This window comes from Bradyrhizobium sp. Kon37, assembly GCF_055807535.1.
Window position 1 is genome coordinate 168,541 of sequence record NZ_JBVVOY010000005.1, and the last position, 115,343, is coordinate 283,883.

At 61.3% G+C, this 115,343-nt stretch carries 90 protein-coding genes, 1 other RNA gene, 7 pseudogenes and 1 riboswitch (2 of these 99 only partly in view); of the genes and pseudogenes, 57 read left to right on the forward strand and 41 right to left on the reverse strand.

The genetic code is table 11. The features are described from left to right. Positions 1-325: the start of a sensor domain-containing diguanylate cyclase gene (locus AC0L3J_RS14330; protein WP_473347414.1), read on the reverse strand. Its footprint begins 1,172 nt before the window's first position; only the first 325 of its 1,497 coding nucleotides appear in the window; its start codon is at positions 323-325; the stop codon falls past the left edge of the window. Positions 326-469: 144 nt separating this feature from the next. On the opposite strand from AC0L3J_RS14330, the gene AC0L3J_RS14335 reads away from it, so the two are divergent. Then, the gene (locus AC0L3J_RS14335) at positions 470-733 is read left to right on the forward strand and encodes a DUF7662 domain-containing protein (protein WP_456766290.1); all 264 of its coding nucleotides are present in this window, start codon (positions 470-472) and stop codon (positions 731-733) included. A gap of 174 nt (positions 734-907) precedes the next feature. Here AC0L3J_RS14335 and AC0L3J_RS14340 read toward each other — a convergent pair whose 3' ends face one another. Together AC0L3J_RS14340 and AC0L3J_RS14345 are read right to left on the reverse strand one after the other, a co-directional pair. Beyond that, positions 908-3,784 carry an EAL domain-containing protein gene (locus tag AC0L3J_RS14340; RefSeq protein ID WP_473347415.1) on the reverse strand — a complete coding sequence of 959 codons (2,877 nt, stop codon included), beginning with the start codon at positions 3,782-3,784 and terminating at the stop codon, positions 908-910. A gap of 154 nt (positions 3,785-3,938) precedes the next feature. Further along, positions 3,939-4,937, reverse strand: a complete 999-nt coding sequence (locus AC0L3J_RS14345) for an NAD(P)H-quinone oxidoreductase (RefSeq protein WP_354159385.1) — start codon at positions 4,935-4,937, stop codon at positions 3,939-3,941. Between the two features lie 111 nt (positions 4,938-5,048). Between AC0L3J_RS14345 and AC0L3J_RS14350 the strand changes: the two genes are divergently transcribed. Next, positions 5,049-5,240: a DUF1192 domain-containing protein gene (locus AC0L3J_RS14350; protein ID WP_473347416.1), complete on the forward strand. Its 192-nt coding sequence runs from the start codon at positions 5,049-5,051 to the stop codon at positions 5,238-5,240. A 558-nt stretch (positions 5,241-5,798) separates the two neighbouring features. Next, positions 5,799-6,308, forward strand: a complete 510-nt coding sequence (gene rcdA / locus AC0L3J_RS14355; protein WP_007599893.1) for a protease adaptor protein RcdA — start codon at positions 5,799-5,801, stop codon at positions 6,306-6,308. A gap of 195 nt (positions 6,309-6,503) precedes the next feature. Here rcdA and rpmE read toward each other — a convergent pair whose 3' ends face one another. After that, the gene (rpmE, locus tag AC0L3J_RS14360) at positions 6,504-6,731 is read right to left on the reverse strand and encodes a 50S ribosomal protein L31 (protein WP_007599895.1); all 228 of its coding nucleotides are present in this window, start codon (positions 6,729-6,731) and stop codon (positions 6,504-6,506) included. Between the two features lie 244 nt (positions 6,732-6,975). Between rpmE and AC0L3J_RS14365 the strand changes: the two genes are divergently transcribed. Together AC0L3J_RS14365 and AC0L3J_RS14370 are read left to right on the forward strand one after the other, a co-directional pair. Beyond that, positions 6,976-8,802, forward strand: coding sequence for an ABC transporter ATP-binding protein/permease (locus AC0L3J_RS14365; RefSeq protein ID WP_473347417.1), 1,827 nt, complete (start codon positions 6,976-6,978; stop codon positions 8,800-8,802). A 527-nt stretch (positions 8,803-9,329) separates the two neighbouring features. Continuing rightward, positions 9,330-9,701: a nuclear transport factor 2 family protein gene (locus AC0L3J_RS14370; protein WP_473347418.1), complete on the forward strand. Its 372-nt coding sequence runs from the start codon at positions 9,330-9,332 to the stop codon at positions 9,699-9,701. 117 nt (positions 9,702-9,818) lie between these two features. Here AC0L3J_RS14370 and AC0L3J_RS14375 read toward each other — a convergent pair whose 3' ends face one another. Continuing rightward, positions 9,819-10,238 (reverse strand): nuclear transport factor 2 family protein, encoded by a 420-nt coding sequence (locus AC0L3J_RS14375; RefSeq protein WP_473347419.1) that lies wholly within the window; start codon positions 10,236-10,238, stop codon positions 9,819-9,821. Positions 10,239-10,364: 126 nt separating this feature from the next. Between AC0L3J_RS14375 and AC0L3J_RS14380 the strand changes: the two genes are divergently transcribed. Continuing rightward, positions 10,365-10,934: a bifunctional transcriptional activator/DNA repair enzyme AdaA gene (locus tag AC0L3J_RS14380; protein ID WP_473347476.1), complete on the forward strand. Its 570-nt coding sequence runs from the start codon at positions 10,365-10,367 to the stop codon at positions 10,932-10,934. A 165-nt stretch (positions 10,935-11,099) separates the two neighbouring features. Continuing rightward, positions 11,100-13,091: a hybrid sensor histidine kinase/response regulator gene (locus AC0L3J_RS14385; protein WP_473347420.1), complete on the forward strand. Its 1,992-nt coding sequence runs from the start codon at positions 11,100-11,102 to the stop codon at positions 13,089-13,091. A gap of 423 nt (positions 13,092-13,514) precedes the next feature. On the opposite strand, the gene AC0L3J_RS14390 is transcribed toward AC0L3J_RS14385, so the two are convergent. The 4 genes from AC0L3J_RS14390 to AC0L3J_RS14405 all read right to left on the reverse strand — a co-directional run bounded on the left by AC0L3J_RS14390 (position 13,515) and on the right by AC0L3J_RS14405 (position 16,478). Beyond that, positions 13,515-13,736 carry a hypothetical protein gene (locus tag AC0L3J_RS14390; RefSeq protein ID WP_027570257.1) on the reverse strand — a complete coding sequence of 74 codons (222 nt, stop codon included), beginning with the start codon at positions 13,734-13,736 and terminating at the stop codon, positions 13,515-13,517. A gap of 110 nt (positions 13,737-13,846) precedes the next feature. Then, positions 13,847-14,293, reverse strand: coding sequence for a GNAT family N-acetyltransferase (locus AC0L3J_RS14395; protein WP_473347421.1), 447 nt, complete (start codon positions 14,291-14,293; stop codon positions 13,847-13,849). A gap of 126 nt (positions 14,294-14,419) precedes the next feature. Further along, entirely contained in the window at positions 14,420-15,448 is a 1,029-nt protein-coding gene (locus AC0L3J_RS14400; protein WP_007599914.1) for a peptidoglycan -binding protein, read from the reverse strand. A 4-nt stretch (positions 15,449-15,452) separates the two neighbouring features. Beyond that, positions 15,453-16,478, reverse strand: a complete 1,026-nt coding sequence (locus AC0L3J_RS14405; protein WP_473265369.1) for a flagellar motor protein MotA — start codon at positions 16,476-16,478, stop codon at positions 15,453-15,455. Positions 16,479-16,726: 248 nt separating this feature from the next. Here AC0L3J_RS14405 and AC0L3J_RS14410 point away from each other — a divergent pair, with 248 nt between their 5' ends. From AC0L3J_RS14410 to AC0L3J_RS14425, 4 genes are all read left to right on the forward strand, one after another. Beyond that, positions 16,727-17,746 carry an SAM-dependent methyltransferase gene (locus AC0L3J_RS14410; protein ID WP_473347422.1) on the forward strand — a complete coding sequence of 340 codons (1,020 nt, stop codon included), beginning with the start codon at positions 16,727-16,729 and terminating at the stop codon, positions 17,744-17,746. Positions 17,747-17,977: 231 nt separating this feature from the next. After that, entirely contained in the window at positions 17,978-19,171 is a 1,194-nt protein-coding gene (locus tag AC0L3J_RS14415; protein WP_473347423.1) for an efflux RND transporter periplasmic adaptor subunit, read from the forward strand. Positions 19,172-19,177: 6 nt separating this feature from the next. Beyond that, positions 19,178-22,330, forward strand: coding sequence for a multidrug efflux RND transporter permease subunit (locus tag AC0L3J_RS14420; RefSeq protein WP_473347424.1), 3,153 nt, complete (start codon positions 19,178-19,180; stop codon positions 22,328-22,330). Between the two features lie 247 nt (positions 22,331-22,577). Further along, positions 22,578-23,714 carry an AAA family ATPase gene (locus AC0L3J_RS14425; protein WP_473347477.1) on the forward strand — a complete coding sequence of 379 codons (1,137 nt, stop codon included), beginning with the start codon at positions 22,578-22,580 and terminating at the stop codon, positions 23,712-23,714. A 26-nt stretch (positions 23,715-23,740) separates the two neighbouring features. Here AC0L3J_RS14425 and AC0L3J_RS14430 read toward each other — a convergent pair whose 3' ends face one another. From AC0L3J_RS14430 to tkt, 9 genes are all read right to left on the reverse strand, one after another. Then, the gene (locus AC0L3J_RS14430; protein ID WP_473347425.1) at positions 23,741-24,532 is read right to left on the reverse strand and encodes an inositol monophosphatase family protein; all 792 of its coding nucleotides are present in this window, start codon (positions 24,530-24,532) and stop codon (positions 23,741-23,743) included. A gap of 85 nt (positions 24,533-24,617) precedes the next feature. Next, on the reverse strand, positions 24,618-25,712 hold the full coding sequence (locus AC0L3J_RS14435; protein WP_473291839.1) for a tetratricopeptide repeat protein: 1,095 nt from the start codon (positions 25,710-25,712) through the stop codon (positions 24,618-24,620). An 8-nt stretch (positions 25,713-25,720) separates the two neighbouring features. Then, a complete protein-coding gene (locus tag AC0L3J_RS14440) occupies positions 25,721-26,395 on the reverse strand; it encodes a thiamine phosphate synthase (protein WP_473347426.1) in 675 nt (224 codons plus the stop codon). A 3-nt stretch (positions 26,396-26,398) separates the two neighbouring features. Then, complete coding sequence (locus AC0L3J_RS14445; protein WP_473347427.1) at positions 26,399-27,424, reverse strand: class I fructose-bisphosphate aldolase; 1,026 nt, start codon at positions 27,422-27,424, stop codon at positions 26,399-26,401. A gap of 261 nt (positions 27,425-27,685) precedes the next feature. After that, positions 27,686-28,753 carry a class II fructose-bisphosphate aldolase gene (gene fba, locus AC0L3J_RS14450; RefSeq protein WP_473347428.1) on the reverse strand — a complete coding sequence of 356 codons (1,068 nt, stop codon included), beginning with the start codon at positions 28,751-28,753 and terminating at the stop codon, positions 27,686-27,688. Between the two features lie 67 nt (positions 28,754-28,820). After that, the gene (locus AC0L3J_RS14455) at positions 28,821-30,017 is read right to left on the reverse strand and encodes a phosphoglycerate kinase (RefSeq protein ID WP_473347429.1); all 1,197 of its coding nucleotides are present in this window, start codon (positions 30,015-30,017) and stop codon (positions 28,821-28,823) included. Then, complete coding sequence (locus AC0L3J_RS14460; protein WP_247406375.1) at positions 30,014-30,172, reverse strand: hypothetical protein; 159 nt, start codon at positions 30,170-30,172, stop codon at positions 30,014-30,016. The genes AC0L3J_RS14455 and AC0L3J_RS14460 overlap by 4 nt, the downstream gene beginning before the upstream one ends. 33 nt (positions 30,173-30,205) lie before the next feature. Beyond that, positions 30,206-31,213: a type I glyceraldehyde-3-phosphate dehydrogenase gene (gene gap, locus AC0L3J_RS14465; RefSeq protein ID WP_106941903.1), complete on the reverse strand. Its 1,008-nt coding sequence runs from the start codon at positions 31,211-31,213 to the stop codon at positions 30,206-30,208. Positions 31,214-31,359: 146 nt separating this feature from the next. Further along, positions 31,360-33,345, reverse strand: coding sequence for a transketolase (gene tkt, locus AC0L3J_RS14470; RefSeq protein WP_473347430.1), 1,986 nt, complete (start codon positions 33,343-33,345; stop codon positions 31,360-31,362). Positions 33,346-33,658: 313 nt separating this feature from the next. On the opposite strand from tkt, the gene AC0L3J_RS14475 reads away from it, so the two are divergent. The 5 genes from AC0L3J_RS14475 to AC0L3J_RS14495 all read left to right on the forward strand — a co-directional run bounded on the left by AC0L3J_RS14475 (position 33,659) and on the right by AC0L3J_RS14495 (position 36,067). Further along, positions 33,659-33,979: a DUF4164 domain-containing protein gene (locus tag AC0L3J_RS14475; RefSeq protein ID WP_026232773.1), complete on the forward strand. Its 321-nt coding sequence runs from the start codon at positions 33,659-33,661 to the stop codon at positions 33,977-33,979. Further along, positions 33,976-34,359 carry a cell division protein ZapA gene (locus AC0L3J_RS14480; protein ID WP_007599950.1) on the forward strand — a complete coding sequence of 128 codons (384 nt, stop codon included), beginning with the start codon at positions 33,976-33,978 and terminating at the stop codon, positions 34,357-34,359. Before AC0L3J_RS14475 ends, AC0L3J_RS14480 begins: the two co-directional genes overlap by 4 nt. A gap of 48 nt (positions 34,360-34,407) precedes the next feature. Continuing rightward, positions 34,408-34,567: non-coding RNA, 6S RNA (gene ssrS, locus AC0L3J_RS14485), on the forward strand. A 101-nt stretch (positions 34,568-34,668) separates the two neighbouring features. Continuing rightward, on the forward strand, positions 34,669-35,265 hold the full coding sequence (locus tag AC0L3J_RS14490; RefSeq protein WP_473347431.1) for a 5-formyltetrahydrofolate cyclo-ligase: 597 nt from the start codon (positions 34,669-34,671) through the stop codon (positions 35,263-35,265). Next, on the forward strand, positions 35,243-36,067 hold the full coding sequence (locus AC0L3J_RS14495) for a TIGR00282 family metallophosphoesterase (RefSeq protein WP_166517682.1): 825 nt from the start codon (positions 35,243-35,245) through the stop codon (positions 36,065-36,067). The genes AC0L3J_RS14490 and AC0L3J_RS14495 overlap by 23 nt, the downstream gene beginning before the upstream one ends. A 158-nt stretch (positions 36,068-36,225) precedes the next feature. On the opposite strand, the gene AC0L3J_RS14500 is transcribed toward AC0L3J_RS14495, so the two are convergent. The 5 genes from AC0L3J_RS14500 to AC0L3J_RS14520 all read right to left on the reverse strand — a co-directional run bounded on the left by AC0L3J_RS14500 (position 36,226) and on the right by AC0L3J_RS14520 (position 43,130). Then, positions 36,226-37,569: a c-type cytochrome gene (locus AC0L3J_RS14500; RefSeq protein ID WP_473347432.1), complete on the reverse strand. Its 1,344-nt coding sequence runs from the start codon at positions 37,567-37,569 to the stop codon at positions 36,226-36,228. Continuing rightward, entirely contained in the window at positions 37,566-39,743 is a 2,178-nt protein-coding gene (locus AC0L3J_RS14505; protein ID WP_473347433.1) for a xanthine dehydrogenase family protein molybdopterin-binding subunit, read from the reverse strand. Before AC0L3J_RS14505 ends, AC0L3J_RS14500 begins: the two co-directional genes overlap by 4 nt. An 8-nt stretch (positions 39,744-39,751) precedes the next feature. Next, a complete protein-coding gene (locus tag AC0L3J_RS14510) occupies positions 39,752-40,216 on the reverse strand; it encodes a (2Fe-2S)-binding protein (protein WP_473347434.1) in 465 nt (154 codons plus the stop codon). A 435-nt stretch (positions 40,217-40,651) separates the two neighbouring features. Beyond that, on the reverse strand, positions 40,652-42,541 hold the full coding sequence (locus AC0L3J_RS14515; protein ID WP_473347435.1) for a sensor histidine kinase: 1,890 nt from the start codon (positions 42,539-42,541) through the stop codon (positions 40,652-40,654). Positions 42,542-42,809: 268 nt separating this feature from the next. Next, on the reverse strand, positions 42,810-43,130 hold the full coding sequence (locus AC0L3J_RS14520; RefSeq protein WP_473347478.1) for a hypothetical protein: 321 nt from the start codon (positions 43,128-43,130) through the stop codon (positions 42,810-42,812). A gap of 179 nt (positions 43,131-43,309) precedes the next feature. Here AC0L3J_RS14520 and AC0L3J_RS14525 point away from each other — a divergent pair, with 179 nt between their 5' ends. After that, positions 43,310-43,573: a hypothetical protein gene (locus AC0L3J_RS14525; RefSeq protein ID WP_007599963.1), complete on the forward strand. Its 264-nt coding sequence runs from the start codon at positions 43,310-43,312 to the stop codon at positions 43,571-43,573. 1,053 nt (positions 43,574-44,626) lie between these two features. Here AC0L3J_RS14525 and AC0L3J_RS14530 read toward each other — a convergent pair. Together AC0L3J_RS14530 and AC0L3J_RS14535 are read right to left on the reverse strand one after the other, a co-directional pair. Next, on the reverse strand, positions 44,627-46,051 hold the full coding sequence (locus tag AC0L3J_RS14530) for a methyl-accepting chemotaxis protein (protein ID WP_473347436.1): 1,425 nt from the start codon (positions 46,049-46,051) through the stop codon (positions 44,627-44,629). Positions 46,052-46,160: 109 nt separating this feature from the next. Then, positions 46,161-47,909, reverse strand: coding sequence for a methyl-accepting chemotaxis protein (locus AC0L3J_RS14535; RefSeq protein ID WP_473347437.1), 1,749 nt, complete (start codon positions 47,907-47,909; stop codon positions 46,161-46,163). 206 nt (positions 47,910-48,115) lie between these two features. On the opposite strand from AC0L3J_RS14535, the gene AC0L3J_RS14540 reads away from it, so the two are divergent. The 7 genes and pseudogenes from AC0L3J_RS14540 to AC0L3J_RS14570 form a co-directional block, all read left to right on the forward strand. Next, entirely contained in the window at positions 48,116-48,862 is a 747-nt protein-coding gene (locus tag AC0L3J_RS14540; RefSeq protein WP_473291877.1) for a YebC/PmpR family DNA-binding transcriptional regulator, read from the forward strand. Positions 48,863-48,932: 70 nt separating this feature from the next. Beyond that, positions 48,933-49,460, forward strand: coding sequence for a crossover junction endodeoxyribonuclease RuvC (ruvC, locus tag AC0L3J_RS14545; protein ID WP_473291880.1), 528 nt, complete (start codon positions 48,933-48,935; stop codon positions 49,458-49,460). Continuing rightward, entirely contained in the window at positions 49,457-50,074 is a 618-nt protein-coding gene (ruvA, locus tag AC0L3J_RS14550) for a Holliday junction branch migration protein RuvA (RefSeq protein WP_027515524.1), read from the forward strand. Before ruvC ends, ruvA begins: the two co-directional genes overlap by 4 nt. Beyond that, the gene (locus AC0L3J_RS14555) at positions 50,071-50,601 is read left to right on the forward strand and encodes a hypothetical protein (RefSeq protein ID WP_473347438.1); all 531 of its coding nucleotides are present in this window, start codon (positions 50,071-50,073) and stop codon (positions 50,599-50,601) included. The genes ruvA and AC0L3J_RS14555 overlap by 4 nt, the downstream gene beginning before the upstream one ends. After that, on the forward strand, positions 50,598-51,650 hold the full coding sequence (gene ruvB, locus AC0L3J_RS14560; protein ID WP_473347439.1) for a Holliday junction branch migration DNA helicase RuvB: 1,053 nt from the start codon (positions 50,598-50,600) through the stop codon (positions 51,648-51,650). The genes AC0L3J_RS14555 and ruvB overlap by 4 nt, the downstream gene beginning before the upstream one ends. Positions 51,651-51,779: 129 nt before the next feature. After that, the gene (locus AC0L3J_RS14565; RefSeq protein ID WP_473347440.1) at positions 51,780-52,697 is read left to right on the forward strand and encodes a metallophosphoesterase; all 918 of its coding nucleotides are present in this window, start codon (positions 51,780-51,782) and stop codon (positions 52,695-52,697) included. Between the two features lie 202 nt (positions 52,698-52,899). After that, positions 52,900-52,980, forward strand: a pseudogene (locus AC0L3J_RS14570) (acyl-CoA thioester hydrolase); the annotation flags it as partial. On the opposite strand, the gene AC0L3J_RS14575 reads toward AC0L3J_RS14570, so the two are convergent. Further along, positions 52,962-54,665: a recombinase family protein gene (locus AC0L3J_RS14575; RefSeq protein ID WP_259217620.1), complete on the reverse strand. Its 1,704-nt coding sequence runs from the start codon at positions 54,663-54,665 to the stop codon at positions 52,962-52,964. The pseudogene AC0L3J_RS14570 and the gene AC0L3J_RS14575 overlap by 19 nt on opposite strands. Positions 54,666-56,787: 2,122 nt before the next feature. Here AC0L3J_RS14575 and AC0L3J_RS14580 point away from each other — a divergent pair. Then, positions 56,788-59,892 (forward strand): efflux RND transporter permease subunit, encoded by a 3,105-nt coding sequence (locus AC0L3J_RS14580; RefSeq protein ID WP_473347441.1) that lies wholly within the window; start codon positions 56,788-56,790, stop codon positions 59,890-59,892. Positions 59,893-61,257: 1,365 nt separating this feature from the next. On the opposite strand, the gene queD is transcribed toward AC0L3J_RS14580, so the two are convergent. Further along, positions 61,258-61,620: a 6-carboxytetrahydropterin synthase QueD gene (gene queD / locus AC0L3J_RS14585; RefSeq protein WP_473347479.1), complete on the reverse strand. Its 363-nt coding sequence runs from the start codon at positions 61,618-61,620 to the stop codon at positions 61,258-61,260. Positions 61,621-62,327: 707 nt separating this feature from the next. On the opposite strand from queD, the gene AC0L3J_RS14590 reads away from it, so the two are divergent. Continuing rightward, positions 62,328-63,746 carry an MATE family efflux transporter gene (locus AC0L3J_RS14590; RefSeq protein WP_473347442.1) on the forward strand — a complete coding sequence of 473 codons (1,419 nt, stop codon included), beginning with the start codon at positions 62,328-62,330 and terminating at the stop codon, positions 63,744-63,746. An 86-nt stretch (positions 63,747-63,832) separates the two neighbouring features. Here the strand turns inward: AC0L3J_RS14590 and AC0L3J_RS14595 are convergent. Continuing rightward, positions 63,833-64,236 (reverse strand): annotated as a pseudogene (locus AC0L3J_RS14595) (IS630 family transposase); the annotation flags it as partial. Between AC0L3J_RS14595 and AC0L3J_RS14600 the strand changes: the two are divergent. Beyond that, positions 64,201-64,470, forward strand: coding sequence for a hypothetical protein (locus tag AC0L3J_RS14600; protein ID WP_157233980.1), 270 nt, complete (start codon positions 64,201-64,203; stop codon positions 64,468-64,470). The pseudogene AC0L3J_RS14595 and the gene AC0L3J_RS14600 overlap by 36 nt on opposite strands. An 840-nt stretch (positions 64,471-65,310) precedes the next feature. Here the strand turns inward: AC0L3J_RS14600 and AC0L3J_RS14605 are convergent. The 5 genes and pseudogenes from AC0L3J_RS14605 to AC0L3J_RS14625 all read right to left on the reverse strand — a co-directional run bounded on the left by AC0L3J_RS14605 (position 65,311) and on the right by AC0L3J_RS14625 (position 72,665). Then, entirely contained in the window at positions 65,311-66,711 is a 1,401-nt protein-coding gene (locus tag AC0L3J_RS14605; RefSeq protein ID WP_473347443.1) for an aspartate ammonia-lyase, read from the reverse strand. Positions 66,712-66,797: 86 nt separating this feature from the next. Further along, positions 66,798-67,751 (reverse strand): LysR family transcriptional regulator, encoded by a 954-nt coding sequence (locus AC0L3J_RS14610; protein WP_473347444.1) that lies wholly within the window; start codon positions 67,749-67,751, stop codon positions 66,798-66,800. Between the two features lie 1,121 nt (positions 67,752-68,872). Beyond that, the gene (locus tag AC0L3J_RS14615; protein ID WP_259217615.1) at positions 68,873-70,078 is read right to left on the reverse strand and encodes an MFS transporter; all 1,206 of its coding nucleotides are present in this window, start codon (positions 70,076-70,078) and stop codon (positions 68,873-68,875) included. 879 nt (positions 70,079-70,957) lie between these two features. Beyond that, positions 70,958-71,267: pseudogene (locus AC0L3J_RS14620) on the reverse strand (transposase); the annotation flags it as partial. Between the two features lie 1,191 nt (positions 71,268-72,458). Then, positions 72,459-72,665, reverse strand: a complete 207-nt coding sequence (locus AC0L3J_RS14625) for a cold-shock protein (protein WP_007605570.1) — start codon at positions 72,663-72,665, stop codon at positions 72,459-72,461. A gap of 409 nt (positions 72,666-73,074) precedes the next feature. Here AC0L3J_RS14625 and AC0L3J_RS14630 point away from each other — a divergent pair, with 409 nt between their 5' ends. Continuing rightward, on the forward strand, positions 73,075-73,380 hold the full coding sequence (locus AC0L3J_RS14630; protein ID WP_473347445.1) for a hypothetical protein: 306 nt from the start codon (positions 73,075-73,077) through the stop codon (positions 73,378-73,380). Between the two features lie 679 nt (positions 73,381-74,059). Here the strand turns inward: AC0L3J_RS14630 and AC0L3J_RS14635 are convergent. From AC0L3J_RS14635 to AC0L3J_RS14650, 4 genes and pseudogenes are all read right to left on the reverse strand, one after another. Further along, positions 74,060-74,695 (reverse strand): annotated as a pseudogene (locus AC0L3J_RS14635) (transposase). Positions 74,696-74,801: 106 nt separating this feature from the next. After that, positions 74,802-75,017 (reverse strand): transposase zinc-binding domain-containing protein, encoded by a 216-nt coding sequence (locus tag AC0L3J_RS14640; protein ID WP_473347446.1) that lies wholly within the window; start codon positions 75,015-75,017, stop codon positions 74,802-74,804. 194 nt (positions 75,018-75,211) lie between these two features. Continuing rightward, a pseudogene (locus AC0L3J_RS14645) lies at positions 75,212-75,755 on the reverse strand (tyrosine-type recombinase/integrase); the annotation flags it as partial. Positions 75,756-76,006: 251 nt separating this feature from the next. Further along, positions 76,007-76,696: an IclR family transcriptional regulator gene (locus tag AC0L3J_RS14650; RefSeq protein ID WP_085394625.1), complete on the reverse strand. Its 690-nt coding sequence runs from the start codon at positions 76,694-76,696 to the stop codon at positions 76,007-76,009. A gap of 162 nt (positions 76,697-76,858) precedes the next feature. On the opposite strand from AC0L3J_RS14650, the gene AC0L3J_RS14655 reads away from it, so the two are divergent. The 6 genes from AC0L3J_RS14655 (at position 76,859) to AC0L3J_RS14680 (ending at position 82,762) form a co-directional block, all read left to right on the forward strand. After that, positions 76,859-77,650 (forward strand): ABC transporter ATP-binding protein, encoded by a 792-nt coding sequence (locus AC0L3J_RS14655; protein WP_473347447.1) that lies wholly within the window; start codon positions 76,859-76,861, stop codon positions 77,648-77,650. Beyond that, positions 77,634-78,407, forward strand: coding sequence for an ABC transporter permease (locus tag AC0L3J_RS14660; protein WP_473347448.1), 774 nt, complete (start codon positions 77,634-77,636; stop codon positions 78,405-78,407). The genes AC0L3J_RS14655 and AC0L3J_RS14660 overlap by 17 nt, the downstream gene beginning before the upstream one ends. Positions 78,408-78,440: 33 nt before the next feature. Beyond that, on the forward strand, positions 78,441-79,463 hold the full coding sequence (locus tag AC0L3J_RS14665) for an ABC transporter substrate-binding protein (RefSeq protein ID WP_473347449.1): 1,023 nt from the start codon (positions 78,441-78,443) through the stop codon (positions 79,461-79,463). A 50-nt stretch (positions 79,464-79,513) separates the two neighbouring features. Continuing rightward, positions 79,514-80,779 carry a CaiB/BaiF CoA transferase family protein gene (locus tag AC0L3J_RS14670; protein ID WP_473347450.1) on the forward strand — a complete coding sequence of 422 codons (1,266 nt, stop codon included), beginning with the start codon at positions 79,514-79,516 and terminating at the stop codon, positions 80,777-80,779. A gap of 55 nt (positions 80,780-80,834) precedes the next feature. Beyond that, positions 80,835-81,662, forward strand: a complete 828-nt coding sequence (locus AC0L3J_RS14675) for a citryl-CoA lyase (RefSeq protein ID WP_007599998.1) — start codon at positions 80,835-80,837, stop codon at positions 81,660-81,662. A 167-nt stretch (positions 81,663-81,829) separates the two neighbouring features. After that, positions 81,830-82,762: an SMP-30/gluconolactonase/LRE family protein gene (locus tag AC0L3J_RS14680; RefSeq protein ID WP_473347451.1), complete on the forward strand. Its 933-nt coding sequence runs from the start codon at positions 81,830-81,832 to the stop codon at positions 82,760-82,762. Positions 82,763-83,088: 326 nt separating this feature from the next. On the opposite strand, the gene AC0L3J_RS14685 is transcribed toward AC0L3J_RS14680, so the two are convergent. Then, positions 83,089-83,547 (reverse strand): GNAT family N-acetyltransferase, encoded by a 459-nt coding sequence (locus tag AC0L3J_RS14685; protein WP_473347452.1) that lies wholly within the window; start codon positions 83,545-83,547, stop codon positions 83,089-83,091. A gap of 616 nt (positions 83,548-84,163) precedes the next feature. Here AC0L3J_RS14685 and AC0L3J_RS14690 point away from each other — a divergent pair. The 3 genes from AC0L3J_RS14690 (at position 84,164) to metE (ending at position 89,565) form a co-directional block, all read left to right on the forward strand. Next, on the forward strand, positions 84,164-85,378 hold the full coding sequence (locus AC0L3J_RS14690; protein ID WP_473347453.1) for an EAL domain-containing response regulator: 1,215 nt from the start codon (positions 84,164-84,166) through the stop codon (positions 85,376-85,378). Between the two features lie 581 nt (positions 85,379-85,959). Beyond that, a complete protein-coding gene (locus tag AC0L3J_RS14695; protein WP_007600001.1) occupies positions 85,960-86,163 on the forward strand; it encodes a 4Fe-4S binding protein in 204 nt (67 codons plus the stop codon). A gap of 787 nt (positions 86,164-86,950) precedes the next feature. Next, positions 86,951-87,150, forward strand: a riboswitch (cobalamin riboswitch). A gap of 99 nt (positions 87,151-87,249) precedes the next feature. Continuing rightward, complete coding sequence (gene metE, locus AC0L3J_RS14700; protein WP_473347454.1) at positions 87,250-89,565, forward strand: 5-methyltetrahydropteroyltriglutamate--homocysteine S-methyltransferase; 2,316 nt, start codon at positions 87,250-87,252, stop codon at positions 89,563-89,565. A gap of 813 nt (positions 89,566-90,378) precedes the next feature. Here the strand turns inward: metE and AC0L3J_RS14705 are convergent. Both AC0L3J_RS14705 and AC0L3J_RS14710 read right to left on the reverse strand, forming a co-directional pair. Continuing rightward, entirely contained in the window at positions 90,379-91,446 is a 1,068-nt protein-coding gene (locus AC0L3J_RS14705; RefSeq protein WP_473347455.1) for a cytochrome-c peroxidase, read from the reverse strand. A 400-nt stretch (positions 91,447-91,846) separates the two neighbouring features. Further along, positions 91,847-91,984, reverse strand: a pseudogene (locus AC0L3J_RS14710) (hypothetical protein); the annotation flags it as partial. Positions 91,985-94,015: 2,031 nt separating this feature from the next. On the opposite strand from AC0L3J_RS14710, the gene AC0L3J_RS14715 reads away from it, so the two are divergent. The 12 genes and pseudogenes from AC0L3J_RS14715 to AC0L3J_RS14770 all read left to right on the forward strand — a co-directional run. Then, positions 94,016-94,321, forward strand: coding sequence for an XRE family transcriptional regulator (locus AC0L3J_RS14715; RefSeq protein ID WP_341850297.1), 306 nt, complete (start codon positions 94,016-94,018; stop codon positions 94,319-94,321). Between the two features lie 578 nt (positions 94,322-94,899). After that, on the forward strand, positions 94,900-95,253 hold the full coding sequence (locus AC0L3J_RS14720; RefSeq protein WP_473347456.1) for a hypothetical protein: 354 nt from the start codon (positions 94,900-94,902) through the stop codon (positions 95,251-95,253). A gap of 1,620 nt (positions 95,254-96,873) precedes the next feature. Beyond that, positions 96,874-98,376, forward strand: a complete 1,503-nt coding sequence (gene nifD, locus AC0L3J_RS14725; RefSeq protein WP_473347457.1) for a nitrogenase molybdenum-iron protein alpha chain — start codon at positions 96,874-96,876, stop codon at positions 98,374-98,376. Positions 98,377-98,456: 80 nt separating this feature from the next. After that, on the forward strand, positions 98,457-100,016 hold the full coding sequence (gene nifK / locus AC0L3J_RS14730) for a nitrogenase molybdenum-iron protein subunit beta (protein WP_473347480.1): 1,560 nt from the start codon (positions 98,457-98,459) through the stop codon (positions 100,014-100,016). A gap of 115 nt (positions 100,017-100,131) precedes the next feature. Further along, positions 100,132-101,775, forward strand: coding sequence for a nitrogenase iron-molybdenum cofactor biosynthesis protein NifE (gene nifE, locus AC0L3J_RS14735; RefSeq protein WP_473347481.1), 1,644 nt, complete (start codon positions 100,132-100,134; stop codon positions 101,773-101,775). A 4-nt stretch (positions 101,776-101,779) separates the two neighbouring features. Next, the gene (gene nifN / locus AC0L3J_RS14740) at positions 101,780-103,162 is read left to right on the forward strand and encodes a nitrogenase iron-molybdenum cofactor biosynthesis protein NifN (protein ID WP_473347458.1); all 1,383 of its coding nucleotides are present in this window, start codon (positions 101,780-101,782) and stop codon (positions 103,160-103,162) included. Between the two features lie 22 nt (positions 103,163-103,184). Beyond that, positions 103,185-103,580 (forward strand): nitrogen fixation protein NifX, encoded by a 396-nt coding sequence (gene nifX / locus AC0L3J_RS14745; RefSeq protein ID WP_085394603.1) that lies wholly within the window; start codon positions 103,185-103,187, stop codon positions 103,578-103,580. A 10-nt stretch (positions 103,581-103,590) separates the two neighbouring features. Then, positions 103,591-104,061, forward strand: coding sequence for a NifX-associated nitrogen fixation protein (locus tag AC0L3J_RS14750; protein ID WP_473347459.1), 471 nt, complete (start codon positions 103,591-103,593; stop codon positions 104,059-104,061). Positions 104,062-104,068: 7 nt separating this feature from the next. Then, a complete protein-coding gene (locus AC0L3J_RS14755) occupies positions 104,069-104,269 on the forward strand; it encodes a CCE_0567 family metalloprotein (RefSeq protein WP_473347460.1) in 201 nt (66 codons plus the stop codon). A 13-nt stretch (positions 104,270-104,282) separates the two neighbouring features. Beyond that, on the forward strand, positions 104,283-104,567 hold the full coding sequence (fdxB, locus tag AC0L3J_RS14760; protein ID WP_473347461.1) for a ferredoxin III, nif-specific: 285 nt from the start codon (positions 104,283-104,285) through the stop codon (positions 104,565-104,567). A gap of 986 nt (positions 104,568-105,553) precedes the next feature. Beyond that, positions 105,554-106,714, forward strand: coding sequence for a TlpA disulfide reductase family protein (locus AC0L3J_RS14765; RefSeq protein ID WP_083843299.1), 1,161 nt, complete (start codon positions 105,554-105,556; stop codon positions 106,712-106,714). A 744-nt stretch (positions 106,715-107,458) separates the two neighbouring features. Next, positions 107,459-108,321: pseudogene (locus AC0L3J_RS14770) on the forward strand (aspartate-semialdehyde dehydrogenase); the annotation flags it as partial. Positions 108,322-109,063: 742 nt separating this feature from the next. Here AC0L3J_RS14770 and AC0L3J_RS14775 read toward each other — a convergent pair. Continuing rightward, positions 109,064-109,654: a hypothetical protein gene (locus AC0L3J_RS14775; protein ID WP_007605617.1), complete on the reverse strand. Its 591-nt coding sequence runs from the start codon at positions 109,652-109,654 to the stop codon at positions 109,064-109,066. Between the two features lie 324 nt (positions 109,655-109,978). Between AC0L3J_RS14775 and AC0L3J_RS14780 the strand changes: the two genes are divergently transcribed. The 8 genes from AC0L3J_RS14780 to AC0L3J_RS14815 all read left to right on the forward strand — a co-directional run. Next, entirely contained in the window at positions 109,979-110,299 is a 321-nt protein-coding gene (locus tag AC0L3J_RS14780; RefSeq protein WP_473265628.1) for an iron-sulfur cluster assembly accessory protein, read from the forward strand. Between the two features lie 39 nt (positions 110,300-110,338). Continuing rightward, entirely contained in the window at positions 110,339-110,626 is a 288-nt protein-coding gene (locus AC0L3J_RS14785; RefSeq protein WP_473347462.1) for a NifU family protein, read from the forward strand. Continuing rightward, positions 110,627-111,838 (forward strand): cysteine desulfurase NifS, encoded by a 1,212-nt coding sequence (nifS, locus tag AC0L3J_RS14790; protein ID WP_473347463.1) that lies wholly within the window; start codon positions 110,627-110,629, stop codon positions 111,836-111,838. It begins immediately after the preceding gene. Further along, the gene (nifT, locus tag AC0L3J_RS14795) at positions 111,835-112,059 is read left to right on the forward strand and encodes a putative nitrogen fixation protein NifT (RefSeq protein WP_473347464.1); all 225 of its coding nucleotides are present in this window, start codon (positions 111,835-111,837) and stop codon (positions 112,057-112,059) included. The genes nifS and nifT overlap by 4 nt, the downstream gene beginning before the upstream one ends. 856 nt (positions 112,060-112,915) lie before the next feature. Beyond that, a complete protein-coding gene (gene nifB, locus AC0L3J_RS14800; RefSeq protein WP_473347465.1) occupies positions 112,916-114,469 on the forward strand; it encodes a nitrogenase cofactor biosynthesis protein NifB in 1,554 nt (517 codons plus the stop codon). A gap of 15 nt (positions 114,470-114,484) precedes the next feature. After that, positions 114,485-114,709, forward strand: a complete 225-nt coding sequence (locus tag AC0L3J_RS14805) for a 4Fe-4S binding protein (protein WP_007600032.1) — start codon at positions 114,485-114,487, stop codon at positions 114,707-114,709. Positions 114,710-114,834: 125 nt separating this feature from the next. Beyond that, entirely contained in the window at positions 114,835-115,155 is a 321-nt protein-coding gene (locus tag AC0L3J_RS14810) for a nitrogen fixation protein NifZ (protein ID WP_007600033.1), read from the forward strand. Next, positions 115,152-115,343 carry the 5' portion of a nitrogen fixation protein NifZ gene (locus AC0L3J_RS14815; RefSeq protein WP_007600034.1) on the forward strand. Its footprint extends 48 nt past the window's final position, so 192 of the gene's 240 nt are visible here — the first part of the coding sequence; it begins with the start codon at positions 115,152-115,154; its stop codon lies off the right edge, out of view. The genes AC0L3J_RS14810 and AC0L3J_RS14815 overlap by 4 nt, the downstream gene beginning before the upstream one ends.

Genomic DNA, 115,343 nt, shown 5'->3' on the forward strand with positions numbered 1-115,343 from the left:
TTGCCGTGGTCGAATGGTCGAACAGGATGAGGTGACGGATCGGCTTCGAGACCGTGGCGATTTCCGGCAGCAGCATGTTGCTGGCGACCGCCTTGAGGGCCAGGTCGTAGATCTCGATGTTGCGGCTGACGTCGGACTCGATGGTCGTCGCCAGGTTTTCCAGCGTCTGGCGGGCGAGCGCCTCCTCGCCGCGGCGCATGTCCAGCATGACGTTGACGCAAATGGCGGAAAAGCCGATCACCGTCACCACGGACGAGATGATCAGCAGCTTCGCCGAAAGCCGCCATGGCCGCCGGGCCGTGACGTCGCGCCATCGAGATAACATCGTTTGCTCCCGGCACCAGTGAATGCGCCTGAAAGCTTGAGTAGTGTTTAAGCCGGGACGGCGCTGCCGGAATGAGTTAAAAATTGGTTTCCGCGGCTCACGTTTTTGGGCAAAGCGGGGCTTCGACCAGCGAAGAGGACAGCGGTGAACGACTACGACGCGTTGCGCGATTATCTGATGCGGCAGAAGCAGGCGGAATTCGTGCTGACCTATGAACAGATCGAAGAGATCATCGGCGCGGCCCTGCCGCGCGCGGCCAATCGCGCCTCATGGTGGGACAGCCTGCGCAGCCCGGACATCCAGATGCCGCAACGCGAAGCCTGCCTCGCCGCGGGTTTCAAGGCGATGCGGATGCCGGACGGCGAGAGCGTGCGGTTCACCAAGCTGAAGAGTGACCGGCGGCGTTGATATCGAGGAGAGGTCCGCTCTTCCCCTCTCCCCTTGTGGGAGAGGGTGGCTCGCCGCGTAGCGGCGAGTCGGGTGAGGGTCTCTATCCTCACGTCAGCGTTTCGATTCGTAGAGACAACCCCTCATCCGGCGCTTCGCGCCACCTTCTCCCACAAGGGGAGAAGGGGAGAAGGATCAGCTCGCCGCTTCCAGGCGCACTTCCGTGAGCAGGCGCATCGCGGCGTCGGCGTCCATGGGTTCGCCGAAGGCAAACCCTTGCGCGTATTCGCAGCCCATCTGGTAGAGCTCGACCGCGTCGGAATCGGTCTCGGCCCCTTCGGCGACCACGTCCATGCCGAGGTCGTGCGCGAGCGCGATGATGGACTTCAGGATCACCGGGCGGGTGCCGCGGTTGGTGGTGCGCACGAAGGACTGGTCGATCTTGATGGTGTCGAACGGGAAGCGCTGCAGATAGGCCAGCGACGAATGGCCGGTGCCGAAATCGTCGAGCGACAGCCCGGTGCCGAGCTCGCGGATCCGCGTCAGCATCTGCGCCGCGTGCTCCGGATTCTCCATCACCAGCGATTCCGTCAGTTCCAGCTTCAGCGTGCCGCGCGCGACCGAGGAGCGCGACAACACGGTGCGGATGTCGTGGATCAGATCGTGCCGCAGCAATTGTCGCGAGGAGACGTTGACGGATGCGAAGATCGGCTCGCGCGAGCGCATCGCGCGCTGCCAGATCGAGAGCTGCTTGGCGGTCTGGTCGAGTACGAACATGCCGAGATCGATGATCAGGCCGGTCTCTTCGGCGATGGTGATGAATTCCGACGGCGCCATGCGTCCGAGCTTGGGATGATCCCAGCGCACCAGCGCCTCGAAGCCGGCGACGGAGCGGTCTTCAAGCCGCACGATCGGCTGGTACAGAATCGTGAGCTCCTGCCGCTCGATGGCGCGGCGCAGTTCGCTCTCCAGCGTCAGCCGGTCGGTTTTTCGCGCGCGCATCGCGGACTTGTAGACGTCGATGCGGTCGCCGCCGATGCGCTTGGAGTGATACATCGCAAGCTCGGCGTCCTTGATGATCTCGTCCGTGAGCTGAACTTGCGGATCGGACAAGGCAAGGCCGATCGAGGCCGTGAGAAAGATCTCGCGTTCGTTGAAGGCGATCGGCGCGCGGATGGTCTTGCGGATGGTCTCGGCAAAGGCGGTGATGCGGGCGGGGTCCTGCTCCGAGAGCAGGATCAGGCCGAACTGGTCGCCGGCGAGCCGCGCCAGCGTATCCTGCGGCTTCAGGATGCGGGTGAGGCGGCGGGCCAGCGTCAGCAGGATGGAATCGCCGACCGCGATGCCGACGGAATCGTTGACCTGCTTGAAGCGGTCGAGGTCGATCACCATCAGCGTCGGCCGCAGAGTCGGCATGGTTTTGGCGAAATGCGCGACGGCGCCGAGCCGGTCCATGAACAGCTTGCGGTTGGGCAGGCCGGTCAGATTGTCATGCACGGAATCGTGCAGCAGGCGCTCCTCGGCATTGCGCAGCTCGGTGACGTCGGTGAGGGTGCCGACCACGCGCGAGACCTCGCCGTCGGAGCCGACCACCGGGCGCGCCTTCAGCGCGAACCACATGAAGTGACCGTCCGGCGTGCGCAGGCGGAAATCCTGCACCAGGCGGCCGCGGCGCTGGTCGAGTACGCTGTCGAGCGCGGCGCGGAAACGGTCCTGGTCGAGCGGGTGCAGCACTTCCAGCCAGGAGGCGGCCGGGCCTTCCAGCGTGCCGCGCTTGAGGCCGAGCAGGGCTTCGGTCTCGGGGCTGGTGAAGACCTTGTCGGCGGACACGTCCCAGTCCCAGATCAGATCGCCGGAACCGGCCAGCGCCAGCGCGCGGCGCTCGATGTCGGAGACGACGCCGGTGCTGGCGCCGCCGCCGGCGAACGCATGCTGCATCACCGTGAAGCCGATCAGCATCACGATCAGCACGAGGCCGCCGAGTAGCGCCGGGCCGACGATGTCGTTGGTGACGGAGCCTGCGACCGTCATGCCGGCCGCGACCACCCAGACCACCAGCAGGAACCAGGTCGGGATCAGCAGCACCGCGCGATCGAAGCCGTGGGTGGAGAGATAGACGATCAGCGCGAAGCCGGCGAAGGCAATCAACACCAGCGATATGCGCGCGATGCCGGAGGCCACCGCGGGATCGAACAGGGCCAGCGCCACCAGAGAGCCCAGGAACGCGAGCCAGCCCACCGTGATGTGGGAATAGCGCACGTGCCATCGACTGAGATTGAGATAGGCGAACAGGAACACCAGCAGCGTCGCCGCCAGGATCGCCTCACCCGCCGCGCGCCAGATGCGCTCGGCGTTGTTCGACATGTCGAGCACCTTGCCCCAGAAGCCGAAATCGACGCCGATATAGACCAGCACCGCCCAGGCCAGCGCCGCGGCGGCCGGGAACATGATGCTGCCCTTGACGACGAACAGGATGGTCAGCACCAGCGCCAGCAAGCCGGAGATGCCGATCACGATGCCCTGGTACAGCGTGAACGAGTTGACCTTGTCCTTGTAGGATTCCGGCTCCCACAGATAGAGCTGCGGCAGCTTGTCGGTGCGCAGCTCCGCGACGAAGGTGACGACGGCGCCGGGATCGAGGGTGACGCGGAAGACGTCGGCGGTCGGGCTCTCCTGCCGCTCCGGCCGGTCGCCGGTCGAGGGCGTGATGGTCGCGATGCGCGACAGCCCGAGGTCGGGCCAGAGCAGCCCCGAGGAGACGATGCGGTAATGCGGGGCGACGATCAGGCGGTCGAGCTGGTCGTCGGTGTTGTTGGCGAGCGCGAACACCACCCAGTTCTGGCCACCCTCGCGGGCACGCACCTCGATGCGGCGGACGATGCCGTCGGTGCCGGGCGCGGTGGAGACCTGGATGCGGTCGGCGTCGCTGCGCTGATGCTCGAGCACGCCGGTGAGATCGATCGCGGGCGCGTCACCGCGGACGCTGACAGCGTCGAGCGCGCGCGCCGGGAACGCGCAGACGAGAATCATGAGGCCCAGCGCTATGGGCGCGAGGCACCTGATCAGACGCAAGGTCAGTTCTCCGCGTTCGACGCAAACTGTTCGGTGCAGGCTCTTCGGTGCACGGCGTTTTCCGAACGGAACAAGGTGGTTCGGTGCGTCGCGATAGATGCCACGAAAGCAAGGAAAATCAAAGGGTTTCCGGCTTGGCCTGTGGGCCGCTGGCCTAGACCTCCAACACAATTTTGCCAATATGTGCCGAGGTTTCCATCCGCCGGTGCGCGTCGGATGCCTTTTCCAGCGGGAAAGTGCTGTCCATCAGCGGCTTGACCCGGCCTTCGCGCAAAAGCGGCATCACTTTCGCCTCGATTGCGGCCACCATCGCCGCCTTGTCCGCATTACTACGGGGGCGCAGCGTCGAGCCGGTATGGGTCAGGCGCTTCACCATCACCTTGGCGATGTTGACGGTGACCTTGGGCCCGTTGAGGGTTGCGATCTGCACGATGCGGCCGTCGAGCGCGGCGGCGTCATAGTTGCGGTCGACATAGTCGCCGGCGACCATGTCGAGGATCAGATTGGCGCCGGCGTTGTTCGTCTCCGCCTTGACCACGGCGACGAAGTCTTCGTCCTTGTAGTTGATGGCCCGATCCGCGCCGAGCTTGAGGCAGGCATCGATCTTGTCCTGCGATCCCACGGTGACGATCACCTTGGCGCCGAACGCTTTGGCGAGCTGGATTGCCATGGTGCCGATGCCGGAAGAGCCGCCATGGATCAGCAGCGTCTCGCCGGCCTTCAGGCCGCCGCGCTCGAACACATTGTGCCAGACCGTCATCAGCGTTTCCGGCAGTGCGCCGGCTTCCTTGATCGACAGCGACGGCGGCACGCTCATCGCCTGGCCGTCCTGGGCGATGCAGTACTGCGCATAGCCGCCACCGGCGACCAGCGACATCACCTTGTCGCCGATCTTGTGCCGCTTGGCGTTGCTGCCGACGGCCACCACTTCGCCGGCGATCTCGAGGCCGGGCAGGTCGCTGGCGCCGGGCGGCGGCGGATAGGCGCCGGAGCGCTGCGCGACGTCGGGCCGGTTGACGCCGGCGGCCTGCACCTTGACCAGGATCTCGTCGGGACCGGGCTGCGGCAGCGCCCGCTGTTCCGGCACCAGCACCTCCGGTCCGCCGGGTTTGGAGATGGCGACCACGGTCATTTGCGCGGGCAGCTTGTCCATGATGTGTCCTTGAGCAAAGGTGCGGGATGCAACGAGGCCATTGCTTAGCCAGCGCAATGCAGGCTGGCAACCGCCTCAGCCGCTTGTGATGCGAACGCAGGAGGAACAAGGATGGCGATGGAAGACGACGACCGTCCGCGCAAGAAGATCAGCCATGACATCGGACAGGATCTCTCACTCTTGTCAGTGGAGGAACTGACCGAGCGCATCGCGCTGCTCAAGGGCGAGATCGCAAGATTGGAAGAAGCCACAACAAAGAAGCGCGCCTCGCGCGATGCGGCCAACAGCGTTTTCAAGAAGTAGGCGTCGCACCACCGCCGTCGTCCCGGCCTAGTGCGCAATTGCGCACGGGGGCCGGGACCCATAACCACAGGGCGTGGTTTGGCGACGACTCGGAGTTACGCCTTCGCGCGACGACCTTTCCCTGTGGCTATGGGCCCCGGCCCCCGCGCGCAATTGCGCACTAGGCCGGGGCGACGGAGAGAATTTGTTCCGCGGGCGCACTCGGCCACTGACCGACATGGCTAACGAACCCTCAAAATAATCGCTCGTTTACTCGACATTAAGCTTTCGAGTTTATGACTAGGAACTGTCCTTGTTTGGACACCGAGTGGCTCCTGTCCACTCTGTTTGACGCCTCCCTGTTATCAACTTTCAAAGCCGCCGGTTTTCCGGCGGCTCTTTTTTTGCGCCGACGCCCCGCTTTTTTGCGTCTCGCCGCGGTTGAATTCCGGGCAAAGACCCGTGGAAACCATATCCGCGCTTGTCACTGGACTCGGCGTCTCGCCCGCGCAATGATTTGTTCATCATAAGCCGGCGCCAAAGCCGGGCAGTCAGACAGTTGCGTAAGGGGCGTTAACCATGGAACGTTTGCAAGCCGAAGGCGCTCTCGTTCAACTCAGCGAGCGGTTCACCAATTCTGCGGCGTTCGGCGTCCTGTTCCGTGAGGGCATGGACCTGGTCGAGGAGACCGCCGCCTATCTCGATGGCGCCGGCCGCACCGAGGCCAAGGCGCTCGACCGCGCCGTCAGCCTCACCTATGCGACCGAGAGCATGCGTCTGACCACTCGCCTGATGCAGCTGGCCTCGTGGCTGCTGCTGCACCGCGCGGTGAAGGAAGGCGAGATGACGCTCGGCCAGGCCAACCGCGAAAAGACCAAGGTCAAGCTCTCCGCCGCCGATCCCGGCTCCACCGACAGCATCGAGAAGCTGCCGTCGCAGCTCCAGGATCTGATCCATCGCTCGATGAGCCTCCAGACCCGCGTGCGCCGCCTGGACACCACCATCCACACCCCGCCGGTCGATCATTCCTCGATCGGCAACCCGCTGGTGCCGCACCTCAACGCGCTGAAGGCCGCGTTCGAGCGGTAAACGCAGGTGCCGTAGGGTGGGCAAAGGCGCGCAGCGCCATGCCCACCACTTCTCTCAGAATCGCAATCAAGGTTGGTGGGCACGCTACGCTTTGCCCACCCTACGAGTTCTCGGCCTGGTCGAGAGCACATCCCCCAAAACAAAAAACGCCCCCGGCTCTCCGGGGGCGTTTTCGTCTCCAGCCTTGCGGCCGGATCAATCCTTTTTGAGAAAGCCCGAAAACTTCTTCTGGAAGCGCGAGACGCGGCCGCCGCGATCCATCAGCTGGGCGTTGCCGCCGGTCCAGGCCGGGTGCGACTTGGGGTCGATGTCGAGGTTCAGCGTGTCGCCTTCCTTGCCCCAGGTGGAGCGGGTCAGGTACTCGGTTCCGTCGGTCATCACGACCTTAATCGTATGATAGTTCGGGTGAATTTCGGCTTTCATGGCAATTCCTCGGCGCCCCGGCGCCTCACTTGAGTGGCTATCGAATGACGGATTTGGCGCGGTCTATACCCCACGAGGCCCTGTAAAACAAGCCATTGCAGGGTCTTGGCGACGTCTTGGCAAGCCCTTTAGGGCCTTAGGCAGCGGACCGGGCGGCCCCCTAAGGGACATCCCGGATTTGCCACTCCCGCTCGCCCGGCCTATCTGGAGCGGAGCACCTCTCTTTGTCTTTTGGTCGGATCTCATGAGCGCAGTTGAACGGCTTGAAACCGGGCCCGCGGAAGCCCCGTCGATCGAGGCCGACCTGATCGAGGCGCCGGCGAAGAGCCGCGCGAAGCTGCGGCCGCTGCTGGCGCTCGCGCCCTATGTCGCCCGCTATCGCGGCCGGGCGGCGCTGGCCTTCGTCGCGCTGACGATCGCGGCGTTGACCACCCTGCTGGTGCCGGTCGCGGTGCGCAGGATGATCGATTTCGGCCTGACGCCCGAGGGCATCGAGCTGATCAACAGCTACTTCTCGGTGATGATTGCAGTCGTCGCCGTGCTCGCTCTCGCAAGCGCCGCGCGCTACTACCTCGTGATGACGATCGGCGAGCGCATCGTCGCCGATCTCAGGCGCGACGTCTTCGCCCATCTGCTGTCGCTGTCGCCGGCCTTCTTCGATTCCGCGCGCAGCGGCGAGCTGGTGTCGCGCCTGACCGCCGACACCACCCAGATCAAATCCTCCGTCGGCGCCTCGGTCTCGATCGCGCTGCGCAATCTCATGATGTTCTTCGGCGCTGCCGCGATGATGGTGATCACCAGCCCGCGTCTGTCGGGATTCGTGCTGCTCGCCATTCCCCTGATCGTGCTGCCGCTGGTCGCCTTCGGGCGCTGGGTGCGCCGGCTGTCGCGCAATGCGCAGGACACGCTGGCCGAGGCCTCCGCCTATGCGAGCGAGCTGGTGGGCGCGATCCGCACCGTGCAGGCCTATACCAGCGAGAGCCTCGCCGAGAAGCGTTTCGGCGGCGAGGTCGAGCAGGCCTATGAAGCCGCGCGCACCTCCACGCAGGCGCGTGCCGTGCTCACCGCCATCATCATCTTCATCGTGTTCGCAAGCGTGGTCGCGATCCTCTGGATCGGCTCGCACGACGTGCTCACAGGCACCATCACGCCGGGCCGGCTCGGCCAGTTCGTACTCTATGCGGCTTTCGCCGCGGCCGGCCTCGGCCAGCTCAGCGAGGTCTGGGGCGAAATCTCGGCGGCGTCGGGCGCTGCCGAGCGCCTGTTCGAGATCCTGCATGTGCAGCCCGACATCACCGCGCCCGCCTCGCCACGCGCGCTGCCGGTGCCGGCGCGCGGCGAAGTCGGCTTCGATCGTGTCAGCTTCGCCTATCCGGCGCGGCGCGACGTCAATGTGCTGGATGCCGTCTCGTTCACCGTGCGCCCCGGCGAGAAGGTTGCCATCGTCGGTCCCTCCGGCGCCGGCAAGAGCACGATCTTTCATCTGCTGTTGCGCTTCTACGATCCGCGCAGCGGCGCGATCTCGCTCGACGGCGTGCCGGTCAAATCCGCCGATCCCCGCGATTTCCGCTCCCGCATCGCGCTCGTGCCGCAGGAATCGAATGTGTTCGCGGCGAGCGCCCGCGACAACATCCGCTTCGGCCGGCCCGACGCCACCGATGCCGAGGTCGAGCGCGCGGCCGAGCTCGCGCACGCCGCCGAGTTCATCCGCCGCCTGCCCGAAGGTTTCGACACCCCGCTCGGCGAGCGCGGCGTGACGCTGTCAGGCGGCCAGCGCCAGCGCATCGCGATCGCCCGCGCCATCCTGCGCGATGCGCCGCTGCTGCTGCTCGATGAAGCCACCTCCGCGCTCGATGCCGAAAGCGAGACGCTGGTGCAGACCGCGCTGGAAGAACTGATGCGCCACCGCACCACGCTCGTCATCGCGCACCGCCTCGCAACCGTCCTGTCCTGCGACCGCATCCTGGTGATGGACCAGGGCAAAATCGTCGAGCAGGGCACGCATGCGGAGCTTGTGGCTGCGAACGGGCTCTATGCCAGGCTGGCGAGGTTGCAGTTCGAGGGGGCGTGAGGCGGAGTACTCCGGACTGCCGCCCCGCTCACAGTGTCATCGCCCGCGAAGGCGGGCGATCCAGTACTCCGAGACGGTCGTGATCAATCGAGAAGCTGCGGCGTACTGGATTCCCCGCCTTCGCGGGGAATGACAGCGGAGATTTGGCGAGAGCGTCGCACCACATGGTCTCCGTTCGTAGCCGGTCGATAGCGGATATTCGTCCATCTGATCGAGCGCCACGATCCGAATGGGCGCATCGCAAGGTTGGTCGGGCTGTTTCCTTCCCGGCTTTCGGTTCGGCCGGCCGGCGCCGCGACTCGCAGAAGCCTCGAAATTTCGTCACGGAATTCTGGCCAAGCGCGCACAGCGTGAGCCCGGAACGATTTTTACCGAAGGTTGTTAGAGGCTCAAGTTATCTGATGTCGCTTCTATCCTGGCATGAGGCCCGACAGGAAGGGCACTTCGTCCAGCTTTAGCCCCCGAGCTCTTTGTCGATGAGATGGCGGTCGGCTTTCGTTCGGTCGAACTTCAAAAGGAAAAATGGGATGACGAAAAGCACCCTCGATCTGGCACGTGCCAGGCTAAAGGCATACGTCCAGAAGGATCGGACAGCGATCGAAACGCTTCTTGCGGACGACTATCACTTCTCAAGTCCGATCGACAATGAGTTGGATCGTGCGACTTATCTGCGCCGCTGCTGGCCCAACAGCGAAAAGACCAGTTCGTTCGATGAAGTCATCGCGACCGAGGATGGAAACCGAGCAGTCATTGTCTATGAGGCAGCTGCTGCTGGAGGTCACAGGTTTCGTAATTGTGAGGTAACCACCGCGCGCGGAGACAAGATCGTTCGGGTGGAAGTCTACTTTGGATGGGACATACCTCACAAAGCTCCGAAGGGCGGCTTCATCGAAAAATGATGCGAGGGTCACGCCTAGCAGGATTGGGGGGCGAGGACGCGCTTTTTGCAAGGTCCGACTGCGATGATTGCCATTGGCTTCCGCCGATAGACATCGGCTTGTGACCCAAAGCAGTTTTCAAAGCGGCTCGAAGATCATCTGCCAGCCCTTTCGGGTGTCCATATATTCGCGAACCAGCTTGATGCGGCCGCCCGAAAGGACAAAGACGAAGCAATAATCATTCTCGTAGGGCTTGCCTCCAGGAAGAGTGGCTCGCATCCGCTCCTCGACCACCACAGTGTCACCATCGGCATGAAGGCCCAGAAACGAGATCTCGACGCTCGAGAACAGATGATGCATTTCCGTGGCAATGAAGCGGGCGATTTGGTCCGGTCCAATCATGTGGTCGGTGTGCTTGAGAGCGACTGCGGTGGCGTTTCCGGCCGGCGCAATCCATTCGGCATCGGGAGTAAACAGCTCCGCGATCAAGCTGGCATCACGGGTTTTGAAAGTCTTCCAGGCATTGATGACGATGTCTTTAGGATTCGTGCTGTTCATTTCTTCTCCAAGTGCTCAGCGGATCTGGCCTCTCTCTATACGGAGGGCGCGCCGACATCGCTGGCCGGAATCGGACCTGATCATCCCAGGACTGTTCTTCTGGCGCAGCCTACGATAAAATGAGTGATGCTCAGTTTTGAGGTGTGCAACTCCGCGCGCTTGCAGCGCGATCCGCGCTATGACGGCCGTTTCTACACGGCCGTGAGGACCACGCGAATCTACTGCCGTCCCGTTTGCCCGGTGAAGCAGCCGTTGACCCGCAACGTGGCCTACTATCAAACTGCGGCCGCTGCCGAAGCTGCGGGATACCGGCCTTGCTTGCGTTGCCGTCCGGAGACCGCGCCCTTCTGTGCTGCCTGGAATGGCACGCGCTCGACAGTCGCGCGCGCCTTGAAATTGATCGATGGTGGCGCGTTGGACGACGGTTCGGTTGCTGCACTCGCCGATCGGCTCGGGGTAAGCTCGCGCCATCTTGCGCGTCTGTTCGATCGGCATGTCGGGGCCAGCCCCCAGCAGGTAGCAAAGACCATGCGTGTACAGCGGGCGAAGCGCCTAATGGACGAGACTAATGATCAATTCGCCCAGATCGCCTACCGGGCCGGCTTTGGCAGCGTGCGCCGGTTCAACGCCGCCTTTCGCGAGCTCTATGGACGCTCTCCGTCCAGCATTCGCCAGCACCGTAAGGTATCCGCGTGATATAGGCATCGCTAACATTGGTCAGCTTGTGGCCTTGGCCGACGTGCTCATCAGCTTTTTCTGAGGTCTGACACCGCCTTAGCGGACTCCAGTCCCACAAAGCGAAAGTCGTATTGCGAAGGGCGGCAGCCAGAGCGCGGAACGATGTAGTGACTTTGCAGTTGTATGTTGTCCCCCCTCATCGGAGCCGGCCATTTGCAGACCCCTCAGTCAAAACTTGACGGGATCGACGATACCGCGCGACTTCAACTGCTCATCGATGCGATCGTTGATTACGCCATTTACATGATCGACATAGACGGCACCGTCCGCAGCTGGAACTCCGGCGCGCAGCGGCTGAAGGGCTACACGCCGGACGAAATCATCGGCAAGTCGTTCGCATCCTTCTATACGCCCGACGATCGTACCAAAGGGCTCCCGGAGCGCGCCTTGAGCGTCGCAGCGCAAGCAGGCCGCTTCAGCGCCGAGGGATGGAGAGTCCGCAAGGACGGAAGCCGTTTCTGGGCATCGGTGATCATCGATGCCGTCCGCAACGAGGCTGGTGAGCTGATCGGCTTCGCCAAGGTCACGCGAGACGTAACCGAGCGTCAGCAAGCCCATGAAGAGCTTCTCCACAGCGAGCGGCGCTACCGTCAGCTGATCGAGGCGGTGGTCGATTACGCGATCTTTCAGCTCGATCCGCTCGGCAACGTGACAACCTGGAATCCCGGTGCGGAGCGAATCAAGGGTTACGCGCCGCCGGAGATCATTGGCCGGCACTTCAGCGCTTTTTACACGCCCGAGGACATTGAACTCGGTGTGCCCAAGCGTGCGCTTTTAGAGGCGGCGGAGCATGGGCGGTTTGAAGCGGAAGGGTGGCGCCTGCGAAAAGATGGCTCCCGCTTTTGGGCGTCGGTCATCATCGATCGCATTACGGACGAGGCTGGCAACATCGTCGGGTTTGCCAAGGTCACGCGCGACGTTACGGACCGGAAGCGCGCCGAGGACGAACTCAAACACGTTCAGGAGCAACTCGCCGCATCCCAAAAGCTGGAAGCGGTGGGGCAACTCAGCGGCGGAATCGCGCACGACTTCAACAATCTGCTGATGATCGTCCTTGGCAATCTCGAAACAGCTGAGCGGCACGCCAAGGCGCCCGGAGCCAATCTGAACCGGGCGCTCGCAAACGCGAAACGAGGCGCGCAGAGAGCCGCGGCGTTGACCAGTCGCTTGTTGGCATTTTCGCGACGACAGGCGCTCGATCCCAAGCCGATCAACGTGAACAACTACGTCAATGGTCTGCAGGAATTCCTCCAGCGTACGCTGGGGGAGAGCATCGAAGTCCAAACGGTCGGAAGTGCGGGTCTGTGGCAAATTGAAGCCGATGCCAATCATCTGGAGTCGGCCATCGTCAACCTGGCAATCAACGCTCGCGACGCCATGCCTGACGGTGGAAAGCTGACTCTGGAAGCTGCCAACATCGCCGCCGACGAGGATTACTGCCGTCTCAATCCGGAATTGGCGCCCGGTCAGTACGTCGCTATCTGCGTGACTGACACAGGCGTCGGAATGTCGCGGGACGTTCTCAATCACGCGTTTGAGCCCTTCTTCACCACGAAGGAGCCGGGCCACGGCACCGGGCTTGGGCTAAGTCAGGTCTATGGCTTCGTCAAACAATCCGGAGGCCACGCAAAAATCTATACCGAGGTGGGGCAAGGCACGACGATCAAGATGTATTTCCCACGCTTCTCTGGGAGTGCACGACCCGAGGAAATCGCGCCAGAAGAAATCGCGGAGGGTGAGATATTCGAGACCATTCTCGTGGTCGAGGATGATGAAGATCTGCGCGTCTATATTTCTGACGTCCTTCGCGATCTCAACTACCGTGTCCTCTCGGCCCGCAGCGCCCAAGCGGCCCTGACCATTCTCCTGCAGGACGAGTCGAAGGTGGATCTTCTTCTCACCGACGTGGTCATGCCGGGGATCAATGGTCGCGAACTTGGCAGGCGCGCGCACCAAATTCGACCGGAGCTGAAAATCCTGTACATGACCGGGTATTCGCGTAATGCCGTCGTGCACCAGGGAAGGCTTGATGAAGGCGTCAATCTGTTGGAGAAGCCGATTTCCCAAGCGAAGCTTGCACTGAGGGTGCGAGAGATTCTCGACCAGAACGAATGAACTAGGCCTCAGATCGAGCGTCTTGACGATTTGAAGAGGTTAGTTCCGCCACAGATGCGCGCGCAATCGCTGGCTTCCGGAATTTCGGATAGGGCAGCCCACGCCCCTGAGCCGAGTGGATGGACCTTGCAGTTCCCCCGGATGTGGCGCCTAATCAGGTATCGCCGGCCAAAGGCTCGTCCGTAGGCGTCGGTGCCTGAGAGATGATTTGTGCTCCCGCCTCAACGGGAGTGCGCCTCATGGCCCAGCCATTCAGCAAGGAAACCCGCGAACTCCTGGAGCGGGCGCAGCGCGCGATCGATGCGTCGATCCAGCTTCGCGAAGACAGCCACCGCGCGATCCGCCAAGCCGAATTCTGGCAGTTCGATCTTGAACTCCGCTTGAGCCGAGAGCGCCTCGCGGCGAGTTGCGCGACAGCGCCGCTCATCGACACTTCGGCGACAGCGCCGGCACGTTCGGCCACGGCCAGTTCTTCCAGCTCCCGTCCTCATCAACGCAGGCCGATGGCCCAAGGCCGTTCGTCGGAGCACTCGTCGTCTTGACCGGCGTGGCGAGGCGCTGGTCGACATAGCTGGTCGAGACATAGCCGGCGACGATGACGCCGAGCAGGACCGAAGATCCCTTGGCCAGATCGCTCAGTTTCATCGGTCATCTCCATCCGCTTGCCGGCGCAACGTCCGGGCACAACGACTAGCCGACGTCCCGGGATCCCGACGTGACGGGCGTCACGCCCGCCAGAACAAGATCGCCAGAATCTAAGGTTGCCACATCATCTTCAGCACCGGCCGTCCCGAGGTCGGGTTCACCTCGTCGCCGGCATGGGCAAAGCCGTTGCGCTCGTAGAAGCGGATGGCGCGGCTGTTGTCCTTGTTGACGAGCAGCGTCACGCCCGCAGGCGACAGGCGCTTGGCCTCGTCCACCAGCAACCGCGCCGCGTCCGAGCCCCAATGCGCGGGATCGACCACGAGCTGGTCGAGATAGCCGTCGCCGTCGATGGTGACAAAGCCCGTGAGTGCGCCGTCCTGCTCCGCCACCACGATCGAAGCCTTCGGCACCAGCTCCTTGCGCCAGCGTTCGCGCCACCAGTCCAGGCGGGCCGCGAAGTCGATCTGCGGATAGGCCTGCTGCCAGGTGCGATGCCACAGGTCGATCGAGGCGGCCTCGTCCTCGGCGCGGTAAGGGCGGAGGTGGAGGGCGCTCAATTTACGAAGACCGTCATGCCCGGGCTTGTCCCGGGCATCCACGCCTTTCTGCCGTAGACCGAAGAACGTGGATGGCCGGGACGAGCCCGGCCATGACGCTGGGATGAGCGTTGAGCCATTTCCTCACTACCGCTCCGTCAACTTCAGCTCGATGCGGCGGTTGCGCTTGTAGGCTTCCTCGGTGTTGGCGGTGTCGAGCGGCTGGAATTCGCCGAAGCCGGCAGCGACGAGGCGCTGGGCCGGCACGCCGAGCGAGATCAGGTACTGCACCACCGAGATCGAACGGGCGGCCGAGAGGTCCCAGTTCGACTTGAAGTTCGGACCGTTGACCGGGCGCACATCGGTATGGCCGTCGACGCGCAGCACCCAGGGGATCTCGTTCGGGATCTTCTTGTCGAGATCGATCAGCGCGGTCGCCAGCGTGTCGAGCTCGGCGCGGCCTTCGGGCAAAAGCACCGCCTGTCCGGTATCGAAGAACACTTCGGACTGGAATACGAAGCGGTCGCCGACGATGCGGATGTCCGGGCGGTTGCCGAGGATGGCGCGCAGGCGGCCGAAGAATTCCGAGCGGTAGCGCGACAATTCCTGCACGCGCTGCGCCAGGGCGACATTCAGGCGAGAGCCCAGATCGGCGATTCGATTTTGCGATTCCTTGTCGCGCTTCTCGGAGACGTCGAGCGCTTCTTCCAGTGCCGCCAATTGTCGCCGCAGCGCGCTGATCTGCTGGTTCAGCACCTCGATCTGCGCCAGCGCGCGCGCCGAAACCGCTTTCTCGGAGTCCAGCGCCTTGCCGAGCTCGGAGGATTTGCCTTGCGCGTCGTTGCCGGCGGCGGCCAGCCCCTCATAGAGACCCTTGATGCGGTCGCGCTCGCTCTCGGCCGAGGCGAGGCCGGCTTTCAGCGACGAGACCTGGTCGTCGAGCGTGAGCTTGCCGAGCTTCTCCAGCGACAGCAATTCGTTGAGCTGCGCGATCTTGGCGTTGAGCAGCTCCAGCGCCTTGTCCTTGCCGGTGACCTCCTGCGACAGGAAGAACTGCACGACCAGGAACACCGACAGCAGGAACACGATCGACAGCACCAGCGTCGACAGCGCGTCGACGAAGCCGGGCCAGTAGTTGAAGGAGGTATCGCCGCGGCGGCCGCGCGCCAGTGCCATGTCGCTAACCCTTCTCGGGCTGACGCGCGATGCGCTCCAGCAGGCGCCGGATCTCGCGGTTCTGCTCGCCCTGGCCGTCGGCCCATTCACGGATCATCTGCTGCTCGGTGCGCATATGCGAGACCAGCGCCTGGATGGCTTCGGCAAGGCTCGCCATCGCCGCAGTGGTGCCGCGGCTGCCGCTGCCTTCCTCGAGCACCGTGCGCAAGCGCTCGACGACAGCCTGAAGCTCGCCGCTGGCAATGCCGCCGCCACTGCCGCTGGCGGCGACAGCTACTTCGCCACTGCCATATTCGCGCACGGTGGTGGCAAGCCAGTCTTCGAGATCGGTGTAGAAACGGTTCTGCGCCTGGCTCGATTGCAGGTCGAGAAAGCCCAGGATCAGCGAGCCGGCGAGGCCGAACAGCGAACTCGAGAACGAGATGCCCATGCCGCCGAGCGGGGCGGCCAGCCCCTCCTTCAGCGTGTCGAACAGGGCGCCGGAATCGCCCCCGACCTTGAGCCCGTCGATCACCTTGCCGACCGAGCCGACCGTCTCGATCAGGCCCCAGAAGGTGCCGAGCAGGCCGAGGAAGACCAGAAGCCCGGTCATGTAGCGGGAGATGTCGCGGGCCTCGTCGAGGCGGGTCGCGATCGAATCGAGCAGGTGCCGCATGGTGGTCTGGGTGATCGACATCCGCCCGGTGCGCTCGCCGCCGAGGATCATCGCCATCGGCGCCAGCAGCTTGGGGTGACGGGCGGGCGCAAGGCCAGGATCGGCGATGCGGAAATTGTTGACCCAGGAGACTTCGGGATACAGCCGGATCACCTGGCGGATGGCCAGGATAATGCCGATGAACAGTACGCCGCCGATCAGGGCATTAAGCCCGGGATTGGCGAAGAAGGCCTGGATGATCTGCTTGTAGAGCACCACTCCCACCAGGGCGCAGAGCACCAGGAAGACCAGCATCCGCACCAGAAAGACGCTGGGCGAGGAAAGCTTGGTGTATTCGATGTCGAGGGAAGAGCGGGGCGAGGCGCCTGGCGGCATGGCCGGTATCATCCGTTAACTTGCTTGCGGGGCGCACTATGGCACAGCGCCAGCCCAAAAAAAGCGCCGGATGCGCCGATTTCGGGGAGAGCTGGGGAACCCAGAGCTGAAACGGGGCTTTGGTACGGACGTACTTTCCTAATCCTCGGCATTCCACAGGTTCAAGTCGTACTTTTTCCCCTGCCGCCCAAGATCTGGCGCCCAAGATCTTCCGCCCAAGATCTGCCGCCCAAAGACGGAGTCGTCGCATGAGCGTCGTGTCCGCAATCATCGGGACTGTCGAACGGGTGCCTTTGCCTGATGTCGTGATCCGCGCGGCGATCCAGCGCCTGTGCTCGCGCACGGTGACCCGGCTGTCCGCGCTGGGCGGGGCCGACGATGCCGCCTTCGCCGGGCGGATGATGCTGCGGCCGATCGCCGAGGACCCGGATGCCGGGCATGACGAGGTGCCGGCTTCGTTCTTTGCGAAGGTGCTCGGCCCCAACCGCAAATACTCGTCCTGCTTCTACAAGACCGACGCGACCACCTTGCGAGAGGCCGAGGAGGAGGCGCTGCGCCAGAGCGCCGAGCATGCCGCTCTTGCCGACGGCCAGACCATCCTCGAGCTCGGTTGCGGCTGGGGCTCGCTGTCGCTGTGGATGGCGCGGCAGTTTCCGCACGCCAAGGTGACGGCGGTGTCGAGTTCGCAGGCGCAGCGCACTTATATCGAAGAAGAGGCGCGGCTGCGCGGTCTCCTCAACCTGCGCGTGGTCACGGCGGACATCAACGTGTTCGCGCCCGACGGGCAATTCGACCGCATCGTTTCGGTCGAGATGTTCGAGCATGTGATGAACTGGCGCAAGCTGATGACGCGCCTGCGCGCGTGGCTCGCGCCGGAGGGGCGGTTCTTCATGCACATCGTCGCCCATCGCTCTGGCTCCCACCTGTTCGACCGGGCCGATCGCGACGACTGGATCGCGCAGCGCGTCTCCACGGGCGGGCTGATGCCGAGCCATCACCTCGTCAGGCAATTCGACGATATCTTCACGGTCGAGAAGGAGTGGTGCTGGAGCGGCACGCATTATCAGCGCACCGCCAACGACTGGCTCGCGAATTTCGACACGCATCGCTGTTCCATCGAGGCGGCCTTGCGCAACATTCATGGCGAGGAGACCGCCCTGCAGATGCGACGCTGGCGCTGGTTCTTTCTCGCGACCTCGGGCCTGTTCGGCTACGCGGACGGAACCGAGTGGGGCGTCAGCCACTATCGGATGAAGACGGCGGGGTAATTGCGCTGTTCCGTCGCAGCACGCGGTGATGGAACCGGACTCACAATCGGGTGAGGCGCAAAAAATGTCGTGAACCCAGCAGCTTAAGCCGTGTGACATTGAGCCGCCCGCAACGTGCGTTGCGTCGCAGCAAGTCCCCTCTATTTTGGCGGCATCGGCCGCGCGGAATCACCCAGAACGGGGTCCCGCGGCGCGTGATCAGTTTTCAACAATATCGGGGCACTTAACTTCATGTCAGGACTTCGCGCGCGATCGGCATGCGTTGCAATGATGCTCGCGGCCTTTACGCCGCTGTTGGCAGGCTGCGACGAATCCAGCTCCGCCATTTCAGCCGCCCAGCCCAACGACCCCGACGTCAGCATCGTCATCGTCAAGCCGCAGCCGCGCGCCGTGGTGCGCGAGCTGCCGGGCCGCATTGCGCCGACGCGGGTCTCCGACGTGCGGCCGCGCGTCTCCGGCATCGTGGTCGAGCGCCTGTTCCGACAGGGCAGCGAGGTGAAGGCCGGCGATCCACTGTATCGGATCGATCCGCGTCCGTTCGAGGTCGAGGTGATGGCCAACGACGCCGCGGTCGCCAAGGCCGAGGCCGCGCTGATGCAATCCCAGCAGCAGGCGCGCCGCATCGCCACGCTCACAGCCCAGCGCGCCGCGCCCGAAGCCGAGAACGAGAAGGCGATCGCGGCCGAGCGCCAGGCCCATGCCGAGGTCGAGGGCCGCAAGGCCGATCTCGCGCGCGCCAAGCTCAATCTCGATTACGCCACCGTACGCGCGCCGATCGACGGCGTCGTCGGTGCCGCCCTGGTCAGCGAGGGCGCGCTCGCGGTCCAGAACGAGACCAATCTGGCCACCATTCAGCAGCTCGATCCGATCTATGCGGACTTCACCCAGTCGGTGAACGAGCTCAACCAGCTCCGCCGCGCCTTCGAGAGCGGCGACCTCGAGCGCATCGCGCCCGACGCCGCCAAGGTGCATCTCGTGCTCGACGACAACACCCTCTACTCGCTCGACGGCAAGTTGCTGTTTTCGGATGCCAAGGTCGACGCCAACACCGGTCAGGTGACGTTGCGCGGTGAGTTCCGCAATCCCAAGCGCGAGCTGCTGCCGGGCATGTATGTCCGCGTCCGCATCGACCAGGGCCTCGATAGCGACGCGATCGCGGTGCCGCAGCAGGCGATCCAGCGCAATGGCGGCGGCGGCAGCGAGGTGTTCGTCGTCAAGGACGACAACCACATCGCGGTGCAGCCGGTGCGCACCGGTTCGGTGCAGGACGGAATCTGGTTCGTCACCGAGGGCCTGAAGGCCGGCGACAAGGTCGTGGTCGAAGGCTTCCAGAAGTTCGCCGCCGGCGACAGGGTCAAGCCGCAATCCTGGTCGGAAGCGGATGCGACCGCCGACAACCGGCATGCCCAGAAGCTGATGCGGTAACGCGCCATGGCGAGCTTCTTCATCGACAGGCCGATCTTCGCCTGGGTTGTCGCGCTGTTCATCTGTCTGGTCGGCGCAATTTCGATTCCGCTGTTGCCGATCGCGCAATATCCGATCATCGCGCCGCCCTCGATCTCGATCTCGACCAGCTATCCCGGCGCCTCGCCCGAGAACCTCTACAACAGCGTCACGCGGCTGATCGAGGAGGAGCTCAACGGCGCCTCCGGCATCCTCAATTTCGAATCGACCAGCGACTCGCTCGGCCAGGTCGAGATCATCGCCAATTTCGTGCCGGGCACCGATACCAGCGCCGCCTCGGTCGAGGTGCAGAACCGCATCAAGCGCGTCGAGGCGCGGCTGCCGCGCGCGGTGATCCAGCAAGGCATCCTGATCGAGGAAGCCTCCAGCGCGGTGCTCCAGATCATCACGCTGAACTCGACCGACGGCAGCCTCGACGAGGTCGGGCTCGGCGACTTCATGATCCGCAACGTGCTCGGCGAGATCCGCCGCATCCCCGGCGTCGGCCGCGCCACGCTGTATTCGACCGAACGCAGCCTGCGTGTCTGGGTCGATCCCGCAAAGCTGGTCGGCTATGGCCTGACCGCCGACGACGTCAACAAGGCCATTGCCGCGCAGAACGCGCAGGTCCCTTCCGGCAGCATCGGCGCCGAGCCGTCGACCGCGACCCAGCGCACCTCCGCGCTGGTGCTGGTCAAGGGCCAGCTCTCGTCCCCGGACGAATTCGGCACCATCATCCTGCGCGCCAATGCCGACGGCTCGACCGTGCGGCTGCGCGATGTCGCGCGCATCGAGGTCGGCGGCCTCAGCTACCAGTTCAACACCCGTCTCGACGGCAAGCCGACCGCCGGTCTGTCCGTGCTGATGTCGCCGACCGGCAACGCGCTGGCGACCGCGAGCGCCGTCGAAGAGAAGATGAAGGAGCTGTCGCGCTTCTTCCCGGCCAATATCGGCTACGAGATCCCCTACAACATCACGCCCGTGGTCGAGGCCTCGATCAAGAAGGTGCTGTCGACGCTGGTCGAAGCCATCGTGCTGGTGTTCGTGGTGATGTTCCTGTTTCTGCAGAACATCCGCTACACCATCATCCCGACCATCGTGGTGCCGGTGGCGCTCTTGGGCGCCTGTACCACGCTGCTGCTCGCCGGCTATTCCATCAACATGCTCTCGATGTTCGGCATGGTGCTCGCGGTCGGCATCCTCGTCGACGATGCCATCGTCGTGGTCGAGAACGTCGAGCGCATCATGGCGGAGGAGGGGCTGCCGCCGAAGGAAGCGACGCGGAAAGCGATGTCGCAGATCACCGGCGCCATCATCGGTATCACGCTGGTCTTGATGGCCGTGTTCGTGCCGATGGCGTTCTTCCCGGGTTCGGTCGGCATCATCTACCGCCAGTTCTCCGTGACCATGGTCGCCGCGATCGGCTTCTCCGCCTTCCTCGCGCTGTCGCTGACGCCGGCGCTGTGTGCGACCTTGCTCAAGCCCGTCGCTGCCGGCCACGGTCACGCCAAGAAGGGCGTGTTCGGCTGGTTCAACCGCATGCTCGACGGCAGCAAGGAGGGTTATTCCCGCACCGTCGGCTTCTCGCTGAAGCGCACCGGCCGTTTGATGCTGGTCTATGTCGCCCTGCTCGCCGGCCTGTCCTGGGCCTTCGTCAATCTGCCCGGCGGCTTCCTGCCCGTCGACGACCAGGGCTTCGTCACCACCGACGTGCAGACGCCGTCGGATTCGTCCTATGGCCGGACCGAGGCGGTGATCGAGAAAGTGGAAAAATACCTGGCGCAGCGCCCGGGCGTCGACAACGTCACCTTCCTCACCGGCTTCAGCTTCTCCGGCCAGGGTATGAACACCGCGCAGGCCTTCATCACCCTGAAGGACTGGTCGGAGCGCGGGCCGAAGGATTCGGCAGCGGCGATCGTTACCGACATCAACCGCGATTTGTCGTCGACAATCCGCGACGCCAAGATCTCCGCGCTGCAGCCGCCGCCGATCGACAATCTCGGCAACTCCTCGGGCTTCTCGTTCCGCCTCCAGGACCGCGGCCAGAAGGGCTATCCTGCCTTGATGCGCGCCGCCGATCAGTTGATCGCGGAGGCCAATGCAAGCGCTGTGCTGCAGAAGGTCTATGTCGAAGGCCTGCCCGAGGCCGGCGTGGTCAATCTCGTGATCGACCGCGAAAAGGCCGGCGCCTTCGGCGTCACCTTCGAGGACATCAACAACACGATCTCGACCAATCTCGGCTCGAACTACATCAACGACTTCCCGAACCGCGGCCGCATGCAGCGCGTCGTGGTGCAGGCCGACGCCCGCGACCGCATGCGGACCGAGGACATCCTCAACTACAACGTCAAGAACAGCCGCGGCCAGCTCGTGCCGTTCTCGTCCTTTGCCACCGTGGAATGGGCGCGCGGACCGACGCAGATCGCCGGCTTCAATTATTATCCGGCGGTGCGCATCTCCGGCGAGGCGAAACCCGGCTTCACCTCGGGTGATGCCATCGCCGAGATGGAACGGCTCGCAGGCAAGCTGCCGCGCGGCTTCGGCTATGAATGGACCGGGCAGTCGCTGCAGGAGAAGCTGTCGGGCTCGCAGGCGCCGTTCCTGCTCGGGCTTTCTGTGTTCGTGGTGTTCCTGTGTCTCGCCGCGCTTTACGAGAGCTGGACCATTCCGCTCGCGGTGCTGCTCACCGTGCCGCTCGGCATCGTCGGCGCCGTGGTCGCCGCAATGCTGCGCGGCCTGCCCAACGACGTCTATTTCACCGTCGGCCTGATCACCATCATTGGCCTTGCGGCCAAGGACGCGATCCTCATCATCGAGTTCGCCAAGGATCTGCGGAAAGAAGGCAAGCCGCTGGTGGACGCCACCATCGAGGCCTGCCGCCTGCGCTTCCGCCCGATCCTGATGACCGGCCTCGCCTTCATCTGCGGCGTGCTGCCGATGGCCATTGCACACGGCGCCGGCGGCGCCAGCCAGCAGGCACTCGGCAGCATCGTGATGGGCGGCATGATCGCGGTGGTGATCCTGGCGCTGCTGATGGTCCCGGTGTTCTTCGTCTCGGTGCAACGCGTGCTGGGCGGGGATCGGGAGAAGGCGGCGAAGGGGCCCGAGATGTACGGGCCGCCGGCACCGGCCAAGCTGTAAGGTGAGGTGTCATGCTCCGCGAAGGCGGGGCATCCAGTACGCCGCGGCCTTTGTGTGAATCACCACCGCCTCTGGAATACTGGATCATCCGCCTTCGCGGATGATGACGGTCGGGTTTGCGCTGGTGAACGCCCGATCGGTCGGCTTGATTTCTCGGAGGCCTCAATCCAGACTGCATCCCTGGATTGAAACAACGTGTTCGCGCCGCCCCGCGAATGCACCGGCGCCCGCCGATCGAGAGCATGTGATGCGTCCGACTGACATTGCGATCTCGAACTATCGCTCCATTCGGCGGCTCTCCATACCCATCCATCCCTTGTCGGTGTTTGTCGGCGAAAATGGCGTCGGCAAATCCAATCTCTACAAGTCCTTGTCGCTGTTGCGCGACGCAGCGACCGGTCAGATCACCCGCACGATCGCCGATGAAGGCGGGTTGAATTCGGTCTGCTGGTCCGGCATACGCAAACGAGGCGAAGATGGGCGGCTGCGACTGTCGGCCACATTCGACAGCATGAGCTATTCCATCGAGCTCGGGTTTCCCAGCCCGCTTCAGGCCGCGTTTTCCGGCGAGCCGATGATCAAGACCGAAATTATCGAGGCGACGCACGGCAAACGAACGGTCAAGCTGATGGAGCGGATCAATTCGCTCATCAGCGTCCGTGGCGAGAGCGGCGCCTGGATCGCTCACAAGGATGCGGTGCTGCCGTCGGAGACCGCGCTTGCGGCTTTTTCCGACGGCAAGCAATGCCCGGAAATCGACCTGATCAGAAATGCCATGCTGGGCTGGCGATTCTATCATGACTTCCGCACTGATCCGGCGTCACCGATACGAAAGCCTTGTCTCGCGATCGCAACGCCCTCGCTCAGCGCCGATGGCATCGATCTGGCTGCCACCCTGGCGACCCTCTATGTCATTCGGGAAGACGCCAACGACCTGCAGGACGCGATCCAGGATGCCTTCCCGGGCGCCGAACTCCGCGCATGGGAAGAAAATGGCAGGTGTGAATTCGATCTGCAATTGCCGGATATGCCGCGGCCGTTCAGGGCTCATGAACTATCCGACGGGACGCTGAAATACATCTGCCTGCTCGCGGTGTTCATGGGCTACCGGCTGCCGCCGTTCATCGCGCTGAACGAACCCGAGACCAGCCTGCATCCGTCGTTGCTGGCGCCGCTGGCCCGGCTCATCGCCAAGGCATCGCGCCGCGCCGACATCTGGATCGTCACCCATTCAGAACAGTTGATGGACGCACTGCGAAGCGAGAGTTCGGTCCCGCTTCGCCGGGTGATCAAATCGAAAGGCGCCACGGCCATCGAGGGCCTGACCATCGGCGGTGAATATCGCGACGAGGAAGAGGATGAGGACGAGGACGACGATTCGTGAACGTCGTAAATCGAGCCGTCGTGCTGTTACGCCGGCTTCCGCAAAATCTTCACCAGCTCCCCGTGCACGAACTCATTCCCGCACACGACATGCCCGGTCGCCAGCGCATCGCCCGGCGTGTCGATGTCGGTGATCGTTCCGCCCGCCTCGCGCAGCATGATTATGCCGGCGGCGACGTCCCAGGATTGCAAATTGCGTTCCCAGTAGCCGTCGAGGCGGCCTGCGGCAACGAAGGCCAGATCGAGCGAGGCGGCGCCGAAGCGGCGCAGGCCGGCGACGCGCTCCTGCATCGCGGTCATCTCGCGGCGGAATTCCTCATGGTCGCCGCGGCCGATATGGGGCAGACCGCAGGCCACCACGCATTCGTTGAGCTGGCGGCGGCCGGCCACGCGCAGGCGCTGGTCGTTGAGGAATGCGCCCTTGCCGCGCTCGGCAATGTAGAGCTCGTCATTGGCGGGGTTGTAGATCACGCCGGCGATGATCGTGCCCTCGCGCGACAGCCCGATCGAGATCGCGAATTGCGGGATGCCGTGCAGGAAGTTGGTGGTGCCGTCGAGCGGATCGACGATCCAGGTGTGGCTCTTGTCGGAGCCCTCGCGCGTGCCGCCTTCCTCGCCGATGAAGCCGTAGCCGGGCCGCGCCTTGGCGAGGTCCTGGTAGAGGATCTCCTCGGCGCGCTTGTCGGCCAGCGAGACGAAATTCGCCGGTCCCTTCAGCGAGACCTGGAGATGCTCGATCTCGCCGAGATCGCGCTTGAGGCTGCGGCCGGCGCGGCGCGCGGCCTTGACCATGACGTTGATAGTTGCGGAATACAGCATGAGCTTCCGGTCTTGATCGGGGGAAATGGCGCGAAATCGCGCCTGTTTGAGGGATGGGGTGCCCTGCGGGGGCCTCAACGTCAAGTCATTTGGCCCCGAGCCATTTCCTGGCGGCGGCCTCGGCCTTGGCCCGGTCCTCGGCCGGCAAATCGGACAATTGCTTGTCCAGCTCCGGATCGCCCTTGCCGGCGGTCTTGGCCACCAGATGCCATTTGAAGCCCTCGACCTTGTCCACGGCCGTGCCCATGCCGTTGATCAGCACCCAGGCCAGCCGGTTCTGCGCGATCGCGCTGCCCTGGCGGGACGCCTTGCGGAGCAGGGCGACGGCCGCAGGCTGGTTCTTCGGCGTGCCGGTGCCGTTGAACAGCGCAATGGCGTATTCGACCTCGGCATCGACATTGTCGGTCAGCGTGGCGACCTGGAGCAGACGCACCGCCCGTTCCAGGTCCTTCGGCACGCCAGTGCCTTCCTTGTAGAAGGTCGCGAGCGCGTATTGCGCCTCGGGCAGGCCGGCATCAGCCGCCTGGCGCAGCAGCTCGGCGGAGCGCTTGACGTCCTGCGGCAGGGTCTGTCCGTCGAGATAGAGCAGCGCGAGGTTATAGGCCGCCTTGGGCTCGCCGAGCTTGGCGGCGGACGCCATCAGCTTGACCGCCTCGTTCTTGTCGACCGGGCCGCCGCGGCCGGACATCCTGAGCATGGCGAGCGCGAACATCGCCTCGCGGTCGCCGGCATCAGACGCGCGCTTGTACCATTGCAGCGCCTTGGCGTAGTCGCGCCGGATGCCCATGGCGTTGGAATAGAGCTCACCCAGCATGGTCATCGCCTTGGCATCGCCGGTCTCGGCACGAGCGGTGGCGAGTTCGAAGGCGGTCTTGTATTGACCGCGCTGATAGGCGCCGAACACCAGATCGACGTTGGGATTGTCGGTCGGAGGCGCCGGGATCACGGTCGCAGCCGGAGCAGGCTTTGAGGACGCTGAAGGTTTGGGGGAGGCTGACGGTTTTGGTGCCGGCGCCGCTTCCTTCTTCTTGGTGATGGTGTGCGGCGTGGCCTTCGGCTTGTCCTTGCTTTTCTCGGCCGAAGGGTTCGGCGTTGCCACGGGCGGCGTGATCTGGAGCTGCGCGGCCGCGGGCACTGTGAGCAGCAGCGTGGCCAGGATGGTGATGCGCGGGAGCTTCATGACGGGCGCTAGCCGTGCTCCTGTTCTGCAAGCGCAGTCGCATGAGCCTTCTTGATCGCAGCGTCGGCCTCAATCAGCGCCGCCTTGGGTCCGCGCGGATCGGTCCAGATGAAGTCGCCCACCAGCACGAAATCGGCCCCGCTGGCGGCGAATTCGTGGGCCTCTTCCAGCGACATGGCAAAGCCGACGCAAGGCGGCTCGAACAGCTCGGCCCACCAGTCCAGCCGCTCGGCGATCGCTTGCGACGACGGCCGCTGGCCCTTTGCGTCGGGCTCGCCGAACAGAACGTAATCCGCTCCGATCTCGCCCGCATCCATGGAATGGTGCCGCGTCGTCAGCCCGCCGACCCCGGCGATGCGATCGGGCTTCAGCGATGGCAGCGCCTCTTTCAGCGCGGCGATGCCGGGCAGGTGCGCGCCGTCGGCGCCGCCGCGTGCGACGAGCTCAGGATGGCCGTCGACGAGCAGGGCTGCGCCCGCTTTCTGAACCGGCGGCGCGAAGGCCTTGATCCGGGAGATCATGGTGCGCTGATCGGTCACCTTCAGCCGCAACAGCACGGCCGCGACGTCGGCGGCGGCGAGCAGGCCGGGCAGATCGACCAGAAGCGAAGCGGGATCATCGACGACGGGCGTCGCGAGATAAAGGCGCGGCGCCGGGCGCGGCGGAGGAGATTTGTTCGACAAGATCTAGGCTGCTTTCTGTTCCAGGCCGCTTTGCCATTCGCCTTTGGAGGCGAGGCCGTTCATGCGCGCGCGATGACTGAATGCGTTTTGTCCGGCTGCGACGTTCTCGGCCTTGCCCGACCAGGCCTTCTGCGGCGCGGCCTGCAGTGCGCGACCGTAGGAGAAAGTCAGGCCCCAGGGCAGCGGGCCGAGCTTGTGCATGGCGTTGAGATGCGCCGTTGCCTCTTCATCCGACTGGCCGCCGGAGAGGAACGCGATGCCGGGCACCGCCGCGGGCACGCAAGCTTTGAGCAGCCGTATCGTCTTCTCCGCGACCTCCTCGACGGAAGCCTGCTTGGCGGATTTCTTGCCGGAGATGGCCATGTTCGGCTTCAGCACCATGCCCTCGAGCGCGACGCGCTGCACGCGCAATTCCTGAAAGGTCTTGTTGAGCACACGGCTCGTCACCTCATAGCAGCGATCGATGTCGTGATCGCCGTCCATCAGCACTTCGGGCTCGACGATCGGCACGATCTGCGCGGCATGGCACAGCGCTGCATAACGCGCCAGTGCGTGGGCGTTGACGCTGATCGCGGTCATCGAGGGAATACCGCTGCCGATGTCGATCACCGCGCGCCATTTGGCGAAGCGGGCGCCGCGCTCGTAGTATTTCTTCAAGCGCTCGGCAAGCTTGTCGAGCCCGACGGTGACGAGCTCTCCCGGGCACATCGGCAGGGGTTGCGTGCCCTCGTCGACCTTGATGCCGGGAATGGCGCCGCTACTCTCGATCAGCTTGACCAGGGGCGTGCCGTCCTTTGCGTTCTGCCAGATCGTCTCGTCGTAGAGGATGACGCCGGAGATGTGCTGGTTCATCGCGTCCTTCGAGCGGAACAGCATCTCGCGATAGTCGCGGCGGTTCTCTTCGGTCGATTCCACGCCGATCGCGTCGAAGCGCTTCTTGATGGTTCCGGAGGATTCGTCGGCGGCAAGGATGCCCTTGCCGGGCGCGACCAGAGCGGTCGCGATCCTGTTCAGCTCAGTCAGATTCATCGAGATGTCCTCCCAAAACGATTCTGCCCTTGCCGGTGAAAATAGACCGTTCTCGGGCAAATGCCGAGTTAACGTTCGTCGCAGGGTAAGGGGGGAGGGCTTGTTCACCTCTCCCCGCCTGCGGGGAGAGGTCGGATCGCCCTTGCGATCCGGGTGAGGGGGTACAGGTCCCGCAGTCATCTCATCTGCGGAGAGAGCCCCTCACCCCAACCCTCTCCCCGCGAAGGGCGGGGCGAGGGAGACGACAGGGCGTGCCGGACTTCACGCTACCTTCGGGGCGAGCTCGCCCTTGGCGTAGCGCTTGGCCATCTCGGCCGTCGTCAGCACCTTCTTGATCTTGGAGGCTTGGCCTGCGGTATTGAATTCCTGGAGCCGCTGCTTGCACAGCTTGGTCATCGCTTCCATCGCGGGCTTCAGGTATTTGCGCGGGTCGAACTCTTCCGGATTGTCCTTGAGCACCTTCCGGATCTGGCCGGTCATCGCCATGCGGTTGTCGGTGTCGATGTTGATCTTGCGCACGCCGTTCTTGATGCCGCGCTGGATCTCGGCCACCGGCACGCCCCAGGTCGCCTTCATCTTGCCGCCATAGGCGTTGATGATGTCCTGGAGGTCCTGCGGCACCGACGAGGAGCCGTGCATGACGAGATGCATGTTCGGCAGCTTGCGGTGGATCTCCTCGATCACGTTCATGGCGAGGATGTCGCCGTCGGGCTTGCGGGTGAATTTGTAGGCGCCGTGGGACGTCCCCATCGCGATCGCGAGCGCGTCGACCTGGGTCTCCTGGACGAACTTCACGGCTTCATCCGGATTGGTCAGGAGCTGGTCGTGGCTGAGCTTGCCCTCGGCGCCGTGGCCGTCTTCCTTGTCGCCCATGCCGGTCTCGAGCGAGCCGAGCACGCCGAGCTCGCCTTCGACCGAGATGCCGCCGAGATGGGCCATGTCGGTCACGGTCTTGGTCACGCCGACATTGTAGCCCCAGTCGCCGGGGGTCTTGCCGTCGGCCTTGAGCGAGCCGTCCATCATGACGGAGGTGAAGCCGGCCTGGATCGCGGTCATGCAGGTTGCCGGCTCGTTGCCGTGGTCGAGATGCACGCAGACCGGAATGTGCGGGTAGATCTCGGTCACCGCGTCCATCATGTGCTTGAGCATGACGTCGTTGGCGTAGGAGCGCGCACCGCGGGAGGCCTGGATGATGACGGGCGCGTCGACCTGGTTGGCCGCGTCCATGATCGCCAGCGCCTGCTCCATGTTGTTGATGTTGAAGGCCGGGACGCCGTAATCGTTCTCCGCCGCATGGTCGAGCAATTGACGCAACGTGATCCGAGCCATCTGTGTATTTCTCCCGTTTGGGCCTGCAAGGCCACTGCTTGAAGGCGGCTGACGACTTGCCGACCGATTACTTGGTGCGCAGAACTTCGACGCCGGGCAGGGGCTTGCCTTCCATCCATTCAAGAAATGCGCCACCGGCGGTCGAGACATAGGTGAACTGACCGGCCACATGGGCCTGGTTGAGGGCCGCCACGGTGTCGCCGCCGCCCGCGATCGAGACCAGCTTCTTGGCCTTGGTGCGCTCGGCGGCATGCTTGGCGGCGGACATCGTGCCGCGGTCGAACGGCTGCATCTCGAAGGCACCGAGCGGTCCGTTCCAGACCAGCGTCGCCGCATCGTCGATCGCAGCATGAACACGCGCGATCGACTGCGGACCGACGTCGAGGATCATGCCGTCGGTCGGGATCGCGTCGAGGCCATAGGCGTGCGACGGCGCGTTGGCCGCGAAATGATAGGCGACGGTAGCGTCGACCGGCAGGATGATGGCGCAGTTGGCGGCTTCCGCCTTTTCCATGATGCGCAGCGCGGTCGCGGCGAGATCCTTCTCGGCCAGCGACTTGCCGATGCCGACGCCCTGGGCGTGCAGGAAGGTGTTGGCCATGCCGCCGCCGATCACGAGCGCGTCGACCTTGGTCACGAGGTTTTCGAGCAGGTCAATCTTGGTCGAGACCTTGGCGCCGCCGATGATCGCGATGACGGGCTTGGTCGGCGAGCCCAGCGCCTTCTCCAGCGCGACCAGTTCGGCCTGCATGGTGCGGCCGGCATAGGCGGGCAGCTTGTGGCCGAGGCCTTCGGTCGAGGCGTGGGCGCGGTGCGCGGCCGAGAACGCGTCATTGACCCAGATGTCGCCGAGTTTTGCGAGCTCCGCGACAAAGGCCGGATCGTTCTTCTCTTCCTCTTTGTGGAAGCGGGTATTTTCCAGACAGAGGATGTCGCCGTCGTTCAGCGCCGCCACGGCCTTGGCCGCGGGCTCGCCGATGCAGTCGTCGGCAAACGCAACGGGCTTCTTCACGACCTTCGACAGCGCCTCGGCAACGGGCTTGAGCGAGTCCTTGCCATCGCGCCCTTTCGGCCGGCCGAAATGCGCGAGCAGGATGACCCTGCCGCCCTTGTCGGAGATTTCGGTGATGGTCGGCGCGACGCGCTCGAGCCGGGTCGCGTCGCTGACGCGCCCGTTCTCCATGGGCACGTTGAGATCGACGCGCAGCAGCACGCGCTTGCCCTTCACGTCGACGTCGTCGAGGGTGCGGAATTTGTTGGTCACGAGGGATCCCCTGAACCGCCTTGGGTAATGTTGGGCCAGTCCTCGATCTTCCGATCCGGATCGGGCTTGATCTTCGAGCCCGATCGCAAGAACAGGAACAACAGGCCGCCCATCAACGCCAAGAGGAGCGCGAGGGCGACGAGTTGCGAGGTCATGGCGTTCTCCGGCTGTGCCGTGACGCGTCTTGGTTAGATCACCTTCGACATCGCAACGGCGGTGTCCGCCATGCGATTCGAGAAGCCCCACTCGTTGTCGTACCAGGACATCACGCGCACCAGCGTGCCGTTCTGCACCTTGGTCTGGTCCTCGTGGAACGTCGAGGAGTGCGGGTCGTGGTTGAAGTCGATCGAAACGTTCGGCGCGCTGGTGTAGCCGAGGATGCCCTTGAGCTGCTGCTCGGAGGCGCGCTTCATCGCCGCGTTGATTTCCTTGACGTCGGTGGCGCGCTTGGCGACGATCTTGAGGTCGACGACCGAGACGTTCGGGGTCGGCACGCGGATCGCGACGCCGTCGAGCTTGCCCTTCAGTTCCGGCAGCACGAGGCCGATCGCCTTGGCGGCGCCGGTCGAGGTCGGGATCATCGACATCGCAGCCGCGCGGCCGCGATAGAGATCCTTGTGCATGGTGTCGAGCGTCGGCTGGTCGCCGGTATAGGCGTGGATCGTGGTCATGAAGCCGGTCTCGATGCCGACGAGGTCGTTCAGCACCTTGGCGATCGGCGCGAGACAGTTGGTGGTGCAGGAGCCGTTGGAGACGACCAGATGTTCCCGGGTCAGCGTGTCGTGGTTGACGCCGTAGACGATGGTGGCGTCGGCGCCGTCGGCGGGCGCCGAAACGAGAACGCGCTTGGCGCCGGCGGTCAGATGCGCGGAGGCCTTGTCCTTCGAGGTGAAAATGCCGGTGCATTCCATCGCGATGTCGATGCCGAGATCCTTCCAGGGCAGCTTCGAGGGATCGCGCTCGGCGGTCACCTTGATCTTGTTGCCGCCGAGGCTGATCGTGTCGCCATCGACGGTCACGGTGCCGGGGAAGCGGCCATGGACGCTGTCGAAGCGAAGCAGATGCGCGTTGGTCTCGACCGGGCCGAGGTCGTTGATGCCGACGACCTCGATGTCCTTGCGGCCGGACTCGGCGATGGCCCGCAGGATGTTGCGGCCGATGCGGCCAAAACCGTTGATTCCGACGCGGACTGCCATGTTTCGTCTCCTTCAATGACCGTTGTCATCCCGCACAACGCGCTAGCGCGCCTGCGAGGGTTTTTTTAGGGCGGACGCCCGGTTCGGCCGGGCGGGGCTTGATCATATGAGAGTTAGGTAGTCCTTTTTTTTGGCAATCTCAACTCTCAGGAAACGCGTTTCAGAACGGCGTTAACCGCGGCCTCGGCGGTAATGCCAAAGTGCTGGAATACCTTGTTGAGAGGGGCGCTGGCGCCGAAGGAGTGCATGCCGATAAATTCGCCATCCTGGCCGATCACGGCGTCCCAGCCCCAGCGCACGGCGGCCTCGATCGCGACCTTGACCGGGGCGTTGCCGATGATCTCGTCGCGGCGTTCCTTTGGTTGCGCTAACAGGAGCTCGAGCGAGGGAACCGAAACCACCCGGGTCGGAATGCCGCGCTCGGCGAGCTGCTTCTGGGCGGCCACGGCCATCTCGACTTCGGAGCCGGAAGCAAACAGCGTCGCCTTGGCTTCGCCCTGGGCGGCCACCAGCTCGTAGGCACCGAACCGGCACGGGCTCTCGTTCGGTGCGGCGGTGCGCAGCTGCGGCAGGTTCTGCCGGGTCAGCGCCAGCACCGTCGGACCGTCGATGCGGTTGAGCGCGAGCTCCCAGCACTCGGCGACCTCGATGGAATCGCACGGGCGGAACACGCGCATGTTGGGAATGGCGCGAAGTGCCGAGAGATGCTCGACCGGTTGGTGGGTCGGGCCGTCTTCGCCGAGGCCGATGGAATCGTGGGTCATCACATAGACGACCCCGGTCCCCATCAACGCGGCGAGCCGCATCGCGGGCCGCGCATAATCCGTGAACACCAGGAATGTCGCGCCGTTCGGCGCAAAGCCGCCGTGCAGGAAGATGCCGTTCATCGCCGCGCACATGCCGTGCTCGCGGATGCCGTAATGGATGAAGCGGCCCTTCGGCGTCTTGGCCGAGAACGCGGTTGCCGACTTCGCCTTGTTGTTGTTGGAGCCGGTGAGGTCGGCCGAGCCCGCCAAAAATTCCATCGGCATCGCGCCGGCAATCACTTCGATCACGGCTTCCGAGGATTTGCGGGTCGCCGCTTTCATCGGCTTTTCCAACAGCTCCTTCTTGTAACCCTTGAACGCCTTTGCCAGCGCGGCCGGGCGCTCGTGGCGCAGGCGACGCTCGAATTCGGCGCGCTTGCGGCTGCCGAGTTCACCGAGCCTTGCTTCCCATTCCTGTCGTGCTGCCGCGCCACGGCTGCCGGCCGCGCGCCAGGCCTTCAGCACGTCGTCGGGCACCGAGAACGGCTCCAGCGAAATGCCGAGATTTTCCTTGGCGGCCTTGAGTTCGTCGGCGCCGAGCGCTTCGCCGTGGACCTTGTTGGTGCCGGCCTTGTGCGGCGCGCCGAAGCCGATGGTGGTGCGGCACGCGATCAGCGTGGGTTTGTTTGATTTCTGCGCGCGCGTGATCGCGGCTGATATCGCGGCCTGGTCGTGGCCGTCGATCTTTTCGGCGGCCCAGCCGCACGCCTTGAACCGCTTCACCTGGTCGACGGAGTCGGAGATCGAGGTCGGGCCGTCGATCGAGATGCCGTTGTCGTCGTAGAGCACGATCAGCTTGTTGAGCTTCCAGTGCCCGGCCATCGCGATCGCTTCCTGCGACACGCCTTCCATCAAATCGCCGTCGGAAGCGATCACATAGGTGTGGTGATCGACGATCTTCCTGCCGAACTCGGCCGCGAGCATCTTCTCGGCGAGCGCCATGCCGACGGCGGTGGAAATGCCCTGGCCGAGCGGACCGGTGGTGGTCTCGATGCCCTTGGTGTGGCCATGCTCGGGATGTCCCGGTGTCAGCGATCCCAACTGACGAAAGTCCTTGAGCTGGTCGATCGTCATCTCGGGGCTGCCGATCAGATACAGCAGCGAATAGATCAGCATCGAGCCGTGCCCGGCCGAGAGCACGAAGCGGTCCCGGTCCGGCCAGTCCAGCGCGGCGACGTCGAATTTCAGGAATTGCGTGAACAGCACGGTCGCCATGTCGGCGGCGCCCATCGGCAGGCCCGGATGACCCGATTTCGCCTTCTCGACGCCGTCCATGGCAAGGCCGCGGATCGCATTGGCCATACGGTTGTGATCGACCTGCGTCATGTCTGAAAATCCGTCTGAAATGAGGCGCTTGTGGCTGGATTTGGCCGCGCCGGAAGGAGCCTTTCGGCCGCTGGGGTCGCGGCTGGGATAGCATCTCGGTTCCGGCAGGCCAAGGCAATCAAACGCCGGTTTGGCCGCAAAAGTTGCTTAGCAGTGCATAGTTTCGTGGCGGCGTTGCGCTCCGCTAGCTTGCCACGTAAATTTCTGCTTCTAACCGCTTGCCGAACCGAGTCTTTTGCCGGACGGCAAGCTCCAAGGTAAATGCCCAAAGGAAAAGCCCAAGGGCAAGGCCACAGGTTCCGCCGCTGACTGCATGAACGATCGCGTATCCAACAGCTCTGCCATGACCGAGTCCTCGGCCGTCGAGATCGAGATCGCGACCCGCAGGCTCATGGCGGCGCTCGACTCGCTCGAAAGCGCGGTGGAGCGGCGGCGCGACGCCGACCGCGACGAGAACGAGCTCGCGGCGCGGATTCAGGCGCTGGGCGCGGACCGCTCGCGCCTTGCCGACGAACTCGACGGCGCGCTGGTGAAGGCGCGCAAGCTCGAGCGCTCCAGCCGCGAGATCTCCGATCGGCTGGATTCCGCGATCGTCACGATTCGCTCGGTGCTCGATACCGGAGAGGACGGATGAGCCATATCAACGTCACCATCAACGGCCGGCAATACCGCATGGCCTGCGAGGAAGGCCAGGAGGTGCGGCTGCTCAAGCTCGCCGAAAGCCTGGAGACGCGGATCCAGTCGCTGCGCGGAAAGTTCGGCGAGATCGGTGATGCCAGGCTCACCGTGATGGCGGCGCTGACCGTCTGCGACGAATTGGTCGATGCCGGCAACCGCATCCGCACCATGGAGCAGGAGCTGACCGAGCTGCGGGATTTCCGCAACGCCGCCGTGGAGCGCGCCCGGCTGACCCAGACCGCGGTTGTGAACGCACTGAACTCTGCGGCCGAGCGCATCGAGAAGTCGACCCAGGTCCTGAACCGCACCGTCGGCAACGGGATCGCCATCGGCTGACCCTTCACCGGGCTGGCGATTCGTCAGCATCGTTGTTACATTGCCCGGGCGGGGCTGCGACGCGCGTCAGGAGCCATTATCCCCGGGGCCTTATCGATCCTTTAGGGAACTGTCCCTGGCCGGGCCCGTGGGCTCGGACATATGGTGCCCACCTACTTTCGTAGGGAACTCCGGGATCGAGTGCTTCAACGGCGTTCGCGGCTTCGCACTTTTGTTTTTCTTCCTTCTGGTTCGTGCCTGTCGAAATTGCGTCCCCGACACGCTGCGGGTGATGACAGCGGGGGGTAGCTCTGCCTCGGGGGCAAGCGCATGACCAACACCAAAGCCGAACTCCGCGCCAAAGCCCTCGCGGCGCGCGATGCGCTGAGCGACAAGAAACGCACCGCCGCTGCCGCGAAGCTCGCCAAGCGCGGGCTGCCGTTCCAGCTCCTGCCTGGCAGCATCGTATCGGGATATTCGCCGATCCGCAGCGAGATCGATCCGATGCCGCTGCTGAAGACGCTCGCCGAGCAGGGCGCCAGGCTGGCGCTGCCTTGCGTCACCGCGCGCGGCCAGTCGCTGATCTTCCGCATCTTCCATCCCAATGATCGCCTGATGCTCGGCCCGCTCGGCATTCCCGAGCCGTCGCCTGGGGCCGCTGAAGTCATTCCCGACATCATGCTGACGCCGCTCGCGGCCTTCGATCGTCTCGGCCATCGCATCGGCTACGGCGCGGGGCACTACGACCACACCTTCGCGCATCTGCGAAAAGCCAAGAATATCGTCGGCATCGGGCTCGCTTTTGCAGCGCAGGAGATCAAGGCGGTTCCGGCACTAGCCCACGACGTGGCGCTGGATTATGTGCTAACGGAATCCGACGTATTCGATTTCCGGAGTTCTGAAGTTGCGCATTCTGTTCGTGGGTGATGTCGTCGGCCGTGCCGGGCGCAATGCCATCGCCGAATATCTGCCCGGCATGGTCAAGGACTGGTCGCTCGATTTCGTCGTCGTCAACGGCGAGAATTCCGCCGGTGGCTTCGGCATCACGGAAGCGATCTATCAGGAGTTTCTCGACGCCGGCGCCGACGCGGTGACGCTCGGCAATCACTCCTGGGACCAGCGCGAAGCCCTGGTATTCATCGAGCGCGCCGAGCGTTTGGTGCGGCCGGCGAACTATCCGCGCGGCACGCCCGGCCGCGGCGCCGCGTTGGTCGAGACCAAGAACGGCAAGCATGCGCTCGTCGTCAACGCGCTCGGCCGCGTCTTCATGACCCCGTTCGACGATCCCTTCGCAGCGCTGGAGCGCGAGCTCGGCGCCTGCCCGCTCGGCATTGCCGCGGACGCCATCGTCGTCGACTTCCATTGCGAGGCGACCAGCGAGAAGCAGGGCATCGGCTTCTTCTGCGACGGCCGCGCCAGCCTCGTCGTCGGCACCCACACCCACGTGCCGACCGCCGACCACCAGATCCTGTCAGGCGGCACCGCCTACATGACCGATGCCGGCATGACCGGCGACTACGATTCCATCATCGGCATGCAGAAGGAAGAGCCGCTGCGGAGGTTCACCTCCGGCATCCCCTCAGGCCGCTTCGAGCCGGCGGCGGGCGCAGCTACGCTCAGCGGCGTGGCCGTGGAGACGGATGACGCGACCGGACTTGCACTGCGCATCGCACCGGTGCGCGCCGGCGGCCGGCTGGAGCCGACGACGCCGAAATTCTGGTTGAGCTGAGTTTTCATGTAGCTCGCCACATACTCAGTGTCGTCCTGGCGAAAGCCAGGACCCATTACCACCGGCCGTAGTAATGGGCAGGCTCGTGGTCGAGGACGTCGCGCCAAACAGGCAGTTGGGGTAATGGGTGCTGGCTTTCGCCAGGACGACATTGGGGCCTACTCCGCCGTCTGCTCCCTCAACTCCGCCACATCCTTCGCGGTCAGCTTCGATCCCTTCGCACCGAACCGCGCCGTCACGTAATTCGCGACCGCCGCGATCTCGTCGTCGCTATACGCGTTGCCGAACGCCGGCATCGACAGCGCCCCGTCGGGCGTATGCCGCTTGGTGCCTGACAGCACGATCTGCGCGACGTTGGTGGCCGCGGGGTCGTTGACGGCCCAGGTGCCGGTCAGCGTCGCCATCGGCGAGACCGGGCTCTCGCCGCTCCAGCCATGGCAGCTGGCGCAGGCGCTGGCGAACATTTTCTTGCCGCGCGCGTCCGCCGTAACACCGTCCTTGTGCGAGGCGGGCGCAACGGGTGCGGTGGTTGCGGGCAGGTCGGGCGAGGGCTGCGGCGGCACGCTGCGCAGATACGCGACGATGCTGCTTATGTCCTCAGGCGCGAACTGGCTGAAACTGTGGTCGACCGCTTCACCCATCGGACCCGACGCTGAGCCGTGGCCCGGCGCATGGCCGAGCGACAGATAGGAGATCAGGTCCTCATCGCTCCAATTGCCGAGGCCGGTGGCCTTGTCCGAGGAGATGTTGAAGGCGCGCCAGCCGGCCGTGATCGCGCCTGCGAATTTCTTGCGGTTGTCCAGCGCAAAACCGAGATTGCGCGGCGTATGGCATTCGCCGCAATGTGCGAGCGCCTCCACGAGATAGGCGCCGCGATTCCACTCCGGGCTCTTCGACGTATCCGGCGCAAAGCGCGTGTCGGGATTGAACACGGCCGACCAGACAATCATGGCCCAGCGCTGGTTGAACGGGAACGACAGCGTGTTCTCCGGCGGCTTCGCGCGCACCGCAGGCAGGCTGAACAGATAGGCCTTCACCGCCAGCACGTCCTCGTCGGTCATGTAGGTGTAGGACGTGTAGGGCATGGCGGGATAGAGCCGGGCACCGTCATGGCGCTTGCCGCGCTGGACCGCGTCGAGGAAATCCTGGTCGCTATAATTGCCGATGCCGGTGTCCTTGTCCGGCGTGATGTTGGTGGAATAGAGCGTGCCGAACGGCAGCTTGAAGCCGAGCCCGCCGGAATAGTCCTTCTCGCCCGGCTTGGTGTGGCACACCATGCAGTCGGCCGCCTTCGCGAGGTATTCGCCGCGCTCGACCAGGCCAGCCTTCTCGAGCTTCGCCGGCACGCCGGCCGGCTTGCCGGCGCGGTAATCCGCCAGCGCCACCTTGGGGCCGCCGGCAAAGTCGAGCGGGCCGGGCCCGCGGATGATCCAGACGCCTGATACCACAGCGACGATGGCGATCACGACGATGCCGGTGAGAATACGCATTTTGCCGCTCATGCCTTTTTCCCCGCAGCCAGCAGTTTCCGATCGATCGGCAGGCGCCGCAGCGCCACGCCGGTCGCCGCGTAAATGGCGTTGCGCAGCGCCGGCGGTCCGGCATTGACGCCGGCCTCACCGATGCCGCCGGGCGCCTCGCCGCTCTTGACCACGATCACCTCGATCTTCGGCATCTCGTTGATGCGCATCATGCGGTAGTCGTGGAAATTCGATTGCTGCACGCGGCCCTTCTCGATGGTGATCTCGCCATAGAGCGCGGCGGTGAGGCCGAACACCAGGCCACCCTCGATCTGCGCCTTCACCGTATCGGGGTTGACCGCGATGCCGGTGTCCACCACCGAAGTGATGCGGCGGAGCACGATCTCGCCGATATCGTCGATCTCCGCTTCCACCACGGTGGCGAGGAAGCTTGCGAATGACGGCTGCACGCAGACGCCGCGAGCGACGCGCGGTGGCAGTGGTTGGCCCCAGCCGGATTTCTCGGCCGCGAGATTGAGCACCGCGAGCATGCGCGGATTCTTCGTCAGCATCGAGCGGCGGAATTCGACCGGATCCTTGCCGGCCTTGCGCGCGAGTTCGTCCATCCCGCATTCGACCGCGAACACGTTGTTGTTCGGACCGACGCCGCGCCAGAAGCCGGTCGGCACCGCCGGCGGTTCGGCGCGGACATATTCGACATGGAAATTGGCGAAGTCGTAGGGCGCATCCACCGCGGCATCGACCGCATCGATGTCGATACCCTTCTGGAACGCCGGCGGTAGCCAGCGCGCCAGCACGGCGGAGCCGGCGACCTTGTACTTCCAGGCCGCGACCTTGCCATCGACCAGCGATGCCGTGACCTGGTCGCGATAGACCGGACGATAGACGTCGTGCTGGATGTCCTCCTCACGGGTCCATATCACCTTGACGGGATAGTCGACCTGTTTTGCGATCTTCACGGCGGCCACCACCATGTCCGGCTCGAGCTTGCGGCCGAAGCCGCCGCCGAGCAGATGCTGGTTGACGATCACCTTGTCGACCGGGAGGCCCGCGGCCTTCGCCGCCTCCGACTGCACGCGCGTCATGATCTGCGTGCCGGTCCAGATCTCGCAGGCATCAGGCCTGACGTGGACGGTGGCGTTGATCGGCTCCATCGAGGCATGCGCAAGGAACGGCAGTTCGAAGCTCGCCTCGAACCTGTCGCCGCTGGCGAGCCCCTGGGCGATGTCGCCGACCGATTTCGCGACCACGCCGTCCTTCGCGCTGGCGGCGCGCAGATGCTGCCAGATGTCGTTCGTGCTGAGCTTCGCGTTCGGTCCCTCGTTCCACTCGATCTTGAGCGCATCGAGGCCTTTCTTGGCGGCCCACATGTGGTCGCCGATCACGGCGACCGTGTCCTCGAGCACCACGATTTTGCGCACGCCCGGGATTTTTGTCGCCGCGCTGTCGTCGACCTTGCCGACCTTGCCGCCAAAGACCGGGCAATTGGCGATCGCTGCGATCTTCATGCCGGGCAGGATCGCGTCGATGCCGTAGACGGCCTTGCCATTGACCTTGTCCGGCGTGTCGAGCCGCTTCAGCGGCTGGCCGATGATGACGAAGTCCTTGGGGTCCTTGACCGAAACGTCCTTCGGCGGCGTCTGGCCCTGTGCGGCCAGTGCCAGTTCGCCATAGCCGAGCTTGCGGCCGCTTGCGGCGTGCACGACCTCGCCTTTCGACGCGGTGCAGCTTGCAGGCTCGACCTGCCATTGCGCCGCTGCGGCCTGCACCAGCATCGCGCGCGCACTGGCGCCCGCTGCGCGCAATGGTTTCCACCAGGCGCGGATCGAGGTCGAACCACCCGTGGCCTGCAAGCCGAACGCGGGATTGGCGTAGAGCTTGTCGTTGGGCGGCGCATGCAGCACGGCGACCTTTGCCCAATCGGCGTCCAGCTCTTCGGCCAGGATCATCGCAATCGACGTATAGACCCCCTGGCCCATCTCGACCTGCGGCATCAGGAGCACGGTGCGGCCGGTCTCGTCGATGCGGATGAAGGCGTTCGGCGCGAACTTGCCGTCGGTGGTGTCGCGCGGTTGCTCCGGCTCGTTGACGGCGGCGCGCAGCGGCAGGTGGAAGGCGAGCAGGAAGCCGGTGGCGAGACCGCCGGTCAGCAGCGCACGGCGGGAGACGTCAGGAAGAGTCTTGTCGGGGATCATGGCGGACCTCATGACTGACGGCCGGAGGCGGCCAGCTTGATGGCCTCGCGGATGCGCACATAGGCGCCGCAGCGGCAGATATTGCCGGCCATCGCGGCGTCGATGTCGGAATCGTCGGGGCTGGACGTTGCCGCCAGCAGCGCCGCGGCCGCCATGATCTGGCCGGACTGGCAATAGCCGCACTGGATCACTTCGGCATCGAGCCAGGCCTTTTGCACCTTTGCGCCCGTCGGCGTGCTGCCGACATGCTCGATCGTCGTGATGGCGCGGTTCGCAACCGCGCTGACCGGCAAGACGCAGGAGCGCACCGCCTTGCCGTCGACGTGGACGGTGCAGGCGCCGCACTGCGCGATGCCGCAGCCGAACTTGGTGCCGGTCATCCCGAGGACGTCGCGCAGCACCCACAGCAGCGGCATGTCAGGGGGCGCGTCGAACGATTTCGTTTCGCCGTTGATGGTGAGAACAGTTGCCATATGCATCCCCTTGCTCGCGCGATCGCTTACGGCGATCTAGTCAGCGAATTTGCGCGCACAATAATCATATCGATGCGAAACGATGAAGCGTCGACATGTCCGGCAATGCATTTTTGCGTAGCGAGCGCGTCTGGCCATGACGATCACGAATTTGTGCGGCGATCACTGCGGCGATTTTGGGCTAATTGATATGATAAGCGTCATTTTCTGACGCTTTTTGCTTACAAGCGCCGTTGATCGCCACGGATGATCGTGCGAATGCGCAAAATCATGCGATGACGAAACTCGTGCGATTATGCAAGTCGATCGACGGCGCGATCAATCGCAGCGCCTCATTGTTGTGCCCTCTCCCCTTGTGGGAGAGGGCAGCGACGCCGATAGACGCAGCCTCACTCGGGTGAGGGGTCTGTCTCCGCGTATGGGCGCCGCTTTGGATCAACCGGCAAAGGGAAGCCTGATCGTGAACGAGGCGCCGCCGTGCTCCCGATTACTCGCTGATATGAACCCGTTGTGCGCTTCGATAATGGTGCGCGCAATGGACAGGCCCATGCCCATGCCTTCCGCTTTGCTGGTGTAAAACGGCTCGAAAACCTGTTTCAATTTGTCTTCTGGAATGCCGGGGCCGCGATCTGACACGGATAGCTCGGCAAATTGATCCACGCGCGCAGTCCGGATGCTGATAGAGCGGCTTTCGTCAGACGTGTCCTTCATAGCCTCGACCCCGTTCAGCACAAGATTCAAAATGACTTGTTGAAGCTGAATGCGATCGCCGAGGATCGGTAGCGCGTCGGACGTGATCACGTTGGCCATTTCGAATTTTCGGCTGACGGTTAGCGCGGAAAGAAATCTGACCGTCTCTTGCACAACCTCATTCAGGTCCAATTGCTTCAATTCGAACGGCGCCTTTTTTAGCAAGCTGCGCATCCTGCGAATGACCTCGGTGGCACGGCGGTCATCCTGTAAAATATCGTTCACGATTTCCCTGAGTTCAACAACATCGGAAAGTGCGGCGATATCGGGACGCTGCGATTGCAGGATCGCGGCTGCGGTTTCGGCGTTCGTCAGAATAGACCCAAGCGGCTGGTTGATCTCGTGAGCAATCGAGGCGGTCAGTTCGCCAGCGGTCGCGAAGCGATTGACGTGGGCCAGTTCAGTCATGCGCTGCCGCGACTGCACTTCGGCGAATTGACGTCGACGATGCTCAAATAACAAAAGCGCGATCAGTCCCGCTTGCGCGAGGACAAGCGCGATAGTGAACGTGATTTGCCACCAATATCGCTCCCACAAATTGGGCTCCCGGAAGTAAACCGTGCTGTCAGGCGGCAGTCTGCTTTGGGGAATTCCCCAGCGCTGCATTTGTCGCCAGTCAAACATAGGCGCGGCCAGCGGGACAAAGGTCGGCTTGATGTCGGCGACATTTTCGCCGTTGAGGATGCGAAGCGCGACTTCCGCCGCCTGCTTGCTTTGTCTGGCGACGACCTGCATTGGTCCACCGACGATGCCCTCTCCAAAAAAACTTTCATCGTGAAAAAAGATGGGCGCATTGGCTACGCTGTAAAATCGGTTAAACGCAGTGTTGCCCTCATGTGCCACTCCCGCCGCATCGACATTCAATCCAATCCAGAAAATAGCACTGTGCGACGGTAGGTTGGCCGCATCCTTGAGCATGTCTTCGAACGAGAGCTCGTTGTACCATCGAAAATGGACACGATCCGCGAACCGCGCGGTGGACTTGGCGACCTCGTTACGCCACCAGGTTTCGCTCGGCGAAGCACCGACTACGATGGCAATCGTAGTTGTTTGAGGTAGGACCTGCAGGATATTTTCAAAGAAAACACGATCGTCGTTCGTGATTGCCACGACGGCGTCGTACTTGGTCAATTTATCGAAGTCGACGCGGCGTCGCTCTACCAGGGTGTACAGCATCGGCGTAGTTGGAAAGAGGTCTTTGCGATGAGCCTGCACGAAATTGGCAGCAGGCGCACCGATCGCGACGATCAGGTCGGGCGGCTGGTCCAGATTGAGGGAACGGAGATACTCGACAAAGGGGGCGTCTGACTTGTCGCTGCTTCGCCGGGCATTCAGCAGCGATTGGTCTTGAAATTCAATGGATGCCCGTCGGCTCAGCTCGGCGCGAAGGGCTTCCGAATAATCAGTCCAAGGTCTGAACCTGAGACCGAATGAATGCAGCATCAGTACTCGTTTTGCCTCTGGATCAGCTGCCGGACTTTGGCCTGTCGTCGCGATCAACAATGCGATTGTCAACGCAGCGGTGAGGCTCCGCACGCGAAAGGTTCGCCATGAGCGAGGCAGCCAGAAAAGCATCGCACCCCGAGCCCCGATCCAAGTGGAGTACCGTATCTGCTCGATCAGATTATCAACAAGTGGAGACAAGGGGAAACTACGGGGCGATTCTGACACAAACAGGTCCGCAAGAGTTCATAGCGGGGCGTCGCGCGGTCCCCCGCGATAGGCCACGTCGCCCAGAGTACCTGCAGATCGATCACGCAGGATCGCCATCGTCGGACGGTCACCGCCAGCGCTTGCTTGCGTGCACAGAGGGCCAAGCCGGCCTATCGCGCGTCGCCACGGATTAATAGGCGCAAATATAGTTTCCGTAAGCATCGTAGCAACTGCGGCGGTACGCAGCAGTGCCAAGGGCAGCCGCGCCGACCGCTGCCGCTCCTACACCGTAGCCCCGATAGCCATAGCCGCGATAGCCGCCCCGATAGCCTGCGCCGCGCACCGCAACAGCGCCGCCGCCCCGCGGTCCTCGAACTGCGACCGCACCGCCGCGATAACCGCCGCCGCCCCGATAGGCACCTCCGCCGCGCCGAGCCTCGGCATCATCGGGGATCAAGCAGGCGGTGAGCAAAACGAAAGCGGCAAGAGAAGCGAGAATATAGCGGAGCATGACGGAACCCTTCCATGAATTCACTAGGCCCCGCTCGCGAGATTGCGGCTTCACTCCGCGCGTGAGCTTGATGTAGATCAATCGAACCCGCGCACTGCGACGCCTACGCTATGTTCAGCCGCACCTGAGGCGGTTTCCGTCACCTTTCGGTGACGCAAGTGCGAAGAGGGAGGTCCGCCATGCATCCGAGGAAGCTTCTTTCGATCAAGTCAGCGACGGTCGCGGGCATCGCCGCCAGCGGCCTGCTTGGGCTTGCAACCCTGTCGCTCAGTCCAACCCCAGCCAAGGCAGTGATTTACTGCCAGTACGTAGAATATCCGGCGGGTTGCGTTGCTCGGGCAGGCGTCGTGCTCAGGCCGCGCCCGGTGGCGCGCGCCGCAGTCCGCCACAACGCCGGTGGCAATGCGAATGGTGGCGTCAATCGCGTTGGAGCCGGGCGGTAAAAGCCGGTTTCGCAAGCCAGCAAGAAGCCGTCATCGTTTCGTCCCGGTGGCGGCTTTTCTTGGTCTGGCAGGGATAGGCACTAGTACCGCCGGGGCGGCATTAGGGCATGAAACACACTTGGTACGTCACTTTTGAAGTGCCGCCGGACGGCACACTGTCAAGACGGCGACATCCGCGTCTAACGAACACGTTTGAAAGCGAAGCGGCAGCTAAGGATTTTGCGCGAACCAAATTTAACGACGGACTGATCGTCACTGCAGGGACTATCATCCCTCACTTTCCGAGAGTGTCGATCCCATCGACCGAAATCCCAACGTGGCTTGAAGCGCCCGGCGAAGTTGATCCAGATCAATAAGTCGGCGACCGGCGCTGGTGACATGCTCTGACGGGGCAGCAACCGGGAGCCTCAACATGAATGAACGTTCGGAGCCGAAACAGGTCTGTCGTCGCAACGCACTCACCTTCCTTGGATACGCAGGGGTGTTTGGGCTTGTGGCTTCGTCCTCAATTTTTGCGACCTCAGAGGCTGTTGCTCAAACCACTGCGCCAGCCGCCGCGCCTACCACGCCGCCAGCAGACGCGCCTAAGTCGGGTACGGAACGCCGCCAGGAGCGGCGCAGCGGGCGAACAGAGCGGCGGCAGGAGCGCCGCGCCGGCCGCACGGAGCGGCGGCAAGCACGGCGTACAGGACGCGACGAGCGACGGGACGCTCGCGACGGCACCCCGGCCACTGCGACGACCACCGAGCAAAAGAAGTAGTCCGTTGATTTGGCACGCACAGCTACCGGGCCACCTCAGCGTAGGCCCGGAAGGCCGTGCAGCGCGCGGCCTATCGAAATCGGCTTCTCTCGGAAGGGGAGAAGGGAAGAGGAGGGGCTGAAGATTTCGGAATAATAGCAGGATGCACCTGTTTTGCCCGACGGCGCAACCGCTTTACGAGCCGCCTAGGCCACGGATTCGTCGGGCACTTAAGCCATTGATTCTGCTCGCCCTGGCTACTGTGCATGGGGTTGTTTTCAGGTTTTTGACTCCAAGGGCCGCTGGAGCGGTCCTCAGCTCTGCCGAAAGCCCATCCGGAAGGCGCCCCAGTGCTTGCCGCGGATCATGATCGGTGAGGACAGGTCCTTCATCAGCACGAACTGCCCGCCGCCCATGTCGCGGCGATAGGTCTGGAGCAGGAACGGCTTGGTGTTGGCCGCGACCTTCTGCACCGCGCGATCGGTGAACAGGCGGCGGTTGCGGCAATTGGCGTTATTCCAGACCGGGTCCTTGCCCTGCGGCAGGCGGTAGTTCGGGTTGTGCGTCGGCAGATAGCCGCCCTTGGCCCAGGCGACGCAGAACACGATGCGGGGATCGGACTTCTGAATCGGATCCTGGATCGCGGGCAGCACGCTGTCGGTGAATTCGACGTAGTCAGTGTTGTACTGCTTGGGATCGGTGCCGGGGATTTCCCGATAGTTCTGGTCCATGAACTGGTCGAGCGTGATCTCGCCGCGGCCGATGGCCGCTTCGAACTCATCCGAGATCCGCTTGGCGGTATCGACGACGATTCGGATCAGCGGTGCATCGGATGTCTCCACGCCGCTGTGGGCGATCAGTGCGATCAGGCCTTCTGACGTGTCGAGCAGTTTGGTCACGCGCTGATCGGCGTTCTTGAGATCGCGCGAGGAGAGGTCGACGCCCTTGGCGAGCTCGTTGAGCTCGCTGATGACGGTGTCGCAATGCCCGAGGTTGGAGGTCGCCGCGCGCGTAACGCTGCCGATCTCCGCCTCCACGGAGGCGAAGCCTTGCTGGACCCGCGAGATGATGCCGGAGATCCGCTGGGCGCCTTCGCCGGCCGTCTTCGCACGCTGCGAGGCATCGCTGCTCTCCCCGATCAGGCCTTCAATCTGGCCGTCGAGATCGCGCACGGTGTCGGAGATCTGGTGCGTGGCCTGGCGGGTGGCTTCCGCGAGGTTCTTGACCTCGCTTGCGACCACCGCGAAGCCGCGGCCGGCATTGCCGGCACGTGCCGCCTCGATGGTGGCGTTGAGCGCGAGCAGGTTGGTCTGCTTCGCGATCGCCTCGATCGAGCCGGACACTTTTGCCACTTGTGCCAGCGCGGAGCCGACGGCGCTGAGCCGCGCCTCGATCCGTTCCACCGCTGCAACGAGCTCGGAGATGTGGCTGACCGCGGCATCGACTGCGCCGCGCGACTGCGCGATCTCGCCGACCGCCGCCGACGTGGTCGTTTGAACCGCCTGCGACGCATTGGCGATGTCGTGGTTGGCCGACACCATCGTCTCGGCGGTTTCCTGGAGGTGATGAAACCGTTCCGATTGGTTCGCGACCCGGCTTGCGACTTCCTGGACGTTGCCGGCGATGTCAGCGAGTTCCACGCCGAGGCCGCCGATGCGGTCGGCGAGCTGATCGATCAGCCGTTCGGCAAGTGTTCGGTTGGAGCCGGTGTCCAGTACTGCAAGTTGTACGACGGACATGTCTTGAGAGTCCTCCAGTCAGAGCCGTTCGCCGGCTCTCCGCGGCATTCCCATTCCAATTCCGGTCTTAAGAGGTGATTCGCGCGTTGGCGTCTTGCCTGAGCGCGCACTAGAGCTTGTAGGCCGTCCTGAATCCGCCCCAGTGCCGGCCTTGCACGCGGATCGGGACGTCGATCTCGCGCATCATCACCGTATTGCCGTTGCCCATGTCGCGCGCATAGCTCTGGACCAGATACGAGCGCAGGTTGCGAGCGGCGGCCAACCCCGCCGGATCGTTGAACATCCGCCGGTTGCGGCTGTTGGCCGTGTTCCACGTGGCATCGCCCGGCCGCTGCGGATGCGAGTAGATCCGGTTGTGCACCGGCAGGAAGCCGTTGCGATCGACCATGGCGCAGAACGCCATGCGCGGGTCCTTTGCCAGAAAGGCTTCCTGGAACGCCGGCAGCGCGCGGTCGGCCCAGTCCAGATATTTGGTGCGGTACTGCTGCGGATTGGTTCCGGCGATTTCGGCGTAGTCAGTGTCGAAGAGGTCGTCGATCTTCACCTCGCCGCGGGCAACCGCCTGCTCGAAGATCGCGGTCAGCGCGTTACCCGCTTCCATGGCGCGGGTGACGAACTCCGTGTTCTCTTCGTGGATCGACCAGAGCCGGTCTTCGATCTTCTCGCGCAGCTCGGCATGGGGACTAACGAATTGCGCGCGGGCACCGGCCTTGGATTGCTCCACCACGCGCAGGCGGCAGGCGCCGACGCCTTCGAGGGTGCCTTCGACCATGGCTTGCGATGCAAGGCGGCCCGCCTCCACGCCGCCGATCAGCACGCCGTCCATCGCTATCTCGTAGACCGGCAGCACGCCGCGGGCGGTTTCGAGCTTGAGATGGCAGGGCAGCCGCTCGGTCTTGCGGCGGTCGTCGTGCTCGCTCTGCTTGAGCAGCACCGCGCAGCGCGATTTCAGCTTCTGCGCGAAGGTGGTGACCGCCCTGCCGGCGCTGGCGACGTTCTCGCCGTGGCTCTCGGCCGCCTTGGTCGCAGCATCGATCTCCGCTGCGCTTTCGCCGACCGAGATGATGAACTGCGACGCGCTTGTCGCGTTGCCGGAGACTTCGCTGGTGGTGGCGTTCTGTTCGGCGACCGCGCCGTTGACGGTCTCGAAGACCGGGCGGATCGCCTCGATCGCCTGCGAGATGCGGTGCACCGCATCCGCGGAGCCGGCGGCGTCGCGCTGCAGCGCGTCGATCTTTTTGGTGATCTCCTCCGTCGCGCCCTGGGTCTGCACCGCGAGTGCCTTGACCTCGGTGGCGACGACCGCAAAGCCTCTTCCCGCAGCGCCCGCGCGCGCGGCCTCGATGGTCGAGTTGAGCGCGAGCAGCGTCGTCTGCCGCGCGATCTGTGCGATCAGATTGACCACGTTGCCGATGGCGGCCGAGGATTCGCGCAAGCGATCGACGTTGGCGCGGGCTTCCTGCGCCGCGGCGCTGGCCTCGTCGGCGAGCTTGCCGGCCTCGCGAACCTGCGCCCCGATGCCCAGCGCCGACTGGGTGAACTTGTCGGCGGCATGGGCGAAGGTGGAGGCGTTCGATTGCGCGGCGTTGGTCCGGCCGGTGAGGGCGTCGGTGCGGTCGCGAATGGCGGCAAGCGTCGTGGCGGTTGCCTCAGCGCCGCCGGCCACCGAATTGGCGGCGCGCTCGAGCTGGCGAATCATGGCGCCCAGCTCGAGTTCCAGCAGTTCCAGGATTTCCTTGGCCGAATCGCTTTCGACGGCCGGGTCAGGCTCGGAATGGGCCGCCGGCTGCGCAGCCTGCGGGGCAGCCGCAGTTGCAGCCATGTCCGGCAGACGCTTCCGAAATAGTCCGAACGCCATCAGGTCTCTCTTGTCGGGGGACGGTCAGACGCTATTTTCGCAGCCTGGAATGAAATCAGGGTTAACGATGCCTGACATCTAGGCACGGGCCCATACGGTGTTACCTTAAAGTCGTAGAGCCTCTTTCTTTCCAGGGGAGTGGCGGCCTATAAGGCCGCGCTTCCCACGCTCACCTTGGCGCACGATTCCCCTAGAGAAGATCACGCATGGCCGGACATTCCCAATTCAAGAATATCATGCACCGCAAGGGGCGGCAGGATGCCCAGAAGTCGAAACTGTTCGGCAAGCTGGCGCGGGAAATCACCGTCGCGGCCAAGCTGGGGACGCCCGACCCCAACATGAACCCGCGCCTGCGTGCGGCCATCACCGCGGCGCGCCAGGAGAACATGCCGAAGGACAATATCGAGCGCGCGGTCAAGAAGGCGCTCGGCAGCGACGGCGAGAATTATGACGAGATCCGCTACGAGGGTTACGGCCCCGGCGGCGTTGCCGTCATCGTCGAGGCGCTGACCGACAACCGCAACCGCGCGGCTTCCGACATCCGCTCCTTCTTCACCAAGTCCGGCGGCAATCTCGGCGAAACCGGCTCGGTGTCCTTCATGTTCGACCGCACCGGCATCGTCGAATACGACCGCAGCGTCGCCTCCGACGATGCGGTGCTGGATGCCGCGATCGAGGCCGGCGCCGACGACGTGATCTCGAGCGAAGGCGGCCACGAGATCTACGCATCGACCGAAGGCTATCGCGACGTCGCCAAGGCGCTGGAAGCCAAGTTCGGCGAGCCGCGCAAGGCCGCGCTGATCTGGAAGCCGCAGAACACGGTCGCGGTGGACGACGAGACCGGCGAGAAGTTGTTGAAGCTGATGGACCTGCTCAACGAGCACGACGACGTCCAGCACGTCTACGCCAATTTCGAGGTCTCGGACGCGCTGCTGGCGAAGATGGGCGGGTAGGGGCCACTTCCCCTGTTACTTCCGTTCTGTTTCTGTTTCCCCCGCGGCGGCCAGCCGCTATCACTGGCCCATGACGACGCTCCCGATTCGTGGCCCCGTTCGCATCATCGGCATCGACCCTGGCCTGCGCCGCACCGGCTGGGGCGTGATCGAGGCCGAGGGCAACCGCCTGATCTACATCGCCTGTGGCTCGGTGGAGCCGCCTGACGATTTGCCGCTGGCGAGCCGGCTGCTCGCGATCCATGAGGGGCTGGCCGCTGTCCTGTCCGGTCACAAGCCGATGGAAGCCGCGGTCGAACAGACTTTCGTCAACAAGGACGGCGTCGCGACGCTGAAGCTCGGCCAGGCCCGCGGCGTCGCCATGCTCGCGCCCGCGATGTTCGGGATCAGTGTTGCCGAATACGCGCCGAACCAGGTGAAAAAGACGGTGGTCGGCGCCGGCCACGCCGACAAGCAGCAGATCGCGATGATGCTCAAGATCTTGCTGCCCAAGGCCGATCCGCCGTCCGCGGACGCCGCCGACGCGCTCGCCATCGCCATCACCCATGCCCATCATCGCCAGAGCACCGCGCTCCGGCTGAAGGTGGCCGGCTTATGATCGGCAAGCTCAAGGGCCTGATCGATTCCTACGGCGAGGATTTCGTCATCCTCGACGTCGGCGGTGTCGGTTATCAGGTGCATTGCTCGACGCGCACGCTGCAGCATCTGCCCTCGCCGGGCGAGGCAGCCGTGCTGTCGATCGAGACCTATGTTCGCGAGGATCAGATCAAGCTGTTCGGCTTCCGCAGCGACCAGGAGCGCGAATGGTTTCGCCTGCTCCAGACCGTGCAGGGCGTCGGCGCCAAGGTCGCGCTCGCCGTGCTCGGCACGCTGCAGCCGTCCGACCTCGCCAACGCGATCGCATTGCGCGACAAGGCCGCGGTCGCGCGCACGCCCGGTGTCGGCCCCAAGGTCGCCGAGCGCATCGTCACCGAACTGAAGGACAAGGCGCCGGCCTTCGCCAATGTCGATCCGGCGGTCGTGCACCTCGCCGGCGCTGTCGATGACCAGCGCGCGCCGCGGCCGGTCGCGGACGCGATCTCAGCGCTGGTCAATCTCGGCTACGGCCAGCCCCAGGCTGCGGCCGCGATCGCATCGGCCTCGCGCAGCGCGGGCGAGAGCGCGGAGACCGCGCAGCTCATCCGGCTGGGCCTGAAGGAGCTGTCGAAGTGAGTGCGGCCCGCGCCAATCCCGTCGCCGATGTTTTTCGTCGCCTTTCGCGCGTGGCCGGTATCGTCGTGATCTTCTCCATTGTGGGGCCGCTGACGGTCGCCGCGCTGGTTTCAGTGGTGGTGACGATGCTCGGTGCCGCGGTGCTGCAGATGTTTCTTGCGCTCCTCGAGCTGGAGGCGCTGCGCGCCCTGATTTCGATCGCGATCGTGCTGCTGGCCATTGCCACCATTCTCGCCTCGTTCCTTCCTGCAGTCGCCGCCGGCTTGCTATTCGCGCTGGCCGCGGTCTACGCCGACCTCAACATGATCTGGATGGCGTGGCTCGCCGCAGCCGTGGCCGCCGCCGGCTTCGTCGGGTTTGGCATGTTCGTTGTGCCCGCCGAAACCTCGGCGGTGATCTTGCCGAGCGTCCGTTCCGCGCCTGAGGCGCTGAAGCTTTCCGCCATGCTCGCCATCGTTGCTGTCATCCCGGCCAGCCTGTGCTGGTGGCTCGCGAAACCGCTGCACCGTGTTATCCTGCCCGCATGAGCACTCCCCCCCGCATGGTCACGCCCGAGCGCCGCAGCGATGATGTCGGCGACACCGCGCTGCGCCCGCAATCGCTGTCGGACTTCGTCGGCCAGCAGCAGGCGCGCAAGAATCTGTCCATCTTCATCGAGGCGGCGCGCAAGCGCGGCGAGGCGCTGGATCACGTGCTGTTCGTCGGTCCCCCCGGCCTCGGCAAGACCACGCTGGCGCAGATCGTGGCCAAGGAGCTCGGCGTCGGCTTTCGCGCCACATCAGGCCCGGTAATCGCCAAGGCCGGCGATCTTGCGGCGTTGCTCACCAATCTCGAAGAGCGCGACGTGCTGTTCATCGACGAGATCCATCGCCTCAGCCCTGCGGTGGAAGAGGTGCTCTATCCCGCGATGGAGGATTTCCAGCTCGACCTCATCATCGGCGAGGGCCCGGCGGCGCGCTCGGTCAAGATCGAGTTGTCGAAATTCACTCTCGTCGGCGCCACCACGCGCGCCGGCCTGCTCACCAATCCCTTGCGTGACCGCTTCGGCATTCCGATCCGGTTGAATTTCTACACGATCGAAGAGCTTGAGAGCATCGTCACCCGTGGCGCCCGCGTGCTCAACGTCGGCATGAGCGCGGATGGAGCCAACGAGATCGCGCGACGCGCGCGCGGCACGCCACGTATCGCCGGCCGGCTGTTGCGCCGCGTGCGCGATTTTGCCTCGGCGGCCGATGCCGACCGGATCGATCGCAAGATTGCCGACCACGCGCTGAGCGCGCTCGAGGTCGACGCCGCCGGCCTCGATGCGATGGACCGCCGCTACCTCACCACCATCGCGCAGAACTATGGCGGCGGCCCGGTCGGCGTCGAGACGATGGCCGCCGCACTGTCCGAGCCGCGCGACGCGATCGAGGACATCATCGAGCCCTATCTGATCCAGTGTGGCTATCTGCAGCGCACCCCGCGCGGCCGCCTGCTCACCTCGCACGCCTTCCGCCATCTCGGCATCAACGAGCCCTCGCGCGATGCGGCGGCACAGTTCGGCCTGTTCGGCACCGACGAGAGCGACGACTGATCCGCGCAAGTGCAGCCTGGTCGGGCCGTCATGAATTTCCGGTCATCTCGTGCAGAGGGTCTGCACAAACGCACCCCATTTCCGCTCCAATAGGGTCGCATCAGCAAACTGCATCACGATCGGGCTGCCATGATCACGCGTCGTCATTTCTTCCGTTCCATCGGCGGCCTATCCGCCCTCGGCGTCTCGACCGCGGCCTATGGCGTCGGCGTCGAGCCGATGCTGCGGCTTCGGGTCACCCGCTATCATCCAACCCCGCGGCAATGGCCGGCGGATTTCCCGCTGAAGATCGCCGTGATCGCCGACATCCATGCCTGCGATCCCTGGATGTCGCTGGAGCGGATCGAAGCCATCGTCGATCGCACCAATGCGCTGAACGCGGATATCATCGTGCTGCTCGGCGATTATGTCGCGGGCCTGCACCAGGTCACGCGCATCATTCCGGCGAACGAATGGGCCAAGGTGCTGGCCGGCCTGAAAGCGCCACTCGGCGTCCATGCCGTCATGGGCAACCACGACTATTGGGCGGACAGGACCGTGCAGCAGGTGGGGCACGGGCCGACGGTCGCGCATCGCGCGCTGGAGGCGGTCGGCATTCCCGTCTACGAGAACGACGTCGTGCGGCTCACCAAGGATGGCCGCGCGTTCTGGCTCGCCGGCCTCGGCGATCAGCTCGCCTTTCTGCCGGCGCGACGCTTCCGGAGCACGGGGCGCTTCGGCGCCGACGATCTCAACGCGACACTCGCCAAGGTCACCGACGACGCGCCGATCATCCTGCTCGCGCATGAGCCCAATATCGCGCCGCGCGTGCCCGCCCGCGTCGCGCTGCAACTGTCCGGCCACACCCATGGCGGCCAGGTCCGCCTGCTCGGCTGGTCGCCAGCGGTTCCGCCGCAGCACGGCATCCGGCTCGCCTATGGCCATGTCCGGCTGAAATGCGACGTCATCATCTCCGGCGGCCTCGGTTGCAGCATCATGCCGCTCCGCGTCGGTGTGCCCCCGGAGATCGTCGAGGTGACGCTGGGTCGGGGGCCGGTGGTGGCGTAGTATCGCCGTACCTGATTGTGCGGCGGCGAATGAAGCGTTAGCATCGCATAATGCAGGAAGCTGGCGATAACATTGAGAAGTTGTGCACGCTTAGATCTGCCATTGACGAAGGGATGGCCGATGTAACGCTAGCTCGTGTTGTGCCTTGGAATTTGGAAGAGTTTCTCGAGGAAACTCGCAGACAGAGAAGCTCTAAGGCGAAATGACAGCTCATCTCGACGGCGAGATCCGCGACGGCCGCCACCATATGCAGGTCCGCGTCTACTACGAGGACACGGATTTCCCTGACTTGCCATTGTCGTAGTATGCAAACGTGCTGATCTCTCGCTCCTTGCTGCGGTTTTCGGGAAAAAGGTTCTTTCCGCAAAGCGCGGAGCTGTTCAGGTAGGGCGTATATTCGTAGGGCATCCGCTTGCGAACCGGATGCACTACTATGCATTCAATCAAGTTGCGGAAGGCAATGCGAGTTTCGATCGCCTTCGGATTGGTTTTGAGCGCGGTGATAAGCCTTCTAACCTCCGAGGAGTATCGGTCACTGAATTTCGGGCGATCGAAGCCAACTATATTTTCGCCGCCACCGCCCAGCAGCCGCAAGCGCTCTTCAACGCTTTCCCGCTCCAGGTCGCACTCATCGATCCGCTTGAGCAATTCGTCCGGCTTGCGGCGGCTATTTGCGATGGCATAAGAGAGGCGTTCGATCTCGGTAGTCAATACGCGGCGTCGACGCTCTAGCTTATTGTGTTCGCTACCATTGTTCCGATCGTTTTTGCGCTCCTCCTTCCAAGTACGCATCGCCTCTTCAATGGCTTTCGGCGAAAGCAATTTCACCTGGATTTTTTCGGAGGCATCCTCGAGCAGAACGTCCATATCAAAGCTACGGGTGTGCTCGCAGGTGCCCCGCTGATGCGCACTCGCGCATGCCGCGCGCGGCGCACCGTTACGCGAGGATTGAGCGATTCGCATATGGCCGTTGCAGACGCCACACCGGAGCACACCGGCAAGCGGGTGCTCATTGTTGCGCGGACTCACGGCGCGACGCCGCGGCTGGCCAGTCGGTCCGAACATAGACACCGCGCGCACCCTACGAACCTTCTGCGCTAGATCCCAGAGCCCTTGCGGAACGATCCGCAGCTCTGGCTTTTTGACGATAATGTGGCGTTCTGCCGGATTGCGGCGCTTCTGTTTCTTCTGCGTCTCTGGGTTAAGAATTGTCGAGCGAACGTTCCAATGTATCTCGCCGATGTATAGTTCGTTGCCGATAATGCCGCGACCATGCCGACCGCCTGTGATGCACTGATGGTTCCAGGTGGTGCGACCCGCCTTGTTCTTGTGACGAGTTGCCCCTGGTGAGGGCACGCCTTCGCGGGTGAGGTCAGCGGCGATAGTTCGGGTCGAGCGGCCCGCTGCATATTCTTTGAAGATGCGGAGCACAATCTTTGCTTCGTTCTCATCGATTACGCGCTCGCCGGGCGCGCCCGGCCTTGGCCGATAACCATAGGCGTATGAGCCCGGAATTCTTCCGTTCGCAACAGCGTTGTCATGGCCGCGCCGAACCTTTTCGGCGAGCTGCGGCTTGTAAATCGTGTTGTACAGACTTGCGATGCTAATGTCAGTGGCGGTCGCGTAGACTCCTTTCTGATCCATCAGCTCAACGCCGTTGAACTCGAAAACCTGCTTGAGACGCTGGATGGTTGCGGGATCGCGCGACAAGCGGTCGAAATGCTCAACGACGACTACGTCAAACTGCCGGCTTCGCACACCGTTGAGCAAGCGCTGATAGCCGTCCCGCGCACCTTCGGTAAGACCAGATTTTGCGGCATCCACAAACTCGCCGACGACATCGAGGTTGTTGCGCAATGCGACCTTGCGGCAGAGTAACAGCTGACCGTCAATCGAGCTCGCCTTTTGCATGTCGCTCGAATAGCGCGCGTATATTACGGCCGTTTTCTTCGATGACGGTGTCGTCATGCCGGTCCTCTATCGGCTGCCCCGAGCCATGATTTTCATCCCGTGCGATCTGACGTCCGATGGCGCGCGCCAACTCAAACCAGATTTCCTCATTGTCCGGATTATCCCAGCTCTGAGGATGGGAGGGGGCAAGCGGTCGAATGGTCGCTCGTTGTCTTCGGAAAGATCGAATGCGGGTAGGCATTTGCAAACTCGCGAGCGGAAGCTAGCGTAAATTTCCGCGCTGCGCTACGGCCAAGCCGCAGCGATTACTCGCAACGCGTCCCTCATGCTGGCTTCGGCAGCGTCGAATGAAAATGAAATTCGTCAAGTGCCGCAGCGTGCGTGAGGGCATTCCTGGCGATGAGGCGCGTAGTCCAGAGCAGAAATGCTAAGCAAAGCGGAGTAAAAATACTGTCGGCGGCGTAAGTTTGTTATCGGGTGCGGGTGCGGGTGCCCGGTGCGTAGGAGCCGTCCTCGGTTCCCCACAGATTGTAGTGGCTGCCGCAGAGCCCCGGCGAACTGTAACGTTCAGCCCAGACGCGGTGGTCCGACCCCAAGGACCCTTCGATGATTGGGTCTTTTCTTATTCCGCTTGTTCGATCGCTCTTGCGTCGAGGCTCCAAGAGCCAGCAATCGCGTCTTCGTGAGCTCCGCAGTAGGGCGCGAAAAGCACTGTCAGAAATACTCGTGTTCCTCAGCATGTTGTAACTGGCGCTCGGGCAACCGGTTCGCCGGCAAGAGGGCCGGGCCGGTCAGCTGGCGGCCGGAAGGCTGAGGGAGGCAAAGTACGAAGAGGGGCTCACGGACCAATCCGCGATCTCTGCGCACGGGTCCACACTGTCCCTACCGGCTACAGCCGCTGCGGCGCGTCTACATCCCCAAGCCGACGGGGGTAGGCGGCCTCTCGGTGTGCCGGCCGCTAGAGGACAAGATCGTCCAAAGCGCGGTGGCCGAGGTGTTGAGCGCCGCCTATGAGCTCGAATTCCTCGGGTTCTCCTACGGCCTCCGGCCGGGGCGGGATCCTCAGATGGAGCTTGATGCCCTGGATCCGGCTATCATGACATATCCAGTGTCTTCGATTCGGTCGACCACGAGTGGCTGCTGCGGATGGTGGCGCACAGGATTGGCGATCCTCGTATCCTGCAGCTCATCGAGATGCGGCTGCGAGCTGGCGTTCGTGAGAGCGGCGAGAAGCAGGACACACGCCGCAAAGGGCAGGATCAGTCCGCTCCTTTCCAACATCTTCCTGCATTACCTCCTCGATCGCTGGGTCGACCACTGGAGCGGTCGCCATGCACGCCGTCGCGTTGTGACCGTGCGCTTTGCGCACGACTTCGTCATCGGCTTCGAGAGCAAGGCAGATGCCCAGGAAATGCTCTTGGCCCTCAAGGCGCGACTGGCCGGCGCTCCATGCGGACAAAACCCGGTTGATCGAGTTGGGCGCGGTTCGCGGCCCTCCCGCGTCAGCCGCGCAGCGAGCGGTGGCCGAGACCTTCGCCTTCCTGGGGTTCACTTACTTTGCGGGCGGACCCAAGATGGCCGGTTCATCGTGAAGCACAAGACCGAAGGGAAACGCCTGTGCTCTCGAGCAACATCACAAGTCTCGCGCGGCTCATGCGGGCGTCGCTCGTCGACAAACGTTGGTATAGGTTATGCAACCCGTTCTATATCCCCGGCTTACCTCTGTAGAGTTGAGCTGCCCGTCGGCTTGTCTGTAGTTTCAGCGTCGAAGCTGGATCGTCCGAAGGGTGGGGCGGCGCGAAATCCTAAGCTGAGTTGATAAGTGTGCTGCAAGGCATTGCTGCCATTGAGGCGTGGGACGAGGTTAAATGGAAATACGTCAGCCCACTTCCGCGTTGGAGGTCCATCAGCACATTGTGTGCTCCCTCCAGAAGCAAGACCCAGTGATCTTGGACATCGGCTGCTACGACGGAGCTGACTCTTTACATTGTCTGCGGCTTTGCCCAGAGGCTCAGCTCTACTGGTTCGAGCCGGACCCCCCGGGGCGGTTGCTAGCTTAAGAGAAACATGGGGCTCTACCCTGAGAAGGTCCCCTAGCTACAGTCGCCGCGTTGATGACTGTTGCTGTAGCCTGGCTTACTGGCGAATTTCCGTCAGTCTCTTGAATGCGAGCATCGCGATGGCATTTACCGAGCTCTTCATCAAACGTCCGATATTGTCTATCGTCGTCAGTCTCCTGATCCTGCTGACCGGCATTGGTGCGGCCACCGTTTTGCCAATCCGGCAATATCCTAAGCTGACCAACACGGTCGTCAATATCACAACCTCTTATCCTGGCGCCTCCGCCGACATGATCCAGGGGTTCATCACCACGCCCCTTGAGCAAGCGCTCGCTTCGGCCGAAGGCGTTGATTACATTACGTCCTCCTCGGTGCTCGGTGCCTCGACGATCCAGGTCTATATCAAGCTCAATTTCGGGCCCAACGAGGCGCTCACTGAAGTGCTCTCCAAGGTCAACTCGGTCAAATATTTAATCCCTAAGGAATCGAACGATCCGGTCGTCACCAAATCTGCCGGTCAGACCACAGCTGTCATGTATATCGCCTTCTCCAGCGAAGAACTGACGGCCAGCGCGATCTCCGACTATCTCTCGCGCGTGGTGCAACCGATTATGTCAACTGTAGACGGCGTCGCAGCGGCAGACATCCTCGGCGGCCAGAGTTTTGCGATGCGGTTATGGCTCGATCCCGCGAGAATGGCGGGCCACGGCGTGTCGCCAGCTGATGTTTCGGCTGCAATCGCGGCCAACAACTTCCAGGCTGCGGCCGGCCAGACTAAGGGCTATTTCACTCTCTCCGACGTCACGGTCAACACTGATCTGCGGAGTGTTGATGACTTCAAGCGCATGATCGTCAAAGCCAACGACGGCGGCTTTGTGCGCATGGAGGACATCGCGACAGTCGAGCTTGCGGCGCAGAGCACAAACGCCAGCGTCGCGATGAACGGCGAACACGCGATCTTCGTCGCCGTGCAGGCGAGCCCAGAAGGTAATCCACTGAACATAGCGCGAGGCGTTCGGGCACTGCTTCCAGAAATGAAGCGCAGCCTGCCGCCATCGCTGAAGATGGAAGTGGCCTACGACTCCACCAAGTTCATCCAATCATCGATAGACGAGGTGGAGAAGACGCTCCTTGAGGCGGTCGCGATCGTGGTGTTGGTGATCTTCCTGTTCCTGGCCTCCCTGCGGTCTGTCATCATTCCGGTCGTCACCATTCCGCTGTCCATTATTGGCGTCTGCAGTATGATGCTGGCGCTGGGGTTCTCATTCAATCTGCTGACCCTCCTTGCGATGGTGCTTGCGATCGGTCTTGTGGTTGATGACGCAATTATCGTGGTGGAGAACGTTCATCGCCATATGGAAGAAGGTGCGTCGCCCGCGCAGGCCGCTACGAATGGCGCGGGCGAGATCGTCGGCCCCGTGCTCTCCATGACGATTACGTTGGCCGCCGTGTACGCGCCCATCGGCTTTCTCGGCGGCCTCACCGGCGCGCTGTTCCGCGAGTTCGCGTTTACACTGGCGGGTTCGGTGATCGTGTCGGGCGTGATCGCGTTGACGCTGTCGCCCATGATGTGCGCGGTCTTCCTGAAGAGCGCTGAAGAGGGGCGGTTTGCAAAGTTTGTGAATCGTGTGTTCAGCGCCATGACGCGCTGGTACGGCCGCAAGCTCGACCGCTCGCTCGACTATCGCCCGATTACCGGGCTGTTTGCGCTGACCATGCTGGGCCTCGTCGCCTTTCTGTATATGCACACTTCCAAGGAACTCGCACCCGAGGAGGATCAGGGCATCGTATTCGCACTGACAAAAGCGCCGAAATACGCCAATATTGATTACCTGGATTATTACGGCGCCAAGCTCGACAAGGCACTCCAGAAGTTTCCCGAGACGGATTTTCGCTTCGTGCTCAACGGCATCAGCGGTCCGCAGGGCGGCATGGCCGGGATGTTGCTTAAGCCCTGGGCCGAGCGCAACCGCTCATCGATCGCGCTGAAATCGCTGGTCCAGGCCGAGCTGTCCAAACTGGAAGGCATCAACGCATTTGCCTTTAGCTTGCCGCCGCTTCCGGGCGGTTCGGGCGGCTTACCAGTGCAGATGGTGATCAAGTCGACGCTCGGTTTCCAGTACATCTACGAGCAGATGTCGGAGCTGAAGGATGCCGCGCGCAAGAGCGGTCTGTTCATGGTCAGCGACTCTGACCTTGAGTTCAACCAGCCGGGGGTGCGAATCAAGGTCGATCGATCCAAGGCGAGCGACCTTGGCATCACCATGCAGAACGTCGGTAGCGCGCTCGCGACCCTCCTTGGCGGAAACTACGTCAATCGCTTCAACCTGCAGGGCCGCTCCTACGAAGTGATCCCGCAGGTGCCGCGCGAGAAACGCCTGACGCCGGAATCACTTGGGAGCTATTATGTCAAGACAGCGGCGGGCTCGATGCTGCCGCTATCGACCGTGGTCTCCATCGAGACTGCGACCAATCCGAACGCACTCACCCACTACAACCAGCTCAACTCCGCGACCTTCCAAGCCGTACCGATGCCCGGCGTCACGATCGGTCAGGCTGTGGACTTCCTCGACGTCGAGGCAATGAAACTGCCGGCAGAGTTCAGCCACGACTTCCTCGGGGACGCCCGTCAATATGTGCAGGAGGGTAACAAACTAGTCATCACCTTTGCGTTTGCACTCATCGTCATTTTCTTGGTGCTCGCGGCGCAGTTCGAAAGTCTGCGCGATCCCCTCATCATCATGTTCAGCGTTCCCATGGCAATCGCCGGCGCCTTAATCCCGCTATTCTTTGGCTTGGCGACGATGAACATCTACACCCAAATCGGACTGTTGACATTGGCTGGGCTGATATCCAAGCACGGTATTCTGATGGTCCAGTTCGCCAATCAGCTGCAGCTCAAGGAGAGACTCGATTCCCGCTCGGCCATCGAGATGGCGGCGCGCGTCCGCCTCCGCCCAATCTTGATGACCACCGCGGCGATGGTCACCGGCCTCTTACCTTTGTTGACCGCAACGGGTGCTGGCGCCGCGAGCCGCTTCTCGATCGGGCTCGTGGTCGTCGCGGGCATGTCCATCGGCACGCTGTTCACGCTTTTCGTGCTGCCGGCGCTCTATGTCGCGATCGCGTCGGATCACCGCGCCGACGCGAGTTCCGATCACGTCCAGAACGCCGCCGAGCTCGCCTTCATCGGAGCATCCGATGCCCACCTGGCCAAGCGATGATCCTAACGATCAACTCGGATTGCTCGATCGCGCCGCTAGCGTAGCGGCGCTGCTCGCCGACCGCGGTAACTTGATCGCACTGGGTGCCTGCAGTTCATGGCGGCGGACAGGAAGGATGATCCGCGGCTGCTGCGCTTCGTCTCGATCTACTGCTTGCCCGAGGTGAAGGACTACATCGCGACCAAATACGGCCGCTTCATTGTGCAGATGTGGTGAGCGACGGATGCCTGGGAGGGTTTCACGGTCCCTTGCGCGTCCGGAGCTTCAAGCCGGTGGTGCGAAGCTTGGGGGGAATCATGTGTTCGGCGAAGAGCGCGTCGCGGATCCGTTTCTGCTCCGACAGGCGGATGCTGTTGTTACCTGACCGAGCAGGCCACCGCCACGTGATTTGCCGGACATCACGGCAGCATAACTCGCAAGATTGACGTCGCCCGGGACAGGGACAGAATCCATGTTCCCCGAATGGGTGGCGTACCCATTTTTCAATTGGTTCTTGGTGGAGAATTATTCACTTCCTGACCGCGCTGCAATTGCTGTCTGAAAAGAGACCGCTGATTTGCTGCAGGCTTAGATAGTTGCCAAGAAATTCAATCCCCGCCAATTTTGGGCGCGAAACGAGCCGGCCAAGACGCGATAGTCCGGCGATTACTCGAGCGCGGCCGCCATTTCGGCTAAGGTTTGGGGATCGGAGGTTCCCGGGATGAACCCGTGGTCGGTGCGGGCCTGACTGCACTCTATCGGATGCGGCGGGGCGAGGCATCGGTTCCTGTGGACAGCTGTTCGCCCGGTTGGCAGCTATTGGTTGGGTGGAAATAACCAGTCGGCCAAGGGATGCATCCGTGACCAGTCAGCGCGGACGCTCGAGTCCGGCACCTCGCCAGCTTCAATTGAGGCTTCGCCCGTCGAAGTTCGAACGGGGGGTATTGACGGCGATGTCTATGGCACGCTTGCGCACATGCGGGCTTGCGCGATCTTGCATCCACCCGTGCTCCTCGATTGGCGGCTAGCGCCGACCTGCTGCAGCACCAAGTCGCCCAGCCGCAGCGTCCGGGATGGCGGGTCGTCTCGCCGGTACAATCAGCATCGAATTCGCTCCTGAGGACGAATCCCTCAGATCGTTCCGCGGTTAGTACAACGCGGAATTCCGAATCGTTTGGCCGGAAGCTTTTCGAATGCGGTCACGTGATGGGTGTCCTCATAGCCAAACCGGGCGCTCCGGTCGGATGCAAGGGCTCTTCTGTGAGCGCGGAAATCTGGCCGCGGGCGTGGCGGATGAATAGCCGAATCGCAGATCGAGCAAGTCCGCTTCTGAGCCGAAGAACGACAGGCGCGCCGCATCGACACAGTCCCAAATGAGCGCTGAATTCAGCGATCGGGCCCGTCATATTCCGCCCAACTATCCGTCGTCTCGTACACCCTCACGCTCGAGAGTTGCCCGAGGCGCGGTTTCGCGTGCTCCCAGATCCAGATGGCGATATTTTCCGCCGTCGGATTTTCCAGTCCCGGGACGTCGTTCAGGCAATGGTGATCGAGCTTCTTTATAAGAAGGCCAAACGCTTCCTCCATGTTGAAGAAATCCATTACGAATCCGGTGTGCGGATCGACTGCCCCGTTCAGCACGACCTCGACGCGATAGGAATGACCATGCACCCGATGACAGCGATGTGTCTGCGGGACGTTTGGAAGTCGGTGCGCTGCCTCGAACTTAAATGCTTGGGATATCTTCATGTGATGCCGAGTGTTTGTGGGAGGGCACGCTGAGCCGCCATTTCGGCTGAGCCAGGCAGTACGAGATAGCCCGCCGCTCGACGGCGTCAGGGCGGTCTTTCGATCGAAGCAGAAATTGTCCAAGCCACGCTCATCGAACCGGTCTGGCAGGCTGCCGGTTGCGGCCACACGAATTTTCAGTTCGTGTCCGCGAGTGACGGCCAGCGCGGCGCGATTTACTGACGCAAATCCAGTCACCACGCTGGCCGGGGCCGGCAGCCTGCCGTTCGTCTCGATCGCGCTGAGGAACCCGATATCGTGTACAGATTGCAGGACATCATCGAACCACCACAGTGGTTCTGAGCACGTTCATTGCTTGTGCCATGCCGATGATGGAGCGTCTACTACAAGATCCGGTAGATGCCAAAACCAACTTGAGGCTCTAGGGTCTGGCCGCGTTTCGCCGCCGATCATCATCCCGAGAAGTGAACGCAACGAGGCAGGATGCTCAACCAAAGGGCGGAACGGCACAATATGACTAGCAGAACCTGGGGGCTACCCTCGAACACCTCAGTCAGTATTCGCTACAACTGACGGGAGGCGTATGCCCAGGCAAAAATCAGCTTTGAAAACGTCAACCTATCCAGGCGATCACGGCCTGCCAGAGCAGATCCGGAGAGGATTGCGCTGAGTACGCCATCGTCGAATTTGGAAAAGTTCACTCGTCCGTGAATGGACCGAATACAGAATTCGCCTTCGACAGCAAGCGCAATTTGATGCCAAAGAAAAAACAGCACGTCGATCTATCGGACCAGAATCTCTTGAGTCTTATCCTGCGGCTCGCCATTCCGTCTGTTGTTGGATTATCGATCCATGCGCTGCAGCAGGTCGTCAATGCGATCTTTGTTGGCGCCCTAGGCGCGCAGGCGATCGCAGCTGTTAGCATGACCTTGCCGATCGTGGTCCTGCTCGCCGCAGCCGGACAGGGGATCGGTGTTGGAGCAGCGTCGTTCATATCTCGTCATCTGGGCGCTCGTGAGTACCTAGAAGCGAGTCGAGGCGCAAGCACGGCACTCGCGCTCGCCGCTCCGATCGGTATCATAGTCACCCTCACTCTGCTTCCAAATCTGCCAGGGATATTTGCAACGCTCGGAGCAACCCCAACCATCATGCCCGTGGCGCTCGACTACGCGGGAACGGTTTTGTTGGGGTACACCCCGATGCTACTAAATACCGTCAGCGGGTTCATTGTAAGAGCCGAAGGCTATACACGATTTAGCATGTGGGTGATGATGACCGCGTTTATCCTGAACGCTGTGCTTGATCCCGTCTTCATATTTTCACTTGACCTTGGCGTGCGAGGCGCAGCCCTCGCAACGCTGGTGTCTCAGATCTCTGCTGTCGGACTGTATATCGTGTATTTTACGAAGCTTGGCGGGACGGTTCTCGTCAGGATATCTCACATATCATTGCGAGCAGATCGCATCAGACAGCTCGCGTTGGTAGGCGCGCCGGCGACAATGACGAGTATCTTATCTGCTCTTGCCGTTATGCTCTTGTACGGAGCTGCTGCGCCGTTCGGCGACGATTCCATCGCCGCGGTTGGAATAGCTGTGCGTATCTTGATGGTCGGCGCACTGCCGATCACCGGGTTCTGTATTGGCGCTCAAGCTATCCTGGGTTTCGGTTGGGGCGCACGCGACTATGCTCATATATTGAGAGCTGCGAAGTTCATGCTCTTCGTGACGATCGCATTCTCGGTGCTGTATTCTGCGGCCGTTGTGATTTTTGCGAGGCCTTTGGTGAGCCTATTTAGCGATAACGAGTACGTCACCGAAATTGCCGTCTCGACCTGCATCGTGTTCCATCTCTTCTTTGGACTGTTTGGGGTGCAGAGTTTCGTGACGGCAATGCTTCAGTCATTTGGGAGAGCGCGCCTCAGTGCAATTGTGTCCTTGGCCAGGCAGGGGTATCTCTTCATACCGGCCGTACTGTTATTCCCGCTGGTAGCGGGTTTTAACGGACTGTTAGCCAGTCAAGCTCTCGCAGAGCTTGGCGCCGGAATAATCGCTCTCATCGTCATGTTCAACCAGTTCGGCGAGCTCAGACGAGCGCTCCGGCACGGTCCTCAAGAGCGATCGGGATAGCGGGTTGAGCTGAGAACGGATATGATCGAGGCACAGAGCATTGGGCGCTAGCCTCCTGGGAGGCTCGCCCTTAAAGCGTGATGGGACTAGCTTCGATAGCCTGAGTTTTTGAGGTAGTTGGCGCATTCTTCGGATGTAAATGCATAAAGGAGTTCGCCGATGGCGGCGCAGACCGCATCGACGGTTCGTGCGGCTGCCTTGCGGAGCAGATGCTTGAGTTTGGCAAAGACTTGTTCGATGGGGTTCAGGTCGGGTGAGTATTTTGGCAGGAAGAAGAGCTTTGCTCCGGCGAAGCGGATGAGCTGGCGCACGGCTTTGCTTTTGTGGCTGCCGAGATTGTCCGGGACGACGATGTCGCCGGGCCGAAGGGTCGGTAGGAGAACCTTCTCCACATAGATCCGGAAGCTCACGCCATGATTGGTCCCTCGATGAACCATGGCGCATCGATCCGGTCATGGCGCAGGGCCGCCAGAAAGGTAATGGTTTTCCAACCCATCTGGCCCCGAGCAACGCTGCCGGTCTCATCGACCCGCTTCATCCAGCCGATCGCCGTGCTGATCGCCACTCCAAACTGCTTGGCGGCCCGATTGCGCGCCCTACCGGCCAAATTAAGGGCGTCAGCTCTTACGGCATTGATATCGGCCAAAGGCTGGAAGTCGAAACGGCCCAAGGCAGCGGCAATGTGGTCGGCCGTGAAGCGGGGGTGATCTCAATCGAGAACTGACTGTCACACCAGTAACATGCGGCGTTTCCGAATTGGTGAATGGAAATGCGAACCCCTTTGCGCGTTGCCACTCTATGGCAAGCAGCTAAATGCAATGACGCCAATACAAAAGGTGATGCTAACTTTTGCTACAAACCAGGTAAACACTGGCACGGTCATCGACAAGGCCTATAGCCAGAGCATCTTGATTGACCTTACCTTATACTCAAACCGAATGTCGCATACGACATAAACAACGGCTGGGAGTGGGGAAACTTCAGCTGGGCCCCAGTCGAGACGACGGATGAGATTCTGACGCGCGCAGCTGCCTCTCGGCATCGGATGGATTTCGCGTGCCTCAGTGCCGTCTTGAATACGGCAGCGAACGAACGAAAAAATGTTGGGCCCGTGTTCGAACCTGCGGGACTCGATCACGCCTCGTGAATGTATCATCAGGTGAATCAGGCCGTAACCAGCTATCGGAGAACTTGCACATCTTGATCGGGCTACCGGCCGAACAGGATGTGAAGATTGGCGGAGGCCAGGACGGCCCCACGCGAATGGTTAGAATACGTTATCGACAATTTCTTACGTGTTTGCTGATTTTGCCGATCACTGCCCTTGGCACTTCGGCCAGGCGCGTCCGTATAAGCACGACTTGAAGAGAGGCCGGAGCACTGACCCATGAACAAGCGGCCTCTCGATCGCGGCGCATCGTCTCATCCGCCGCATCGGGTTGAGACAGGGCGATGGCGAGTTGGCTGTGGTATGACCTTCGTAGGTTGATCCTCCGGTGTTGTGCATCGACTCGCGGCATGCTCGTGAGCCCTTCCCGTACAAGGGCAGGTGCAGAATCGCGGCTCATGCGCCATTCTCGCGATAACGGGTGCTCTCGTGCAGCATCTGCAAAACCGCGCTACGGTTCAGAAGTCCGCGGTCGATCGCGATTTCGACGAAGGGCCGCATTTGCTCAGCGGCTGCAAGGACAAGTGTCGATACCTGTTCATAACCCAGGCGCGGTACGAACACGGTCGCAAGAGCCGAAGATTGCATCAAGTTGCTGAGCGACCGTTCCCGATTTGCCCGGATCCCCGAGATGCAGTGGTCGGCAAATATTCTGGCCGATCGCGTCAAAAGCTCGATCGAATCGAACAGGCGCGAGGCGATGACTGGCTCGAAGTGATTGATTTCGAGTTGGCCGCTCAACGCAGAGAGGGATACTGCGGCGTCGTTGCCGACGATAGCGAACGCAACTTGCTGGATCATCATCGGCAGAACTGGATTGAGTTTACCTGGCATGATCGAAGAACCGGGCTGGAGAGCGGGCAACCGCAACTCGCCAAGCCCCGTATTTGGCCCAGAGGAAAGGATGATCAGGTCAGAGGCAATTTTCGCCAATACCTCTGCTGCGATGCGGATTTCCGACGACACGCGTGCGAAGGCGTCGGCGTTCTGCATGGCATCGAACATGTCGTCGCCTGGGCGTACCGCGGCGCCCAAGATCGCCGCAAGATGTCCATAGACGGCACGGCGATAGCCCGGCACTGCTCCGAGCCCGGTGCCAATCGCAGTGCCTCCGAGGGGAAGCACCATCAATTCCTGGCGCGCCACGGACAGCTTCAAGGAGAGCCGCTTGATCGCTGATGCGTAACCGCCGAACGCCTGACCGAGCGTCATCGGCTGGGCGGCCTGCATGCATGTGCGGCCGACGCGCAATACGTCAGCGAATACAATGGCCCGCTCCGAAAGAGCGGCCGCCACCTGTTCCAGCGCACCCACCAGATCGCCGGACTTTTCGTGCGCCGCCAACTTGAGCGCCGAGGGCAGCACATCGTTCGTCGACTGGCAAAGGTTCACGTGATCATTTGGGTGGATCACGTCGTACCGGCCGGGCTTTTCACCGACAATTTGCAGGGCCCGGTTCGCCAGAACCTCATTCATGTTCATGTTGATCGATGTGCCGCCGGAGCCTTCGAGCAAATCGATGATAAACTGCCGATCGTGTTTACCAGCAATGACCTCGTCCGCAGCCGCGATTAGTGCTCCTGCTACTTTGGCGTCGAGGGCTCCGAGCTCACGGTTCGCCGCCGCGGCAGCGCGCTTGATGCGCGCTAATGCCCGAAGAAGTGCCGGCTGATCACCGAGCTTCTGGAGTGAGATGTCGAAATTCTCGCTCCCACGCAGGGAGGCCAAGCCGTACAGGGCGCGCAGCGGCAGCTCGCGCGTTCCTAGACTGTCTATTTCGGTGCGAGTCGCTGACATCTCTGATCCCGGGTTCGGACGCTACGCAAACAACTCTCTCCGAAGACGGGCGAGAGTTAAAGCTGAGATCGGAGATGTTATGGAGGCTAATAAGTATGATTAATTAGGGTTATACTGTTCGTCGAGGGTCCGGGTGACACGATGCTGCCGACGGAACGAGCCATCCAGGGAATTTGAGCAGCGATCTGGGGCAAGGTCCAGTTCCGCAGGAGCACACGAATATCATCCGCTATTCGCGCAGCCAACGTGTCTAATCCGCCTTGCTTAGTCACCAACGCGATCGTGCGCGAGAGGCCGGTCGCCGGCAATGGCATGACTTCGAGCGCCGGTCGATGGACGGCAGCCTGCAATATGCACAGGGGTGTTGTAATCGCCACGCCCATGCCATTGGCGACCATCGAGAGCAGCGAGTCCGACGTGTCGAACGACATCGTCTGCGGATGCTCTATCCTTAGACGCCGGAGATGACGTTCAATTTGCGTTCCCATGTGCGAACGCGCAGTGTAGCGGATAAGTCGGTGCTCGAGGAGTAGGTCGTCCAGTGGACGATCGCGAAGAGTATCCGCCCAGGCAATCGGTGCTACCAGGAGGAATGGCTCGCGCAATAGGGGTAATGGGGTAACTTCGTCAACGCCCTCCATTGGATCCGATGTGACAGCTGCATCGATCTCGTTGCGCATCAATGCCTCGGCGTGCGCGGGTACCAGCCCCGAATACGCGCTCACGCGAAGCGCGATTGAACCCGCCATGAGGCTGCGGACCAACAGTGGTCCAACTGTGGACGCGAACGTGTCGATCATCCCGAGCCGAAGGTCCTCGCGTTCGGGACGCGCTGCGGCGGCCCGCATTTCCTCGACAGCTCGTCCGACGCGCAGGGTTATCTCGCGCATGTGGGTGAGCAGAGCTTGCCCCGCCTCCGTGGGCCCAAGAGGACGACGATCGCGACGGACGAGGGACGCGCCAATATGCGCCTCCGCGCGCTTCATCGCTTGTGAAACGGCCGATTGAGTGATGCCAAGTCTGAGGCCGGCCGCGCTCATGCTGCCCTCTTCGATGACGACAGCCGCGACTTCCAGTACACGCAAATCAGGCAAGCTAAACATAGGAAGCTTACGCTAATGGATTTTTATCGGGTGTGCCACTAGTCCGATTTTGCAGTTGCGGCGAGTCAATCTGCTCGACAGGTTGGCGCACCGGAAACTCACGCTGACCGCGGAAACAGCCGCTCCAAAGCCGCAGCGGTGGAACTGTTCGATGAGACTTCATTTACCCACATTTCCAACCGCTCCAATTTCGGCGCAGAGTTCGATCCGGTGTGTCTGGAGAGTCCGCGCCAGATGACAACATTTCCGAGCGCATTGTGGCAGGTCGCTTCACTCGTTTCGGGATGGCCGTCGCATTGGATCATCGGCCGTTGGTCGGACGTGTCTAGCGCGTAAACTTGATCTAGAGGCCGCGCCGATCTTGCGTCTCGTCTTAAGGCACCATCATGCGCGTTCATTGACAGTAAGCCCAGTTCTAGACCATGGCTTTGAGATCCCAGTGGGTCTAAGGACGCAATTGATCAAAGTCGCTGCTTGGAATGCCATTGTGATGCTGGTGAGCGCTCAATCAGGAAAGCACGCAAATAGGTCATCAGCTTGCTCATTTCGCGCAGGAAGGCGATGATGGCTCAGCTGCTCGGCAGTGCCTCAGAAGAGCCAGCAAAGAGCGCCTTCGGTTGAGCGCGATAGGACCGATCATCGAGAAGCGCGTCACACGCCAGCGTGAGGGCGCTCACGGGATGAAGAAGGCGAGCTTGCCCGTCTGTCGGGTAGCGCCAATTATGATGCTAGAATGCCGGGTAATCTCAGGACAGAGACATTGTTGTGTGGAAAGAATGCAAAAGTGTTCCGCAGTGCGGTAGACCGCTCGACCGAATGCTCCTCGCAATGCCGCAACGGCGCAATCGCCCGAGATGTTCGCGTACATCGCCAGAAACCTCGATGCCGAGTTCCTCAACGAGTTCTCGGGCAAGGCCTGGCGTGGTGTTTCACCCCCTTCGACCGGTCCGCTTGGCTGCACGAACATTTTGGTCCAACGCTCGCGTACCAGCGGAAGGTTTCGTGCGACATTCGTGGTAGGGCACGCGGCGATCCGCGCGGTGCGCACGGCTGCGGCGTTATCCATCAAGCAACGCCCCCTTTTTTAGATCACCCTCTGGGGCTGCTTGCGGGAGAACTATCAGCAGAGGGATGATGACGACCATACCAGCTGCCAGCATCACTCCTGATGGGCCGGCTACAGTCAACATCTGGGCGCCAAGGACGGCTCCGAAGCCGATGGCCGAATTGATGACCGCCGAGTGCATCGCGGCAGCAGTCATCACTGTCGAACCGGCGGCGCGCAGGATCCAGGTCTGGAGTCCCGCGAACAGCGCCGCGACGGCAGCGCCCCAGATGACCAGCAAGACAAGGACCCGGCCTGTCCCCAAGTGGGGACCAAACCATCCAAGGCCAACGAGCGCCAGACACAGAGCAAGCAGCCCCGCAGTGATGATGGGCTTCATGAAGCGGTCGATGAGGACGCCCGCCAGGATGTTCCCCAGGAATCCTGCTCCGCCAAAGCCGAACAACAGCGCGCCGATCATGACTTGGGCAACGTTTGGAATCTCGCTGAGGAATGGTTCTATAAATGTGTACGCCCCGAAATGCGCCGCCGCCATGAATGTCGTTACGGCATAGATCCCCAACAGGTCATGCCTGCGGCAGACTGATCCAAGCTCTCTCCATCCCGCTGGCGTCCCGGCCTGCATTTTCGGAAGAACTGCCACCATCAGGGCTGAGGTGATCAGTCCGATGGCGCCAATTAATCTGAACGCTGCACGCCATCCGCTCACCTGACCGACGAAGTTCGCGAGCGGCACGCCAACAACGGTCGCCATCGAGATCCCGCCAAATACGATTGCCATCGCAACACCCATACTGCGGGACGGCGCAATCTTAGACGCAACCGCAGCCGCCATGGCCCAATAGAAACCGTGAACGACAGCGCCCACCGTGCGTGCCAGCAACAACCCTTCGAAAGTGTGAGACATCGTCGCCGCAAACGTTGTTGCGGAAAGGATAAGAGTCAAGGCGATGAGTAGCGGCTTGCGAGGAAACTTCTGAAGCAGAACGGGTGACAACAGACCGCTGGCAGCACCGATCCAGGCATAGAGGGCCACCGTGAGCCCGACCGCTGCCTGATCTCGTCCGAGGTCGCGAGCAATCTGAGACAACAGCCCGATAGGTGCTATCTCTGCCAAGACGATGTGAAACGAGGCGATGCCTAGCACGATGACGGCGAGCCAGATGCGGAGCGAAGATTCTGTGCCGTCACTCGTCATTATTAAACATCACTGTACGAAGGATCCGCCCGTTTGATTTGTCGATGATCAGCCGCTGCTTGTACGCATTTTTCATCCATGGACGTGGCGCCGCATGGCACGGGCGTCTCTCCGGATGTTAATCGACCTGCATCGGTGGTATCCGATCGTTACGGTTGCATGGGTCGTTCTCTCCATCAACTGCGAGAGTTGATAGTTGACACACGACAAACGGCACTCGGTGTCCTCGACTGGCGTCCTGAGTGGGACTGTCGTTCCGGCCGGCGTCGTGAAAGAGGGCCTGACCTTACTCGAAGAGCTGCGTCGCTCGCCACCAGGCGCTGCGCTTCGCCAACCCCGCCAAACGAACGGTGCAATAGCATCGTGATGCCTTTCGTGCGTTCGGACGGCCTGCAGATTGCCGAGCTGCCAACACCGAGGAGGAGGTCTCACTCACGATGTCCCGGCACTGCTTCGGCAGCTTTAGCAGGGCGCTCGCGGATCATGATCTCCGGGGAGCCGCGATTGCCTCGCCTGCGTACGCGCGCGCTGGGTGTCAATCGGCCCGTTAATTGCGGTTTGTTGTCAAACTTACATTTCTGAACTCGCCCACGGCACGGTGGTAGTGCTCGCGCCGTCGGAGCTGGTCCGGATTGCGGAGACGGCGCGGGCCGGCTGATACGTGCATTGGATCGCCGGGGCTGGTTGAGGTCTTCGCTGGGATCATGGTCCTTTCCAAGTCGCGCAGCGTCTCATGATGATGTCGGGGTCGGGCGCCTCAACGTTTGCAGCGGAGTGCGGACGAGCCGCCACCGCCTGATTGACCGAGGCCGCCACAACACCGTCCCAGCGAGACATCGCCAGTCCGGCAGACCGGACCAGGAACTCTACAAGATCGGATCAGGCTTCCTTCCCCTGGCCCCAGTCGAACGATGTGCCGTAGACCCAGATACAGTGAAGAAGGATGGCGAGTTTGCGCGCGATGGCGACCTTTGCCTTTCGCATGCCAATCCGCTTAGCGAGCTTCATGCCCCAAGCCCTAAGAGAGGACCATTTCTTCGTTCGATGAAGCAGGACGATCGCCGCCTCGTACAGGTAGGTTGGGAGAAGACGGTCGCCCCATCGTGATATCTTGCCCAGTTTCGCCAGAGTGGTTGCATCGAGGCGTAAGACCCAGATAGGCGCCGACGCTTGATGCCGATCGGAAGCGCGATGTTTCAAGGTGCCGTCGCATGCGCTGGTTCATTAGGAGGACGGATCGAGCTTTAGCATTGATGCTAGCAGCCGCTCCGGCTTTGAATCCTCAAGTGGGCTTCAACGCGCGATGCCAACGGGCCGTATGTTGGTCCGTGCGAAGCCCTAATGATGGACGGAAGCGTTCCGCGGTTACATAAATTAGACTACGAGGGGCGCGGATCGGTGGTGGACGCCCGAAATGTCCCGGCTCAGCAAAATCCCCTTGGAATTCCGATAGGTGAGTTCGGCATTGCCTTCGCGCATCTCAAAATTCGATTTTCAGTTCTAGCCGGTTCGCTGCGCCAAGAGGATTGCCAACCTCCACGACGAGAGGCTCTAGGGCGGAGAGCGATCCCATAATGGCGTGGCGACTGGACGAGCACTCACCAAAGATGGCCCCGCCCAATTAAGGTAAATTCAATCCAGCCCTGCCCCGACACTTATTGATGTGAAGGTAAACGATCATCGCCGCTGCGTATCATTTCTCGGCGAGATCATCCAGCACTTGAAGGGCGACTACGCGGTTTCAGCTTCAGCGTACACGCCAGGCGTGTGGCTGAGCAAAGAACGCGGCGACCGCATGCACAACCGCGGCCGCAGGTGCGGCGTCGTGATCCCCGAAGGCTCCTGATGGAGGGCGTTGAGGAGCCTGCCCACAATCTACGAATTGCCTGCTTGTGAGCCCTCGAGGCTGGCGACCTTGACCGGATCCAACGTCCGGCGAAGGGAGCTCGCGCAGAAATAGCCTTATATCGTAGCCCTCTCGAACCGCTCGAGAGTCCTTGCTTAGCTTTCCCATCCCTTCGTTGGTCCACACTGTTGAACTCGCGCCGCAGCATGGTATCGGGTTTGATCAGCGCCGGCGCCACCACCTCCAGTCCAGGATGATCGGCGAGGATGACCTTCCGACCAATAAGCCGCTCGCGAGCGCCTTCAAATCGCGCTATGACGAGCGGGCGGACTGACTGTTACCCGTCTACCAAACGGGACAAAGAGGCGTTGCGCTAGCGAGCATCGCTAGCTACGTTCGCTTGTATTCGGACCCGCGAAACGTCGAAAATTGGCGAGAAATGAAACGACCCCAGTGCTTAAAGCGGCTGGGGTCGTTCCGAGGTAAGCGCCAGACTTGGGAGGGGGGCTGAGGCCAGACGCCTACGACATGAAATCAGACACGCAGATCTTCCGCACTGCTTTTACCGCGCCTCGGGTCGACTTTAAGCTCGTAAGAGACTGCCTGCCCTTCCCGCAGGTCAGAGAGGCCAGCGCGCTCCAGGGCGCTTATGTGTACAAAAATGTCTTGGCCGCCCCCATCCGGCTGAATGAAGCCGAAACCCTTCGTCGCGTTAAACCATTTCACAACACCCCTCGCCACTCCCATCTCCCATTTGAGCAATACTGTAGGGTAGTTCTGGTCGGACCATTCGGGCGATTCGCGCATTGACGCACAATCTCCGCTGCTTCGGCGTCAGCGTAGTTCGCTTGAGGAGTTCGAGTATGGCGAGCCTGGGCGATCATGCTTTCATGCCAGAGACCAGGCACAGCCGACGGGTTTGCCCCAGGTCGCATCGTTCTGATCTTCCATCCTGTTGCGTCACTTGGGTGACGAAGGTTACGTGGGTGGGTTCTCCTAGCAGGGAAGCCGCGAATTTCATCGGCCCAGATGGCTCATCGGCCACTATTTTGCGGACAAGCAGCGGCCTCGCAACTACCAAAAGGGGTAGCTGGACGAGCGTACCGCACCAAATTAGCATGCTCCCATGACTGTTCGGAGAACATGGAAGATGAACTGGAAGAAGGAACTGGAGGCGCTGGTTCAACAATCCGCGGCACTCGTAGAACGCGCACGGAGCGTAGCGCCTATTCCAAAGCTGGTAGCACCCATCGCGCCAATCGCAAAAGCTTCCCCGCCCGATTCTGCCCGGCGGTTGAGCTGGAACACCTCCGAGCGAGAGCACATCAGCAAACGCGTTGCGAATTTCAGAGCGCATCAAGAGCGCGTGCGCCGCGAGCGCGACGAATATTTTTCCCGCACGATGCAACGGACACGGGATCTCGCGAGAGGCCACGGCTCCGACGAACAGATGTAGGCGGTCGGACAGTCGCGCAACTTTGCTAACAATCCGCCAAATCGCGCCAGAGGAGTCGACTGCGGCCGACCACCGGCTGGGAACGGCGAGTAGCCGTGAGAGTCGTACGAGTCTCCAAAAGACGCCGTCACAGCCCATCTGAGGATTGCCGCGCGCTGAAGGATTGCCGCGTCGTGTCCTCACGCCATAGGTTGCCCTCGTACTGGATGCGCTGGGGGCAACCACGCGATCGTTGTAGTGGCGCCGCCGACGCGCACACGAATCTGGCGCATGGATTTTGCACCGCCGAGGAAGGCGTGGGTGTTGACCCTACCCCTCGGGCTTAATCCAGTTTGACGTTCGTTCTGGCCGAAGACGAGGACCAGAGCATGCAGCACGTTCGACATCGGAAGGCCCGATCTGCTGGCTCGGCGCGTGAGGCAGAGACACGAGATGTGCGCGTCGGGGAAGAGTTGAGATCAGACGCGCTTCACTGGAGATCGCGATAGGCATTTTGCTGCATCGGACCGTTGTTGTCGCGGAGTGTGAAAGCACGGAGTCGACATCGTCCGCGATGATCGAGACGCTGGGAGCGAAATGACGAATGATGATCGTCGTGCACGGCATGGCTTGGCTCACGATGTGTCGCATCGGAACGGTGATGTTCGAGGGCTGAGCGTCTGAAGCCGTGTCGAAAGCGCTAAATGATGCGCATGACGCCACCACAATCGGGAGAGGCAGGAACTTCGGCCCAGGTTTGAGCTTCCAAATCCACAGGCGGCGGCTGGCTGTCGTTTGGAGCTGTCTCATGATCGAGAAGTTCGCGGCAAGGCGAGCTTGGCAGCGCGATGGCGGTTGGCCATGAAGCCGAAGTGGCGGATGCGATGGAAACCGTCGGCAGCGTATGAAGCAGGAAGCGGCGAATGAACTCGTCGGGCTTGAGCTTCATGATCTTTGTCGCGCCGTCCTGGCGGTAATCCTTCCATGTGAAAGTAACATGATCGTTGTCGAGTGCGACGAGCCGGCTGTTGGCGATCGCGACGCGATGGGTGTAGCGGCCGAGATAGGCCAGCACCTGTGCGGGTCCGCCGAAGGGCCGCTTGGTGTAAACAACCCAGTTGACGCGCTGCATGGCTTGATGCGACCAGCGAAAGCGTCGAGTTCGGCAAGAGAAGCAAGATCGCCGAAGAAGCCAAGGCGCCGGCGTTGAAGGCCCCGATCAGCGTTTGAGAAAAAGCCAGCGAAAGAGCCGGGACAGCGGTTTGACGGCCAGGAAGAAGTTAGGTCGGCTGGCGATCCAGCGTGTTCCATCAGGTGACGGGCCGCCGCCCGGCACGACACAGTGGATGGGGGATGATGCGTTAGCGCTTGTCCCCGGGTGTGCAGGACCGCGACGCCGCCGATCTCCGCGCCGAGCCGGCGCGGATTGGCAGCAAGTGTCGTCATCGCCTGGGCGGCGGCCTTAAACAGGTGGCATAGACGACGGCCTTGTTTTGGAAAGCGATCGCGGCGATCGGTGCAGGAAGCGTAAAGACGACGTGGAAGTAGGGAACCGGCAGCAGGTTGGCTTCTCGCGCGGCAAGCCACGCGGCTCGGGCTGGCCCCTGACACTTCGGACAATGCCGATTCCGGCAGGAATTATAGGCGATCCGCGTCATGCCGCAGTCATTGCAGGCCTCGACATGGCCGCCGAGCGCCTTGGTTCATCACCCGCCGCTCGACGCGACCGAGATGACCGGCATGGTCACGACGATAGGCGTCGCCATGCCGGCGCAAGATATCGGCAATCTCGATGGCGGGTCGGTGCGGGCGGACGTCGGGGCGGGTCATAAGCCGGATCCCGGAGCCGTTGTCATGCCGGTGGCGTCACCTCCAGCGACACGCGGTCGAGCGGGCTCTGCGTCGCCCGGATCGTATGGGTGGCGACCTGCGTGTAGCGCGCCGTCGACGACGGATTATTGTGCCCGAGCAGAACCTGGATGATCCGGATGTCGGTTCCGTTCTCCAAAAAGATGTGTCGCGAAGCTGTGGCGCAGCGTGTGCAGCGTGACGCGCTTGGTCAGGCCCGCAGCCTTGACCGCCGAGCGGCAGGCGGCATGCAACACGGTCGGATCAATCGGGTGACCTTCGTCACGCCCAGGGAACAGATAAAGCCGCGGCCGGGCGAGCCGCCAGTAGGTGCGCAGGATGCCGAGCAGTTGGGACGACAGCATCACGTTGCGATCCTTCGCGCCTTTGCCGTGGCGCACCTGGATGACACCGCGGGTGCTGTCGATGTCTTCGATCCGCAGTCCCGCGACCTCGGAGACCCTTGGCCCGGCCGCATAGGCGGTGGTGAGCGCGGCGCGGCTCTTCAGGCTCGACACCGCCTCGAGGACCCGCACCACTTCGTCGGCGTGTCGGCGCGCCGCAGCTTGGCCGTCAGGCCATGACGGCTTCAGAATACGCGCACCAGCACACATCACACGAGCAGCGTAATAGCCTTGAAGAAGCCTCCCTCCTGATGCCCGTGCAGGGATGGGTGGCGCGTCGAGATCGAGGATGATCTGCAGGCCTCAACAATGCGAGAAATGCGCGCTACGCTCAGGAGAGGCCATTGCGGCACCCGCTGAGCTGTGCGTTATAAATAGAACGCTGCCATTGTAGCTCAGCGCTCACTGGCAGGCAGCAGACCAATCAGCGCTTTAGCCTCGGACTTCAGCACTTCAACGGCAGATTTCCGAGCATCCGCATCAAAGCGAGTGCGAATGGCGGAGACTGAGAGCGCGCCCCGCAATTTGCCATAGACATCGATTACGGGCACCGCTGCGGCCGCAACCTCAGGATCACGCTCGCCGATCGAGACGTAGAAGCCACGATCTCTGATCTTCTTTCCATCAGCTAATGCAAAATCGCGGTAAGCGGTAAGAACGCGGCCCGCAGCGCCGCGATCAATCGGCAATCGTTGTCCTTCTTCGAGGTGATGCCGGACGGAACGCGGAGAATTAACGCGATAAAGGCAAATGCGCTCGTCGCCCTCCGCGATGTAGAAGGATGCGGTCTCTCCGGTTGCTTCGACCAGACGATGGAGCGAGGGTCTGATCAGGTCACCGAGGTCCAGCCCACGCTGATAGAGCGCCCCAAGGCGCCATAGCTCCGGTCCGGGTCGAAATAGCCGGTCGGTCCCCCGCACCAGGAATCCGTCCGCTTCCAGGGATGCGGCAAGGCGAAGGACCGTGCTCTTGTAGAAGTCCGTCGCCTCGGCAATCTCGGTCAGCGTCATGGCTGCGCGCTCAGGACCGAAGGCCTTGAGGATCGCCAGGGCGCGCCCGACCGCATCAACCCCTGTCTTTGCCATTGATACAGCCTCGTGTTCTGTTCTGCAGAACAGATATCCAGAATGGATAGAAAGTCCAGGTCCCATGCTCATCTGCGTTCTGTGTTGCAGAATGCAATTGACTCCGGATATAGCAAAAGTTACCTGTTTTGATCATTAGAACAGGTTCTGCGGAGCGAAACAATGGAAGGGCAGCCGGCACTTGCCGTCGACCTGCGCGACGTGATGATTCGCTTCGGCGACTTCACCGCCGTGAAAAGCATGAACCTCCAGGTTGGCGAAACCGAATTCGTTGCAGTGGTCGGGCCGACCGGCTGCGGAAAATCGACCATTCTCAATACTGTCACCGGACTGCTGAAGCCGGCCGCCGGCGAGGTTCGCATTTTCGGCAAATCGCTTAGGGGCCTGAACGGTCAGTCCGGCTACATGCTGCAACAGGAAGGGCTGCTGCCCTGGAAAACAGCCCAGGACAATGTCGGCCTCGGGCTGGTGTTTCAGGGAAGCTCGATCGCGAAAGCGCGCGAGGAGGCGCGGCCCTGGCTCACCAAGGTTGGCTTGAAAGGGTTCGAGGAGCGCTATCCGCACCAATTGTCCGGCGGCCAGCGCAAGCGGGTCGCCATGACGCAGACCCTGATCATGCAGCCGAAGATCGTCCTGATGGATGAGCCTTTCTCAGCGCTGGACGTTCACACCCGTCGTCTCATGCACCGTATCCTGCTCGACCTCTGGCAGGCGGACCGGCGCTCACTCGTTTTCATCACCCATGACCTCGATGAGGCGATCACGCTGGCGGACCGCGTCGTTGTGATGTCTGCCGGTCCCGCGAGCCGCATGGTTGGCGATGTCAGGATCACGCTGCCTCGTCCCCGCGACGTCTCGGCGCTACAGACCACCGACGAGTTCGTCGCGCTTTACCGTGAAATCTGGTCGCTGCTCGGCGTCGAAGTGGAGAAAAGCTATGCCACGCAGGGCTAAGGTCGCTCTCACGCAGTTCGCCATCGTGCTTGGGCTGATCCTGATCTGGGAATTGGGCGTGCGGGCCGGGTTGATCGACCCGTTCTTCTTTCCGGCCCCGTCGACACTCATCGCAAGGATCGGAGAGTGGATGTCAACGGCCGACTTCTGGACCGATGTCAGCATAACACTGCTGGAGACGGTCCTGTCTTTCCTGGCTGGTATCGGGATCGGCACGGCGCTTGGTATCTGGTTGGGCTTAAGCCCGTTTGCGGCCGAGGTCGTTCAGCCCTTCATCAAGATGTTCAATGCGATCCCGCGCATCTTGCTGGGGCCCATTTTTGTCATCTGGTTCGGATTGGGCCTCACCTCCAAGGTCGCGCTGGGCGTGACGCTGGTTCTCTTCGTCGCTTTTTTCAACACCTTTCAGGGCGTTCGCGAGGTCAATCCGGTCGTGCTCGCGAATGCGCGCCTGCTACGTGCATCGAAGTCCTCCCTGCTGCGCCATGTCTACCTGCCGTCCGCCACCACGTGGATCCTGTCGAGCCTGCGGGTGTCGGTCGGCATGGCTGTGATGGGAGCAGTGGTCGCCGAATATCTCGGTTCGTCCGCGGGACTGGGGCACCTGATTGCGCAGGCCGAGGGCGTCCTCGACGCGACCGGAGTGTTCGCAGGAATCATCGTCCTCTCCGCCTTCGTCGTTGCTCTCGATGCCATTGTCGACCGCGCGGAAAAACGGCTCCTGGTCTGGCGGCCCGCACCTGCCCACGAAGCCTGATCGTACCGCTCTCTCATTCTCATGGAGTTTCCCATGCACGCTTTCCCACGACTGATGCTGGTCATCGCGATAGCCGCATTCCCGGTCGTCTCGACTTATGCCGCCGAGCCCGAGAAGACAAAATTGAAGATCGCAGTGGGGTCACAGATCCTCAACTATATGCCTCTCGAACTTGGCGTGAAGCTGGGCGCCTTCAAGGAAGAAGGGGTTGACGTGACCGTCGAGAACTTCCAGGCCGGTGGCTCAAAGGCTTTGCAGGCGTTGATCGGCGGCTCCGTGGACGGGACCGTCGGTTTTTATGATCACACCATTCAGATGCAGGCCCAAGGCAAGCAAATTTCCTGCGTGTTCCTGCTCAATGACATTCCCGGCGTGTTGCTCGGTGTCCGCGGCGACCTCGCTGACAAGGTCAAGACGGGTGCCGGTCTGAAGGGCCTGAAGCTCGGGATCACGGCGCCGGGGTCCTCGACCGATACCATGGCGCGCTACTACATCAAAAAATCGGGATTGGGCCCGCGCGATGTAAGCATCATCGCGGTTGGCAGTGGTGCACCGGGCATGGTGGCGCTCGAGGCCAAGAATATCGACGCGCTCGTCTATTTCGATCCGATTGCGACCCTTCTCGCGCGCAAGAAGAGTGCGACACCGCTGTTCGACGCGCGCACGGTCGAAGGCTCAAGGCAGGCCTTTGGCGGAATCTATCCGACCGCGTGCCTTTACCTTCAGCAGTCCTTCATCGACAAAAATCCGGAAACGGTCCAGCGCCTCGTCAACGCCTTGTTCAAAACTCATCGCTGGATCAACACGGTTTCGGCGGAGCAGCTCGTCGACGCGATGCCTCCTGGATACAAAACCGACAATCGCGAGGTGAACATCGAGATCATCAACGCGTCGAAAGCGCTGTTCTCGCCAACCGGTCAGATGGACATCGACGCGGCCAAGGTCCCGCTCGCTGTCCTAGGCGACTTTGATCCGAAGATCGCAGCCGCAAAGATCGACCTCATCAAGACCTTCACGAATCGATTCGCGGAACGTGCTGCGCAGCAACTGAAATGAGTTGCGTACTAAGCGCTCGCTATCGGATCACCTACAAGAAGGCTCTTCAGATGTCTCTGCCGCTAACCGGTATCCGCGTTCTCGACCTGTCAAACGTGTTGGCGGGTCCGTTCTGCGGTTACCATCTTGCGCGCCTTGGCGCGGAGGTCATTAAGGTGGAAAATCCGAACGGCGGCGACCTGGCGCGGCGCCTCGGCGCGGATCCGCAAAGAGCGGAGCGCCTGCAGGGACTCTCGTTTGTCGCCGTGAACGCCGGCAAGCAATCGATTGCACTGGACCTGAAATCGGAAGCGGGCCGCGAGGTGTTCTTGCGACTGGTCAAGGAAGCCGACGTGGTGCTCGAAAACTTCCGGCCGAAGGTGATGGAACGCCTTGGCCTCGGCTTTGATGTGCTTGTCAGGCTGAACCCGCGTCTGGTCTACTGCGCGATCTCCGGCTTTGGGCAGAGCGGACCGTGGTCCGCCCGTCCGGCCTATGACCAGATCGTCCAGGGTCTTTCCGGAGCGATGAGCGTCACCGGCGATATAACCTCGGCTCCCCTGCGCACGGGCTTTCCGATCTCGGACACGATTGCGGGACTGACTGCTGCGTTTGCCATCGCCGCGGCTCTGGTCGACCAGCGGCATAGGCAACGGGGTCGGTTCATCGACGTGTCCCTGCTCGAGGCCACCGTTGCGGCGATGGGATGGGTCGTCTCCAACCACCTGAACGCCGGGGTCGAGCCGCAGCCCATCGGCAACGAGAACTTTACCGCGGCTCCCTCCGGCACGTTTCGCACCGCGACGGGCCCGCTGAACATTTCCGCCAACGAGCACAAGCAGTACCAAGCCCTATGCGACCTGATCGACCGACCGGACCTGAAGGCGGATCCACGCTTTGCTGGACGCGAGATGCGCAAGGTCAACCGCGCTGCGCTGAGCGCGGAGTTGAACAAGGCATTGAGTTGCAAGCCCGCTGAGGAATGGGAGGCCCAAATGAATCTGGCTGGTGTCCCTGCCGGCCGTGTGCTGACGGTCTCGCAAGTGTTGCAGCAGCCACAGGTCCTTGAGCGCGGATTCGTCGAGACTTTGGCGCCAGAACAAGACGGTGCGCAGCCGTTACGAATCACGCGGCCGGGGTTCCGGCTGGATGAGGAGTTTTCGGTGCCTTCACCACCTGCGACGCTCGGAGCAGACACTGAGCGATGGCTGCAGCGGCTCGGCTATTCGTATGCGGAGGTTGAGCAACTGGTCTCAAGCCGAGCCGTCGGGACGCCAAAGCAAGGAGAGGCTGATTTCCTGCCCGTCCGCGTAGCCACGGACGGACCGATATCATGACATCCGACGGCTTGCGTCGGTTGGCAATCGGCAGGTTGAAAGGACGGAACTGGAAATGAGCGAAGAAGAACTGAGACAGCAAGCGGCCAGTTGGTGGCGAACCTCCATTTGCGATATCGCGCCAGGTCGCATCGCCTATCGGGGTTATCCAATTGAAGATTTGATAGGCCGCGTTTCCTTTCCCGCCATGATCTGGCTGATGTTGCGTGGCAATCTGCCGACGCCAGCACAGGAGCAGCTGCTGCAAGCTGCGCTGGTTGGATCCGTTGACCACGGTCCGCACGCGCCCTCCATTGCAATTGCCCAAATGGCGGTGAGCTGCGGCCTGCCCCTGAATGGCGCAATGGCCTCGGCAATCAACACGCTCGATGACGTGCATGGCGGAGCAGGGGAGCAGGCTATCGAACTCTACGAGGATGTGCTGCGACGGCGCCAAGGGCGAGAGATCGAGCAGGCCGCTGGCGCTGCAATCGACCATTTCACCGCAACCCGCAGCAAATATCTGCCGGGCTTCGGCCACCGGTTTCATCCAGTCGACCCGCGCGCGGCCCCGCTATTGGCGCTGGTGGATGCCGCAGCTGACGAGGGCAGTGTCGGCGGCGATTATGCCAAGGCCGCTCGCGCGATCGAGCGGGTGATGCAACAGCGCAAGAGCAAGCTCATTCCGATGAACATCGATGGCGCGACGGCGGTCATTTACGGCGAACTGGGCTTCGCCTCTCCGCTCGCGCGGGGGATCTTCTGCTTGTCGCGCGCGGTCGGAATCCTGGCTCACGCCTGGGAGCAAACTGGGCGCAACGATCGCAACAAGGGCCCAATGCCCAAGCAGTTCGGCTACAAATACGAGGGCCAGCCGCGTCGCAGGCTGGAAGGCGCATCATAAGCATCTCGAAAACCCGCCCAAGCTGATGGAGACCAGCGTGTTCTCGTCGATGCCGGCGGAGTTTCGTCGCCCGGGTGTTTCTTCGGAATGGGCAGACGCGAACCGCGGGGCATATCCAGTAGATTGTTTCATCGAGGGACCGTCGTTCGACCAGTCCGGGAATCTCTATGTCGTCGAGATCCCCTTCGGCCGCATTTCCGGATTTCACCGGAGGGCGTCTGGTCTTTGATCATCGAATACGACGGCTGGCCGAACGTCTGAAGGTTGCTCCGGACGGCCGGGTGCTCGTGTCCGACTATATCAACGGTCTCCTGGAGCTCGATCGACAGAGAGGGACCATCCGGCCGTTGCTGGGCCACCGCAATTCCGAGTCCTTCAGAGGCTGCAACGACCTGCATATCGCGACCAAACGCGACATCTATTTCACCGATCAGGGCCAGACTGGATTGCACGATCGGACCGGCCGGGCATTTCGACTGTGCCCTGACGGCCGGATCGACTGCTTGATTTCTAATGGCCCGGGCCCGACTGGCCTGGTGCTCAGTCCGGACGAGACCGTAATGTTCGTTGCAATGACGCGCGACAATTGCATCTGGCGCGTACCGCTGATGCGTGATGGCGTGGGGAAAGTCGGACGATTCAGCTGGTTCTTCGCGACGAGCGGTCCTGACGGACTGACGGTCGATCAAAAAGGGCGGCTCTTTGTCGCGCATGATTCCCTCGGCCACGTCTTCGGTGGGGCCAAACAGCGAAAGCGGTCCGCTTGCATCCAGTCCTGCGCAGGGTGGAAGCTGCACGAATGTCGTATTGGACGCGGCACTCGGCGCATTGCTCATTACGGAATCTTCTACCGGATCAGTGTGATGGCTGATCTCGCTCACCTTCCTCAAAATTCGCCAGCAGGAGTGGCAAGGTGGTGCGGAATCTTTTCACGCGCCGGTCCGCCGCACCAAGCTGCAGGAATGAGTGTGGTAGACGACTGGTTAGCCAGTCGCCGAGAGAATGTAATTGGTGACGAATGGATGGCGTTTGTGTGCGGTGATCTCAAACCAGAGCCGGTAAATCGCACTGCATGGGAAGCGCAAAAGAAGGATTCGTAATGCTGGGTCGGGCTCCGCCCGGAACGGGCCGCCGCCGACCTGTCGCCTTTTGGTCGGGCGGGTCGCGGTATCGCTTCCCACAACGCAGAATGATTGATCACCGACATTTTCGAACGTTCTCGCCAAGAAGGCCGAAGAGGTAACCGCTCGCGGTGGGAGTCAGCACCGCATCAGCGTCAAGGTTCTCGATCATGCTTGGCCGCGACGCACGCGTGAAGCGTTCGTTTTGAGAAGCAACAAGCCGAGGATTTACTGCTTGAAGGACTTTACCGATAGCACGCTAGCCCAGAGCGCTTTAAGTGTGTGGCGCAGAGGTCGTACTACTGTCAGAGCCTCTTGCGCGCGCGCAATCCTCCAACCCGATATCCCCTCTCCTCGTAGAAGTGGCGTACCCGTTCTAGGGCCGGATAACCATCCGGAGGCAACGCAACCTCAATCATCTGCCAGCCGCGTCGCTTCGCCTCCGAATCTACCGCCTCGAGCAGATGCCGACCGCAGTCAGAGCTCCGGAAGTCACGAGAAATCCATAGCTCCTGAAGCACGCCGTACGCTCCGGCTGCTCTCACGGCCTGTACGGCCGAGATGCTAGCTACCCCTACAATCTGCCCGGTGCCTTGTTCCTCGACGACAAAAATGAAGCCCTGTTCGGGATACTGAATCAGGCGCAAGGCCGCCTGCTTCGCGCCTTGAAGGCTGAACTCCGGTCCGGGGCCACCTAACTCGGAAAGTAGCTCTTCGACCGCTTTTGCGACCGCGTTCTCATCTCCTGGCACGCTCTTGCGCAAAGCCGTGCCCGCGCTGGACGTGCCTTGCCCTTCAGCACCAACACGAACACCCGACCTGGCCCTCTGGGGGAAATTCATGCTCAGGAGGATACAGAAAACGCAATTGAGAGCAACTATCAGGCTCGGTAGGAAGCAGCACGTCCACACTCGCTATAGGCAACAGAGCTGAGGTAATTGCAAGCCATTGCCGTTCTCTGAATCGACTGCGGCTTGAGCAGCTGCGAACTCATGATGGACTGCCTTCGATTGGAAAACATATCACGGCACACGCCGGTCATGCCGATCAAACATTCGTAAGAGTGATTGCCGATCTCGCTCACGAACTACTCGCTTCAATAAATCGTGCGCCACGATGATCGCAGCGCCATAGAGCGTCAGCTCGGTGCGTCCGAAGGACAGATTCCCACCTCGCGTGCGTCACTCGTACTTGCGCGAAGCGCGACAGGTATCATACGCGTGCGTCCGATAAAATCGTCTGAGCAAGATCGCGAAAGATTTTGCACACCAATGCACTATCTTAAGCTTATCTCGAACAATCGAAAGATATCGGGAAGCACAGCTTGTTTGGACCTTCGCTCCTCGTTTAAGGCACCGTCACGGAACAGGAGTGGTTGCGATGGAACATGGGCAGGCCGAACTGGTGGGAGGGAAACCTGTAATCTTCGGGCAACGTAAGGTGCGGCCGCGGGCGTGCCTGGCCGTCGGTAAGCGGCATCTGCGCGCCTTTCTACGGGATGTGCTGGAGGATATGGGATTTGTTATCAGCGAATGCAGGACTGCTGACGAGTTGCCGCACGTACTCCGCACGGAGTTCCCTGATCTGATCCTGCTCGGCATTGGCTCGGACCGCATCGAGCCTGGACGATTGCTCGAGATACTGGTACGCGAAGAATTTGCAGGCCGAGTGCTGGCGTTCGGAGCGCGCGAGTCGATCATCATGGCGGCAGTGCAGCAGGTCGGTAGTGAATATGGACTTGCTATGCTGCCGCCGCTCAGGGCGCCGTTTGCAGCCGAGACGTTGCGCGATCGGATCGGCATGCTCTTGCCAAGAGAGCCGGCGCCCCGTCCCGCGGTCCATGTCGGAGAAGCCTTACACGCTGGCTGGCTTGAGCTCTGGTATGAGCCGAAGTTTGACGCGTGTACCCTTAGCCGCCGCGGCGCCGAGGCTCATCTTCGAATGCGACACCCGACCTGGGGCGTTGTTCCACCGGCCTATTTCATCCCGGAATCTCACGATCCTCATTTTAGGAACTTGTCGCAGTTCGTGATCGACCGCGCGATCAAGGATTGGCAGTATCTTCTGGAGCAGCAAACTTCGATCGATCTCTCCATCAATCTCCCGGCAGCATTCCTGATTGACCCGCAGGCGGTACGCGATCTCTGTCGGCGCATGCCGTCGCACGCAGCTTTCGGCGGTTTGACGATTGAAATCGAGAGCGTGGAAGCGATCCAGAACCTAGATCTCCTGGTCGAGGTTGCGCGTGAGGTTCGCTTTCACAACATTGGCCTTGCAATCGACAATGTCGGTGCCAATTGGCCGCAGCTGATGGGGATGACAAAATTCCCGTTCATGAAATTGAAAGTAGATCGTCAGTTCGTCGGCGGCTGCGCGAATGGGCCCCTCAAGCGAACGGTGTGCCGCCATATCGTCGATCTAGCCAAAGAGTACAATGTGCGCACCGTCGCCGAAGGTGTGGAGAGCCAGGCTGACCTAATCGCTGTGGCCGAACTCGGCTTCGACCTTGCGCAGGGCCATCTGTTCGGAAAAGCCATGCCACTGAAGCAATTTGCACAGTCATCTTTCAACCCTGCTCCAGCTCGTCCAAAATAGTTGCGAGTGGCTGAGTGCGGCCAAGCGACGCTCGCGAGCACCGCCATGCCTACTCGGCACCAGGCATGAGGCTGAGTGCAATTCAGTCGGTCTGCAAGGCCAGTGTCGCTCGTCCCGCCGCCACTTCATTTCCCTCCGAAGCTTGTTATACCACAAGCCCGTTTTGGCAAGCCTCCAGCGAGTCCTCCGCGCAGCTAGCGTTGCAGCCATGAGCGAGGCTTGCACAAACCTCCAGTCGGGGTGTGTGACCGGAGGTTTGCCGAGATCCGACGTAGACCTGCGTCCGTTCGCGGGTTTTTGTCGCCGCCGGTGGAGGAAGCGTCAGCCTCGCTTGCCCCCGCGCTGACGTGCCAAACAAACCGACGGACGCTTCCAGCGTCAAGTCGCGACTGACTCTCGCAAGAGGGCCCGGTGGCTCGTAGCCTGAAATTGAAGCGACCTGTTGCTGTCGCCGACGCAACATGGTCTCAGACCGGGGACAGCCGAATTGGGCAAATTGCCCAACATTGAGCGCGTCTGCGTTTGGCACGGCATTTGAAAGGGATCGCCCATGGCATCGCTCGCCTAAGGAGTCGGAACGCATGGCTTACAAGATCGTCGCTTCGCAATGCACCGTTTGTGGCGCATGTGAGTTCGAGTGTCCCAACGCGGCGATCAGTCTGAAGCGCGACATTTACGTTATCGATGCCAAAAAATGTACGGAGTGCGAGGGCCATTGCGACACGCCGCAATGCGCGGTGGTCTGTCCGGTCCCTGACACCTGTGTCCCGTCCAAGACAGGATAGGCAGCCCGCGACCAAGGCCTCATCGCTCGATTTCGCGAACGAAGTTGTAGATGTGGGACCTTGAGGAGACCACGACCGCATGGGGCGCATCGAGGTCGATTAACATCGTTATGAGCTTAAGACGCTGAGCGACTCCGAGGACCCCCTCAAAGGGCTCTCTCGGAGGACACCGTCGAATTTGTCACGAACAAGGACAAGGCCCTCGATGCTCCGTGGCCGCGTTAAGGCCTATCGTCGCTGGCCGCGAGTCGAGGCGAGGCAGACCGGCGTCGAGCGGCCACGGACGCATCGAAGCCGGCGCAAAAGTCGCTCAGCACGTGAACACCTAGTGCACCGAGAAGATCATCTTGGCCAACCTCACGGAGGCGGACGACCTCGTGCCTGGTCGCGGGCTCGCCGAACACCCATGGAGCCGACCTGATCATCCGTGCGGTCCTGGAGCAATCCGGCTTTCGAAATTTCTAGGGAGCCCTCGTGGGCTGTGACCAAACGGATGCCGGCTGAGGATGATCGCACCTTCCTGACGCGCAGGTTCGAAAAGCTGCTGACGGAAAAGGTCGCCTCCTCGCGATCACACAGATACCGAAAGCGGCCCGGGTTCGTTCCGGTGGTGGAGCTCAACCGTTACGCGAGCGGGGAGCGAATGCATTTCACAAGCGGAGCCTCCACAGATCCGGGCGTGTTCACTAGGCCGCGAGCAAGACCGTCGTACCCGCCTAGTGCGCTCGTAATCGCTTGGGCAATATCGCAGCGAGAATCGGTAGGTTGACGCATCGATCCTCGTGCGCATAATTCAAGCCGTCGCGGTCTCCGGATTTCGTTTGATCCGGAGCTAAGAGGGAAGCCGGTGCAATGCCGGCGCTGCCCCCGCAACTGTAAGCGGCGAGCCGCTGTCCAACGAAGTCACTGAAGCCATGCGGCTTCGGGAAGGCCGGACAGCAGCGACGACCTGTGAGCCAGTAGACCTGCCTCGACAAGATATCGTCCACGGGCGGGGCGTCCCGGTGTGCGCCAAGCAGTTGTCGCTCACGCGATGTTCGCTGTCTGCGTCCGCCATGGCCTTTGCCCCAACATGGGGTCTAGGCTATGTCAATCCTTTCGCTTCCCGTTGCCACACTGGGGACGTCACGCATCGGCCCACGACGCGAACTCAAATTCGCGCTCGAGAGCTACTGGGCGGGAAAGTCCGGCGAAGCCGAGCTCCTCGAGGCGGGGAGTGGACTTCGTGCCGCTAATTGGGCACGGCAGAAATCCCGCGGTGCGACCGTCATTCCTTCGAATGACTTCTCGCTCTACGATCATGTACTCGATACCAGCCTGATGGTCGGCGCCATTCCCGACGTTTATGGCTGGACCGAAGGTCCTGTGTCGCTCAAAACCTACTTCACCATGGCGCGTGGCGCTCAGGACGGTGGCCACGCTCAGCATGGGCCCGGCGTAGCCGCACAGGAGATGACGAAGTGGTTCGATACGAACTACCACTACATGGTGCCGGAATTTCACCAGGATCAGATCTTTAAGTTTGCCTCTCGGAAGCCGATCGAGGAATATGAGGAGGCAAGAAGCCTCGGCTATCAGACGCGGCCCGTCCTAGTGGGCCCAGTCACTTTCCTGAAGCTCGGCAAAAGCGTAGATCCCGCATTCAATCCGCTCTCGCTGCTTGATCGGCTCCTCCCCGTCTATGTCGATGTTCTCCGCGAACTAGCCTCGCGCGGCGCTGAATGGGTTCAGCTCGACGAGCCATGCCTAGTGATGGACGTCGACGAAGGATCTCGGGCGGCTGTCCGCCGGGCCTATGCTCATTTCGTTAACGCCGTACCGCCCCTAAAAATCATGCTGGCCACGTATTTTGGAGGTGTCGGCGACAATCTTGAGACAGTCTTGGCTTTGCCCGTTGCCGGACTCCATGTCGACTTGGTTCGGGCACCCGGCCAGTTGGACGCGATTGTCGCCAGAGCCCGTGGAGATCTCGTGGTCTCGCTAGGCGTCGTTGATGGTCGCAACGTGTGGCGCTCCAATCTGCCCGCGCTGCTCGACCAGCTCGCTCCTATGGTCAAAAAACTGGGCAGGGACCGTGTTCAGATTGCTCCCTCCTGCTCGCTACTTCATGTTCCCACCGACATTGAGCTAGAGACCGATCTCGATCCCAATCTGAAGACGTGGCTGGCGTTCTCAGTGCAGAAGATCAAGGAACTTTCGATATTGGGCAAAGCGCTGGCCGGCCAGGCTGCCGACGTGGCGGATGAACTCGCCCTCTCAGAGGATGCATCCGTCACCCGCGAAACATCGCCGAAGATCCATAGTGCGAACGTCGCCGGACGAATGGCCGCGATCGACGATAGCATGCGTCGCCGTCGCAGTGCGTTCGCCCAGCGCGCCGACGTCCAGCGCGTCGCCTTCGCATTGCCGATGTTTCCAACCACAACCATCGGATCCTTCCCGCAAACGGCGGACGTCCGCAATGCGCGTGCAGCTCATGCGCGGGGAGCGCTGAATGACACGCAGTACGAGCAGCTTCTGAAAGCGGAGACAGCCCATACCGTGCATTGGCAGGAAGATATCGGCCTGGACGTGCTCGTACACGGTGAGTTCGAGCGCAATGACATGGTTCAATACTTTGGCGAGCAGCTGTTGGGTTTCGCGTTTACCAAGCACGGCTGGGTTCAGTCTTATGGCTCGCGGTGCGTTCGTCCTCCTATCCTGTTTGGAGATGTCTCCCGCCCGAAGCCCATGACCGTTAAATGGTGGCGACATGCGCAGTCTCTGACCAAAAAACCCGTCAAGGCTATGCTGACCGGACCAGTGACGATCCTGAACTGGTCGTTTGTCCGTGACGACATCCCGCGGAGCGAGACATGCCGACAGATCGCTCTCGCGATCCGAGACGAGGTCATCGACCTTGAGGCAGCTGGAGCGACCATGATCCAGATCGACGAGGCTGCGTTGCGGGAGGGATTGCCGCTGCGCAAATCGCAGTGGGAGGACTATCTCGATTGGGCAGTGGACAGTTTCCGCGTTTGCTCCTCCGCTGTCGCTGACGGAACTCAGATCCATACGCACATGTGCTATTCCGAGTTCAACGAAATCATCGATGCGATCGCAGCTATGGATGCCGACGTCATTTCAATCGAGGCTTCCCGTTCTAGAATGGAATTGCTCGACGCTTTCAAGAACTACAAATATCCTAATGAGATCGGGCCGGGCGTCTATGACATTCATTCACCGCGCATTCCCGCAGCAGCTGAGATCAAGCAGCTGATTGTGTTGGCGCGGCAGCGGGTTTCCGATCGGCAGCTCTGGATCAATCCCGACTGCGGACTGAAAACTCGAAGGTGGGAGGAGGTGCGTCCCGCGCTCGTCAATATGGTGGCCGCCGCACGCGAGTTGCGGAGTGAGGCATGATCGTACGCAGCGTGTCGCCAACGTATTTGTGAATAAGATCCACGCGCGTTGGGAGGTCGCGATATCTTGCGAACTCCCAAAGCTTCCAGCGCTTGCGACTGCCGGTCTGCTTCGGCGGAGGTGATCCCACACAGCCGGCGACAAGCTCGAATCCGGCGGACGACAGCATGCCGGCCTTACCGGTGACATATTCCAAGTCACTTACGCTCGACGCGAACCACGGTCCTATCGCTTCATTTATCCATCGCGTGGATGCGTCCCATCACAACAATCTATTTTACCGCCCTTCCGGAATTTCATACGTAATTGGCGCGTTGGCGCGTTGGCGCGGGCTTCGGGAAGATTTGCTGGCGTTGGGGGCGATGCTCCCGCGTGACAGCAAACTGACGCTTGAGTTTCAGGACACGGCGGCCAAACCGCCTGCGCGATGGATCCCAGCTCCATCAAGGCTCCCCTTGCCAACCGGACAGCTGGCAAGTGGTGGCAAGTCTTGAACTTTCCGACAGAAGCGGAAAGCAAGCGGCTCGCTAAGTTGCGCGGAGCGATATCCGCTTCTTGTTTTGACGGCGAGTGCCCTCGCCGTAAATCGGTCGCCGGTAGTCCTCCCTACCGACGAAAGCTGGTGCGATGCGGAAAGCAGCGTCGCTCCTGCGTGACTTCTGCCCGGCCTCCCCTCGAGGCCGGGCATTTTTATGTATGCGTGGTGATGAGTGACAGCACAGCATCATTCATTTAGACGTCATTGCGGGGAGGCCGGTTTCTTGCGTCGCCTCTGTTGCTCTTCATCAGGGAATGACGCCGGTGCTGCTAAGGCTATCTGTCTATTGAAGGCTTTGGTGTCGTGTTGGTACGCGTTGGTAGTACCGGATATTCGATCCTAGGCAGCCGACCGGTCAGCGAATTCAGAAATGCGACGATGTCGTTTTCCTCCCTATCGCTAAGCTTGGCGCCGAGCTGGATGTCACTCATTAGGGCAACAGCTTGCTTCAGGCTCCAAACCTGGCCCGAATGGAAGTAAGGGGCTCGCAACGCGACGTTCCGCAATGGCGCCGCGCGGAAGACATATTCGTCGCCAGCCGCCCTGGTAACCGCGAATCGGCCCTTATCGGCGTCCGGAAGCACGCTTGCGTCCGGCTTTTTCATCACGCCGAACGGGAAGTAGGCCTGTCCACCGAGATTGATTCCATTGTGGCAAGAGGAACATCCCTTCGCCATAAACAGTGCCAACCCTGACTTCTGCTGATCATCGAGAGCACGTGTATTGCCCTCCAGATACTGATCGAATGGAGCCGCAGGTGTAATGAGAGTCGCTTCAAAAGCCTCGATCGCCTTCGCAAAATTGTCAAAGGTGACCGGTCTCGCTTCGTTCGGAAAAGCGTTCTTGAACAAGACGACGTAGCCGGGCATTGAGTTCAAGATACCGAGCACATGATCTGGAGTCGCATTCATTTCGGCACTCGCCTGCACAGGGCCGGTGGCTTGCGCCTTGAGGTCCGCGGCGCGTCCGTCCCAAAATTGCGCCGCATTGAACACTGCGTTGTAGACAGTTGGGGCCCGGCGCAGGCCGACCTTCCAGCCGTGACCAACGGAGGTCGGACCGGCATCGACTCCGCCGGTGCCGAGATTGTGGCACGTATTGCAGCTAATGATTCCGCTCGCCGATAGCCGCGGATCGAAGAACAGCATCTTGCCAAGCTCGACCTTTCCATGCGTCACTGGATTGTCTTTTACTGCAGGAATGGCCGAGGGTATTGGATGGAAGATCTGCTTGGCGTTTCTCATCAGATCATCGTCGGCGTTAGCTCCTGACGACATCAGCAGCCCAATAGCTAAAATAGATGCTTCAGCGACAAGGCGAAGCTCCGAGATTGACGTGTTCATACACCGCCTCATTAGTTCTGATTGTTAAGCAAGGAAACCGTCGAAAGCGATGCCACCCGTTCCTCGACGGTCCGGCGCAGCATGCAGCGGATCATCTGAAGCGAGGCTGCATCAAAATGTGCGACTTTGCAGCTGGCCGCCGGCGTTCACGCACGGGCTTGAGGGGCTTACGTGATTCGCGAGTTCGCTTTGAGCTTAGATCGCGGCCTTTCTGTTGGTTGATCAGCCTAGCGCCTCAACGTTCGGCGTGATGGTCCATCTGACAACAACAAGTGTGCCGCAAGCAGTAAGCTGTCCGGTGGCCGCATCGGTGCTCCATCAAGCGATTGGTTGGCCAATACCCTCCCGCAAAATTGATGTATCCGTCTTACTCCGGTGGCCGGGCTCAGCGCTCACGGTGTCATTGGACAATTAGCAACTGCGATGCCAGTTGCGTCCGAGATGCAAGTTGCTGATTTAGTTGTAGAACGGGTCCGGACGAACAAACAAAGTCTGACGTCTTGGTGTGATCACTACATTCAGTGTCACAGATGCCACAAGCGCCAGGCCCGGCTAGAGGTGATCGTAGATACTATTGTGGTGAGGTTCGCTTGCTAGCTTGCCGGCCGCACGCGGGAACGGCGGTAACAAGACCTACGCAGCTGGGCGAGACACTGAGAGGCGCCCGGCGGTGCGCATCGTTCACGATTTCGCCGAGCCCAGCCGACTGAAGCCTCTCCGACTTATATCCAGGCCGCTCTGGCGCGCCGTCACCACGAAGCCCGGCTCGTTTGTAAGGACGAGCCTCAGAACCGAACATGGCTTGTTTCAATTCCACCTGAGGTTCGCTGGCATGGCAATTGCCGTGCTCAAGTCTGAAAGGCGCGGCTGCCCAGAGTTTGACGGTGCGACCGTCCGATTAATCGCTACTCCAATTCGACAGGGGCCGGCCTGACCCCTGATCCGGCGGGTGTTGGTTGGATTACCTAGTCGGCCCACTCACGGGCTGCTGCTAGCTTTTGAAATCCTGCGGGGTGGTGAGGGCGAAATAAGCTGAACTTCTGCAGGAGCAACCGCTACTTCGTGCTCTTGCGTTGAAAGACGCCGATACAAGAGGACACGTTGGGAGGAGATCGTGACATCATGTCCGCGGATGGCCCAAGTCCTGAGATCTATCGGCGTGTTAGCGAGGAAGGACCGATTGAGCACTCGTCCATGGCTGGTTTAAGTTGGATACGGTATCCGTGATGGCTTCGATTGACGAGCGCTTGAATGAGATCAGATCTGTACGGAATGACATTTGGCGTTGTCGCAGAAGGCTTCAAAGCGAGCTAGATGATCTCCAGCGTAAGATGCTCGAAGAGCGTCTGCTTGAGCGGCAGTCTGCCTTTGAACGGCTCGTCTCGGCCACATTTCCTTTTACATTGAGATTGTGAAGCAAAATTTCAGGACCTGTGCCGCGGGAGCATTCCGCGTTAAATAGCGTCCGCTCACAGAGCGCCTGCGCCTGGGTCAGGAATGTAGCGCTCCGGCGCCGCGGGCCGTCGCGCCCCTCATGGCCGCCGCCGACCTGAAAAGCTCGGCCCATAGCCTTGGTTCACCGACGTGCTGCCCGCTGCGCACCGATAATGAAATCGTTCCGGCCCCATCCAAGGGCACTGCCGGGGGATACCGCTCGCCTCGCTTCTGCGACACCGCAGTCACCTGAGTAACGTTGATCCGGCAGAGCGATCGAAGGAGCTTGAATCGCCCGTAGCGTCAGATTGTACAGAGCAGGGAACGATATTTCAGATCAGGTGCAGTCGAATGATAAGACCCGCTCTCGCTTTTGTACTATGTTCCGCTCTCGAGTGGATCGGGCTAGGCATGGGGGCGGTTGCGGAAACTAGGCGGTACGCGTGCACGATCACTGCCGCCGATCGAGAGCCGGCCGGAGTTCGGAATGAGCGGGTTATTCTCACCGTTCAATATGGCTGCCGGATCGCAGGTGGTCTCTTGACCGACGCGGGGATCACAGCAGTGTCAGTCAGCGAGTGGGCTGCTGACAAAAGGACATACTTGGCCTCCATGGAATTTCACCACGCGCTGGAGGGAGTTGCACTTGGGCAACTCTCCGAGGCGACCGACTTCTCTAGCATGGAAGGCGAGCAAGACATTGGGGTCGCAACTTCCGGCACGACAGTTTTCACATTCGCATCTGGTTCATTGGCCGAGCTTTCAGGGAAGACCCTTAAATTCACGACAAAACCCACCGGCCTACGTAGCTTCGAGTTGGAGTTCACAGATTGGCCAGAATCTCTTCTATGGAAGTGACGCGTGTCTTACGCTGAATTCCGCAGGCTCCATACTCTTAAGCACACATATATGTGCTCCCCGGCCTGTATATGCGGTTCCCCAAGACGAGCACACCCGCAACAGGTTAAGCCAAAACTCCGAAGACACTCGAGCGCGGTAGAGCGTTCAAATTGACCTTCACGCGGTCCGATCAGCAGCTCTTTTGGCCGCCGATCCGCATATGGGACGATCTGGCCTCGCATGGCAGCGCCTGCGCGACACGGAACGATCAACACGGAATAAACGCAGCTCGATCATGAGCACGAAGAAGAAGTTGCCGGCCAACCGCCTCCCGAACGCCGACGAGTACCAACTCAAGGCAGCCCTCATTGTTCAACTGAAGCGGTTGATGGCGGAGCGGGAGATCACTCAAGACCGAAGCCGCGAAGCTCGTCGGCGTGAAGCAGCCCAACATCTCCAAGCTGCTTCGAGGGCAGTTCAAGTTGGTTTCCGTGGAAAGCTGCTGCGCATGCTGGCGGCGTTCGATCAGGACGTCGAAATAAAGGTAAAGCCACATCGGAAGCGTGGCGAAGGGGGCCGGATCACGTTTATTCGGGCCTAAGAGCTGCCGAAACGGAGGGTTCATGACATCTAACCCGACGGCGGCAAAAGCGCTCATGAACTCACCCTGCAGTGCCCGATCTGCAATCGAGATTCGGCTGACTGAATCCTTCGCCCCCGCTGTTCTCGCCGAGACCCGCCAGCATTTCCAGGACCAACTGGGAAGGACGCGAAGTCGCCCGAGAGACCGAAGCGCTTCAGCAGGAGCGCGAGAAGCTCAAAAGGGAAGATCAACGGGTCGAACGCTAGGTCGTGAACCGGCGCGGCGGCTTAGTGCAGCAGCCAACTCGTCCCTACAGAAGCGAAAGGTGCGCGAGGCAGAGCGATCGATTCGGAGGAGATGATCTCCGCTTGCTCGACGGGCATCTTCCATCCAGAGGGCAGACATCGTTAGAGCGGGATCCCGGCTGGAGTCTTCGCCAGCCCAAGTACCGAATGCCGTGACATGGCGTCCAATGCTGATTTCGAGGACAATCGGCACTGACACGGAGAATCAATTTAGCTGAGCGCGGTCATGCGAATGACGACGTTCAGGATGGCCCCAGGCGTAGTGATGCCGAACCTAGAAGGCGGTGATGGTTGGGAGAAGGTACCAAGTGGGATCAGTCCAACCAGCCCAGCGGACATGCTGATCAAAGCGGAAAGCGCGACGATGGCAGCGATGAGTCCGATCCCGAACTGCCGGTGCTCGGTGATGTTCAAGGTGAGCGATTGGGCGATACTTTCTTCGTCCCTCCCTCGAGCTTCAATGCGGCAAGTAACCGATCTTTGGCGGCGTCGATTTTCGAAGTGGAGCCGTTCATACTCCTCGCGAAGCGCGGCATCGACGAACAGGGTCCGTCACGGAAGCCGAAGCTGATCATCTTGAAGAACGCCGCCGCCGACCCCTGGGCTTTCGGGATCGCTCGCGCCCGATGGCCGGTTCTAACGTGAACTTCTCCTCCATCTCATTCAGGACGCAAAAGGACTGAAACAACCGCGAGAAAGGCGAGAGCAGCAATTGATCCGGTCCGGACACGTCCTCCCTGTGGGTCGTCCGCATAGCTTCCACCCTGGATTTTCGTGTCGATGCTCGTCCCGTAAGCCTAGCACGAAATATAAACCCTCAGAATGGCAACCTGAATAATTTCAGGATTTGCATTCGACAGCGCCGTGATGGGTATGTCCTTGCGCGCAAGTCCCACGAACCCAAGCGCTATTATCCCGTAACAGTGGTGATGCACCAATTTACAATCGTTGCAATGCGTGAAATCCGCACCTGAGCACTTCGCTCCGAGGTCTTGGCCCTTTTTACCATAAATTACCTAGGCAAGAAAAATACCGTTCAAGTGGACCATCGGCATGCTGTTCTGCAAAAATGCTGGCGGAGCGCGTTAGCAAAACTGGTTTCAATGGCGATTGATATACCAAGCAACGGAGGTAAGCGTAAGGAATCGATCCTGTCCTGGAACGAGAAAGGATAAATCGACCAGTGGTCCGCATTCGACCTGCCCTATCTCGACTGCCGACACTTGCGAAGCTGCCGGCCTTTCCGTGAATCCGCTCAAACTGTCTGACGCGTCAGAATCCGATCTTCCCCTTCGTCGAACTACGCCGAACGCAAAAACCTGCAGATTGTTTGATGCGGAAGCGCCCTGTGTCGTAGCCGGCAAATTCGAATCCGGGCAAGCCCAAGGTGACCGTTTGCGGAGTTTAAGCTGCCGCGCTGCTTGGGAATTGATCAGCTTACGTGCTCTCCACGGCGTCAGCTGTTCGCCCCTCCGAGCGCGCCTCTCCACAGTATCAAATAAAAGAACGCCGGAGCGAGAGACCACACGGAAATGGAAGAGGACTGCTGCTGGGCAACTGGGTTCTTGTGGAGACATCTGCAGCAGGTGGTGGAGCGCTCGATGCGATTCTTGCTCGGGGTAGGATCGCGAGCACGATGGGCACATCTAACCCCGCTGAAACCGCTTCGAACGGATGGTGTTTGCGATCGCTGGATCGGCGCGTACGAAGCAAGGCTGCGCATCGGAGTGACGTCGGCGCGGCCAGACTCCAGCCACGCCGCTGGTGGAGAGCGTAACCGATTGTTTTGTTTCAGACAGGGCGTTGCGGCTACGCTTGTCGGTGGCAGACAGGGTCAGGTTTATAACAATCCGCATCCGGCAGCTATCTAGCTCTATAAACGTTGCTTTTTCTATTCGACCGGCGCTGGCACACTCGTTGCAGACCCCTGCGCAGGAGGCGGCTGTTAGTCCTTTGCATCCCGTGCACAGGGACATGCCCCGTGATCGCGCGCGAGTGAATAAAGAAGCCGATATGACCAACCGCTGGAGAGCAGGCATGACTTCACCGAGAAGCGTCATGGTCATCGATAGACAGCGTCACACATGGCGCTCCTAACCGCTCAGCCGAGATGAGCTACCGCTGCGGCATGAACGTCGCGAAGTTGCGATCGGTAGGACCGCCCACGCAGATTGCACGCTTACCTGAACGCCGGATCGGAAAATCCGTCGGTCTACCGCAAAAGCGTCGCTTCTTGTTGAGACCACAATCGAAAAGGAAACCTGTATGAGCCGAGCACCTACCCAAAGCGTTGCAGAGATCAAGGCGCGCAACAAGCAGCTAATCGATGAGGTGTTGACGGTCTACCCCGAGAAGACCGCCAAAAGGCGCGCCAAGCATCTCAGTGTTCACGAGGCGGGGAAGTCGGATTGTGGCGTCAAGTCGAATATCAAGTCCATTCCCGGCGTGATGACCATCCGCGGCTGCGCCTATGCGGGCTCCAAGGGCGTGGTCTGGGGACCCATCAAGGACATGATCCACATCAGCCACGGTCCGGTCGGCTGCGGTCAGTACTCGTGGGGCTCGCGGCGCAACTACTACGTCGGGACGACCGGCATCGACACGTTCGTGACACTGCAGTTCACCTCCGATTTTCAGGAGAAGGACATCGTGTTCGGCGGCGATAAAAAGGTCACGAAACTCATCGATGAGCTCCAGGAGCTATTTCCTCTCAACAGGGGCATCACCATTCAGTCCGAATGTCCGATTGGCTTGATCGGTGACGATATCGAGGCGGTCTCCCGAGAAAAATCGAAGGAATATGGCGGCAAAACCATCGTGCCTGTGCGGTGCGAGGGCTTCCGTGGCGTGTCGCAGTCGCTCGGCCATCACATCGCGAACGACGCCGTTCGGGATTGGATCTTTGACAAGAGCGTCCCAGAGACCAGCCCTAAATTTGAACCGACGCCATATGATGTTGCGATCATCGGCGACTACAACATCGGCGGCGACGCATGGTCGTCACGAATCCTGCTGGAAGAAATGGGCCTACGCGTCATCGCCCAGTGGTCCGGGGATGGATCTCTCGCTGAATTGGAGGCGACGCCGAAGGCAAAGCTCAACATACTGCATTGCTATCGCTCGATGAACTACATCTCACGGCACATGGAGGAAAAATTCGGGATTCCCTGGTGCGAGTACAACTTCTTCGGTCCTTCCAAAATCGCGGAGTCGCTGCGAAAAATTGCGAGCTTCTTCGATGACGAGATCAAGCAAGGCGCCGAACGCGTCATCGCGAAATATCAACCGCTTGTCGATGCTGTGATCGCGAAATACCGGCCGCGGCTTGAAGGCAAGACGGTAATGCTGTTCGTCGGCGGCTTACGTCCTCGCCACGTCATCGGCGCCTATGAGGACCTCGGCATGAATGTTGTCGGCACGGGCTATGAGTTCGGGCATAACGATGACTACCAACGCACCGCCCAGCACTACGTCAAAGATGGCACGCTGATCTACGACGATGTCACCGGCTACGAATTCGAGCGCTTCGTCGAAAAGATCCGGCCAGACCTGGTCGGCTCCGGTATCAAGGAAAAATACGTCTTCCAAAAAATGGGTGTGCCGTTCCGCCAAATGCATTCCTGGGACTACTCGGGTCCTTACCACGGCTATGACGGCTTCGCGATCTTCGCCCGCGACATGGACATGGCGATTAACTCCCCGATCTGGGGGAAGACCACGGCACCTTGGAAGGACGCTCCGCAGCCGAGCCTCATGGCCGCGGAATAGGAAGCCGACCCCGGGCCGTTTCTTTCCGCAAAGGAGGGGAAGGGCAGGAGAACGAACGCAAGAACCCAAAGAGTGCTATGATGACACAGAACGCCGAACACATACTCGACCACTCCGAGCTTTTCCGGGGAGACGAATACCAGCAGATGCTGGCCAAGAAGAAGGCGCTATTTGAGAATCCGCATGATCCCGCCGACGTCGATCGCATCAAAGAATGGTCCAAGACGTCCGAGTACCGCGAGAAGAACTTCGCCCGCGAGGCGCTAACCGTTAATCCGGCGAAGGCTTGCCAGCCGCTGGGTGCGGTGTTCGCCGCCCTCGGGTTCGAGCGCACACTGCCGTTCGTCCACGGCTCACAGGGCTGCGTCGCGTATTATCGCAGCCATCTGTCACGGCACTTCAAGGAGCCGACCTCGTGCGTCTCCTCGTCAATGACGGAAGACGCGGCCGTGTTCGGAGGGCTTAACAATCTTACGGACGGGCTTGCCAACAGCTATAGCATGTACAAGCCGAAGATGATCGCGGTCGCCACGACCTGCATGGCGGAAGTCATCGGCGACGATCTCAATGCCTTCATCAAAACATCAAAGGAAAAAGGTTCAGTCCCAGCGGACTACGACGTACCATTCGCTCACACTCCTGCGTTCGTCGGCAGCCACGTTACTGGCTACGACAACACGCTCAAGGGCATCCTCGAGCATTTCTGGGATGGCAAAGCCGGCACGGCCCCAAAACTCGAGCGCAAAGCGAACAACACGATCAACTTCATCGGTGGCTTCGACGGCTACACTGTCGGAAATGTCCGTGAGATAAAGCGTATCTTCGAGCTGATGGGCATCGGCTACACCATCCTCGCGGATAACAGTGACGTGTTCGATACCCCCACGGACGGCGAGTTCCGCATGTATGATGGAGGCACTACATTAAAGGATGCCGCGAACGCAGTCCACGCCAAGGCAACCATTTCCATGCAGCAATATTGCACGGAGAAGACGTTGTCCTTCATCAAAGGGCACGATCAGGAGGTCGTCGCTTTCAATCACCCGCTGGGCATCAGCGCCACGGACGATTTCCTGATGACACTGTCACGTATCACCAACAAGGCAATTCCAAATGCGCTGGAGCAGGAGCGCGGGCGCCTGGTAGACGCAATGGCTGATTCTAGCGCGCATGTTCACGGCAAGAAGTTCGCGATCTACGGCGATCCAGACCTCTGCTATGGTTTGGCCGCATTCCTGCTGGAGCTCGGCGCTGAGCCGACCCACGTGCTGTCGACGAACGCGAGTAAGGCCTGGGAGCAGAGGATGCAGGCGCTGTTCGCGAGCTCGCCCTTCGGTAAAAACTGCCGCGCCTTCCCAGGCAAGGATCTCTGGCACATGCGCTCGCTCCTGTTCACAGAGCCAGTCGATTTCCTGATCGGTAACACCTACGGCAAGTATCTCGAGCGTGACACCGGAACGCCGCTAATCCGCATCGGCTTTCCCATCTTCGATCGCCATCATCACCATCGTTATCCAGTGTGGGGCTATCAGGGGAGCATGAATGTGCTGGTCAAGATTCTCGACAAGATCTTTGATGAGATCGATCGAAAGACCAGCTCGGTTGGCAAGACAGACTACAGCTTCGACATCATACGCTAAGGCGAGCTCCCCGCCTCATCGCCCGCAGGAACAGCGGCGCTGCGGCGGGGATCACAGGTTGTCCGCCGTCCCTCCTTGTGGTCTGCGGTGTGTTGACATCCCCGAGAGAGACACCATGACTTCGCTTCCCACGACCATACAGGACGTCTTTAACGAACCGGGCTGCGCCAGGAACGCGAGAAAGTCGAACGTCGAGCGCAGGAATGGTTGCACCAAGCAGCTCAAGCCGGGCGGCGCCGCGGGCGGATGTGCCTTCGATGGCGCCAAAGTCGCGCTGCAGCCCTTCACCGATGTCGCCCATCTTGTGCATGGTCCAATCGCCTGTGAGGGCAATTCCTGGGACAATCGTGGTTCGGTCTCCTCCGGCTCCGATCTATGGCGCAGAAGCTTCACCACAGACATGAGCGAGACCGATATCGTCTTCGGCGGCGAGAAGCGGCTGTACAGGGCAGTCAAGGAGATCACAGAGAAATACGACCCGCAGGCCATCTTCGTCTACCAGACATGCGTGCCCGCAATGATCGGGGACGACATCGATATGGTCTGCAAGGCGGCCTCCGCCAAATTCGGCAAACCGGTCATTCCCATCAATTCACCGGGATTTGTCGGGTCGAAGAATCTTGGTAACAAGCTTGCTGGCGAAGCACTGCTGGAGCATGTCATCGGTACCGGAGAGCCCGATTACACGACGCCGTATGATGTCAACATCATCGGCGAATACAATCTGTCCGGCGAGCTCTGGCAGGTCAAGCCCCTGCTCGATGAGCTCGGAATTCGGATCCTGTCGTGCATCTCGGGGGACGGCAAGTATCGCGAGGTCGCTTATTCGCACCGAGCCAAAGCCGCGATGATGGTTTGCTCAAGGGCAATGATCAACGTCGCACGCAAGATGAGGCAGCGCTACGGCATCCCGTTTTTTGAAGGCTCCTTCTACGGTATTGAGGATACCAGCGATTCACTCCGCCAGATCGCGCGCATGCTGATCGAGAGTGGTGCGCCGGCTGAGCTGATGGAACGCACGCAAGCCCTGATCGCACGCGAAGAGACCAAGGCCTGGGCTGCGATTGAACGTTTCAAGCCGCGCTTTGCCGGCAAGAGGGTTGTTCTCATCACCGGCGGTGTGAAATCCTGGTCGATGGTGGCCGCCTTGCAGGAGGCCGGGCTCGAGATCGTCGGCACGTCCGTGAAGAAATCGACCAAGAAGGACAAGGAACGTATCAAGGAATTAATGGGCCAGGACGCCCATATGATCGAGGACATGTCGCCTCGCGAGATCTACAAGATGCTCAAGGACGCAAAAGCCGATATCATGCTCTCGGGCGGCAAGTCGCAGTTCGTCGCACTAAAGGCGGCGATGCCGTGGCTCGATATCAACCAGGAGCGCTGCCACGCCTATATGGGCTATGTCGGGATTCTCAAGCTCATGGAGGAGATCGAGAAGGCGCTCTACAATCCGATATGGGATCAGCTCCGCCAAGCCGCGCCATGGGATGAGTTCGACCGGAATCTTCAGGCAAGGACGGCTGCGCAGATGCATGCGCAAGCCGCGGATCCAGTTCGGGACCCGAGCAGGAACAGCGTCAGGACGATAAGTTTTTCCAATCAAGCTGAGGCCAGCGAGGGTGAGAGCGCGATTGCGCCGCATGGCCCGAAGCTCGGCGAGCCCACCAAGCCGTTCACCAGTTCCAGCGGGCGTTGCATTGCTTGCAAGGACATTCCTTCCGATCTCCAGCCGGCGGCACTGCAGGCGGCGGAGTAGGGACATGCCGATCGTCACTACCTCGAAGAAAGCCTGTTCGGTCAATCCGCTCAAGATGAGCCAGCCGATCGGCGGCTCATTTGCCTTCATGGGGTTGCGCGGCGCGATGCCGCTTTTGCACGGCCCGCAAGGATGCGCCTCTTTTGGGCTGACGCTGTTCGTGCGCCATTTCAATGAAGCCGTGCCGATGCAGACAACTGCTATGAGCGAGGTTGCGACCGTGCTCGGCGGCCACGAGAATCTCGAACAGGCAATCCTCAACATCTACAATCGCGTCGCGCCCGAGATCATTGGCATCAATTCGACTGGGGTCACCGAAACCAACGGCGATGACGTCGAAGCCTTCATCCGGCTGATCCGACAGAAGCACCCGCAGCTCGAAAAGCTCCCCCTTGTCTACGTCTCGACTCCGGATTTCAAGGATACCTTTCAGGATGGCTGGGGCAAGACGGTGGCGCGGATGATCGAGGTGCTTGTGACTCCGTTCGATCCAGCGAGACCGCGCGATGCGTCCCGCGTTAACGTGCTACCTGGTTGCCACCTCACGCCCGGCGACCTCGACGAGCTTCGCACGATCTTTGAGGATTTCGGTCTCAAGCCCTCCTTCCTGCCGGACCTTGCAGGTTCGCTGGACGGCCACATCCCCGACGAATTCACGCCGACTACGATCGGGGGGATTGGAGTGGACGAAATTGCGACCATGGGGCAGGTGGCCTGGACGATCGCGATCGGCGCGCAAATGCGCGGTGCGGCCGAGACCATGCAGGTGCGGACAGGCGCGCCGTTCCGTCTATTCGAGCGGCTCTGTGGCCTTATCCCAAACGACGAATTTATTGCGTTCTTGAGCCAGATCACCGGCCGGTCAGTACCCTCGAAGTATCGCCGGCAGCGTGGACAGCTGGCAGACGCCATGCTGGATGCTCATTTCCATATCGGCGGCCGCAAGCTCGCGATCGGCGCCGAGCCGGACTTGTTATTTGATCTCTCCAGCTCGCTCCATGAGATGGGGGCGCAGGTCACTGCTGCGGTGACGACGACGAACTCACCGGTGCTGCAGCGGGTCAGGACCGCGGACGTCCTGATCGGCGATCTGGAGGATCTTGAAGAGCTTGCCAAGTCGCGTGACTGCGACCTCTTGATGTCCCATTCACATGGTCGCCAGGCGGCTTCGCGACTCAATGTTCCATTCTTCCGGGTAGGCTTTCCCATGTTCGATCGCCTTGGGGCTGCGCACCTCACAATCGTTGGTTATCGCGGCACGCGCGACCTGATCTTTGATATCGCCAATCTCATCATCACCGACCGAGAGATCAACCATCGGCCGACGCCTGACAGCTGGCGATTCACCAACTCTGGCCTGCAGGTCGATTCGCCTGGGTTGCATTGAGCAGGGAGAGAAAACAACACGGATGAAAGTTGCATTTGCCACTCAGGACTTGAAGCATGTCGATGCGCACTTCGGCTGGGCCAAGAACATCGCGATCTACGAGGTCGGCCCGGAGGGGCATCGGTTTATTGAGGCGATCCAGTTCGGTGGTGACCTCACGGAAGACGGCAATGAGGATAAGCTAGCGCCCAAGATCGAGGCGATCAGGGACTGCGCAATCCTCTATGTTGCGGCGATCGGCGGCTCGGGTGCTGCACGAGTCGTCGCGAGCAAGATCCATCCGATGAAGGTGCTGCAACCAGAGCCCATCGACGAACTTTGCGTCAAACTCGAAACCGTGCTGAAGGGCTCGCCGCCGCCCTGGCTACGGAAGCTGCTCGCCAAAGACCCGGAACGTACAGTGGATTTCGAAACCTGAAGGAACGAGGATGGGAGATACATCCGAAGTCACTCCAGCCGCCGCGGCAGCGGAGCGGCCATTTCTGAAAGAGCTCGTCAAGATCTGGCGCGCCCAGGACTCCCACGGTGCCTGGGAGGGCAAGAAGGATCTCGATTTGCTCGAACCCTACGTCCTCGACAAGCACAAGCGCCGTGCGCTGCCTATTGTCGGCAATCCCGACCCCAAGACGACATGGCGGCTGGAGCTGTTCTTTAACGCGGTTGCGCTCTCGATCGAGAAGGCGACCGGAGTGATGATCTCGCCAATGCTGAAGATGCACAACGAAGGGTTCGGTCGGATCGTGTTGATCGGCGGTCGGCTCGTTGTCGTGAGCAAGCAGCTGCGCGACGTGCATCGCTTTGGTTTCAACCATTTCTCTGATCTCGCTGATCAAGGCGACAAATTCGTCAACAGTGGCGTTGAGATGATCCGTAAGTTCCCGGAAGTGGCGAATTATTGAGGCAAGCATGAACGATGTTGAAGCGCTGAAAGCGGAAATAAAGAAGCTGTCGGCGAAGGCGACCCAAGCCAAGATGGACCTCCACGACCTCTCCGAGGAGCTGCCGGTCAACTGGTGCTCGATCCTGAGTGTGGCGCAGAAGGCCCACGTTGCCTTCAGCGAGCTCGAAAGCAAGCGCCAAAATCTCCAAGCGCTAGACAAAGCATAGCGGATCTCGAGCCATGTCATTTAGGACCCGCGACGGCCGCAGTTGGGAACCGGATTACCTGGTTTCTATCGATCTCAAGAAGTGCATCGGCTGCGGCCGCTGCTATAAGGTTTGCGGCCGCGAGGTCATGACGCTGAAGGGGCTAAGCGAGGCTGGCCAAATCATCGATCTCGATGAGGAGGACGATGAGCTCGAAAAAAAGGTCATGGTGCTGAATGACGAAGGCGCTTGCATCGGCTGCAGCGCCTGCGCGCGGGTGTGTCCGACAAACTGCCAGACGCACGCGTCACGGGCTTGAAGCGACGTTCTCCGGTATCAATAGGGCTGCTTTGCCAGAGACGAAGGCAAGTCGGGAGATCCGGTATCGAGCCGACGACATCTACGGTGCGATGTTCAAATATCGAAGCCCAGCCGGAGATTCATTTGCTATTCACCAACGTGCGACATCCAACCTGCTCTGTTGGCGCCAACCCAGCTTTCCTGAGCTGACCGTGCCCGAACATGGATTGTTGGCTGTCCTTCGGGGGGATCGGTCAAATGATCAAATGACACGACCGCGCCGTCTCGTGCTCGCGGACCACAGTAACCACGGCGCAAGGAGTTGATGGGCTAGGTGACTTTGGTTGCGACATTCTGCATGGTTTCACGTCGTTCTCACTGTATTGATTACGCGCGGCTAACTCTGCTCCACCATGCCCCCAGCCAGGTTGGAGCAGCCAGTACGCGGCCACCCTATTTGAGATTGTCCGGAACCGCACGTCCAAGGCAACCCGCATAACACGGGAGCGCTGGGTCGAACTGATCAATGCACGTGCCAATCAATGGACAGGTCACCGCCCATCAGTGCGGCAGAAATGCTCGTGAGTAGCCTGTCGGCTGACTAGCATAGCCTTGTTCAGGGCTGCGCGCGCAGTCTCCGCCTTTGCGCCAGATCAAGAGACACTCGGCAGGAGATGTGAGCGGCCTTGGGCACCCCAGCTAGATCGCGCGGCAGTAAGGGGTGATCCTTAACTCGCTCAGCGCCCCGAGCCCGCCGCCGAGGGTTACGGCGAAGCCTACGTCGCGGCTCGCGGATGCGCATTCGCGTTTTGGCGACCGGAAGGGCGCGATGCGTGCCCGAACTGACGCTCACGCAAAGCATGTCAGTCTACAGTGGACCTATTGGGCGTGTGGATGTTTTTCAAAGCTTTTTCATGTGCTTAGTGCGCGCGGAGCGCCTGGCACGGTGGTTGCTAACTTAGTTTAGAGACAAGCTCTCGCAACAACTGACTTGGAGAAGAAATGATGGTGCTGTGCATGGCGACCCCGGCTCCTTCGCTCAAAGTCGAGAACTGGCTGCGTGGCGACCCCATTACGAACTTCCAGCCAGGGAAAGTGTACATCGTCGAATTTTGGGCAAGTTGGTGCGGTCCATGTGAGGAGGCGATGCCCCATCTCATTGAGCTGCAAGCAAAATACAAAGACGAGGGGCTTGAGGTCGTCGGAGTCGCAGCTAGCGAACGAGCACCAACGGCGGATGAGGCTCGCACCAAGTTGGACGTATGGTTGACTGAGAAGTTCTCAAATTTGAACTATCGAATCGGGTTCGACAGTACGGGCGAAATGAACATGCTTTGGATGGATGCCAGCTCATCTGTTGGGATTCCGACATCGTTCGTCGTCGACCGCGACGGCCACATTGCCTTTATCGGTCATCCGATCACACTCGACGACGTCTTGCTGAAAATAATAAACGGCACTTGGCGCAGCAGCTATCAAGCTAAATCCGCTGATGCGAAACGGATTGCGGAAGGCCAGCGCCTAGCGCGCGAACGCTCAATGCACCGGAGAATTGGAGCGGCGATGGAAGCAAAGGACTGGCCGACAGCGCTATTAGCCGTCGAAGAGGGCATTGCCGCGACGCCGGACAATCTCCACTTCCGGGAGATTCATGCGCATCTGTTGCTTCACAAAATGCGCGACACGGCGACTGGTTTCCAGGTCTTACGCCAACTGGTTCGAGATGCGATTGAGAAACAGTCAGAGGCGTTGAGTGGCCTGGTTGGCGCGATGAGGCAACTCTTTAATGCGGAGAACGACAATACGCAGCTTCCGGGTGCGGAACGCTTTGCGATCGGCAGGGATGTTTCGGAACATATCCTCAATCCTGGGCAGGCCTTCGGCGGCCTCAACTGCTCTTCCTATATGGTGGTCGCTCAGTACTACCACGAGAGTGGTGACAAGCAACATGCGATCGAGCTGATCGAGCGGGCGATGACGTGGCTAGACGATCCGAAAGCTATGCCGGAATTGGCGGCGGAGCGTGCGAAGAAGTATTATATGCCGCGGCTGCTCCAAGCCTTGGCCAACTACAGGGACGAGAAGGTTTCTTGCGGCGGGTCTTGTTCGGTTCCGCGAGAGAAGTCTCCTGGAGCTCCCAACGTCCGGCCGCAGGAGGAGACATGAGAGAAATGTTAATCAGAAGACGCACCATCGGGCCCAATTAAGCGCCTTCGAAACGCTCGCGACCAGCAGAATCATTCAGGGCGATTGCGACATGCAGGTCACAAGGAAAACCCAGCCGACAACGAGCGATGCCACGCCCTGCGGCCCTTCGTTGCTGGAGTCTCGTTAGCTTGTATTCAAGGGATGCCGGCTCCGCCGTTTTTACATGCTCTGGTTTGCAGCTCGATATTATGATCTGCTACTCACATCGAGCATTACTCACGCAGTTATGTTCGCGTTGCCGGCACAAACCGCCCCTTCGAATAACTTAAATGCAGCATCGAGGTTCGATCTGGCAGTCTTCTACCGGTTGCACCGCCGCAGACGTGGATCCCATGCTCTATTGGGCTAGCATAATGAACAGAACTTGTTGTCCTAAAAAGGAGGTGGCCGGTTCAGAAAATGCTGAAGGCGACTTGAGAGTGTCCGATCTCGAATGCTTCAAACCATCGATCCGTGACTCCTCAACATCAATTCTTGCGAAGCATACCGCCCAAGTAGCGGTCATGCTCACGACCACCGAACACGCGACCAAGACCACCACGGCTCTCGGGGCCCGGGGAGGCATGCGCGCCTACTCGTCCACTGAACGCACCAGCTCTACCGAAGCCCCGCTGCCGTTGGTCCCGCACTTTTTTGTTGTCTGCACAGCCTGATCCGGAAGAGTGGAATCCGAGTTTCCGACCAGATCATGCTCAAACCGAAATGGAGGAAAATGTGAGTAACGACCCCGTGCTCGCGATTGTCGGCGGTCACCGCCGCGGGGGGCGCCGAATTCACGCCTTCACGGACAACCGCGGCTTTCGCCCCGGCAGGCTGAAGCGCTGGCCAGCCCCCGCTCGGCCGGCAAGACGATGTCGTTCTGGAGTAAGGGCGTCGTGATTGAGGAGCTGACGACATCGCCCTGTTCTCGGATGGCAACGGCATCTCCAAAACGACGCGCCGATCGCGGTTAGGGCAGGCGCTGTCGTGGTCGACAACTCCTCCGCTTTCCGAATGGATCCGAACCTCCCGCTGGTGATCCTCGAGATCAATGCGGCCCGCGTCCGCGACCGCAAGGGGCTCATCGCCAACCCGAAGTACGCCGCGACCAAGGCGCTGGTGCTGCTTTGGCCAATCCACCAGAAGAACCGCATCAAGCGCATGATAAGCGCAACTTACCCGGCCGCCAGCGGGGCCGGCGCCGCTGTAGGAAGGCGTTCCTGAAATTCACGCCTGTCAATCTCAATTGCCAACTTTCAAGTTTTTCGAGGATGGGATAATCGTGACTGGTGTGACCTGCATGCGCGTACCCGTGCTGCGCGCCCATCAACTTCGAATGCGAGAAGCCGATCAGCGAGGAGCATGTGCGCCCGTTCATGGCGCAAGCGCCCGGCGTGAAGGTCGTCCGACCGCACCAAAAACGAGGTCCGATACCAATCGCCGCCGCTGACCAGGGTGATGTTCTGGTCGGCCGCATCCACAAGGACCTCAGCGATCCCTCAGGGCATCCGATCTCGATGTTCGTTGCGGCGGATCAACTGCTCAAAGGCGCGGCGTTGAACGCCATGCAGATCGCAGGGCTGTTGCTGGACCTGTCATCAGGCGCACGCCGAGACGACAGGTCTAAGCCTGGGTGGCCGAAGCCGAGGCTGACGGGAAATCCACCCGCCTGCTCGACCTCGCGGGTGCTGCTGATTACCGCGACGGGTACTCGGGCACTGCTACACAGTTGCCAGCACCTCCACCCCTTTGGCGACCACTCCGTCCTCCACACTCCCTGCGGCGGATTCTATCGGGCGATTTCGCACGTGCGCTACCGCGCATCCGGGTCGGCGCGAGTTCTGCATCCAGCCGTGGTCGCTGCAGTCGCGGATGCCGCCGGCTTCCGCAGCACGGACATCGCGCAGCCCCGGAATGTCCGGATCACCGGCGGCCCTTCCGTGAACATCAGCATAGTGACCGCTCCTCGCGCGACATCTCAGCGCCGCTCAGGCCGGCAAAGGCCTGGAGCGCAACGCCAAAGCCAATCCACACACCGTCGATCAGCCTTTGAAGTGTGACCGCGACCATGAACCGGTCAGATTTGGAATGTCCTGATCACGATAGACCCGCTCAGTCGGACCGTCGCGGTAAGCTGGCCTCAGCGTGATGACGACAGTGCTCTTGGCCAACACACGACCAGCAGAGTGGGCCTGTCATCTGCTCGAAAAGCGGGGCCGGAAGTGCATGGCCAAGGTTTGAAAGAGCCCGCCGCAGGCGAAGCGTTTGCAGTGAATCTCCTTGCGGCGGACTGTCGAGCTGGCGAGAAAAGGGGTCTGAGGCGATGCCTCAGACTGGGCGGTTTTCGCTTCTGTTCTTCACCGGCTCCATTTTGGCTAGGCCGTCCTCGTATGAGATCTCCGTGTATGATCCATCGATTTCCTTGGCCGCATCAAGCAAGTAGTCGAGCCTCGCGGCGGTACCGAGCTTCTTGAGGTCGTTCTTGTCAATGCCGGCGAGGTCCATCATCTCCTTCCATACGGTTGATTCGTTGCAAGGCAGAATGCGGAAGGTGATGTCGCCTATTTTTGTGCGATACTTCGCGAGCAGATCAATGTTGTTGCAGAAGATGAAATAGCTGCCGTTGGGGCTCAGCCTGCCATCCAGCACCTTCGCGGCCTCGGGTAGATAAGCGAAAGAATGCAGGTATCCGGCAAGGACTGGGATGGCTGGTTCGCCTTCCTGTGCAATTGCAAGAACTTGTTCGATGGAATAATCCGGCGGTCGTTTCTCGTCGGCGAGCTGGGCTTGGAACTTCAGCGCGATGTCGCCTCGAAATCCAAATCGCCCCGACTTCGTTGTTTCACTCTTAAGCACCGCATTCAGCAATCGCCCCTCCTTGTCCAGCGGGCCGAGAGCGGTGTTGTCGATCGAGGTCATGGAAGCCTCCTCATCAATTTGTGGTGTGCACGGGTCGCCCAATGCGACGTGCCCCTACCTTCCTGCAAGTTGTTTGCCGTCCGCTATGTCCGCAGCGACGTAGAGCGTAAACGGCGGCTTGGCACGATTTGCGTGGATACCTGCTGCCACCATCACGAGGCCTCGCACGCATGACATCCTGCTGCCGGAAAACCGCCTGTCGCGAACCCGACAGGTCGCAAATCGAATGGTGGGCCTCTGCAACAGAAGCTGGTTTCATCTGCATCTCAACTGGCATGGGATTTGCCATTTGTGCTTTGCGAGAGGACTGAGAACGAGTCAGAGATGATCAACCTAACGGATAGCGCCATCAACGCACTGAAGGCCGCAATCTCCTCGACTGCGCAGCCGGCAAGCGGTCTGCGGATCATGATCGAAGGCGGCGGCTGCCAGGGATTCACATATAAAATGGGTCTTGCTCATGAGCCAAGCTCCGATGAGACCGTGTTCGAGCAAGGCGGGATTAAAGTGTTTGTCGACAACGCGAGCCGGGCGCATCTCAACGGCACCACGATCGATTTCGTGGTGTCGCTCGAAGGATCAGGATTCCGCTTCGATAACCCAAATGCCAAATCGAGTTGTTCCTGCGGCAAATCGTTCAGCTGACTCGCCTTGGGACGCTTGGCAATGGAATGAGCATCGAACATGGGCCTGAAGGCTGAACGGACGAAGCAGTCTTCGACTATCGAGCCTTCCGATCGCGAGCGGATTGTCCGCGCCGTGCGCGATGAGAGTCGGCCAAGCCTCAGGCGCGATCGGGGACATTGTGAGCTCGTCGCAATAGACGGCAACAAGATCATGGTCGGGCTCACCGGCGCTGCATGGTATGCAAGCCTTGCGGGCACGACGCTCATTCAGGCGCTGCTGATCGAGCGGCTCGGACAGTTTGTCCGCCTGATCCCGTTCCCCGGAGCTGCCAAAGTGAGGGCTTAAATGCAGAGCGAACTCTCCGTGCGGCCGATTTACCTGGACAATAACGCCACGACCCCTGCACATCCCTTGGTGGTCGCCGCGATGCTGCCGTTCTTCTCTGGGCAATTCGGCAATGCGTCGTCCGGGCATGCATTCGGCATTGAGGTTGCACCCGCATTGACGCAGGCGCGCCGAAATGTGCAGGCTCTCATTGGCGCGGCATTCGATCACGAGATCGTTTTCACCTCCGGCGCGACGGAATCTGACAACACTGCGATCCTGTCCGCGCTCGCCGTGCAGGAAGGACGCGACGAGATCGTCACAACCGCCGTTGAGCATTCGGCCGTGCTGTCTCTTGCCGAGGAGCTGGGCCGACGAGGAATCAAGATCCATGTCATTCCGGTCGATGCAAGCGGTCGATTGGACATCGAGAGTTATGGCAATGCCTTGTCGGAGCGTACGTCAGTCGCCTCGATCATGTGGGCCAATAATGAGACCGGTACGATCTTTCCGGTGAAGTCCCTCGCCAAGATGGCGCGCTCAGTCGGCGCGCTCTTTCACACCGATGCAGTCCAGGCCGTCGGGCGGATCCCCATTGACCTGAAGACGACGGACATCGATATGCTGTCGCTCTCCGGCCACAAGCTCCATGGTCCGAAGGGCATCGGCGCGCTGTATGTGCGCAAGGACATTAATTTCCGGCCGCTGATCTTCGGCGGCGTGCAAGAGCGGCGTCGCCGCGCTGGCACCGAAAACGTCCCAGGCATTGTTGGCCTCGGCAAGGCGGCGGAACTCGCGGCGGCACACCTCATACAAGATCAGATCCAGATTTGCGCTCTTCGCGACCGGCTGGAGCGCGGCATTCTCGCGCTCGGCGGTTGCATCGTCCTTGGTGATATCAAAAACCGGCTGCCAAATACCTCCAACATTGCCTTCGAGCGTCTCGAAGCGGAGGCCATCGTCCACCACCTGAATCGTGACGGAATTGCCACCTCACTCGGTTCAGCCTGCGCGTGCGGCTCGATGGAGCCGTCCCATGTCCTGCGCGCGATGAGAGTAGCGCCGGCGTTTTTGCGGGGTGCGGTTCGCTTCTCGCTCTCGCGAGAGACGGCGCTGGATGAGATCGATCGTGTGCTGCACGTCCTGGCGCACATTACTTCCGAACAGAGAGCCTTGTTGCGCGCGTGTCAGGAGCGTGCGGGCGAGAGTTCGCAACCTGCAGAGCCCCTATGAAGGTCATGATTCGTCGTTCGCCTGAGACAGGCCTTTCGATTTATGTACCCAAGAAAGATCTTGAGGAGGCGATCGTCGGCTGGGAGCACGAGACGCTGTGGGGTGGTTGGATTAAAATCGCAAACGGCTGGGTGCTCGACCTACCGGCGATGGCGAGCGACACCACCCTACCAATCACCATAAACGCCAAGAAGCGCGGCGGCGAAGCAACCGAAAAATGAACACTCCGTGTCTACGGACGTCGTCAACCTGGGATGTCGAGGGAAGTCTTGGCGGGCGCGGCGCGCGCGTACCGGTCAACGCGACAGCCCATGCAGCCTTGTTCGGAACCGAGATCGTGCTGCCGCGCGGGCCAAAGGCAGTATCTTGGCCGGGGCGCAGCATCGAGGCATCCGGCCAGCGCGATGGCGTTTAGGGGGAGGCCTTCGCGACCTTCCCCTTTTCGGCGACCGCCAGGCCGCTCGTTGCATTCCGCGCGTCTTAACAGCGTCAGGCCAATGGCTGGACTCCATAATGTTCAGCTTTGAATGATTGTGTCGCGCGCCGGCCCAGATCGCAGGCTTATAAACCTTCGTGATGATCCCTGACCGCTGGCGAGCGGGCGTTCTCTTCACCGGGGTCGACAATGCCCTTCCGAACATGCGCCGGGGTCCGCCTGATCTTCCATGGCATAGGTCAGTCACAGGACTGCTTTTTCTCTGCTTCTAGGCTCGCCTTATCAACCTGTCCTTCAAAGCGCCCGGAACGTCTTTTGCGGATTGTGCTTTGCCTAGGCGTCACATTCTGACGGAAGATCAACTTTCAAACGACGCCACCCGCCTGCCGTTTGCCGAAGCCATAGCTGAAGCAGCCTGCCGGGCCTCAAAACAATGGTGTCAGCGCTGTTGTGATCGCAACCCCTGTCAGCTTTCGAACCATGCATTGATAAAGCTAACAATCGACCAGGGCTTAGCTAAGTGTTTGAAAGAGAACTGTTAAATTCATTCTGCAGGAATGGCACGCCAGTTGCTCTTGGCTTTCCAGAAAGACTCTGGGGATGCTTGCCGAAAGGGTTCGGCTGCGAAGAGAATTGGAACAATGAGTACTTCAGCGCAACACCAGGTATCCTGCGGCGGCGAGATCAGCGAGACCATGCAAGTCATGGCGACGCACAAGGGCTGCGGTACGATCGGTGGCAGCGGTAAGGCAAGCTGCGGATCTCAGGCTGGCATCGCCAATCTGCCAATTGAGATCTGGGAAAAGGTGAAGAACCATCCGTGTTACAGCGAGGAGGCGCACCACCATTTTGCCCGCATGCATGTCGCCGTCGCACCCGCCTGCAATATCCAATGCAATTACTGCAATCGTAAGTACGATTGCGCTAACGAATCGCGTCCTGGCATTGTCAGTGAAAAGTTGACGCCGGTGCAGGCCGCCAAGAAGGTGCTGGCGGTCGCTTCCGCGATCCCTCAGATGAGCGTGGTCGGCGTTGCCGGTCCTGGCGATCCGCTCGCGAACCCGGACAAGACATTCAGGACATTCGAGCTCGTCAATAGGCTCGCGCCAGATCTCAAGCTGTGCCTCTCGACGAACGGCCTTGCGCTACCCGATCATGTCGACACAATCGCGAGACTCAAGGTCGACCACGTGACGATCACGATCAACATGATCGACCCCGAAATTGGTGCAAAAATCCATCCGTGGATCTTTTACGGCCACAAGCGCTGCACCGGCATTGAAGCCGCAAGAATACTCAGCAATCGACAGCTCCAAGGGCTGGAGATGCTCACCGCGCGCGGCGTCCTGTGCAAGGTCAACTCGGTGATGATCCCCGGGATTAACGATCAGCATCTGGTCGAGGTCAACAAGGCCGTGAAGTCGCGCGGCGCCTTCCTGCATAACGTGATGCCGCTGATATCGTCGCCGGAGCATGGGACCGTCTTCGGCCTCAGGGGGCAACGCGGCCCGACTGCACAGGAAGTGACAGCATTGCAGGATAGCTGCGAAAGCGAGATGAACATGATGCGTCACTGTCGCCAGTGCCGGGCCGACGCCGTCGGACTGCTCGGGGAGGACCGCGGCGCGGAGTTCACCATGGAAAAAATCATGGCGATGGACATCAAATACGACGAGCAGGCCCGGAAGGAGTATCAGGCTAAGGTTGAGAAGGCGCGCACCGCGAACCTTGTGGCCAAGCAGGAGGCGCTTGCGCGGCTCGCCAGCGCGTCCAGCGAAATCAAGGTGCTGGTGGCGGTTGCAACCAAGGGCTCGGGATTGATCAACCAGCACTTCGGTCATGCCAAGGAGTTCCAGGTCTACGAGCTCTCGACTTCAGGCGCAAAATACGTTGGTCATCGAGCAATCCATTCCTATTGCCAAGGTGGTCATGGCGAGGACAGCAAGCTCGAAATGGCCATCGGCGCCATCAAGGATTGCCACGCCATATTCGTGTCAAAGATCGGCGGCTGCCCGAAGGCGGAATTGATCAAGGCCGGCATAGAGCCGGTCGATCGGTACGCCTGCGAGTTCATCGATGGCTCGGTCACCGCCTGGTTCAAACTCTATCTCGATAAAGTCAACGAGGGGAAGATCCATCACGTTGAAAGGGTCGATGCAGCGGCTCGCTCCAACGCGCTGACTTCCGCCGCCTGAGGATGGGTTCAAGTGATGCCGTTCAAGATCATCGCGTCGCAATGCACGGGCTGTTCGGCGTGCGAAACGCAATGCCCGAACCTCGCTATTTCCGAGCGAGCCGGCGTTTTCCTGATTGATCCTGAGAAATGCACCGAGTGCGCCGGCTACTTTGACGAGCCACAATGCGTGGCGGTTTGCCCCGTTGACAATACATGCGTGCTCGACGCGGCGCTGCCGCGTCACCAGGAGCCTGCTTGAGGGCCACGATGGATGTCATGACGACACTAGCGGTTCAGAAACTCGGGCGGTTGATGCTCCGCATTGACGGGCGGCGGCCGCGGCTGTGCGAGACGTTGTATCGAACTGTGGAACGGGACGACAGCATGAGCAACATCGCCCGCGATAGTGAGATCGTCGAGCTGACGGACGCCCCCTTGTTTGACTATGGCGACAAGGTGCGGGCCAACCGCACCATCCGCAACGACGGCACTTATGTGGGCAAGGAGATTGGTGAGGTTCTGGTCAAGAAAGGTGAGCTTGGCTATGTCGTCTCGATCGGCACGTTCCTACAACAATTTTATATCTATGGGGTCGAATTCCTCGGCTCCGGCTATCGCGTCGGCATGAAAGGCAAGGAGCTCGATCTAGTCAGGCGAAGCCGCGAAGGCGAGGAGCCTTCCTTGCCAGGAGCGGCATCCCGATGATCGAACCAAGACTGCCAAGATACCAGTCAGGCCAACGTGTCAAGGCGGCGATAGATCTGCTCAACGACGGTTCCTTTCCCGACGCGTCGCCGGAAGAGTGTCTGGTCAGCGTCGGGCACGTTGGTGAGATCGTCCAGATCGGTCGCCATACGGAAGCGAACCTATTCATTTATATGGTCGATTTCGGC

What these genes read in the sequence shown, in the direction of transcription:
- AC0L3J_RS14345 (WP_354159385.1), bottom strand. Translation starts at nt 4,937, where the DNA reads ATGGACAAGCTGCCCGCGCAAATGACCGTGGTCGCCATCTCCAAACCC.
- AC0L3J_RS14350 (WP_473347416.1), top strand. Translation starts at nt 5,049, where the DNA reads ATGGCGATGGAAGACGACGACCGTCCGCGCAAGAAGATCAGCCATGAC.
- rcdA (WP_007599893.1), top strand. Translation starts at nt 5,799, where the DNA reads ATGGAACGTTTGCAAGCCGAAGGCGCTCTCGTTCAACTCAGCGAGCGG.
- rpmE (WP_007599895.1), bottom strand. Translation starts at nt 6,731, where the DNA reads ATGAAAGCCGAAATTCACCCGAACTATCATACGATTAAGGTCGTGATG.
- AC0L3J_RS14365 (WP_473347417.1), top strand. Translation starts at nt 6,976, where the DNA reads ATGAGCGCAGTTGAACGGCTTGAAACCGGGCCCGCGGAAGCCCCGTCG.
- AC0L3J_RS14370 (WP_473347418.1), top strand. Translation starts at nt 9,330, where the DNA reads ATGACGAAAAGCACCCTCGATCTGGCACGTGCCAGGCTAAAGGCATAC.
- AC0L3J_RS14375 (WP_473347419.1), bottom strand. Translation starts at nt 10,238, where the DNA reads ATGAACAGCACGAATCCTAAAGACATCGTCATCAATGCCTGGAAGACT.
- AC0L3J_RS14380 (WP_473347476.1), top strand. Translation starts at nt 10,365, where the DNA reads ATGCTCAGTTTTGAGGTGTGCAACTCCGCGCGCTTGCAGCGCGATCCG.
- AC0L3J_RS14385 (WP_473347420.1), top strand. Translation starts at nt 11,100, where the DNA reads ATGTTGTCCCCCCTCATCGGAGCCGGCCATTTGCAGACCCCTCAGTCA.
- AC0L3J_RS14390 (WP_027570257.1), bottom strand. Translation starts at nt 13,736, where the DNA reads ATGAAACTGAGCGATCTGGCCAAGGGATCTTCGGTCCTGCTCGGCGTC.
- AC0L3J_RS14400 (WP_007599914.1), bottom strand. Translation starts at nt 15,448, where the DNA reads ATGGCACTGGCGCGCGGCCGCCGCGGCGATACCTCCTTCAACTACTGG.
- AC0L3J_RS14405 (WP_473265369.1), bottom strand. Translation starts at nt 16,478, where the DNA reads ATGCCGCCAGGCGCCTCGCCCCGCTCTTCCCTCGACATCGAATACACC.
- AC0L3J_RS14410 (WP_473347422.1), top strand. Translation starts at nt 16,727, where the DNA reads ATGAGCGTCGTGTCCGCAATCATCGGGACTGTCGAACGGGTGCCTTTG.
- AC0L3J_RS14415 (WP_473347423.1), top strand. Translation starts at nt 17,978, where the DNA reads ATGTCAGGACTTCGCGCGCGATCGGCATGCGTTGCAATGATGCTCGCG.
- AC0L3J_RS14420 (WP_473347424.1), top strand. Translation starts at nt 19,178, where the DNA reads ATGGCGAGCTTCTTCATCGACAGGCCGATCTTCGCCTGGGTTGTCGCG.
- AC0L3J_RS14425 (WP_473347477.1), top strand. Translation starts at nt 22,578, where the DNA reads ATGCGTCCGACTGACATTGCGATCTCGAACTATCGCTCCATTCGGCGG.
- AC0L3J_RS14430 (WP_473347425.1), bottom strand. Translation starts at nt 24,532, where the DNA reads ATGCTGTATTCCGCAACTATCAACGTCATGGTCAAGGCCGCGCGCCGC.
- AC0L3J_RS14435 (WP_473291839.1), bottom strand. Translation starts at nt 25,712, where the DNA reads ATGAAGCTCCCGCGCATCACCATCCTGGCCACGCTGCTGCTCACAGTG.
- AC0L3J_RS14445 (WP_473347427.1), bottom strand. Translation starts at nt 27,424, where the DNA reads ATGAATCTGACTGAGCTGAACAGGATCGCGACCGCTCTGGTCGCGCCC.
- fba (WP_473347428.1), bottom strand. Translation starts at nt 28,753, where the DNA reads ATGGCTCGGATCACGTTGCGTCAATTGCTCGACCATGCGGCGGAGAAC.
- AC0L3J_RS14460 (WP_247406375.1), bottom strand. Translation starts at nt 30,172, where the DNA reads ATGACCTCGCAACTCGTCGCCCTCGCGCTCCTCTTGGCGTTGATGGGC.
- gap (WP_106941903.1), bottom strand. Translation starts at nt 31,213, where the DNA reads ATGGCAGTCCGCGTCGGAATCAACGGTTTTGGCCGCATCGGCCGCAAC.
- tkt (WP_473347430.1), bottom strand. Translation starts at nt 33,345, where the DNA reads ATGACGCAGGTCGATCACAACCGTATGGCCAATGCGATCCGCGGCCTT.
- AC0L3J_RS14475 (WP_026232773.1), top strand. Translation starts at nt 33,659, where the DNA reads ATGAACGATCGCGTATCCAACAGCTCTGCCATGACCGAGTCCTCGGCC.
- AC0L3J_RS14480 (WP_007599950.1), top strand. Translation starts at nt 33,976, where the DNA reads ATGAGCCATATCAACGTCACCATCAACGGCCGGCAATACCGCATGGCC.
- AC0L3J_RS14490 (WP_473347431.1), top strand. Translation starts at nt 34,669, where the DNA reads ATGACCAACACCAAAGCCGAACTCCGCGCCAAAGCCCTCGCGGCGCGC.
- AC0L3J_RS14500 (WP_473347432.1), bottom strand. Translation starts at nt 37,569, where the DNA reads ATGAGCGGCAAAATGCGTATTCTCACCGGCATCGTCGTGATCGCCATC.
- AC0L3J_RS14505 (WP_473347433.1), bottom strand. Translation starts at nt 39,743, where the DNA reads ATGATCCCCGACAAGACTCTTCCTGACGTCTCCCGCCGTGCGCTGCTG.
- AC0L3J_RS14510 (WP_473347434.1), bottom strand. Translation starts at nt 40,216, where the DNA reads ATGGCAACTGTTCTCACCATCAACGGCGAAACGAAATCGTTCGACGCG.
- AC0L3J_RS14515 (WP_473347435.1), bottom strand. Translation starts at nt 42,541, where the DNA reads ATGCTTTTCTGGCTGCCTCGCTCATGGCGAACCTTTCGCGTGCGGAGC.
- AC0L3J_RS14520 (WP_473347478.1), bottom strand. Translation starts at nt 43,130, where the DNA reads ATGCTCCGCTATATTCTCGCTTCTCTTGCCGCTTTCGTTTTGCTCACC.
- AC0L3J_RS14525 (WP_007599963.1), top strand. Translation starts at nt 43,310, where the DNA reads ATGCATCCGAGGAAGCTTCTTTCGATCAAGTCAGCGACGGTCGCGGGC.
- AC0L3J_RS14530 (WP_473347436.1), bottom strand. Translation starts at nt 46,051, where the DNA reads ATGTCCGTCGTACAACTTGCAGTACTGGACACCGGCTCCAACCGAACA.
- AC0L3J_RS14535 (WP_473347437.1), bottom strand. Translation starts at nt 47,909, where the DNA reads ATGGCGTTCGGACTATTTCGGAAGCGTCTGCCGGACATGGCTGCAACT.
- AC0L3J_RS14540 (WP_473291877.1), top strand. Translation starts at nt 48,116, where the DNA reads ATGGCCGGACATTCCCAATTCAAGAATATCATGCACCGCAAGGGGCGG.
- ruvC (WP_473291880.1), top strand. Translation starts at nt 48,933, where the DNA reads ATGACGACGCTCCCGATTCGTGGCCCCGTTCGCATCATCGGCATCGAC.
- ruvA (WP_027515524.1), top strand. Translation starts at nt 49,457, where the DNA reads ATGATCGGCAAGCTCAAGGGCCTGATCGATTCCTACGGCGAGGATTTC.
- ruvB (WP_473347439.1), top strand. Translation starts at nt 50,598, where the DNA reads ATGAGCACTCCCCCCCGCATGGTCACGCCCGAGCGCCGCAGCGATGAT.
- AC0L3J_RS14565 (WP_473347440.1), top strand. Translation starts at nt 51,780, where the DNA reads ATGATCACGCGTCGTCATTTCTTCCGTTCCATCGGCGGCCTATCCGCC.
- AC0L3J_RS14575 (WP_259217620.1), bottom strand. Translation starts at nt 54,665, where the DNA reads ATGACGACACCGTCATCGAAGAAAACGGCCGTAATATACGCGCGCTAT.
- AC0L3J_RS14580 (WP_473347441.1), top strand. Translation starts at nt 56,788, where the DNA reads ATGGCATTTACCGAGCTCTTCATCAAACGTCCGATATTGTCTATCGTC.
- queD (WP_473347479.1), bottom strand. Translation starts at nt 61,620, where the DNA reads ATGAAGATATCCCAAGCATTTAAGTTCGAGGCAGCGCACCGACTTCCA.
- AC0L3J_RS14600 (WP_157233980.1), top strand. Translation starts at nt 64,201, where the DNA reads ATGGCGCAGGGCCGCCAGAAAGGTAATGGTTTTCCAACCCATCTGGCC.
- AC0L3J_RS14605 (WP_473347443.1), bottom strand. Translation starts at nt 66,711, where the DNA reads ATGTCAGCGACTCGCACCGAAATAGACAGTCTAGGAACGCGCGAGCTG.
- AC0L3J_RS14610 (WP_473347444.1), bottom strand. Translation starts at nt 67,751, where the DNA reads ATGAGCGCGGCCGGCCTCAGACTTGGCATCACTCAATCGGCCGTTTCA.
- AC0L3J_RS14615 (WP_259217615.1), bottom strand. Translation starts at nt 70,078, where the DNA reads ATGACGAGTGACGGCACAGAATCTTCGCTCCGCATCTGGCTCGCCGTC.
- AC0L3J_RS14630 (WP_473347445.1), top strand. Translation starts at nt 73,075, where the DNA reads ATGAACTGGAAGAAGGAACTGGAGGCGCTGGTTCAACAATCCGCGGCA.
- AC0L3J_RS14640 (WP_473347446.1), bottom strand. Translation starts at nt 75,017, where the DNA reads ATGACGCGGATCGCCTATAATTCCTGCCGGAATCGGCATTGTCCGAAG.
- AC0L3J_RS14650 (WP_085394625.1), bottom strand. Translation starts at nt 76,696, where the DNA reads ATGGCAAAGACAGGGGTTGATGCGGTCGGGCGCGCCCTGGCGATCCTC.
- AC0L3J_RS14655 (WP_473347447.1), top strand. Translation starts at nt 76,859, where the DNA reads ATGGAAGGGCAGCCGGCACTTGCCGTCGACCTGCGCGACGTGATGATT.
- AC0L3J_RS14660 (WP_473347448.1), top strand. Translation starts at nt 77,634, where the DNA reads ATGCCACGCAGGGCTAAGGTCGCTCTCACGCAGTTCGCCATCGTGCTT.
- AC0L3J_RS14665 (WP_473347449.1), top strand. Translation starts at nt 78,441, where the DNA reads ATGCACGCTTTCCCACGACTGATGCTGGTCATCGCGATAGCCGCATTC.
- AC0L3J_RS14670 (WP_473347450.1), top strand. Translation starts at nt 79,514, where the DNA reads ATGTCTCTGCCGCTAACCGGTATCCGCGTTCTCGACCTGTCAAACGTG.
- AC0L3J_RS14675 (WP_007599998.1), top strand. Translation starts at nt 80,835, where the DNA reads ATGAGCGAAGAAGAACTGAGACAGCAAGCGGCCAGTTGGTGGCGAACC.
- AC0L3J_RS14680 (WP_473347451.1), top strand. Translation starts at nt 81,830, where the DNA reads ATGTCGTCGAGATCCCCTTCGGCCGCATTTCCGGATTTCACCGGAGGG.
- AC0L3J_RS14690 (WP_473347453.1), top strand. Translation starts at nt 84,164, where the DNA reads ATGGAACATGGGCAGGCCGAACTGGTGGGAGGGAAACCTGTAATCTTC.
- AC0L3J_RS14695 (WP_007600001.1), top strand. Translation starts at nt 85,960, where the DNA reads ATGGCTTACAAGATCGTCGCTTCGCAATGCACCGTTTGTGGCGCATGT.
- metE (WP_473347454.1), top strand. Translation starts at nt 87,250, where the DNA reads ATGTCAATCCTTTCGCTTCCCGTTGCCACACTGGGGACGTCACGCATC.
- AC0L3J_RS14705 (WP_473347455.1), bottom strand. Translation starts at nt 91,446, where the DNA reads ATGAACACGTCAATCTCGGAGCTTCGCCTTGTCGCTGAAGCATCTATT.
- AC0L3J_RS14715 (WP_341850297.1), top strand. Translation starts at nt 94,016, where the DNA reads ATGAGCACGAAGAAGAAGTTGCCGGCCAACCGCCTCCCGAACGCCGAC.
- nifD (WP_473347457.1), top strand. Translation starts at nt 96,874, where the DNA reads ATGAGCCGAGCACCTACCCAAAGCGTTGCAGAGATCAAGGCGCGCAAC.
- nifK (WP_473347480.1), top strand. Translation starts at nt 98,457, where the DNA reads ATGACACAGAACGCCGAACACATACTCGACCACTCCGAGCTTTTCCGG.
- nifE (WP_473347481.1), top strand. Translation starts at nt 100,132, where the DNA reads ATGACTTCGCTTCCCACGACCATACAGGACGTCTTTAACGAACCGGGC.
- nifN (WP_473347458.1), top strand. Translation starts at nt 101,780, where the DNA reads ATGCCGATCGTCACTACCTCGAAGAAAGCCTGTTCGGTCAATCCGCTC.
- nifX (WP_085394603.1), top strand. Translation starts at nt 103,185, where the DNA reads ATGAAAGTTGCATTTGCCACTCAGGACTTGAAGCATGTCGATGCGCAC.
- AC0L3J_RS14750 (WP_473347459.1), top strand. Translation starts at nt 103,591, where the DNA reads ATGGGAGATACATCCGAAGTCACTCCAGCCGCCGCGGCAGCGGAGCGG.
- AC0L3J_RS14755 (WP_473347460.1), top strand. Translation starts at nt 104,069, where the DNA reads ATGAACGATGTTGAAGCGCTGAAAGCGGAAATAAAGAAGCTGTCGGCG.
- fdxB (WP_473347461.1), top strand. Translation starts at nt 104,283, where the DNA reads ATGTCATTTAGGACCCGCGACGGCCGCAGTTGGGAACCGGATTACCTG.
- AC0L3J_RS14765 (WP_083843299.1), top strand. Translation starts at nt 105,554, where the DNA reads ATGGTGCTGTGCATGGCGACCCCGGCTCCTTCGCTCAAAGTCGAGAAC.
- AC0L3J_RS14775 (WP_007605617.1), bottom strand. Translation starts at nt 109,654, where the DNA reads ATGACCTCGATCGACAACACCGCTCTCGGCCCGCTGGACAAGGAGGGG.
- AC0L3J_RS14780 (WP_473265628.1), top strand. Translation starts at nt 109,979, where the DNA reads ATGATCAACCTAACGGATAGCGCCATCAACGCACTGAAGGCCGCAATC.
- AC0L3J_RS14785 (WP_473347462.1), top strand. Translation starts at nt 110,339, where the DNA reads ATGGGCCTGAAGGCTGAACGGACGAAGCAGTCTTCGACTATCGAGCCT.
- nifS (WP_473347463.1), top strand. Translation starts at nt 110,627, where the DNA reads ATGCAGAGCGAACTCTCCGTGCGGCCGATTTACCTGGACAATAACGCC.
- nifT (WP_473347464.1), top strand. Translation starts at nt 111,835, where the DNA reads ATGAAGGTCATGATTCGTCGTTCGCCTGAGACAGGCCTTTCGATTTAT.
- nifB (WP_473347465.1), top strand. Translation starts at nt 112,916, where the DNA reads ATGAGTACTTCAGCGCAACACCAGGTATCCTGCGGCGGCGAGATCAGC.
- AC0L3J_RS14805 (WP_007600032.1), top strand. Translation starts at nt 114,485, where the DNA reads ATGCCGTTCAAGATCATCGCGTCGCAATGCACGGGCTGTTCGGCGTGC.
- AC0L3J_RS14810 (WP_007600033.1), top strand. Translation starts at nt 114,835, where the DNA reads ATGAGCAACATCGCCCGCGATAGTGAGATCGTCGAGCTGACGGACGCC.